At 65.4% G+C, this 115,343-nt stretch carries 95 protein-coding genes, 1 tRNA gene and 1 pseudogene (2 of these 97 running past the window's edge); 42 read left to right on the top strand and 55 right to left on the bottom strand.

Features of this window, described 5'->3' with window-relative positions; translation table 11 throughout:
• The 25 genes and pseudogenes from WC729_RS01435 to WC729_RS01315 all read right to left on the bottom strand — a co-directional run.
• A protein-coding gene (locus WC729_RS01435) for a glycosyltransferase (RefSeq protein WP_372848792.1) crosses the window boundary here: on the bottom strand, positions 1-784 show its 5' portion. The gene continues 392 nt to the left of window position 1, outside the view; the window shows 784 of its 1,176 coding nt (coding positions 1-784); it begins with the start codon at positions 782-784; its stop codon lies beyond the left edge, outside the window.
• Entirely contained in the window at positions 781-2,043 is a 1,263-nt protein-coding gene (locus tag WC729_RS01430; protein WP_372848790.1) for a glycosyltransferase, read from the bottom strand. The genes WC729_RS01435 and WC729_RS01430 overlap by 4 nt, the downstream gene beginning before the upstream one ends.
• Positions 2,044-2,076: 33 nt before the next feature.
• On the bottom strand, positions 2,077-3,222 hold the full coding sequence (locus tag WC729_RS01425; RefSeq protein WP_372848788.1) for a glycosyltransferase family 4 protein: 1,146 nt from the start codon (positions 3,220-3,222) through the stop codon (positions 2,077-2,079).
• Entirely contained in the window at positions 3,201-4,031 is an 831-nt protein-coding gene (locus WC729_RS01420) for an FkbM family methyltransferase (protein WP_372848786.1), read from the bottom strand. The genes WC729_RS01425 and WC729_RS01420 overlap by 22 nt, the downstream gene beginning before the upstream one ends.
• A gap of 151 nt (positions 4,032-4,182) precedes the next feature.
• Positions 4,183-5,355 carry a glycosyltransferase family 4 protein gene (locus WC729_RS01415; RefSeq protein ID WP_372848784.1) on the bottom strand — a complete coding sequence of 391 codons (1,173 nt, stop codon included), beginning with the start codon at positions 5,353-5,355 and terminating at the stop codon, positions 4,183-4,185.
• A gap of 170 nt (positions 5,356-5,525) precedes the next feature.
• Positions 5,526-6,827, bottom strand: coding sequence for a hypothetical protein (locus tag WC729_RS01410; RefSeq protein WP_372848782.1), 1,302 nt, complete (start codon positions 6,825-6,827; stop codon positions 5,526-5,528).
• 27 nt (positions 6,828-6,854) lie between these two features.
• Complete coding sequence (locus WC729_RS01405; protein WP_372848780.1) at positions 6,855-7,592, bottom strand: FkbM family methyltransferase; 738 nt, start codon at positions 7,590-7,592, stop codon at positions 6,855-6,857.
• A 10-nt stretch (positions 7,593-7,602) separates the two neighbouring features.
• Complete coding sequence (locus WC729_RS01400) at positions 7,603-8,649, bottom strand: hypothetical protein (RefSeq protein WP_372848778.1); 1,047 nt, start codon at positions 8,647-8,649, stop codon at positions 7,603-7,605.
• Between the two features lie 12 nt (positions 8,650-8,661).
• A complete protein-coding gene (locus tag WC729_RS01395; protein ID WP_372848776.1) occupies positions 8,662-10,002 on the bottom strand; it encodes an O-antigen ligase family protein in 1,341 nt (446 codons plus the stop codon).
• A gap of 64 nt (positions 10,003-10,066) precedes the next feature.
• Positions 10,067-11,167 carry a tetratricopeptide repeat protein gene (locus WC729_RS01390; protein ID WP_372848774.1) on the bottom strand — a complete coding sequence of 367 codons (1,101 nt, stop codon included), beginning with the start codon at positions 11,165-11,167 and terminating at the stop codon, positions 10,067-10,069.
• 116 nt (positions 11,168-11,283) lie between these two features.
• Positions 11,284-13,473 carry a GumC family protein gene (locus tag WC729_RS01385; protein WP_372848772.1) on the bottom strand — a complete coding sequence of 730 codons (2,190 nt, stop codon included), beginning with the start codon at positions 13,471-13,473 and terminating at the stop codon, positions 11,284-11,286.
• A gap of 79 nt (positions 13,474-13,552) precedes the next feature.
• The gene (locus WC729_RS01380) at positions 13,553-14,254 is read right to left on the bottom strand and encodes a polysaccharide biosynthesis/export family protein (RefSeq protein WP_372848770.1); all 702 of its coding nucleotides are present in this window, start codon (positions 14,252-14,254) and stop codon (positions 13,553-13,555) included.
• Between the two features lie 162 nt (positions 14,255-14,416).
• Complete coding sequence (locus WC729_RS01375) at positions 14,417-15,382, bottom strand: GDP-L-fucose synthase family protein (RefSeq protein WP_372848768.1); 966 nt, start codon at positions 15,380-15,382, stop codon at positions 14,417-14,419.
• 45 nt (positions 15,383-15,427) lie between these two features.
• Entirely contained in the window at positions 15,428-16,540 is a 1,113-nt protein-coding gene (locus WC729_RS01370) for a glycosyltransferase family 4 protein (protein ID WP_372848766.1), read from the bottom strand.
• Entirely contained in the window at positions 16,533-17,171 is a 639-nt protein-coding gene (locus WC729_RS01365; protein WP_372848764.1) for a class I SAM-dependent methyltransferase, read from the bottom strand. Before WC729_RS01365 ends, WC729_RS01370 begins: the two co-directional genes overlap by 8 nt.
• A gap of 74 nt (positions 17,172-17,245) precedes the next feature.
• On the bottom strand, positions 17,246-18,346 hold the full coding sequence (gene gmd, locus WC729_RS01360; RefSeq protein WP_372848762.1) for a GDP-mannose 4,6-dehydratase: 1,101 nt from the start codon (positions 18,344-18,346) through the stop codon (positions 17,246-17,248).
• Positions 18,347-18,388: 42 nt separating this feature from the next.
• The gene (locus WC729_RS01355; RefSeq protein WP_372848760.1) at positions 18,389-19,540 is read right to left on the bottom strand and encodes an acyltransferase family protein; all 1,152 of its coding nucleotides are present in this window, start codon (positions 19,538-19,540) and stop codon (positions 18,389-18,391) included.
• 94 nt (positions 19,541-19,634) lie between these two features.
• Positions 19,635-20,933 (bottom strand): UDP-N-acetyl-D-mannosamine dehydrogenase, encoded by a 1,299-nt coding sequence (wecC, locus tag WC729_RS01350; RefSeq protein WP_372848758.1) that lies wholly within the window; start codon positions 20,931-20,933, stop codon positions 19,635-19,637.
• Positions 20,934-21,404: 471 nt separating this feature from the next.
• A complete protein-coding gene (gene wecB, locus WC729_RS01345) occupies positions 21,405-22,535 on the bottom strand; it encodes a non-hydrolyzing UDP-N-acetylglucosamine 2-epimerase (protein ID WP_372848756.1) in 1,131 nt (376 codons plus the stop codon).
• Between the two features lie 34 nt (positions 22,536-22,569).
• The gene (locus WC729_RS01340) at positions 22,570-23,319 is read right to left on the bottom strand and encodes a ThiF family adenylyltransferase (RefSeq protein WP_372848754.1); all 750 of its coding nucleotides are present in this window, start codon (positions 23,317-23,319) and stop codon (positions 22,570-22,572) included.
• Entirely contained in the window at positions 23,316-23,693 is a 378-nt protein-coding gene (locus WC729_RS01335) for a hypothetical protein (protein WP_372848752.1), read from the bottom strand. The genes WC729_RS01340 and WC729_RS01335 overlap by 4 nt, the downstream gene beginning before the upstream one ends.
• The gene (dut, locus tag WC729_RS01330) at positions 23,693-24,139 is read right to left on the bottom strand and encodes a dUTP diphosphatase (RefSeq protein WP_372848750.1); all 447 of its coding nucleotides are present in this window, start codon (positions 24,137-24,139) and stop codon (positions 23,693-23,695) included. Before dut ends, WC729_RS01335 begins: the two co-directional genes overlap by 1 nt.
• 83 nt (positions 24,140-24,222) lie before the next feature.
• Positions 24,223-24,606, bottom strand: a complete 384-nt coding sequence (locus WC729_RS01325; RefSeq protein ID WP_372848748.1) for a VOC family protein — start codon at positions 24,604-24,606, stop codon at positions 24,223-24,225.
• 62 nt (positions 24,607-24,668) lie between these two features.
• Positions 24,669-25,840, bottom strand: a pseudogene (gene coaBC / locus WC729_RS01320) (bifunctional phosphopantothenoylcysteine decarboxylase/phosphopantothenate--cysteine ligase CoaBC).
• Positions 25,841-25,849: 9 nt separating this feature from the next.
• Complete coding sequence (locus tag WC729_RS01315; RefSeq protein ID WP_372848746.1) at positions 25,850-26,968, bottom strand: hypothetical protein; 1,119 nt, start codon at positions 26,966-26,968, stop codon at positions 25,850-25,852.
• Positions 26,969-26,984: 16 nt separating this feature from the next.
• Here WC729_RS01315 and WC729_RS01310 point away from each other — a divergent pair, with 16 nt between their 5' ends.
• Complete coding sequence (locus tag WC729_RS01310) at positions 26,985-27,314, top strand: hypothetical protein (protein WP_372848744.1); 330 nt, start codon at positions 26,985-26,987, stop codon at positions 27,312-27,314.
• A 36-nt stretch (positions 27,315-27,350) separates the two neighbouring features.
• Here the strand turns inward: WC729_RS01310 and ubiB are convergent, their stop codons facing one another.
• Together ubiB and WC729_RS01300 are read right to left on the bottom strand one after the other, a co-directional pair.
• Positions 27,351-28,883 (bottom strand): 2-polyprenylphenol 6-hydroxylase, encoded by a 1,533-nt coding sequence (gene ubiB / locus WC729_RS01305; RefSeq protein WP_372848742.1) that lies wholly within the window; start codon positions 28,881-28,883, stop codon positions 27,351-27,353.
• A gap of 121 nt (positions 28,884-29,004) precedes the next feature.
• On the bottom strand, positions 29,005-29,736 hold the full coding sequence (locus tag WC729_RS01300; RefSeq protein ID WP_372848740.1) for a class I SAM-dependent methyltransferase: 732 nt from the start codon (positions 29,734-29,736) through the stop codon (positions 29,005-29,007).
• Positions 29,737-29,816: 80 nt separating this feature from the next.
• Here WC729_RS01300 and mutM point away from each other — a divergent pair, with 80 nt between their 5' ends.
• From mutM to dnaA, 4 genes are all read left to right on the top strand, one after another.
• Positions 29,817-30,626: a bifunctional DNA-formamidopyrimidine glycosylase/DNA-(apurinic or apyrimidinic site) lyase gene (mutM, locus tag WC729_RS01295; protein ID WP_372848738.1), complete on the top strand. Its 810-nt coding sequence runs from the start codon at positions 29,817-29,819 to the stop codon at positions 30,624-30,626.
• A 16-nt stretch (positions 30,627-30,642) separates the two neighbouring features.
• Complete coding sequence (locus tag WC729_RS01290) at positions 30,643-30,903, top strand: pentapeptide repeat-containing protein (RefSeq protein ID WP_372848736.1); 261 nt, start codon at positions 30,643-30,645, stop codon at positions 30,901-30,903.
• Positions 30,904-31,037: 134 nt separating this feature from the next.
• Complete coding sequence (rpsT, locus tag WC729_RS01285; RefSeq protein ID WP_272627889.1) at positions 31,038-31,301, top strand: 30S ribosomal protein S20; 264 nt, start codon at positions 31,038-31,040, stop codon at positions 31,299-31,301.
• Positions 31,302-31,820: 519 nt separating this feature from the next.
• A complete protein-coding gene (gene dnaA / locus WC729_RS01280; protein WP_372848733.1) occupies positions 31,821-33,167 on the top strand; it encodes a chromosomal replication initiator protein DnaA in 1,347 nt (448 codons plus the stop codon).
• A gap of 155 nt (positions 33,168-33,322) precedes the next feature.
• Here dnaA and WC729_RS01275 read toward each other — a convergent pair whose 3' ends face one another.
• From WC729_RS01275 to secB, 4 genes are all read right to left on the bottom strand, one after another.
• The gene (locus WC729_RS01275; RefSeq protein WP_372848731.1) at positions 33,323-33,973 is read right to left on the bottom strand and encodes a DUF4136 domain-containing protein; all 651 of its coding nucleotides are present in this window, start codon (positions 33,971-33,973) and stop codon (positions 33,323-33,325) included.
• A gap of 281 nt (positions 33,974-34,254) precedes the next feature.
• Positions 34,255-35,259 carry a tryptophan--tRNA ligase gene (gene trpS, locus WC729_RS01270; RefSeq protein WP_372848729.1) on the bottom strand — a complete coding sequence of 335 codons (1,005 nt, stop codon included), beginning with the start codon at positions 35,257-35,259 and terminating at the stop codon, positions 34,255-34,257.
• Between the two features lie 12 nt (positions 35,260-35,271).
• Positions 35,272-36,840, bottom strand: coding sequence for a murein biosynthesis integral membrane protein MurJ (gene murJ / locus WC729_RS01265; RefSeq protein ID WP_372848727.1), 1,569 nt, complete (start codon positions 36,838-36,840; stop codon positions 35,272-35,274).
• Between the two features lie 28 nt (positions 36,841-36,868).
• A complete protein-coding gene (gene secB / locus WC729_RS01260) occupies positions 36,869-37,378 on the bottom strand; it encodes a protein-export chaperone SecB (protein WP_372848725.1) in 510 nt (169 codons plus the stop codon).
• A gap of 189 nt (positions 37,379-37,567) precedes the next feature.
• Between secB and WC729_RS01255 the strand changes: the two genes are divergently transcribed.
• From WC729_RS01255 to WC729_RS01205, 11 genes are all read left to right on the top strand, one after another.
• Positions 37,568-38,212, top strand: coding sequence for a Tim44/TimA family putative adaptor protein (locus WC729_RS01255; RefSeq protein ID WP_372848723.1), 645 nt, complete (start codon positions 37,568-37,570; stop codon positions 38,210-38,212).
• Positions 38,209-39,468 (top strand): murein transglycosylase A, encoded by a 1,260-nt coding sequence (locus WC729_RS01250; RefSeq protein ID WP_372848721.1) that lies wholly within the window; start codon positions 38,209-38,211, stop codon positions 39,466-39,468. The genes WC729_RS01255 and WC729_RS01250 overlap by 4 nt, the downstream gene beginning before the upstream one ends.
• Positions 39,443-40,018, top strand: a complete 576-nt coding sequence (locus WC729_RS01245) for a Smr/MutS family protein (protein WP_372848719.1) — start codon at positions 39,443-39,445, stop codon at positions 40,016-40,018. Before WC729_RS01250 ends, WC729_RS01245 begins: the two co-directional genes overlap by 26 nt.
• A 71-nt stretch (positions 40,019-40,089) precedes the next feature.
• Positions 40,090-41,766 (top strand): putative bifunctional diguanylate cyclase/phosphodiesterase, encoded by a 1,677-nt coding sequence (locus WC729_RS01240; RefSeq protein ID WP_372848717.1) that lies wholly within the window; start codon positions 40,090-40,092, stop codon positions 41,764-41,766.
• 286 nt (positions 41,767-42,052) lie between these two features.
• On the top strand, positions 42,053-44,188 hold the full coding sequence (locus WC729_RS01235) for a TonB-dependent siderophore receptor (protein WP_372848715.1): 2,136 nt from the start codon (positions 42,053-42,055) through the stop codon (positions 44,186-44,188).
• Between the two features lie 2 nt (positions 44,189-44,190).
• A complete protein-coding gene (locus WC729_RS01230) occupies positions 44,191-44,766 on the top strand; it encodes a hypothetical protein (protein WP_372848713.1) in 576 nt (191 codons plus the stop codon).
• Positions 44,763-46,112: a PepSY-associated TM helix domain-containing protein gene (locus WC729_RS01225; protein ID WP_372848711.1), complete on the top strand. Its 1,350-nt coding sequence runs from the start codon at positions 44,763-44,765 to the stop codon at positions 46,110-46,112. The genes WC729_RS01230 and WC729_RS01225 overlap by 4 nt, the downstream gene beginning before the upstream one ends.
• Before the next feature lie 134 nt (positions 46,113-46,246).
• Entirely contained in the window at positions 46,247-46,720 is a 474-nt protein-coding gene (locus WC729_RS01220; protein ID WP_372848709.1) for a sigma-70 family RNA polymerase sigma factor, read from the top strand.
• Positions 46,721-46,794: 74 nt separating this feature from the next.
• Positions 46,795-47,730: a FecR domain-containing protein gene (locus WC729_RS01215; RefSeq protein WP_372848707.1), complete on the top strand. Its 936-nt coding sequence runs from the start codon at positions 46,795-46,797 to the stop codon at positions 47,728-47,730.
• Positions 47,696-50,020, top strand: coding sequence for a TonB-dependent receptor domain-containing protein (locus tag WC729_RS01210; RefSeq protein ID WP_372848705.1), 2,325 nt, complete (start codon positions 47,696-47,698; stop codon positions 50,018-50,020). The genes WC729_RS01215 and WC729_RS01210 overlap by 35 nt, the downstream gene beginning before the upstream one ends.
• Positions 50,021-50,133: 113 nt before the next feature.
• Positions 50,134-50,715, top strand: a complete 582-nt coding sequence (locus WC729_RS01205) for an outer membrane protein (RefSeq protein WP_372848703.1) — start codon at positions 50,134-50,136, stop codon at positions 50,713-50,715.
• A 58-nt stretch (positions 50,716-50,773) separates the two neighbouring features.
• Here WC729_RS01205 and WC729_RS01200 read toward each other — a convergent pair whose 3' ends face one another.
• The 3 genes from WC729_RS01200 to WC729_RS01190 form a co-directional block, all read right to left on the bottom strand.
• Positions 50,774-54,265: an autotransporter domain-containing protein gene (locus WC729_RS01200; protein WP_372848701.1), complete on the bottom strand. Its 3,492-nt coding sequence runs from the start codon at positions 54,263-54,265 to the stop codon at positions 50,774-50,776.
• Between the two features lie 280 nt (positions 54,266-54,545).
• Positions 54,546-56,129, bottom strand: a complete 1,584-nt coding sequence (locus WC729_RS01195; protein WP_372848699.1) for a terminase — start codon at positions 56,127-56,129, stop codon at positions 54,546-54,548.
• A complete protein-coding gene (locus WC729_RS01190) occupies positions 56,129-56,821 on the bottom strand; it encodes a hypothetical protein (RefSeq protein ID WP_372848697.1) in 693 nt (230 codons plus the stop codon). The genes WC729_RS01195 and WC729_RS01190 overlap by 1 nt, the downstream gene beginning before the upstream one ends.
• A gap of 510 nt (positions 56,822-57,331) precedes the next feature.
• On the opposite strand from WC729_RS01190, the gene WC729_RS01185 reads away from it, so the two are divergent.
• Entirely contained in the window at positions 57,332-57,562 is a 231-nt protein-coding gene (locus WC729_RS01185; protein WP_372848695.1) for a hypothetical protein, read from the top strand.
• Positions 57,563-57,630: 68 nt separating this feature from the next.
• Positions 57,631-61,896 (top strand): RHS repeat domain-containing protein, encoded by a 4,266-nt coding sequence (locus WC729_RS01180; RefSeq protein WP_372848693.1) that lies wholly within the window; start codon positions 57,631-57,633, stop codon positions 61,894-61,896.
• A 276-nt stretch (positions 61,897-62,172) separates the two neighbouring features.
• On the opposite strand, the gene WC729_RS01175 is transcribed toward WC729_RS01180, so the two are convergent.
• Positions 62,173-62,376 (bottom strand): integrase core domain-containing protein, encoded by a 204-nt coding sequence (locus WC729_RS01175; RefSeq protein WP_372848691.1) that lies wholly within the window; start codon positions 62,374-62,376, stop codon positions 62,173-62,175.
• Positions 62,377-62,768: 392 nt separating this feature from the next.
• On the opposite strand from WC729_RS01175, the gene WC729_RS01170 reads away from it, so the two are divergent.
• The 4 genes from WC729_RS01170 to WC729_RS01155 all read left to right on the top strand — a co-directional run bounded on the left by WC729_RS01170 (position 62,769) and on the right by WC729_RS01155 (position 64,695).
• Entirely contained in the window at positions 62,769-63,179 is a 411-nt protein-coding gene (locus WC729_RS01170) for an Ohr family peroxiredoxin (RefSeq protein ID WP_372848689.1), read from the top strand.
• A 102-nt stretch (positions 63,180-63,281) separates the two neighbouring features.
• Positions 63,282-63,734 carry a MarR family winged helix-turn-helix transcriptional regulator gene (locus WC729_RS01165; protein WP_372848687.1) on the top strand — a complete coding sequence of 151 codons (453 nt, stop codon included), beginning with the start codon at positions 63,282-63,284 and terminating at the stop codon, positions 63,732-63,734.
• 87 nt (positions 63,735-63,821) lie between these two features.
• Positions 63,822-64,475: an NAD-dependent dehydratase gene (locus WC729_RS01160; RefSeq protein ID WP_372848685.1), complete on the top strand. Its 654-nt coding sequence runs from the start codon at positions 63,822-63,824 to the stop codon at positions 64,473-64,475.
• A 143-nt stretch (positions 64,476-64,618) separates the two neighbouring features.
• A tRNA-Pro gene (locus tag WC729_RS01155) sits at positions 64,619-64,695 on the top strand.
• 50 nt (positions 64,696-64,745) lie between these two features.
• Here the strand turns inward: WC729_RS01155 and WC729_RS01150 are convergent.
• From WC729_RS01150 to WC729_RS01140, 3 genes are all read right to left on the bottom strand, one after another.
• Positions 64,746-66,041: an FAD-dependent oxidoreductase gene (locus WC729_RS01150; RefSeq protein ID WP_372848683.1), complete on the bottom strand. Its 1,296-nt coding sequence runs from the start codon at positions 66,039-66,041 to the stop codon at positions 64,746-64,748.
• 58 nt (positions 66,042-66,099) lie between these two features.
• Entirely contained in the window at positions 66,100-66,642 is a 543-nt protein-coding gene (locus WC729_RS01145; RefSeq protein ID WP_372848681.1) for a peroxiredoxin, read from the bottom strand.
• Positions 66,643-66,768: 126 nt separating this feature from the next.
• A complete protein-coding gene (locus WC729_RS01140; protein WP_372848679.1) occupies positions 66,769-67,557 on the bottom strand; it encodes a penicillin-binding protein activator LpoB in 789 nt (262 codons plus the stop codon).
• Positions 67,558-68,077: 520 nt separating this feature from the next.
• Between WC729_RS01140 and lepA the strand changes: the two genes are divergently transcribed.
• Positions 68,078-69,889 carry a translation elongation factor 4 gene (lepA, locus tag WC729_RS01135; RefSeq protein WP_372848677.1) on the top strand — a complete coding sequence of 604 codons (1,812 nt, stop codon included), beginning with the start codon at positions 68,078-68,080 and terminating at the stop codon, positions 69,887-69,889.
• A 516-nt stretch (positions 69,890-70,405) separates the two neighbouring features.
• Here lepA and WC729_RS01130 read toward each other — a convergent pair.
• The 6 genes from WC729_RS01130 to WC729_RS01105 all read right to left on the bottom strand — a co-directional run bounded on the left by WC729_RS01130 (position 70,406) and on the right by WC729_RS01105 (position 77,257).
• Complete coding sequence (locus WC729_RS01130) at positions 70,406-71,023, bottom strand: SHOCT domain-containing protein (RefSeq protein ID WP_372848675.1); 618 nt, start codon at positions 71,021-71,023, stop codon at positions 70,406-70,408.
• A gap of 277 nt (positions 71,024-71,300) precedes the next feature.
• The gene (locus WC729_RS01125) at positions 71,301-71,711 is read right to left on the bottom strand and encodes a hypothetical protein (RefSeq protein WP_372848673.1); all 411 of its coding nucleotides are present in this window, start codon (positions 71,709-71,711) and stop codon (positions 71,301-71,303) included.
• On the bottom strand, positions 71,711-73,057 hold the full coding sequence (locus WC729_RS01120; protein ID WP_372848671.1) for a hypothetical protein: 1,347 nt from the start codon (positions 73,055-73,057) through the stop codon (positions 71,711-71,713). The genes WC729_RS01125 and WC729_RS01120 overlap by 1 nt, the downstream gene beginning before the upstream one ends.
• The gene (locus WC729_RS01115; protein WP_372848669.1) at positions 73,057-74,523 is read right to left on the bottom strand and encodes a caspase domain-containing protein; all 1,467 of its coding nucleotides are present in this window, start codon (positions 74,521-74,523) and stop codon (positions 73,057-73,059) included. The genes WC729_RS01120 and WC729_RS01115 overlap by 1 nt, the downstream gene beginning before the upstream one ends.
• A gap of 158 nt (positions 74,524-74,681) precedes the next feature.
• A complete protein-coding gene (locus tag WC729_RS01110; RefSeq protein ID WP_372848667.1) occupies positions 74,682-75,122 on the bottom strand; it encodes a hypothetical protein in 441 nt (146 codons plus the stop codon).
• Between the two features lie 113 nt (positions 75,123-75,235).
• Positions 75,236-77,257 carry an acyltransferase family protein gene (locus WC729_RS01105; RefSeq protein ID WP_372848665.1) on the bottom strand — a complete coding sequence of 674 codons (2,022 nt, stop codon included), beginning with the start codon at positions 77,255-77,257 and terminating at the stop codon, positions 75,236-75,238.
• A 735-nt stretch (positions 77,258-77,992) separates the two neighbouring features.
• Here WC729_RS01105 and WC729_RS01100 point away from each other — a divergent pair.
• From WC729_RS01100 to WC729_RS01085, 4 genes are all read left to right on the top strand, one after another.
• The gene (locus tag WC729_RS01100; protein ID WP_372848663.1) at positions 77,993-78,613 is read left to right on the top strand and encodes an outer membrane protein; all 621 of its coding nucleotides are present in this window, start codon (positions 77,993-77,995) and stop codon (positions 78,611-78,613) included.
• A gap of 245 nt (positions 78,614-78,858) precedes the next feature.
• A complete protein-coding gene (locus tag WC729_RS01095; protein WP_372848661.1) occupies positions 78,859-80,034 on the top strand; it encodes an alpha/beta hydrolase in 1,176 nt (391 codons plus the stop codon).
• 76 nt (positions 80,035-80,110) lie between these two features.
• Positions 80,111-82,006, top strand: a complete 1,896-nt coding sequence (locus WC729_RS01090) for an NPCBM/NEW2 domain-containing protein (RefSeq protein WP_372848659.1) — start codon at positions 80,111-80,113, stop codon at positions 82,004-82,006.
• Between the two features lie 276 nt (positions 82,007-82,282).
• The gene (locus WC729_RS01085; RefSeq protein WP_372848657.1) at positions 82,283-83,887 is read left to right on the top strand and encodes a hypothetical protein; all 1,605 of its coding nucleotides are present in this window, start codon (positions 82,283-82,285) and stop codon (positions 83,885-83,887) included.
• 17 nt (positions 83,888-83,904) lie between these two features.
• Here the strand turns inward: WC729_RS01085 and WC729_RS01080 are convergent, their stop codons facing one another.
• The 3 genes from WC729_RS01080 to WC729_RS01070 form a co-directional block, all read right to left on the bottom strand.
• Positions 83,905-85,614, bottom strand: a complete 1,710-nt coding sequence (locus tag WC729_RS01080) for an alpha-keto acid decarboxylase family protein (RefSeq protein WP_372848655.1) — start codon at positions 85,612-85,614, stop codon at positions 83,905-83,907.
• Position 85,615: 1 nt separating this feature from the next.
• Entirely contained in the window at positions 85,616-87,370 is a 1,755-nt protein-coding gene (locus WC729_RS01075; protein WP_372848653.1) for a flavin monoamine oxidase family protein, read from the bottom strand.
• Between the two features lie 152 nt (positions 87,371-87,522).
• Complete coding sequence (locus tag WC729_RS01070) at positions 87,523-88,116, bottom strand: TetR/AcrR family transcriptional regulator (protein ID WP_372848651.1); 594 nt, start codon at positions 88,114-88,116, stop codon at positions 87,523-87,525.
• A gap of 127 nt (positions 88,117-88,243) precedes the next feature.
• Between WC729_RS01070 and WC729_RS01065 the strand changes: the two genes are divergently transcribed.
• Entirely contained in the window at positions 88,244-89,437 is a 1,194-nt protein-coding gene (locus WC729_RS01065; RefSeq protein ID WP_372848649.1) for an MFS transporter, read from the top strand.
• On the opposite strand, the gene WC729_RS01060 is transcribed toward WC729_RS01065, so the two are convergent.
• Complete coding sequence (locus tag WC729_RS01060) at positions 89,434-91,215, bottom strand: chloride channel protein (protein WP_372848647.1); 1,782 nt, start codon at positions 91,213-91,215, stop codon at positions 89,434-89,436. The two genes, WC729_RS01065 and WC729_RS01060, sit on opposite strands and share 4 nt — an antisense overlap.
• A gap of 76 nt (positions 91,216-91,291) precedes the next feature.
• On the opposite strand from WC729_RS01060, the gene WC729_RS01055 reads away from it, so the two are divergent.
• From WC729_RS01055 to WC729_RS01035, 5 genes are all read left to right on the top strand, one after another.
• Positions 91,292-91,723: a MarR family winged helix-turn-helix transcriptional regulator gene (locus tag WC729_RS01055; RefSeq protein ID WP_372848645.1), complete on the top strand. Its 432-nt coding sequence runs from the start codon at positions 91,292-91,294 to the stop codon at positions 91,721-91,723.
• Between the two features lie 78 nt (positions 91,724-91,801).
• Positions 91,802-92,116 carry a hypothetical protein gene (locus WC729_RS01050; RefSeq protein WP_372848643.1) on the top strand — a complete coding sequence of 105 codons (315 nt, stop codon included), beginning with the start codon at positions 91,802-91,804 and terminating at the stop codon, positions 92,114-92,116.
• A gap of 59 nt (positions 92,117-92,175) precedes the next feature.
• Positions 92,176-94,797, top strand: coding sequence for a glycoside hydrolase family 3 C-terminal domain-containing protein (locus WC729_RS01045; protein ID WP_372848641.1), 2,622 nt, complete (start codon positions 92,176-92,178; stop codon positions 94,795-94,797).
• Positions 94,798-94,892: 95 nt separating this feature from the next.
• Positions 94,893-95,330: a hypothetical protein gene (locus WC729_RS01040; RefSeq protein WP_372848639.1), complete on the top strand. Its 438-nt coding sequence runs from the start codon at positions 94,893-94,895 to the stop codon at positions 95,328-95,330.
• A complete protein-coding gene (locus WC729_RS01035) occupies positions 95,327-97,825 on the top strand; it encodes a DUF4132 domain-containing protein (protein WP_372848637.1) in 2,499 nt (832 codons plus the stop codon). Before WC729_RS01040 ends, WC729_RS01035 begins: the two co-directional genes overlap by 4 nt.
• A gap of 146 nt (positions 97,826-97,971) precedes the next feature.
• Here the strand turns inward: WC729_RS01035 and WC729_RS01030 are convergent, their stop codons facing one another.
• Complete coding sequence (locus tag WC729_RS01030; RefSeq protein WP_372848635.1) at positions 97,972-98,949, bottom strand: MBL fold metallo-hydrolase; 978 nt, start codon at positions 98,947-98,949, stop codon at positions 97,972-97,974.
• A gap of 142 nt (positions 98,950-99,091) precedes the next feature.
• On the opposite strand from WC729_RS01030, the gene WC729_RS01025 reads away from it, so the two are divergent.
• The 7 genes from WC729_RS01025 (at position 99,092) to WC729_RS00995 (ending at position 106,214) form a co-directional block, all read left to right on the top strand.
• Positions 99,092-101,230, top strand: coding sequence for a TonB-dependent siderophore receptor (locus WC729_RS01025; protein ID WP_372848633.1), 2,139 nt, complete (start codon positions 99,092-99,094; stop codon positions 101,228-101,230).
• A 94-nt stretch (positions 101,231-101,324) separates the two neighbouring features.
• On the top strand, positions 101,325-102,287 hold the full coding sequence (locus tag WC729_RS01020) for an alpha/beta fold hydrolase (protein ID WP_372848631.1): 963 nt from the start codon (positions 101,325-101,327) through the stop codon (positions 102,285-102,287).
• The gene (locus tag WC729_RS01015; protein WP_372848629.1) at positions 102,284-103,480 is read left to right on the top strand and encodes a hypothetical protein; all 1,197 of its coding nucleotides are present in this window, start codon (positions 102,284-102,286) and stop codon (positions 103,478-103,480) included. Before WC729_RS01020 ends, WC729_RS01015 begins: the two co-directional genes overlap by 4 nt.
• Positions 103,481-103,491: 11 nt before the next feature.
• Positions 103,492-104,064, top strand: coding sequence for a HupE/UreJ family protein (locus WC729_RS01010; RefSeq protein WP_372848627.1), 573 nt, complete (start codon positions 103,492-103,494; stop codon positions 104,062-104,064).
• Positions 104,064-104,519, top strand: a complete 456-nt coding sequence (locus WC729_RS01005; protein WP_372848625.1) for a hypothetical protein — start codon at positions 104,064-104,066, stop codon at positions 104,517-104,519. The genes WC729_RS01010 and WC729_RS01005 overlap by 1 nt, the downstream gene beginning before the upstream one ends.
• 2 nt (positions 104,520-104,521) lie before the next feature.
• Positions 104,522-105,334, top strand: a complete 813-nt coding sequence (locus WC729_RS01000; protein ID WP_372848623.1) for a DUF4198 domain-containing protein — start codon at positions 104,522-104,524, stop codon at positions 105,332-105,334.
• A gap of 31 nt (positions 105,335-105,365) precedes the next feature.
• Entirely contained in the window at positions 105,366-106,214 is an 849-nt protein-coding gene (locus tag WC729_RS00995) for a helix-turn-helix domain-containing protein (RefSeq protein ID WP_372848621.1), read from the top strand.
• A 406-nt stretch (positions 106,215-106,620) separates the two neighbouring features.
• Here the strand turns inward: WC729_RS00995 and WC729_RS00990 are convergent, their stop codons facing one another.
• Positions 106,621-108,537, bottom strand: coding sequence for an asparagine synthetase B (locus WC729_RS00990; RefSeq protein ID WP_372848619.1), 1,917 nt, complete (start codon positions 108,535-108,537; stop codon positions 106,621-106,623).
• Between the two features lie 120 nt (positions 108,538-108,657).
• Between WC729_RS00990 and WC729_RS00985 the strand changes: the two genes are divergently transcribed.
• The gene (locus WC729_RS00985; protein ID WP_372848617.1) at positions 108,658-108,921 is read left to right on the top strand and encodes a hypothetical protein; all 264 of its coding nucleotides are present in this window, start codon (positions 108,658-108,660) and stop codon (positions 108,919-108,921) included.
• Positions 108,922-108,931: 10 nt separating this feature from the next.
• Here WC729_RS00985 and WC729_RS00980 read toward each other — a convergent pair whose 3' ends face one another.
• The 4 genes from WC729_RS00980 to WC729_RS00965 all read right to left on the bottom strand — a co-directional run bounded on the left by WC729_RS00980 (position 108,932) and on the right by WC729_RS00965 (position 112,491).
• On the bottom strand, positions 108,932-109,636 hold the full coding sequence (locus tag WC729_RS00980) for an NTP transferase domain-containing protein (RefSeq protein WP_372848615.1): 705 nt from the start codon (positions 109,634-109,636) through the stop codon (positions 108,932-108,934).
• Positions 109,633-110,721, bottom strand: coding sequence for an inositol-3-phosphate synthase (locus tag WC729_RS00975; RefSeq protein WP_372848613.1), 1,089 nt, complete (start codon positions 110,719-110,721; stop codon positions 109,633-109,635). Before WC729_RS00975 ends, WC729_RS00980 begins: the two co-directional genes overlap by 4 nt.
• Positions 110,718-111,500, bottom strand: a complete 783-nt coding sequence (locus tag WC729_RS00970; RefSeq protein WP_372848611.1) for a CDP-alcohol phosphatidyltransferase family protein — start codon at positions 111,498-111,500, stop codon at positions 110,718-110,720. The genes WC729_RS00975 and WC729_RS00970 overlap by 4 nt, the downstream gene beginning before the upstream one ends.
• Positions 111,501-111,840: 340 nt before the next feature.
• On the bottom strand, positions 111,841-112,491 hold the full coding sequence (locus WC729_RS00965; RefSeq protein WP_372848609.1) for a DsbA family oxidoreductase: 651 nt from the start codon (positions 112,489-112,491) through the stop codon (positions 111,841-111,843).
• A gap of 183 nt (positions 112,492-112,674) precedes the next feature.
• On the opposite strand from WC729_RS00965, the gene WC729_RS00960 reads away from it, so the two are divergent.
• On the top strand, positions 112,675-113,943 hold the full coding sequence (locus tag WC729_RS00960; protein WP_372848607.1) for a dicarboxylate/amino acid:cation symporter: 1,269 nt from the start codon (positions 112,675-112,677) through the stop codon (positions 113,941-113,943).
• A gap of 282 nt (positions 113,944-114,225) precedes the next feature.
• On the opposite strand, the gene WC729_RS00955 is transcribed toward WC729_RS00960, so the two are convergent.
• Positions 114,226-115,343, bottom strand: partial view of a cytochrome c gene (locus tag WC729_RS00955; RefSeq protein WP_372848605.1) — the 3' portion only. Its footprint extends 223 nt past the window's final position; 1,118 of the gene's 1,341 nt are visible here — the last part of the coding sequence; the start codon falls outside the window, past its right edge; its stop codon occupies positions 114,226-114,228.

The raw sequence follows: 115,343 nt of genomic DNA, 5'->3' as shown, positions 1-115,343 counted from the left end.
TGCCCAGCCCACGCTCCCGGGCCAGGCGGACGAGGTGCTGGAGATGGTCGCCATCGTCCCACCCGGCGATTTGCAGGACCCAGTCGTCACGGATCGTCGGCGATTTCACGGCCGCGATCGCCCAGGCTTCGATCAGCTCCGCAATGCCCTTTTTTGGATGGATGCGGCCGAGGAACAAGAGCTTCTTGCGCGATTTATCGGCAGGTTGCTCCGGCACATAGTCCGACGCCGGCAGGGAAATGCCGTTGGGAATGACAGCGATCGGCACGCCAAGGCCCAAAGCCTCGATCGCGTCGGCCTCGGCCCAGCACAATGCTCTGAGCACGCCGGCGGATCGCAGATTGGCGTTTTCGAACGCCCATTTTGCCACGCGCTTCTTGATCTGGCTGTTCCGCTGGGCCCAGGGATCGAGCATCCCGTGCGGCGATATCACCAGCGCGCCGCCATTCTTCCGGTTCCAGCTACGTGCCGCGACCGAAGTATGGTTCCACAGGCCGTGCAGATGAAGCGCGTCATAAGGATGGGTATTGAGTTCGTGACTCAGGCCCGGCGCATAGCCGAAACGCTTGGGGCCGATCGACGGAAAGGCGCGGAAGCTGCTCACCTGCCACGCGTCCCGTGCTGAGCCCAGCCCTGCATCGGCGACGCCGTACACGGAAACGCTGTGACCGCGCTCATGCATCAGATTGGCTGGCAACCGGACCGATTCGAACAGCCCCCCAGCGCCGGAACTCAGCGATGTGGTGAGGATGCCGAGGTTGAGCGGCGTGACCCGGGCGGTCATTCGGCCGATATCCTGCGCAGGGCAAACGCCATGACGATCTTCGCGATCAGCGACGGCGCGGCACGCGGCGCGGCGGCGCCGTATCGAGCCGCGCCCGCCAGCCCCTGGCCGAATCGTTCCGGGGCGCATTCCGCCACCAGCGCAAGGCTCGCCTGCCGCATCGCGCTATCATCCTTCACGTTCGCGATTGCCTCCATCGCTTTGGTCAGGGCTCCCATATCATTCGGAGAGAAAGTGAAACCGTTCACTCCGTCGCGCACCAGGACCGGCGCGCAACCGCAGCGATCCGACACGATCACGGGCAGGCTCGTTGCCATCGCTTCATTCACGACAAGGCCCCATTGCTCGACCGTGCTCGCGTGCACGAAACATCCAGCCGTTCCGTAATAGGCCGGCAATTTATCATACTGCCGGAAACCCGGCATATGAACATGGCCTTCAAGCCCCAGGGCGGCACGCTGCTGCTCCAGCGACGCGCGAAGATCGCCGTCGCCGAGCAGCACCAGCGGCCAATCCGCCGGATCGTCGTCGCGACCCTGGCGGAACCGGGCATAGGCCTCGAGCATGAGCGCGAGATTCTTCTTGGGAATGAAGCGATTCGAGGCGAGGAAATACCGGCCTCGGGCCGCCTCGGGCAGTGGCGCGCCGCCCTCACCGCTGGGCATCGGAGCATTCCGGGCAATGTCGGCCATCCGCCGAAAATAGTCGTTGTCGACGATGTTGTAGCCGCGGAAAATCGCGTCGCGGGGCAAGCCGAGCGCGTGGAGATAGTCCGCCTGCCCGTCATTGGTGCAAAGCCCGGCGGTGAAATATTCGAAGACGCGCCGCTTCAGGAATTCGGTGTGCCATTTGCGCTGGAAATCCCACGGGTTGGTTTCCGACATCGCGATGACCGGAATGCCCCGTGCGACCGCCCAACTCGCCAGCGCGAGCGCCATCTGCGATGACCATCCGGGAACCGCGACCGCATCCGGCTTGAATGGTGCGACCTTCGCCTCGATCGCGGCGAATGCGTCGGCCGGTCGACCCGATTTCTTCTCGGTGCTCAGGACGACGCGGGCCATGCCGGCAGGGACGTCCGGCGAATCCCACGCATAGAGGGCGCTGGTCGACGCCCGCTCGACCGCGAGGACCTCGACCTCCTTCGCCGCCGCGTTGAGACGGGCGATGTGGTAGGGGCCGAAATTGTCGAAGGCGATCGCTACGCGAATATTACCGCTCCTTGCGTCCTCAGGGCTGGTATCGCGCTTTTGTTGCAACTGCGAGAGAAACTTTACTGGTTTTAACCTTGATCAGGCCAACTCGGCCAGATAGCCGCGGAGCGTGGTGGCCGCCGCCTTCCAGGTAAAGCGGCGGCCGCGCTCCAGTCCGCGGGCAACCAGACCAGCCCGTGCCGAATCATCGGTCAGAAGACTGTCCAATGCCGCGACATGCTGGTCCGGCGATGACGGATCGACCAGCAATGCCGCGTCGCCCGCGACTTCCGGGATCGAGGAACTGTTGCTGGCCACCACTGCGGTACCGCAGATCATCGCCTCGATCACCGGGATGCCGAACCCTTCGTACAGCGAGGGAAACCAGACGAGCCGAGCGGCGTGATAGAGGGAGCAGAGCGTATCGTCGCTGACGAAACCCGCCATGACGATCGATGCGCCGATCGCCTTTGCCCGCTCGACATAGTCCGGGGTGCATTGCCCTGGCACAACCAGCAGGAGATCCGGATGCATCGCCCGCAATCTGGGCCATGCCGCCAGCGCGACATCGGCGTTCTTGCGATAGGACAGGCCGCCCGACAGCAGGACGAACGGCCGGTCGCGCAATCCGAGGCGCTCGAGCTCGGCTTCGCCTACCGTGTTGGGTGGCTGGAAGAAGCGTTCGGTTGCGCCATTATGAACCACACGGAGGCGATCCTGCATCGCCGGATAGAAATGCGCGATGCGTTCGGCGGAGAACTGCGAAACCGTGTGGAACATGTCCACCTTGCGCTCGAGCTTGCCGTACAGCACCTGCCATTTCGCCTTTTGACGGGCAAAGCCCGCATCGCGGGGCAGGGCGCTGGGTTCGAAATAGGATGCATCGTGAAGGGTGACGACGCTCTTCGCGCGCCGCGTCGGGACATAGGATTCGCTGGTGCAATAGACCAACTCCGCCTCCGGCCACCAATGCTCGGCGCGGGGGCGGCCGGTCGCGATCCACAAGGCCTGCTGCCAGGATGTATCGAGCGCGAAGTCGAGATAGCGATAGTCGCTCCACGGCTTGCCGACCTTGGGAATCACCTCGCGACGATCGGTCCGGTCGACCAGGATCCTGATCTCGTCCTGGCCCAGCAGTTCCAGTTGCTCGACGATGTTTCGCACCACGCGTCCGGCCCCGGTCGCATTGTGGATCCGGCGCAGGTGCACATAGGCGAGCAGCTTCATTGCGGCGTGGCTAGCCAATTCTCCAGCACGATGCCCTCTATCTCGTCGACCGTCGCGGGCGTGAATGTGCCGCTGTCCGTGAGGCGGCGGAGATCATAGCCCGCATCGAGCAGCATGCGCGCAGGATCGGCGGCGCCGAAGCCGGCACGCTCGGTCAGATCCGGGCAGACTTCGAAATAGATCGAAGGGCGAATATCGCTCAGGACTCGCTGCGCGCCGCGCAGCACCAGCGTCTCATAGCCCTCGACGTCGATCTTGAGCAGGCCGATGGCGGTGATGCCCTGCTTCGCGACGAAGCTGTCCAGCGTGATTGCCGGCACCTCCGCGGCATGGCGGCTGCCATCCCTGCTGATGCTTGCCGTGCCGCGTGCGATCGGATCGTTGTCGAACATCACCGTCCCGTCCGCGTCGGACACAGCATAGCGATGGCATGCAACCTTGCTCGCGCCGTTGCGGGCGATATTCGCCTCGAGCGTTTCGAATGTGGTCGGATTGGGCTCGAAGGCGTGGATTACCCGGTCCGGGAAGCGGCGGGCGAGCAACAGGCTGACCAACCCGATATTCGCGCCGACATCGACGATCGGCCCGTCACCGAGCGGGCTCTGCTCGAAGAAGCGCCGCTCCGCCGTGTTGATGAAATCGGGGACCGAATGATATTCGGAGAAGCTGGAAAAGCCGCCGATCTCGATGCCGTCGAGCAGGCGCCGGGAAGGATTGCCTCCCGATTTGGCGGAACTCGCGACCCATGCCAGATACTCGCCCACCATGGAGGGATCGCGGGCGAGGCTGGCTGCGTTGCGGGCCAGTTTCGAACCGAGGCCGGCCATCAGGCGAGACCTTCGGACCGGGTGTTGCGAGCGTGGTCCATCATGAGATCCTCCTGTCAGCGCGCCTATATTAGCTGGAGTTCGATCTGTCCCGCCTCAATTTTACGCAACAGCGTCTTTCGGATTCGGGTCAGCCCGAAAATCGGTGCTTTCAACCATCCCGCGAGAACTCGCGCAAGGCGCCGACAAAGGCGCTCCCCCAAGCCTGTTCGTCATATGCCTTGAATTCCGCGCGAGCCGAACGCGCCATCGCATCGCGTCGGGGGCGGTCTCCCACGATCGCAAGGATCGCATCGGTCAGCGCGTCGACATCGGTTGGTGGTACCATTATGCCGCTCTCGCCGTCCCTGAAATCGACCCCGGCTTCGCGCGTGGCGACGATCGGCAGGCCGGCCGACATTGCCTCCAGCACCACGCCCGCTGACCCTTCGGCCAGTGACGGAAATGCGAGGATGTCGGCTCGCAAAAACTCGACGCGCATCCTGTCCCGCGACACGTGGCCCAACACTTCGATATTCGGTGCGCGAAGCTGCTCAGCCGCCGCGGCGGTCACGCCGCCGGCGAAGACGAACCTGATCGACGGGTCGATGCGGGCAATCCTGGCCGCGGCGAGCGCGACATATTGGGGCCCCTTGCGTAGCTGGATCGATCCGGCGAACAGCACGCGTTTGAGGATCGGGTCATTGGGCTGCTCGAAAGTGAGGCCGGACCCGTATCGAACCAGCCGGCATTTCGCGCGCGCGGCGGGATTGTAGGTCGCGACGTCGTCGATCACGCTCTGCGACGGGCAGAACAGTCCGTCCGAACGGTCGATCATCGCCTGGCTGACCGCATCGAGGGTGGCCGCCGCCTCGGGCGAGTAAGATGCCTCGCACCATTCCGGGAACTTCGCTGCTTCCCGGTTCACCACACGGTGCGCGGAGGGCATGATGAAGACGTCGGAGACGAACTTCGCTCCGTGCGCGACCAGTTCGTCATGTTGCAGGCCGCCGGCGAAATATTGGGAATAGATCACATCGGCTTCACGCAGGTCGCGCTCGCGGAAGTTCCAGCGTTCGGCCTTGTCCGGCGAGCGCCTCTTGGCGACCATCGCGCCGAGCGGGAGACGGCGCAGTACCGATCGCGGCAATCCCGGGATTACGCGGCGCGACAGATGCCGTGCTTTGGGGTGAGCTGACGCTGCGGCCCTCAGGAAGAGATGCTCGAGGGACCCCCCGGAGACGGCGAAGTCGGTATAGAGCGCCTGCAACGCGCCCGCCCGTCGCAGGAAGCGGACAAGGGCATAGTTGTGCCGGGCCCCGGGCTGGATCAAGAGCGTCTTCACCAGTTGACTTCCTTACCCGATGTAGCGTGCTTCTGGGGTCCCCACCAAGTCGACACCTCAGGCCAACGGCGAATATCGCGAACAGGCTGAACGTATCGCGCGCGCAAGTGTGCGCCATGGGGGCGAAGCGTCGGTATAGCGGATTCCCAGGCTCGATCGACCAGCAGGTCTCACGATCCGCCCTGCAATTGCGGCGTAAGCTTCAGGCGCTTGCTTTCGGCAATGGTGATCCGCGCGTAGCGGAAGGGCAGCCAGACCACGAGCAGCAGGAAAGGTAGCGCACACACGAACTCCTGGAAGGCGTGTGTGATGCCGTGAAGGCCGGTGCCCAGCAGCGAGATATAGAGATACTGATCCCTCAGGCCGCCGACCGAGGCCATGCTGAACAGCCAGCCGAAGATCCCGCCCAATATGGCGAAGGCGAAGACGCCAAAATACCAATAGTCGAGAAAAGTGTCCGAGAAGCCCGTTCTGGTTGCGCCGTTCGCGAAGTAGCGATTGCTGAGCGGGTTGTCCGCCATCTTGATCGTCATCGCATTCTTCGCCTCGCGCCCGAAGATGATGGCGGGGAAGTATCGCGATACCATGCCGTTATACAGCGAGATGAAGGGGTGATAATCGCCTATGTCGGTGGCGATCGCGATATCCGTCACGGCGCCTGTTACCTCGGGGGCGGGTACATTCTGCATCTCCTTGCCATATTCGCCCGAGAGCACTTCGCTCGAGGTGAGCGCGCCGACCAACGTGGTGTCGTTGCTCTTCACATAGCCGCGCAGCATGCCGGCCTGATTGACGATGAACGCGCCGATCAGACACCCCGCAAAGAGGAAGAACCTCGGCATGACGAAGTTGCGAACGAGGAAGAGGCTGCCGAAAATGATGATCGCGAACTCGAAGATGAACTCGCGTTTGACAGCGACGAGCAGGCCCGGTGAGAAGATCGCCGTCGCGACGAGAAAGAGGATCAGCGAGGTGCGATTTCTGGTCCGGAGATAGATGAGGAAATTCAGCGCTGCACCAAATACCAAACACTGCGCCAGCATGGCATACACGATCACGATACCGGTCCAACCGGCCTCATATGTTGTTGTTTCTGCCGTCCGTGCCATCATGAAGAAGGCGCCCGCGCCGACCGCGATCAGGACCACCGACGCCTGCGCCATGCGCTTCTCGCTGTACATCATCGCGATTTCGGCTTGCTTCTTCTCCGCGGCCTGCTTGCCGAGCACGCGTCCGCCGAAATATCCCGCGACGAGGAAGATGATGGCCAAGGACATATAGATCCAGGCGATCGTCGGATCGAACGGATCGGCCAGACCGCTGCTTTCGACCGCCCATGCCTGGGGCAGCAGCCACACCGACAGGAACATGCCGACCACATAGGGAAATTCGAACATCTTGCGCGGCATGAGCAGCGGCACGGCACCGAGTGCCATTATCAGTCCGGACAGGATAATCAGCGATGGGCTCACGAGCTTCTCTCTACCAGCGGCATGGGCCTATCGATGCGACAGGAAGGCGAGTTCACCTTCGGCGAGATCGGATCGAACGGCAATAAAGTTCGCCTGAATGAAATTGTCCAGTAGCGGCGCATACTCAAAATACTCGATTCTGTCACGCAACAGCCGGCCGATCCGCATCTGCGGCGTCAGCGCCGCGAAGAAGTCCCGCAGGAAGGTCCGCGAGAAGATGGACATGTAATTATACTCGAACTGGATCACGTCGATGGCCCCCGCATCGATCAGGGTCCGGAAGCCCTCGATCACCTCGAGGTCCTGCCCCTCGGTCGCGATCTTGAGGAACCGGATATGAGTGACGCCGAGTTCGGCGCAGACATCCTCGCCGGTACGGCGTTGCACCTCGACGATCTCGCTCGCCGAGTTGGATAGAGCGTAGGGCAGGATCTCGGCCCTGCCGCCAGCCAGGTTCGCGATGAGCTGCTCGCGAACCGGTGGCACCGGCTCGAACGCGACGAGGCGCGCATCCGGCGCATGATCGACCACCAACCTGCTCCAGTTGCCGACATTCGCCCCGACATCGACGAACACCGCATCCTTCTTCGGCGCGCGCCTGGCGATCGTCTCGACCAGCCAGCGTTCGCCATTGAGATCGATATTGGTCTCTGCGTTGCTCCACGCCGTCACATAGCGCCGGCAGAAACCGTAAAGGATGTTGCTGAAGGGCGCCCGGGTCGCCGCATGCCACGACATCAGCTGGCGGATCTGTTTGGCGACCACGCTGTATTTCCTAACCGATCCAGGGCGCTATAGACGCCACGCGGTCGTCCCAGCTTTCGAGGTGCGGGTGTCGTCCCCCCGCAGCGGTGATCTTAGCAGAGCGGATCGATCGATCAAGCGCGTCACCCCGCGCCACGACGAAAACGCCGTCCTGCCGAGCGATCTGATCGCAGGCGTCGGTCGCGATGATCGGCTGGCCGATCGCGAGGTGATCCCAGAGCCGCATCGGCGAGCAGAAATGGTTGAATTGGGTCGGTGCGTACGGGATCACCGCGATATCGATTCCCGCCATCCAGGCGTGGATTTCGCCGTGCGGGCGGGCGCCGAACCAATGGACCTTGGGGTTGTCGCGCAGCCGCGCGATCGATCCGTCGGGGTCGGGACAGTCCTGCAAGGGGCCGACCAGGGCGAGCGATCCTACCTCCGCCGAACCTGCCAGCCGGTCGAGGAAGCCGAAGTCGATCCGGTCGTTGAAGACGCCGACCGTGCCGAATACGGGCCCAGCCAATCCGGCCAGGTCGGGGGGGCGTTGGGGCGTGTTGGAGAAGCGGGGTTCGGAGGCATTCGGTGCGACGACGCAAGTTGCTGGATCTAGGTCATATTCTGCGACTGCGCGGTCGTGCAGGGCGGCGCTGACGAAGATCGACAGGGTGGCGATCCGGCACAGTTCGGCTTCCTGCGCGATCGCTGCATCGCCGCCCCAGCCGGCATAGCCGCGATAATCGTCGGAGCAGTAATAGACGATGCGAGCCCTGCCGCGCAGGCGCCTGGCGAGAGGGAGATAATGGAACGAGGTGAAGATTGCCGTGTCGATCGTGCCACCGCGCGCTGCGGCCAACGCCCTGGCCTGATGAAGCAGCAGCGGCATCCCCAGGATCGCGGTGCGGCTCGCCCAGCCCGGCGGGAGCGAGACGGGAGTCAGCCCTTCCTCGTCGGGCAAGGCGGGCCCCGACCTCCAGGCGCGGGGCGCGAACAACATGGTGTCCGGCTTGCGACGTTGAAGCGCCTGACCGAATTTCCGACGCCAGATGGTGTTGACGTCGAACTGCGCGATCACGCCGACACGCCTTTATTCGGCCTTCAGGTGGCGGCCGCCGGCCGACGCCTCTTCGACCTTCACTTCGGGTCTCGATGCCATCAGCGCGAGGCCGGCGGCGAGGATCGCGGCGATCGCGCTGGTGCGCGCCGGATAGTCGACCATGCTGTGCGCCAGGATAGCGGCCGTCGCGACGACCGCGGCGCGATCGATCCTGCTCGGCGACCGGGCGAACCAGATCGTCGCGGCGCGGCGGAGCCACCAAAGGCCCAGGCAGACGATCACCAGGGCGCCGACAATGCCGCCTTCGAGGACGAACTCGATATAGTCGGAATGCGAATGGTTGACGAAGACGTTGGTCACCATGCCGGGCTCTTCGAACAGCTTGAAGACCGGGACGAAGCTTCCCGGGCCGCTTCCCACCGGCCAGAAATGGACGAGCGCGTTCGCGGCGACCTTGTACATCGCCGGCCGCGACAACTGGCTCTGCGACATGCTCGGATCGGCGACGATGGTCGGGCCGATGATGATGGCCGCCGCAAGCGCCGCGATCGTCACCACGGCGATCCCGGTTCCGATATAACGGGCCGGCCCAAGCGAGCGCGGGCGCGCGATCGCCCAGCTTGCGATGGTGACGGGCAGGGCAAGCACATAGGCCGCATAGGATTGGGAGATGGCGATACCCATCAGGAACATCGCGGCCATCGCGACGAAGAGCAGCTCGCGACCCTGACCCTTGGATCCGACCGCCTTTTCCGAACCGGCCAGCGACGCGACGAAGGGAATGGCGCACAGCATCAGCGTCGCCTGGTGATTCGCGTTCGCCATCAGGCCGACGGGAAGGCCCTGGTTGCTCGTGGCGTAGAAATAGAGCGGGGAGGTGTTCCCGCTGATCAACTGCGCGACGCCGAGCAACAGCGACACCACCGCCAGAAGCGGAATGAACCAGCGCAGGGCGTTGGAATCGGCGGTGGGGCGCGACAGGATTGCGGCGCCGATCGCCAAAGGCGGCAGCAACGACGCCAGATGCGAGATCGTGCCTGAGGGATTCAGTGACAGCGGCAGCCAGGGTAGCGGGCTGCCCTCCACCGCCAGTCTTTGCACCAGGACATCGCGGCCAGGCGCCAGGGTCCATAGCGACGAGGGCAGGGGTATCAGTTGCAGGCACGCCCAGAAGCTCCAGCACAGGACGATCGCGACGAGCAGCTTCGCCGAGCGCGACAGCGGCGTCGTCGCGAAGCACGCAACGCTATAGCCGAGCACGAGGGTGGCGATCAGCTGCAGCGTCGCATTCGCCAGCTGGCCGCCGCTGCTCGAGCCACCCAGCAGGATGCAGAGCGCCATGAACCCCGGAATCAGCAGCTGCCCGATCATCGTTGCCGGTGTCCGGATGGCGCTCCGGGTCGAGCGGCGAGGGGAGGATCTCGGTTTCATTGCGTCATTTCACCAGCTCGACCGTGACCGATTCGATCAGCGCGCTGGCCGTGCGCGGGAACTCGACAGGTGACCCGACAAGGGTAAGGCGCTGGGCACCGCAGGCGGACGCCGGAACCTGGAACTGAGTAGTATAGCGCTGCCGGTCTCCCTTGAGGCCAGTGATCTTCAGCGCTTGCAAGGGCTCGCCGGCAGTCGGACAGGTTACCGTCCAGGAAAGCTGGTTGTTCTCGTCCGAACCGGACGCGATTACCGACAAGTGGTACCGTCCCGGCGAGAGCAGCAATGTCTGCTCCGCGAGGATTGCGACATTGCCGCCGAGATAGGAAGCGTTCAGCCCTCTCGGCTTGTTGAATTCGCTCGACCCATCGCTGCCGTCGCTCAATTTCCAGTTGAAGGGCAGGGGGCCAGGTAAATCCTGAAACTGCGGATCATAGACCGGCCCAAGCTGCTTCAGCGAGGATTCGGGCAGGAAATTGATCCACGCCAGATAGGCGCGCTCATATTCGTTGTTCTTGAGCAGCGACTGAAGCAGCGCCGCTTGCTCGAACAACACCTGGGTCCTGGCCGAATCCTGCGCCGTCAGCTGATAGATGACGTCCGGCGACATGCCCTGCTGGTTGAGTGCGTACAGGAAATTGGCGCGCCATGGCGGATTGGTCGCCAGCTTGCGAGCGAGCGGGGCGCGGCTTGCGGGGTCGCGGACGACTCCAGTCATCGCGTTGATCAGCCCGGCGGTGCCGGGCGGGCCGATCCTCACCAACCGATCGAAATGCTCGATCGCAGCGCGATAATCGCGATGCCGCAAATCCTGGTCCATGAGCCAGAGCCGCGCGCGAAGGGCGCGTCCGTCGCTGCGCACGGCCAGCGTCATCAGAGCTTTGGCGCGGACGGCATCGCCCTTCTTGTCGGCGGCGAGCCCCAGATAGGTCAGCGCTACGGGATCAAGCGGCGCGGCCGCCAGCAGCCGTTCCGCCCGGCCGGGATCCCTGATCTCGATATTGGGGCCATTTGCCGGCGCGAGCTCGGTAGCGAGCGCGTGGCGCAACGCTGCTACGCTGCCCTTCGCCAAGCCTGCTACGCCAGCCGGGCGCGCGTCGCTCACCGACGCGCTCACCATATGGGTCAGGACCGCTGCTAGCCCGGCGGCTGCACTCGCCGCGCCGAGAAGCGCGAACGCGACCGACCTGGTACTGCTTCCCCCTGTTGCCGCCATCTTGTTTACGACATCAGCTCGATACGCCGCTGCCGATCCTTTTCGTTCTCGCCCTTATCGGCGCCATAACCGTAGCTGTAGCCATAGCCATAGCCATAGCCGTAACCATAGCCTTCGAACTTCGGATTGAACTTGGTCAGCACGACGCCCATCACCCGGGCGCCGGCAGCGCGCAGATGCTTGATCGAGTTCAGTGCCGCCGGCCGGCGGATCGCGCCGGATTCGATGATCACTACCGTGCCGTCGCACGCAGCGCCAAGCAGCGGGGCGTCAGCCAGCCCGAGGATCGGCGGGCCGTCGACCACGATCAGGTCGAAGCGCTCGCGCATGATCGCGAGAAGTCGCGGCAGGTTCTGGCTCGCCAGCAGCTCGGCCGGGTTCGGCGGGATCGGGCCGCTCGGGAGCAGGTGCAGATTGGTGATGTTGGTCGACAGGATCTTCGGCTCGGACAGGTTGCCGCCCGCCAGCAGCGCGGACAGGCCGGTCCCATCGCCTTCCTTGGCGGTAAAGGACGGCTTGCGCATGTCGGCATCGATCAGAAGGACCTTGAGGCCGACCTTGGCGAAGCTCTGCGCCAGGCCCAGCGCCGAGCTCGACTTTCCTTCCGAAGGCTTGGTGCTCGTCACCAGCAGCACGCGGGGCGTGCCCTCGGGCGACGAGAACTGCAGCGACGTCCGGGCGGTGAAATAGGCCTCGGATATCTTCGACCGGGAGATCGACAGTTCCTCGATCAGGGTCGTGTCGCGGGTCAGTTTCGGGATCACGCCCAGCACGCTGACCTTCAGCTTGGTCTCAACATCCTCCGGCACCTTGATGGTGTCGTCGATATATTCGATCGCCAGGATCACTGCGATGCCGAGCAGCGCGCCGATCAACAGGCCCATGATCAGATTGGCGCCAAGCCGCGGGCTGAACGCCCCGCTCGGCGGGATGGCGTGATCGACGATCGATGCCTGGCTCTCGCCGATGCCGCCGGCGACGCCGATCTGCTTGTAGCGCTGGAGCAGCGCGTCATAGAGCGAGCGGTTGGTGTCCACCTCGCGCTGCAGGATGTTGTACTGGATGCTGCGGTCGCGCAGATCGAGCACCGAACCCTTGAGCTCGTTCACGCGGCTCTTGAGGGCGTTCTCGCGGGACAGCGCAGCCTCATATTCCGATCGCAGTGCGCTGGAAACGCCGGCGCGCTCACGCGCGATCTGGCCGTCGAGCACGGCGATCCGCGCCTGCATGTCCTTCATCTGGGGGAAGTCGGGTTTGTAGATCCCCAGCTTCTCCTGATATTCGCCGGACAGGCGCGTGCGCTCGCCCTGCAGGGCGGTGATCGTCGGATTCGAGATGGTCTCCGTGGTGATGCCGTTCCGGCGCGCTTCGTTGTACCGTCCCTCGGCGGCCATTCGGGCATCCTGGGCCGCGGAGAGCGATCCGTTGAGTGCGGTCAGCGACGAGGCGTCGAGCGAGGTTCCGGTGCCCTGGCGGCCGTCCGGTCCCGGCGCGCTTTCGATGTTCACGATGCCCTGCTGGCGCGCATAGGCGACCAGTTGCCGCTCGGACTGGTCGAGCGCTGCCTTCACCGCAGTGATGCGCTGTTGCAGGAAGTTGCGGGCATAGGCGGTCGCGTCATAGCGCCGCTCCAGGCCGGTCGAGATGAAGCTGTCGGCAAAGGCGTTGGAAATGCGCGCGGCTTCGTTGCGATCGGCGCTGACGAAGTTCACGCTCATCAGGCGGCTGGAGCCGACCGGTGCCACACTCAGCCCGCCACGCAGCCGGCCGACAGCGATGTTCTCACGCGCTTCGCGCGATAGCGACTGGGGGGCATAAGCCGGGTTCGATGCCAGGTTCAGGCGCTGCGCCACGCGCACCGCAAGGTCGCGGCTCTGCATCAGGCCGAACTGGGTCGCCATCGCCGCCGGATCGTTGACCACGACCGGCTCGATCGAGGACTCCTTCATGATCTGCGATTCTTGCCGCTTGATCTCGATCGTCGCGGTCGCGCGGAAGAGTGGCGTCGCGAGCAGAGTCATTGCCGTGGCGGCGCCCAGGCCGGCCACCACGAACGCCACGAACAACCAGCGCCACTTCAGCAGGATGCGCATGATCGTCCGAAGGTTCATCTCGAACTCGGGCGTGTCGGGCGGGGGAAGGGCGACCGCCGTCGAAACCGCTCCGCCGGTCTGCACGGAAGGAAGCGAGGTCATCGGACCACTTCCACGAAAGGCTTGGATCGTATCGGTCATGAGGGGAAGCAATCCATTTCGTCGGTTTCAGCTCGCCGTCTCAGAAAGGCCGGAACAAGGCGAGCAATGGAATTGTCTGCATAACGTTCTTGAAGGCGCTCTTCGAGGAAGATCCGTCAACTACGACAATGTCGTCACCGAAGACGGGGGTATCAGCCATCTCGCCACGCCGGATCGACTTCAGATCGAACGCCGCCGCCTGGCGCTGGCCGTTGATCTGGCGGAAGATGACGACACGGCGGGGATTGGCGTCGTCAGTCGTGCCCTTGGCCATCGCGATCGCCTGGAGCAGCGTGGTCGGGCCGGCGATCGGATAGATGCCGGGTGCGCCGACGGAGCCGTCGACCGTGATCCGCGCGCTGGACGCCGATTTGACGATGACCTGAACCTCGGGATTGTTGATGTACTTCTCGCCGAGCTTCTTCTTGATGTCGCCCGCAAGTTCCGCAGATGTCTTGCCGACCGCGGTCAATTCGCCGATCAGTGGCATTGTGATCTTGCCGCTCGCATCGACCGGCAATTCGCCCGAGAGATCGGGGACGCGGTATACGGTGATCGCGAGCTGATCGAGTGCGCCGATCCTGTATTCTACGTCCGGTGTCGCCGCCACGGGCGCATCCGGACGGCCGAAATCCTTGACCTCATAAGGGATGGAGCCGCCGCGTCCGGTCGAGCAACCAACCAGCATAACCGGGACAAGCAGGGCCACGACCATCGTGCGCAGACGATGCAAGAGTTTCATGTCGAATATCCTACGCGTGGCGAATCGCGACGAATAATCGCCGCCGGTCTATGTGGTTACAGGCCCCAAGACCTTTAACCGCGCGGCTCCGTCCGTCAACCCTGCTGCAGAGCAATATGACCGCGGAAAGGCCCGGCAAGAGACGTTGCGGCGGGGCCGAAATCAGGCCATCGCGGCGCCCGTGCGCAGCGTGTCGCTATTGTCCAAAAACCAGCGATAGGTGTCGGCGATCCCCTCGCACAGCGGACGGTGCGCTGTCCAGCCAAGGGCGTTCAGCTTGCCGGTGTCGACCAACTTGCGCATCGTTCCGTCGGGCTTGGTGGCGTCGAAAACCATCTCGCCGCGAAAGCCGACGATGTCGGCAACCATATGCGCCAGATCGCGGATGCTGATCTCCTCGCCAGACCCGACATTGACGATCTCCTCGCCCGAATAGGTCTTCGCCAGGAAGACGAGGGCATCAGCCAGGTCGTCGACATGCAGGAACTCGCGCAGCGGCGCGCCGCTGCCCCAGACCGGCAGGGTCGCAGCGCCGGCCAGCCGGGCCTCATGTGCCTTGCGGAGCAGGGCGGGCAGGACATGGCTCCCCTGCAGGTCGAAATTGTCGAACGGCCCGTAGAGGTTGGTCGGCTGGGCCGAGATATAGTCGCAGCCATATTGCCGGCGATAGGACCGGGCGAGCATGATTCCGGCGATCTTGGCGATCGCATACCATTGATTGGTCGGCTCGAGCGGCCCGGTCAGCAGCGCATCCTCGCGCATCGGCTGGTCGGCATGCTTGGGGTAGATGCAGGACGATCCGAGGAACACGAGCTTCGCGGCGCCGGTGCGGCGCGCGCCCTCGATCACGTTCGCCTCAATCATCATGTTGTCGTAGAGAAATTCGCCCGGCAGCGAGTCATTGGCCGCGATTCCGCCGACCTTGGCGGCGGCAAGGAAGATCAGGTCCGCCGGGTTCGCCGCCATCCACGCGAATGTCGCCGCCTGGTCGCGCAAGTCGATGCGCGCCGTCGCCGAGACGATCTCGCATTGCTCCGACGCCAGTCGACGGATGATCGCGCGGCCGACCATGCCGCGTTCGCCAGCGACCCAGACGCGCTTGCCGGCCAGGGAAAACAAATCGCTCATCTTGATCGTGCCACGTCCCTGTTCGCGTTGGAGGCGGGATGCGCCTTACAATAGTTTCTCATACTCGCCGATGATCTCTGCGCGCGGATAGGCTCTGGAATAAGCGTCCGCAATCTCGCCGGCGCGCCATTCGCCGGCGCGCCATTCGGCCAGGAAGGCGCGGACGATGTTCGCCGCACCCGCCGCATCGTCCAGCGGGATGATCCGGCCGAGCTTGCCCTTGCCGAGGATCTCCGGAATCGCACCAACTCCGGTGGCGATGAAGGGTCGTCCGCGGCTCAGCACCTCGAGTGCGACCAGGCACTGGCCTTCGGATATCGACGGGTTGATGAAAGCATCGCAACTGTCAATCGCGGCAGCGACCGCCTCGCGCGGCACCACGCCGTGAAAGGTGACCGGCAGGTCCCGCGCGCGCGTCGCGTCGCGCAGCCCCCGATCATGTTCGCCCCCGCCGAACAAATGGAGCTCGACACCGCTGGACCGCAGTTCATCGGCGATATCGAACAGATAGAACAGGTTCTTCTGGGGTACGAACCGGCCGAGAAAGCCGAGGCGGAACGGATCCTCGCGCGGCCGTTCGACTGGGGCGGCCGCGGCGACGGGCGGAATATAGGGGACGATGTCGATTGGCCCGGTGAACTGCATCTCGCGCAGGTCATCCGCAAATTCCCGGCTCTGGACGAGGATCCGGTCGAAGCCCCGGCGCACCCAGTTTGGCATCCCCTCTGGCCACAGCTCTCGCGGGCGATAAGCGGTCACGAACACGGTTTCGGTTGGCCTGGGTCGCCGCGCGCGCGCCTTGTCGACGATGCGAGTGAACAGGGGCTCGGGCGGGATCTTGAGGAACACGATGCGATCGGCCTTCGCCAGTTGGCGGCCATGACGCGCGTAGAGCAGGGCGTCAGGCAGGCCGAAACGGCATCCGGCACGCAGCGGCGTCCTGAATACCCTGGTGCCCGCCCGTTCGATCTTACTGAACTGGGGCAGGACCTGTGCCCATACCAGCATCGACCGCTGGTCGCGTCCGGCGGGAAGGTTGGTCAGCAGGTCGAACAGGAACGCCTCGATCCCCCCAACGGCTTCGAAGCCGCCGACGTGGAAAACGATGCGTTCGGGCGGACGCACGGTGTCGGGGCTCTCAGGCATCGGGTCAGGCACTGGCCGGGGGCACATCCCGCTTGCGGAAGACCGAGATCATCGATTTCGCAAGCACGGGAACGCGCCCAACGCGGTAGAAACCGATCTCGTCGAACCCGGTCTTGTCGAACAGCGTCGCGATCGTCCTGCGGCTCCAGAACTTGATATGGCCGCCTTCCCACAGGGCCGTGAAATGGCCTTCCATCTTGCCGCTCGCCGCGAGCGCGAGGTTCTTCAGATAACTGTGATAGGGTGTGCTGACGATCGCGATGCCGCCCGGATTCAGCAGCTCGTTGATCGCCCTGGCATACCCCACCGGCGAATAGACATGCTCGGCCACTTCGAGGCTCAGCACCGTGTCGAAGGTGCCGAAGCGCGCACGCAGATTCTCCTCGGACGACCCCAACTCGAGCCGGCATTCGGGATATTGGCGCTGCGCGATCTCGATCCCGCTGGTCGACGGATCGACCCCGGTGACGGTGTGGCCGCGCTTGGTCAGCATCGACGCGGTGGTGCCGTTGCCGCATCCCAACTCGAAGATCGGGCCTGCCGGTCGATCAGCGAGGATCTTCAGCAGGGTCGGGAACAGATAGGCGTGCGTGTGCGCGGCTTCGCTGTCCTCGTATGCGTAATTCTGCAGTGGCGTTGACATGTTCATTCCATTCGCCGCGCCCCGCTCATCATGATCTGGGCGCATCATGATCGGTCAGGTTGAGTGCGGAGCGTTCAGCCCTTGATCGCGTACAGCGAGCTCGGCCGCTCCTCGTCGGGGCGGCGGACTTCCGCCTCGCGCGCGACGACTTTCAGATCCTCGCGAACCATTTCCGAGACGAGCTCGGCGAGCGTGGTCGTCGCTTCCCAGCCGAGCACGCGCTTGGCCTTGGCGGGGTTGCCGATCAGCAGATCGACTTCGGTCGGGCGGAAATAGCGCGAATCGACCTTGACCAGCGGCTTGCCGGTCTTGGTGCAGTGGCCGACCTCGTCGACGCCGGTGCCGCTCCACTCGACCCCGATGCCGACCTCGGCGAAGCTCAATTCGACAAAGGAGCGGACGGTCTGGGTCACGCCGGTCGCCAGCACGAAATCGTCGCCCTTGTCCTGCTGGACGATGCGCCACATGCCTTCGACATAGTCACGCGCATGGCCCCAGTCGCGCTTGGCGTCGAGATTGCCCAGCCACAGCATGTCCTGCAGCCCGAGATGGATCGCGGCGACGGCGCGCGTGATCTTGCGCGTGACGAAGGTTTCGCCGCGCAGCGGGCTCTCATGGTTAAACAGGATGCCGTTCGACGCATGCATGCCGTACGCCTCGCGGTAGTTCACCGTGATCCAATAGGCGTAGAGCTTCGCCGCGGCATAAGGTGAACGCGGATAGAAGGGCGTCGTTTCCGACTGCGGCACTTCCTGGACGAGGCCGTACAGCTCGGAGGTCGAGGCCTGATAGAAGCGTGTCGTCTCGTGCAGGCCGAGCAGGCGGAGCGCCTCGAGCAGGCGCAGCGTGCCGATCGCATCGGCATTGGCGGTGTATTCCGCGGTATCGAAGCTGACCTGCACATGGCTCTGCGCCGCGAGATTGTAGATCTCGTCCGGCTTCACTTCCTGGACGATCCGGATCAGGTTCGTCGAATCGGTCATGTCGCCGTAATGGAGGTGCAGCCGTGCGCCTTTTTCGTGCGGATCCTGATAGATATGGTCGATACGTCCGGTGTTGAACGAGGACGACCGACGCTTCACGCCGTGTACGTCATAGCCCTTGGAGAGCAGCAATTCCGCCAGATAGGCGCCGTCTTGCCCAGTGACACCGGTGATCAGGGCGGTCTTGGTCATGTGATACAGCTCCATGGTTTGTGCGACCGCGAACGTGCCATTTCAGCCCGCCTTACCAACTTGGGGGATAGGGTCCAGTTCTAGTGTCTGAGGCGTGTCTTTTTCCGGTGCGGCCGTGGCCGGCGCGGGCCGGCGGAACTGCACGCGCTTCGACCAGGCCAGGGCCGGGCCCTCGACGAAGCGGTAGAGGAAGGTCGCCGCGGCAATCGAGATGGCGCCGCCGATCAGGAACATCACGAACCAGGGCGGATCGAGCCGGTGGAGGACCGGCAGGACCGTGACGATCACCAGCAGATGGACGAGGTAGAGCGAGTAGGAAATCTTGCCGAAGAAATCGAGCACCGGATTGTAGAAGTTCACATACAGCACGACCGCGATGGTGATCAGCGCGACGATCGAGATGTCGAGCGGCGCCTTGAAGAACAGGGCGACCATGGAGATCGCGATGGCGGCCGCGAAAACCGGCAGGCTGGCCAGCTTTTCCCGATAGAGATAGGTCGCCATGCCCACCATGAAGGACGGCAGATAGGCGAAGATGATCTCGCGCTCGCCCAGCGGCAGCCGTTCCGAAGGGAAATAATCCGGGATGTAGAGCCACATGCACAGCGCGCAGGCGAGGGCGATCGGAATGGGGTATTTGTGCAGGATCGGGAAGATCAGGCCGATGGTGATGTAGAACTGGAACTCGGTGCACAAGGTCCAGAAGACGCTCAGCAGCCACTCCTTGTGCAGCAGCGGCGCGATATAGGCGAAGTGGGCCAGGACCTGCACCACGTCGATGCGATAGGGTGCGTGCTTGACCACGCCGAGCAGGACGTTGAGCAGCAACGTCAGCCCGACGACGACGAAGAAGGGCGGATCGACCCGCACGAACCGCCGCGCGATGAACATCGGGAAGTCCTGAATCCGGTATTTCGTCTTCTGCAGCGAATAGGGCAGCACGAACCCCGAGATGAAGAAGAAGATCGTGACGCCGTAATTGCCGAGGATGCCGAAGGCGGCGATCGCGGCCGGCGCGCCGACATAGGGCGTGGCGACCAGGTGATCGAACAGCACCGTCAGCGAGGCGATGCCGCGCAGATTGTGGATCGATTCGATGCGGCTGCTGGAACGTTTCGGCTTTGCGCCGGTGTCATGTCCAGGCGCTGAAGCGGCATCGGTCGCTCCGATGGCCGGAGTGGTCGGTTCGCTCATCTATACCCCCGCGCCGCGCCGACAAGCTCTCGGCGCGACGGGACTCGGCTAAGGGATCATCGGCGGTGAGTCCAGCGCTCAGCCGGCCCGGAGGTCAGCCAGCAAGGCGCAGCGGCTCCGGGCGAGGTTGGGTGCGCGGCTGATCCGGCCAGATACCGCGCGTGTCATAGACGATCTTGTCGGCGCGCTCGTCGAGCGGGACCGATTTGAACACGTCGTGATCGACCAGCACGATCATGATCGGGCAGGTTTCGATCGCGGTATCGATATCCGTCAGGTGCGCACCAGTGCCGTCAAAGGATGTCGGCAGCGCGGCCGCATAGGGTTCCACGACATGCAGCCGATCCCCGAACCGGGCAGCGAGCGCGGCCGCGACCTTTAGCGCCGGGCTCTCGCGGAAATCGTCGATATTGGCTTTGAAAGCGAGGCCGAGGCAGGCGACCGGCATGCCGGGATGCGCGGCGACCATCGCTTCCGCACGGGCGATGACATAGTCGACCTTCGCGTCGTTCACTTCGCGCGCGGTGCGGATCAGCGGGGTGTTAGGCCGGTCGGCATGGACCAGGAACCAGGGGTCGACCGCAATGCAATGCCCGCCCACGCCCGGGCCCGGCGACAGGATGTTGACGCGCGGATGGCGGTTGGCGAGGCGGATCACCTCCCACACATCGACATCCATCGTGTCGGCGACGCGGCTCAGCTCATTGGCGAAGGCGATGTTGACGTCGCGGAACGCATTCTCGGTCAGCTTGGTCATCTCCGCCGCGCGCGACGTGGTGGTGACGCAGGCGCCGCGCACGAAACGGCGGTAGAAGGCGAGCGCCTTGCGCGCGCAGCGTGGCGTGATGCCGCCGATGACCCGGTCATTGTCGATCAGCTCGACCAGGATGCGGCCGGGCAGCACGCGTTCCGGGCAATAGGCGATGGCGATGTCAGCGCTCTCGCCGGTCTTGCCGGGCACCTTCAGGTCGGGGCGGAGCTGCGCGAGGAGATCCCGGACCTTCTCGGTCGTGCCGACGGGCGAGGTGGATTCGAGGATGACCGCGTCGCCCGCCTTCAGAACGGTGGCGATGGTGGTGGCGGCCTGCAGGACATAGCCGATGTTCGGCGCGTGATCCTCGGCAAAGGGGGTGGGCACCGCGATGACGAAGACGTCGGCCGGCTCGATCGTGGTGGAGGCGCGCAGATTGCCGCGCGCCACGACGCCCGAGACCAGGCCGTCGAGATCGACTTCCTCGATATGCACCTTGCCCGAATTGACCGTGTGGACGACGGATTCGGTCACGTCGACGCCGAGCACTTTCGCGCCGGTGCGCGCAATCACTGCGGCGGTGGGAAGGCCGATATAGCCGAGGCCAAGCACGACAACCTTGAGCTCATTGTCCGAAACCATCGACGACACGTCCCCGCAAACCTGCGCGACGATCGACCGCTCATCGCGGACAACGCGTCGCTAACCGGTTCTGCTTGTCGCGCAGGCGGGTGAAGATTTCGGAAATGCCGGCGTGAAAACCTATCGACGCGAGCTGCGCACGCGCCGTTCGGGACCGCCCTCGTCGCTGGTCAGCACCAGCTTGCGGGGTCGATGGTCCTCCGGTCTCGATCCGCGCCACTTGCCGGTCTTGGGATCGCGGAACAATTCGCGCGAGCAGACCTTGCATTTGGCGAAGACATTGCCTTCGAAAACTCGCTTGGACCCGGATGCCGTCCGATGTCTGAAGACCAGGCACCATAAGCCGAATACGCGCATGCGACCCCGTTCCTCCCCTTGAGCCCTCGACCCGATTCGATCGGGTTCGTATCGGATATGCAGCGCAACGTCCTGAATGAAAAACGATCTCGCGTCTATCGGATCGGAGTCCCGTTACAGACTTGCCCGGACGATGGCGGCGATCCGCGCGCTGCTGTGCCCGTCGCCGAACGGGTTGTGCGCGCGCGCCATCGCCGCATAGGCGGACGGATCGTCAAGCAAGGTCGAGACCTCGGCGACGATGCGATCCGCATCGGTGCCGATCAGCCTGGCCGTGCCGGCGGCGACGCCTTCGGGCCGCTCGGTCGTCTCGCGCATGACGAGGACGGGCTTGCCCAGGGCGGGCGCTTCTTCCTGCACGCCGCCAGAATCGGTCAGCGCGATCTCGCACAGGCCGAGCGCGCGGACGAAATGCGGGTAATCGAGCGGATCGATGCGGGCGATGTTCGGGCGGTCGCCCAGCATCTCGTCCATCACCGATACGACATTGGGGTTGGGATGGACGGGGAACAGGATTGCGGTGTCGGGCCGGTCGGCGATGCGGCCGAGCGCGCGGGCGATATTGGCCATGCCGTCGCCGAAATTCTCGCGGCGATGGGTGGTGACGAGGATCATGCGCTTGCCGGCGAAGCGCGCGGCGATCCCGTCCAGGCCGGCGGCGAGCGACGGATCTTCGGCCAGTCGGGCGCGTGTCGCGTGGAGCGCGTCGATCACGGTGTTGCCTGTCACATGGATCGTCGCGGGATCGATATTCTCGCGCCTCAGCGCGTCGGCGGCGGTGTCGGTCGGGGCGAAATGCTGGTCGGCGATCGGCGCGACGATGCGGCGATTCACCTCTTCGGGCCAGGGCTGCCAGATGTCGCCCGAGCGCAGGCCCGCCTCGACATGGCTAACCGGAGTCTTGCGGTAATAGGCGGCGAGCGCGCCGACCATCGCGGTGGCGGTGTCGCCCTGCACGATCACCCGGTCGGGGCATTCGGCGTCCATCACCTCGCCAAGGCCCGTGAGCAGGCGCGCGGTGAGGCGGTCGAGCGACTGGCCCGGCTCCATCAGGTCGAGGTCGATGTCGGGGGAGAGACCGGCGACGCTCAGCACCTGATCGAGCAGGCCGCGATGCTGCGCCGTGACGCAGGTGCGGACGGTCAGGCCGGGCAGCTGCTTCAGCGCAGCGACGACGGGGAACAGCTTGATCGCCTCGGGGCGGGTGCCGAAGATGACCAGGACCTTGGGGGATGCAGCGGACATGCGCCCGCCCTAGCCGGATTGGCTTAAAGCCGTGCTAACCGCAGGTCGCACAGCCGGGGTCCTTGGGCAGGGCGATGGTGCGGAAGCGGAAGGCGAGGGCGTCGACCAGCAGCAGCTTGCCAGCGCTGTCCTCGCCGAAGCCGACGATCGCGCGCATCGCCTCGAGCGCGGCGAGGCTGCCCAGCACCCCGGTCATTGCGCCCAACACGCCCGCCTCGGCGCAGCTTGTCTCCGGGCGGTCGGGATCAGCGCCGACAAAGCAGCGATAGCACGGCTTGCCGGCTTCCCAGCCGCGGAACAGGCCGAGTTGGCCTTCGAACTGGCCGACCGCTGCGGAGACGAGCGGGATGCGCAGCGCAAGCGCGGCGTCGGCGACCGCCAGTCGGGTCGCGAAATTGTCGGTGCCGTCGAGTACGACATCGGCACCGGCGATGAGGTCGCCGGCGTTGGCGGCATCGATCCGCGTGCGCCGGGTCTCGACCGTGGTGCCGGGGTTGAGCCGGGCGACAGCGGCGGCGGCCGCCTCGACCTTGGGCGCACCGATATCGTCGCTGCCGAACAGGGTCTGGCGCTGGAGGTTCGAAAGGTCGACGCAGTCGTCGTCGATCACGATCAGGCGGCCGACGCCCGCGGCTGCGAGATACTGGATCGCGGGCGAGCCGATACCGCCGGCACCGATGACGGCGACCGTCGCGCGGCGCAGCTTCTGCTGGCCGGCACCGCCGACCTCCTTCAGGACGATGTGGCGCGCATAGCGTTCCAGCTCGGCGTCAGTGAAGCTCATCCGCGCCAGTCATAGACGATGGTCGCACGGTACCAGAGGTCGGCGCCACCGGCACGGGGCTGGGGGTTGGCCCGAGCGAAGCTGACGACGAGGCCGGCGCTATATTGTTCGACCGTCGGGCAATTGATCGCGCGGGGCAGCGAGCGGCGGATCGCGCCGTCGGCGCCGATCAGCGCGGCGACATCGACCTTGAGGACATAATGGCCGTCGGCGGGCTTGGGCTGGGCGCAGCGCCCGGCCGCGATCTCGTCCGCCACGAAACGGGTGAGCGGGGGCGTCACCTGCGGCGCCATCGCGGCGGGCAGTGGCGGAAGGGTTGACCAGTCGGCCGGCACCGCCGGCGCGGTGGCCTGAAGGAGTAGGAACAGCAGCATCAACGCCCAGTCGAGCCGAATCCTCCGGCTCCGCGAACGGTATCCTCCAGCGTGTCGACCTCGTCCAGCACCGCGCGTTGGACCGGGGCCGGAACGAGTTGAGCGATCCGGTCGCCGCGCGCGATGACGAAAGCCTCCTGGCCGAGATTGGCGAGGATCACCTTCACTTCGCCGCGATAGTCGCTGTCGATCGTGCCGGGCGTGTTGAGACAGGTGACGCCGTGCTTGAGCGCCAGGCCCGACCGCGGGCGGACCTGCACCTCATAGCCTGGCGGGATCGCCACCGCGAAGCCCGTTGCGACGGCAGCCCGCGCGCCTGGCTCAAGGGTCAGCTCCTCGGCGGAGACGACATCCATGCCGGCGGCGCCCTCCGTCGCATAAGCGGGCAGGGGAAGGCCGTCGCCGTGCGGCAGGCGCTTGATATGGATCGACAGGGAAGAGGTCATGTCTCCTTCCTACCGCTCAATCCGCCTTTTTGAAGGCCGTTCCGCTTCGCCGGGGCAAAGATTGGGTTGAGCCGTCACCCGCATCACTGGTTGCACACCACCGCGAGCTTGTTGCCGGTCGGATCACGCAGATAGGCGGCATACCATTTGGGGCCATAATCCGGGCGCGGTCCGGGCGGGCCCTCGCAGCTGCCGCCATGCACCATCGCCGCTGCGTGGAACGCGTCCACCTCGGCAGGCGATTTCGCGTTGAACGCCATCATCGTGCCGTTGCCGGCGCTGGCCGGCGCGCCGTCGAACGGCTTGCAGATCCAAACCGTGAATCCCTCGCCGGTACCGCGCTCGGAATAGGCCCGCCATTCCCCGAAGGACATATGCGAGGACCAGCCGATGATCGCCAGCGTCGCGTCGTAAAAGGCGTTGGACTTTGCCGAATCCAGGGCGCCGAGCGTCATGTAACCCGCCATGATTCTTCTCCCTTGTGTCCGGGCGAAATACCGGGGCGTTCGGAACATATCAAGAACAAATGCTAGCGGGCCAGCGCCCCGGCGATCCTGTCGGCGAGTCGCGCGGCCACCTCTTCCTTGGGTAGCCGTTCCCAGCTTTCGACCCCGTCGGGGGTGACGATATGCACTGCATTGGCCGTTCCGCCCATCACATCGCCCGACACATCGTTGGCGACGATCCAGTCGGCGCCCTTGCGTTCGCGCTTGGCGGTGGCGTGCTCGATGACATGCTCGGTCTCGGCGGCGAAGCCGATCAGCAGGGCAGGGCGCCGGGGGCTCTTGGCGAGGATGGCAAGGATGTCGGGGTTCTCGACGAGATGGAGCACGGGCGGCAGCACGCCCTTCTTGATCTTCTGGCCGGCAGTGTCGACGCGCCAGTCGGCGACAGCCGCGACCATCACGGCGGCGTCGACCGGCAGCGCCTGGGCGACGGCATTGGCCATCTCCATCGCGGTCTCGACATCGACCCGGTCGACGCCGGGCGGCGTTTCCAGCGTCACCGGGCCGGCGACGAGAGTCACGCGCGCGCCGAGCTTGGCCAGCGCGCCGGCAATGGCGAAGCCTTGCCGGCCGGACGAACGGTTGGCGAGGTAGCGCACCGGATCGATCGGCTCGTGGGTCGGCCCTGCGGTGACAAGGATATGCTTGCCGGCAAGCGTCACGAGGCGGCGAGCGCCTGCTGGATCGCGGCGAGGATTGCCTCGGGCTCGGGCAGGCGGCCGGGGCCGTACTCGCCACAAGCCATCGGTCCCTCGTCGGGCTCCATCACCGTGACACCGTCGCCGCGAAGCGTCGCGACGTTGCGGCGAGTCGCGGCATGGCCCCACATACGCACGTTCATTGCGGGCGCGGCGAGCACGGCCTTGTCGGTCGCGAGCAACAGGGTGGTCGCCAGATCGTCGGCGATGCCGGCGGCCATCTTCGCCATCAGGTCAGCGGTCGCGGGGGCGATCACGACCAGATCCGCCTCGCGACTGAGCTGGATATGGCCCATCTCCGCCTCGTCCTTCAGGTCCCACAAAGTGGTATAGACCTGATTCTCCGACAGGGCGGCGAGCGTCATCGGCGTGATGAAATGCTGGCCGCCCGCGGTGAGCACGCATTTCACCTCGATACCGGCCTTGCGGCACAGCCGGATCAACTCGCAGGCCTTGTAGGCGGCGATACCACCACCGACGATGAGCAGGATCTTCATCCCAGCCTCCTATCTGACCATTCGCGTGACGATGATCCGCCTCTTGTCGCGCGCCGCGGCGATCAGGTCGCGCAGGGCGTCGGGCACAAAGGCCAGGCCGACCAGGATCGTGGGTGCGATCATCAGCCCCCAATAGAAGGTGTCGGTGCGCCCGAACAGGCTCAGCAGCACGGCATAGGCAGCGAAGACCGCCACTGCCCGGAGCGCGAGCTCGTCATTCCATCCCGCCCAGCCGAACAGGGTCAAGGCGACGAGCAGGGCGGCGAGCCAGGTCGGGGCGAGGTTCAACGCCGTCGACAGCGACATGGTCTTCACGAAGAAGCCGAAGCCCAGCATGCCCGCCCAACCCGGCGAGGCGGGGTCGATTGGGCGGACGACGAGGCTGACGGCATGGGCGTGGACGCCCACGACCACCGCCAGCGCCAGGAGCGCGATGCCCCAGCCGATCGCTTCGCGGCGGCGCCCTTCCGCAAAGGCAAGCACCAGCATGATGCCGACATAGAGCGCCGCGGTCTCGCGGATCAGCATCGCGATCAGGCCGAACGCCACTGCCTCGACCCAACGGTCGCTGCGCCGGAGCGCGAGCGACAGCGCGATCAGCAGGCCGGCCCATATCTCATGAAAGCTCGCCAGCTCGGGCTGGACGAACGCCATCATGCCCCCGCCGAGCAGCACCATCGCGATCGCGAGCGGCGGTGCGCGGGCAAAGGCGGGGCGCAGCCGGATGAACCAGGCGAGCATCACCGCCGCCGCCAGCACATAGAGCAGGATCACCGTGCCGATCGGCGGCATGGCTGCCTGCAGGGTCGCCAGCGTCGGCAGGCGGAAGGTGACGAAGGGGCGCAGCGGATAATTGCCGGTGCGCAGCGCCTGTGCCGTGACCGCATAATAGTCGCCGCCGCCGCGGACCCCCGCGACGATCGTCTCGTAGAGGATGACATCGGCCTCGTCGTCGGCGCGTTGGGCCGGATCGTGGCTGACGGGGGGCGGGCCCGGGCTGACCAGCGCGGCCATGCTGGCGACCAGCAGGATGGCGAGCAACGCGAGCATGATCTGCGCGGTCGGCCGCTTCAGCGCGGCGAAGCGGGAGGGGGCGGTCAGCCAGAGCGGGGTTTGCGGACGGGCCAATGCCTAGCCCCGGACCGTGACGAACTGGCAATCCCGGGGCCGAGTCGAGGCGGACATCAGGGTTGGTTTCGCCCGATTTTCCGCTGTTCGCGTCGCTGTATTTTTTCTTCCGCTGTTATGTTGGATTTCGACCACTTTTTTCCGCCCTGGGATCAATGAGTTGGCCGGTTTTACCGCTGTTACGGATAACAGCGGTAAAACAGCGGAAAAATCAGCGGACTTTCCGCTGTTAAAGGAAGAAAAAACGCTTCGCATCGTCCAACATCCGCCAACAGGGGAAAAGGAGGTTCGGGACCGATACGGCGTCCCGACCGGACCAAGCTGCATTGATGATGCCCGTTTTTGAATCGAGGGCATCGCCAGCGCAGCGGGGCGCCTCATCCTAGCGGACCAGCAAGGTCGCGGCGACCGCCGCGAGCGCGCTGACGATGGCGACCGCGGCATAGCGCCAGCCGCCGCCGATGCGGACGATCTCGATCTCCTTGAGCGGCGGAGCGGGCGGGGCGCCGCCGGGCGCGGGATAGCGCAGCTCGATGTTGCGGATCAGGTCGGGCAGGCGCGCCAGGGTGCGAAGGTCAGTGATGAGCCGGTCGGCCACCGCCGCCTCGGGGCCAAGCTCGGTCCTGATCCATTCGCGCACGAAGGGCGCGGCCGAATCCCACAAATTGATATCGGGATCGAGGCTGGTCGCGACACCCTCGACCATCACCATCGTCTTTTGCAGCAACAGCAGATGCGGCTGAGTCTGCATGTCGAAATCGCGGGTGATGTTGAACAGGCCGTCGAGCATCATGCCGATCGACATATCCTTGACCGCCAGCCCGCGCATCGGCTCGCCGACCGCGCGGAGTGCGGTCGCGAACTCGGCGACATTATGGTGGGCGGGCACATAGCCCGCCTCGAAATGGATCTCGGCAACGCGTTTGTAGTTGCCGGTGATCAGACCGTAGAGGATCTCCGCCAGCCATACCCGGGCACGCCTGTCGATCCGCCCCATGATGCCGAAATCGATCGCCGCGATCCGCCCGTCGGGCAGCGCGAACAGATTGCCCTGATGCATGTCGGCATGGAAGAAACCCTCGGCGATCGCCTGGCGCAGGAAGGCATGGACCAGCGTGTTCGCGAGCTTGGGCAGGTCGTACCCCGCCTCGACCAGCGCGGCGCGGTTCGCGATCTTGATGCCGTCGACCCAGGCAATGGTCAGGACCTTGCTGGTCGTGCGCTGCCAGTCGATCGCGGGCACGATGAAGTCGGGCTGAGCCTCCATCGCATCGGCCAGTTCCGAGGCGGACGCTGCCTCGCGCCGCAAGTCGAGCTCGCGGGCGGTCCAGCGCTTGAACGTCTCGATCACCAGGCGCGGGCGCAGGCGCGACAATTCGCCGCCCAGTCCCTCGATCTGCGCGGCGGCCCATTGATAGGTGTCGATCGCCCGCGCGAATTCCTCCTCGACGCCGGGGCGCAGCACCTTGACCGCGACATGGCGGCCGTCGGTGGTGATCGCACTGTGCACCTGGGCAATCGAGGCGGCGCCGACCGGTACGGGATCGATCGAGGCGAACAATTCTTCGGGCGGGCGCCCGAAGGCGCGCGTCATCGCCGCGTGGATCGTCTCATAGGGCAAAGGCGGGAGCGAATCCTGAAGGCGCATCAGGTCCTTTGCTGCCGCTTCGCCGACGATATCGGGGCGGGTCGCGAGCGTCTGGCCGAGCTTGATCGCAGCCGGGCCGATCGCTTGCAGCGCGTCAGCATAAGTTGGCGTTTCGGGGACGCGGGCACCCAGCCGGGCCACGCGGACGAGGCGGCGGATACGCGTCGGCGTGTTGGGGTCGCGCTCGATCCCGCGGAGCGCACCGTGGCGCGCGAGGATTCGACCCCATTTCAGGAGCCGCCAGAGATGTACGGCGGGTGCGGTCATTTCCTGCTTCCCCGGCTGAAGCCGGAGTCCAGTTGGGAAGGCAGAGGTAACAAAGCACCACGCTTGACCAAGGTTCGTTGCGTAGCTGGGCCCCGGCCTGCGCCGGGGAAGAAGGAGGGCATCAAATCTTCCAGCCGCTATGGATCGCGACCAGCCCGCCCAGCATCGGCTCGACGCTGGTCTGCACGAAGCCGGCCTCGCCGATCATCCGTTCGAAGGTCGGCATGTCGGGGAAACGGCGGATCGATTCGATCAGGTAGCGATAGCTCTCGCCATCGTGCGCGAGCAGCTGGCCGACCCTGGGCACGACCTTGTGCGAATAGGCGTCGTAGATATCGGCGAAGCCCGGCCAGAGCGTGGTCGAGAACTCCAGGCAGAAAAAGCGCCCGCCGCGGCGGAGCACTCGGTGCGCCTCACGTAGCGCCTTGGGGATGTCGGTCACGTTCCGGATGCCGAAGGCGATGGTATAGGCATCGAAGAAGCGATCGGGGAAAGCCAGCGTCTCGGCATTGGCCTCGGTCCATACCAGGCCGTCGATGCCGCGCTTCTGCGCCCGTTCCATGCCGACTTCGAGCATCTGCGGGTTGATGTCGGCGACCGTCACCGAGGCGCCGGATTTCGCAAGTCGGAAGGCGATGTCGCCGGTGCCGCCGGCCATATCGAGTATCTGTTCGCCTTCGCGCGGCTTCACCCGGCGGATGAAGCGGTCCTTCCACAGCCGGTGCATGCCGCCCGACATCGCGTCGTTCATGATGTCGTAGCGCGAGGCCACACTCGAAAAGACGCCGCCGACCCGGCGCGTCTTCTCGTCGGGGGCCACGTCTTCATAGCCGAAGGAAACGGTGTCGCTCATTCGCGTCGCTCTAGCGGAGGGCGCGGCCAGAGCAAACCGTCACGTTTGACTTGTCTGTGCCGTTTCCGTGAAGAAGCCGTATGCCAGAGCTTCCAGAAGTCGAAACCACCGTCAACGGCCTGCGCCCGGTGCTGCAGGACCAGCGGATCACGCTGGTCCAGATGCGGCGTCCGGATCTGCGCCGGCCTTTCCCCGCCGATCTCGGCCAGCGCTTGACCGGTGCCGTGGTGACGGGGCTGGGGCGCCGCGCCAAATACGGACTGATCGATACCGATCGCGGCGACACGGTGATCTTCCATCTCGGTATGTCGGGCAAGTGGCGAATCGATCCGAGCGAGGTGTTGCCGCACGACCACCTGATCGTGGAGACGGCGAAGCATCGCCTGGCGCTCAACGACGCCCGGCGATTCGGCTCGCTCGACCTGGTGCCGACCGAGTCGCTCGCCAGCTATCCGCCCTTTCTCGCGATGGGCCCCGAGCCGCTCGGCCCCGATTTCACCGCGCGCTATCTGCTGAAGGCACTCGACGGCCGGATCGCGTCGATCAAGCTGATGCTGCTCGATCAGCGAATCGTCGCGGGGCTGGGCAATATCTATGTGTGCGAGGCGCTGCATCTCGCGCGCATCGCGCCGATGCGGCCGGCCGGGCAGATCTCGCTGGCGCGGCTCGAACGGCTCGTCGCGGCGGTGCGCACGGTGCTGGAAGCGGCGATCGAGGCGGGCGGGTCGTCCTTGCGCGACTATGCCAGGCCCGATGGCGAGCTCGGCTATTTCTCCAAGCAATGGCGGGTCTATGGTCGCGAGGGCGAGCCCTGCGATTGCGGGGGCAAGGTCGCGCGCTACACCGAGGGTGGGCGGTCCACCTTCTGGTGCCCGAAATGCCAACGTTGAACGAGAGGATCGGACGATGAGCGGACCACGATTCGAGGATCGGAATCTCAGCGGCATCCTGTTCGGCAATTGCAATCTCGCGGGGGCGACCTTCGACGATTGCAACCTGTCGGGCTCGACGTTCAACAACATCAACCTTTCCGGCACGACCATCACTGACGTGAACCTCTCGGGCGTGACGATCGACATCGCCAATGTCGAAGGGCTGACGATCATGGGCCATGACATCGCGGCGCTGATCAGGGCCGAGCATGATCGGGGCCGGTCCTGTTCCTGAGGAACCGGGGGAATCGTCACACGACCGTCATTCGGCCGGTTGACCGACTCACTCATCCTCAGTAAGAGGCCCGCTTTCCGGGGCTGCGGGCTTTGCCGTCCGCGCCCTTTCTTTATTTCAGATCAGAGGGCTTCATGGCGAACACGCCACAGGCGAAAAAGCGAATTCGGCGCAACGCACGTCGCGCTGAAGTTAACGGGAACCGCGTTGGCCGTATCCGGACCTTCGTGAAGAAGGCTGAGGCCGCGCTGGCGTCGGGCGACAAGGATGCCGCGAGCGCCGCGGTTGCAGCGATGCAGCCCGAGCTGGCCAAGGGCGTTGCGAAGGGCGTGCTCCACAAGAACACCGCCTCGCGCAAGTTCTCGCGCCTGACCAAGCGACTCACCGCACTCGCCTGATCCTTTCGGATCGGTCGGAACAACGGCCCGCCGGGATTCTTCCGGCGGGTTTTTTGTCATGTGCGTGCAACCTGGCTTTCATGAGCGCGCAACACGGTTATGTTGCCATGCACGATTTGGTTCCATTTCGGACCGGTTCCATACCCGAATCATGAAAAGTCAGGATTCACCACGATTCGCAGGGGCTGTGGGCATCGCCGTCTGAAATTATCGGGATTTCCCAGCGGCTTGTAAGATTTTTGACGGGAATCCTTGGCGTATGCCGAGTCAATCCCGTTTATTTCGGTTTTGTTACGTGCTTGGGTCTTGCCCGACTCGGTTCGATCTTCATAATCGACCTTCGCCGCGCAGACGTTCCGTCTCTTGCGGTCTTATTTGAGACCTTCGAAGTCAGGCGGACGCTGATTCCGGCTGGGGGGAGGCTTGTCTGTTTGAAATCAGGCGGCCCGGGACGAAACGCCCCGGCACCGGGAGAAGGATTACGTGTTGGCGGGGACTGTTACCGGAGAGGCGGCTCGGTTGAGTGACGCAGCGAAGGCGTGGGGCACGGTGCGTGGGCACCTGCGCGAATCCGCCGGCGTGCGCCTGTTCGACCAGTGGCTGAAGCCGATCGAGCTGATCGACGGTGCCGAGTCGGATACGATTCGCCTCGCTCTGCCGTCCGCCTTCATGACCAACTGGGTCCGCAATCACTACGCCGACCGGCTGTTCCAGGAATTCCGCGCGATCCTGCCCGACGTGCGCAGCGTCTCGATCGAGACTCGCTCGGCCAAGGCCGCGCCGGCGGTGCTGACCGTCGAGGTGCCGGCCGCACCCGCACCTGTCGCGGCGCCAGTATCGGCACGCCCGGCGCTCGACCCGCGTTTCACCTTTGACCGGTTCGTGGTCGACCAGTCCAACCGCGTCGCCTTCAATGCGGCGCAGGCGCTGGCCCAGGCCGGCAAGCCCCGCTTCAGCCCCTTGTTCCTTCACAGCGGCACGGGCCAGGGCAAGACGCATCTGATGCACGCGATCGGCGCGGCCTATCTCGAGGCCTGCCCGGACGCGAACGTCATCATGATGTCGGCCGAGCGCTTCATGTTCGAGTTCGTCCAGGCGCTTCGTGCGCGCGACACCCACAGCTTCAAGGCACGCCTGCGCGCCGCCGACCTGCTGATGATCGACGATCTCCAGTTCATCGCCGGCAAGGACGCGACTCAGGAGGAATTCTTCCACACCGTCAGCGAAGTGATGGCGACCGGCAAACGGCTGGTGATCAGCGCCGACCGCTGCCCGCAGGGGCTCGACGGAGTCGAGGCGCGCATCACCTCGCGCCTGTCGGTCGGCCTGGTGGCGGACATCAAGGCGCCCGACCTGGCGCTGCGCCGCGCGGTGCTCGACCGCAAGCTGGCCGATATGCCCGAAGCCAATGTGCCGACGGATGTGCTCGATCTGCTGGCGACGCGGATCACCGCCAATATCCGCGACCTCGAAGGGTCGCTCAACCGGCTGGTCGCCTATGCGCAACTGACCGGCGAGACGATCGACATGGAGTTCGCCGTGGCGACGCTTGGCGAAGTGCTGCGCGGCGCCGAGCGCCGTGTGACGATCGACGAGATCCAGCGTGCCGTCTCGGCGCATTTCGAGCTGAAGCCGATCGACCTCGTCTCTGCACGGCGTGCAGTGGTGGTGGCGCGTCCGCGCCAGATCGCCATGTATCTCGCCAAGCGCCTGACGACCCGCTCACTGCCGGAGATCGGCCGCAAGTTCGGCGGCCGCGACCATTCGACCGTGATCCATGCGGTGCGCCGTATCGAGGAACTGCGCGACAAGGACCGCGAGATCGATGGCGCGGTGCGGACGTTGTTGCGCGAGCTCGAGGGGTAAAACTCCCCTCCCTGAAAGGGAGAGGCAGGGGTGGGTGCGCGCGTCTGCGCGCTCCAAAAGACTCTGCGGCGTTGACGGCAAAAGAAAAAGGCGGGCATCGAGCCCGCCTTTTTCTTACCCCCGACCCCTCCCTTTCAGGGAGGGGAGATTGGGGTTTACTTCTTCTCCGGTGCGATCGTGATCTTCACCGTCTCACCCGAATTGCCGGGGAAGCCCGTGAACATCGCCTCGACCAGGCGCGGGACCAGATAGGGCAGGTCGTCGTTGCGCGACTGGGCCTTGGCGGTGCCTTCGAACACGCTCTTGCCGTTGTCGGCGCGGTCGATGCGCAGGTTCAGCTCGCTGGTGTAGATGGTGAAGCTCGACACGTCGTTGTCGAACAAGAATGGATCGTTGAAGCCGAAGGCGAAGCGGCTGCGGCCATAATAGCCGAAGCGACCGCCATAGCCGCCGTAACGGCCGAAGCCCGGGCCATAGCCGCCATAGCCGAAGCCGGCCCCAAAGCCCGGCGTGGTCACCACTTTCTCGCGGCCCTTGTCGACGTCATAGCCGATCCTCACCACCAGATCGGCACGCGCCGGATCGGCGGCGGGCTGATAACCTTGAGTCGACAGCTTGGCCGAGACGAGCTGCGCATATTGGCCGAACTCGATACCGCCATCGTTCCGCGGGTCGATCGCCTTGACCACGAAGCTCTGGCCCTGCGCCTGGGGAAGCTGCTGGAAGCGAGAGACCCTGGCGTTGAACGGCGTGGCGCAGCCGCCCAGCGCGAGCAGGGCAACGGCGGCGATGGAGAACATCTTCATGGGCTTGCGACCTTGAGCAGGAGAAGGCGAGAGATCAGGAGAAAAGCGTCGGAAAGTCAGTCGGTTGCAATTGTGCTGCTGCCGTTATGAATAGCGCTTGAATGGCGCGATGCAAATCCTTCAAAAACCGGGGCTCGTCCCTCTGAGATGAGGCCGCCTCCACGGCGCTGCCCGGGGTCCAGTAGGGAAGGTAGTAGTGACGACGCGCTACGCCAAGACCTCTGGCGTCCCCCGACTGGACCCCGGCCTTCGCCGGGGAAGAAAAATGGAAGGCGCTGCGCTCAGACGTGCAAGCCCACCGCCCGCTGTGCCGCCAGAAGCGTCGGCGCGGCGATGGCATTTGCCCGGGCGCTGCCCTTGGCCAGCGCGGCGCCGACCGCGGCGCGATCGCCCAGCAATGCGGTCAGCCGGTCGCGGATCGGCCCGAGCTTCGCCACCGCCAGGTCGGCCAGCGCGGGCTTGAACGCGCCGAAGCCCTTGCCCCCGAACTCCGCCATCACTGCGTCGGTGGTGGTGTCGGCCAGCGCCGAATAGATGGTGACGAGGTTCTTCGCTTCGGGCCGTTCGCCCAGCTCGGCGAAGGTCGCGGGGAGGGGCTCGGGATCGGTCTTCGCTTTCTTGAGCTTCTGCACGATCGTGTCGTCGCTATCGACCAGGTTGATGCGCGACGCGTCCGACGGATCGGACTTGGACATCTTCGCGCTGCCGTCGCGCAAGCTCATGATCCGCGGCGCTGCCTTCGACACGAACGGCTCGGGCAGGGTGAACAGCTCGACCCCGTAATCATTGTTGAACTTGGTCGCGATGTCGCGCGCGAGCTCGAGATGCTGTTTCTGGTCCTCGCCGACCGGGACATGAGTCGCCTGGTAGAGCAGCACGTCGGCGGCCTGCAGCACCGGATAGGTGAACAGGGCGACGCTCTGGCTCTCGCCGCTCTTGCCCGCCTTGTCCTTCCACTGAGTCATGCGGTTGAGCCAGCCCATGCGGGCGGTGCCGCCCAGGATCCAGGCGAGCTCGCTATGCGCCGGCACGCGGGCCTGGTTGAACAGGATCGCGCGATCCGAATCGATGCCGCAGGCGAGCAGGGTCGCCGCCATCTCGATCGAGTTGGACGTCAGCTCGGCCGGCACGACCGGCTGCGACAGTGCATGAAGGTCGGCCAGAAAGAACAGGCAATCCTCGCCCGGCTTCATCGAGTCCTGCATCGCGACCCATTGCTTGATCGCCCCCAGATAATTGCCGAGGTGGAGATTGCCGGTGGGCTGGATGCCGGAGACGACGCGCATGTTGTTCTCGTGTCAGGGGGCGCGCTTGCGCCGAAGGAAAGCAAGGTCGTCGCGAGTGAAGGCACCCAGGACGAAGGTGGCGACCGCATAGACGAAGCCGCCCGCTGCGACCAGCGCCAGCATGGCGCCGGTGCGGATCATCCAGCTGCCATGCAGATAGGGCGTGAGCAGCCCCTGCAGCAGCCACAGGATGCCGCCCATTGCAAGGGCCGCCGCACCGAGCCGCCAGGCGCGGTGGAGCAGGCGCTGGTCGGGCTCGAAATGGCCGCGAACACGCAAGGTGCGGTAGAGCAGGAAGACGTTGACCGTGGAGGCGAGCGCCGTCGCGAGCGGCGGGCCCATATGCTTGAGCGGCACGATGAAGGCGAGGTTGAGCACGAGGTTCACGACCATGCTGATCGTCGCATAGCGGACCGGCGTCCTGGTGTCGGACCGGGCATAATAGCCGGGGGTCAGCACCTTCACGAGGATGTAGCTGGGCAGGCCGATCGAGAAGGCCGAGAGCGCCTGGGCGGTGAAGAACGTGTCCTGCGCGGTGAATTTGCCATGCTCGAACAGCGCAGCGACGATCGGGCCGCCGCACAATACCAGAGCGACGGTCGCGGGCAGGGTGAGCAGCAGGGCCAGCTCCATGCCGCGATTCTGCGAGTCCATCGCCGCCTTGTCCTCGCCCGCGCCGAGCTGGCGCGAGATGAGCGGGAGCAGCACGGTGCCGAGCCCGATGCCGATCAGGCCGAGCGGGAGCTGGTTCACCCGGTCGGCGGTGTAGATATAGGTGACCGACCCGGCGGGCAGCAGCGAGGCGGCGAGCGCGGTCGAGACGACCAGGTTGATCTGCACCGCGCCGGCACCGGCGGCGGCGGGCCAGATCAGCGCCATCAGCTTCTTCACGTCCGGGCTGAGCCGCGGGAGCTTGAGGCGCAGCTTCACACCGCTCCGCCAGCAGGCATGCATCAGCCAGAGCAATTGCAGCAGGCCGGCCACGCTGACGGCGATCGCCTGGTTGCGCGCGGTCAGATACGGGTCGTGATTGTGGAAGAACAGGAGCGCCGCGATCAGTGTCAGGTTGAGCAGGATCGGTGCCGCGGCGTTGACCCAGAATTTGTGCAGCGAATTGAGGATGCCGCCGAGCAGCGACACCAGGCTGATGAACAGCAGATAGGGGAAGGTGAAGCGCGACAGCTCGACCGCGAAGGCGAACTGATCATTGCTGATCCCGTTGAACTTGCCCGACATGGCATAGGTCACCGGCCAGGCGAAGATCTCGACGATGATCGTCATCACGATCAGCACCGGCAGCAGCACCGACAGCGCGTCCTCGGCAAAGGCGACGCCGGCGGGAAGGCCGGGGCCGTCCTTGTCCGCCACCTTGCGGTTGAACATCGGGATGAAGGCAGCCGAGAAGGCGCCCTCCGCGAACAGCGCGCGGAACAGGTTGGGCAGGCGGAAGGCGACCAGGAAAGCGTCCGACGCGAAGCTCGCGCCGACGAAGCGCACGAACAGCGAATCGCGCACGAGCCCCAGCACGCGGCTGGCGAGGGTGAGACCCCCGATCGATCCCAGCGCGCGCGTGAGGTTCATGGCTGTTGGTCCCGCGGGCCCGAGGGAATCAGGCGGTGCCGATTTCCCCGGCTGCGGCCTGATCGCGTGCCTCTGCCTGCTGCATGTAGATCGCGGCGAAATCGATCGGCTCGAGCAGCAGCGGCTGGAAGCCGCCGTCGCGGACCGCATCGGCGAGCACGCGGCGCGCGAACGGGAAGAGCAGGCGCGGCGCCTCTGCCAGCAGGAAGGGCTGGACATGCTCTTCCGGGATGTTGCGCAGGCCGAACAGCCCGGCATAGGTCAGCTCGGCGATGAAGGCGACCTGGCCTTCGGTTTCGGCACGCACCTCGACGCGGAGCACCACTTCGTGGATTTCCTCGCCAACCTGGGCGGTGCCGATGTTGAACTGGACGTCGATCTGCGGCGGCGTGGTGATCTGGAAGATCGCCGGCGCGTTCGGATTCTCGAACGACAGGTCCTTCACATATTGCGAGATAAGCCCTGCCGCGGGCGTCGTGTCGGCGCCATTGGGGAGGGGCTCGGTGCCCGTGATGATGCCGTCGTCCTGCTCGCTCATCGAAAGTCCATTCCTTGAAGATCGAAATATCGGCCGCCCCCTGTGGCGTGCCGGCGACCGCGCGCCTAGCAGGGGGCGGCGGGCAGTTCAACGGCTGCTGCCCGTATCGTGACCTGTATCGTGCGTTGTGCCATTTGAAACGTTGGCGCGTTACGCCTATGTAGGTCGTTAGCCGAAAGTGGAGGCAAGGTGCTCTTTGTAGTTCTTCTCGCGATGGTCGCCGCCTTTTTGGCGTTGCGTCTCTATATGGTGCTTGGCAAGCGGACGGGGCATGAGCAGGTCCTTCCCAAGCCCGCGGAGGAGCGTGCGCCGCTGACGCCGCTGCCTCGACCGATCGAGGTTGCGCAGGAACCGCGCGAGGTTGCGACTCGCAACATCGATCCCCGCGCGGAGGCTGGCCTTCGCGCGATCGTCGCGGCGGAACCGAGCTTCGATGTCGCCCAGTTCGTCGAAGGCGCCCAGGCGGCCTATCGCATGATCCTCGAAGCCTATTGGAAGGGTGACGAGGAATCGCTCGGCTGGCTGGTCGATGACGACGTGCGCGGCGCCTTTGCCGAAGCGATCGCCGAGCGTGCCGCCGCGGGCCATGTGCTCGACAACCGCCTCGTGTCGATCGAGCGGGCGATGATCTCCGACGCGTCGGTCGAGAATCGCCAGGCACGCATCACGGTGCGCTTCGACGCCGATATCGCCGCGGTGACGCGCGATGCCGACGGCAATCTCGTCGCCGGGTCGATGAGCGACGCCGTCGAGACGCATGACGTCTGGACCTTCGCCCGCACGCTGAAGAGCAGCGATCCGAACTGGAAGCTCGCCGACACCGACGAAGCGTGACCGCCGTGCGTCGCGGGGGGATTGTCGCGCTGGCGCTGGTGCTGAGCGCCTGTAGCGGCGGTGTCGTGCCGCGCCCGGCCGGACCTTCCACCATCGTAGCAGCGCCGGTCATCAAGCCGGTTGCCGCGACTCCGATCACGCCGGCCCCTGCTGCCGCTGCGCCCGCGACAGCCACTGCCGCCAAGGCGGGATTGCTGGCCGGCCCGCCGCTCCCATCGCTGCCGATCAACGAGGCGCAGGCCGCGCGGGCGCTTGCTGCGTTCCGGACCAGTTGCAACACCCTCCAGCGGCGCACCGATGCCTCGGGCCTGACCCGCGGCGACGACTGGCAGCCGGCTTGTTCCGCAGCCGCCGGAGTCGGTTCGGGCGGAGCGCGGGGGTTTTTCGCGCAATGGTTCGAGACGGTGCAGGTCGGCGACGGCAAGGCCTTCGCGACGGGCTATTACGAGCCCGAGATTGCCGGATCGCGCAATCGCCGCCCTGGTTATGACGTGCCGATCTATGGCCGGCCGACCGATTTGGTCGATGTCGACCTCAGCCAGTTCAGCGCCGACCTGAAGGGCAAGAAGATCCGCGGGCGCGTGGATGGCAGCAATTTCGTGCCCTATTTCGACCGGACCGCGATCGAGCAGGGCGCGCTGGCGCAGCGCGCGCCGATCATTGCCTGGGCGGCCGACCCGGTCGAGCTGTTCTTCCTCCAGATCCAGGGATCGGGGCGGCTGAAGCTGCCCGACGGATCGGTGATGCGGATCGGTTATGAGAGCCAGAATGGCCGCGACTATACCGGCATCGGCGCGCTGATGAAGCAGCGTGGGCTGCTCGGGCCGGGGCAGACATCGATGCAGGGCATCGTCGCCTGGCTGCGCAGCCACCCCGAGGAGGGCGCCGCGATCATGCGCGAGAACAAGAGTTATGTGTTCTTCCGCGAGCAGCAGACGCCGCCGCTCGGCGCGCTTGGTCTGCCGGTGACCGCCGGGGTGAGCGTGGCCGCCGACCCGAGGTTCGTGCCGCTGGGTGCGCCTGCCTTCCTGTCGATGGACCGGGCCGATGCGACCGGGCTGTGGGTCGCGCAGGATACCGGCGGGGCGATCCGGGGCAGCAATCGCTTCGACACCTTCTGGGGTGCGGGCGACGATGCCGAGGCACGGGCGGGCGGCATGTCGGCGCGGGGCACGGCCTTCCTGCTGCTGCCGGTCGGCACCCTGGCGCGGCTCGCGGCGGAGAGGGCCAGTGGCGGAGCGCCCGTTAACCCCTGACGAAGCCGCGCTCTGGGCGAAGGTGATGGCGACGGTGCGGCCGATGGTGAAAGCCAGGGCGGCGACCAGGGCGGCCATTGCCGTCGCCCGGGCGGAGCCTGTTGCTTCTGCGCCCAAGGCCGTCGCGAAGCCGGTGGCTGGAAAGCCGCCACGCGTCGAGCCGAAAAAGGCGCCCTCGCCCGCGCAGCCGAGTAATACGCTGGACGGCAGCTGGGACCGCCAATTGTCGCGCGGCCTGGTGTCGCCTGACGATACGATCGATCTGCACGGCCATAATCTCGCCTCCGCTTACGCGCTGCTCGACTCAGCGCTCGACCGGTCGATCCGCGCCGGCGACCGGCTGATCCTGCTCGTCACCGGCAAGCCGCCGCGGGCCGAGAGCGAGCGGCCGCATGCGCGTGGGGCGATCCGCGCGGCGGTGGGGGACTGGCTGGCCGGATCGCGCCATGCCGCCTCGATCGCGGCGGTACGCGGCGCGCATCCGCGCCACGGCGGCACCGGCGCGCTCTACATCATTCTCCGGAAACCCCGCGTCCAACGAAAATTTTAACCTCTATCCGCGATAATCGCGGCTCGACCGGACGATTTTTGTCCGCCGCTGCGGGGGATCTCTGGATCGCAATGGAAGGCGTATCGCTCAAGAGTCGTGCCATCGTGTTCGCGATGTGCGCCGGGGCGGTTGCCTTCATTCTCGCGCTCGTGGCGACGTCGAGCGGGCAGATCGGCATCGGCAACGTCTCGCGCGCGCTCATCCCGGCACTGGTCTGCGCGGCGATGTGCTGGGCCTCGGCCGAACGCTCGATCGCCGGGACCGCCTCCGCCATCGACGCGGCGATCGCCCGGCTGACCAGCGCGGCGCATGGCGATCTCGAGGGCGAGATTCCCGCGGAGATCGGCGAGAATGTGCCCCAGCTCGCCCATGCGATGAACGGGCTGTTCCAGCAATTGAACGCCAATCTGGAAAGCGTGCACCGGCTGGCGATGTTCGATCCCGTCACCTCGCTGCCCAACCGCACCAATTTCCGCCGCACCTGCGAGCGGGCGCTGACCGACATGCCGCAGGGCGCGAGCGCCGTGCTGTTCTTCATCGATCTCGACCGCTTCAAGGTGGTCAACGACACGATGGGCCATGCAATGGGCGACATGCTGCTCGGCATGGTGGCCAACCGGCTTCGCGCCGTGGCCGACCGGGTGACCGTCGAAACGGGCGTGCCGCAGCCGCTGATCGGGCGGCTGGCGGGCGACGAGTTCACCATGTTCTTCCCCGATATCCACGATCCGGCCGAAGCCGCGCGGATCGGCCGCGGCGTGCTGTTCGCGCTGAGCGAACCGTTCGACCTGGTCGGCAACGATATCGAGATCGGCGCGTCGATCGGCATCGCGCTCCGCCCGCAGCATGGCGAGAACCTGACGGATCTGATGCGCGCGGCCGACGCCGCCATGTATCACGCCAAGGCAAGCGGCCGTGGCCGCGCCGAGCATTTCACGGAAGAACTCGCCAACCAGATCGCGGATCGTGCTCAGCTGGAGCGGGACCTGCGCGAAGCGATCGAGCAGGACCAGTTCACGCTGGTCTTCCAGCCCCAGGTCGCTGTCTGGGGCGGCGAGATCATCGCGGCCGAGGCGCTGCTGCGCTGGCGCCATCCGCGTGACGGCGTCCGGTTGCCCGGCAGCTTCATCCAGCGTGCCGAGGAGACCGGCCTGATCGTCGAGATCGGCGAATGGGTGATCGGCACCGTCGCCGAGACGATCGCGCGCTGGGGCCATATGGGCATCGAGCAGCGGCTGGCGATCAACATCAGCCCGCGCCAGCTCGACCATGCCAGTTTCTTCCGGCGCCTGCGCGAGGCGATGCGGGCGGCCAATGCGCCCGCCCGGCTGCTCGAGCTCGAGATCACCGAGACGCTGGCGATGCATTGCAGCGAGGAAGTGGTCGAGGCGATCGCCCTGCTGCGCGCTGACGGCGCGACCATCGCGATCGACGATTTCGGTACCGGCTATTCCAACCTGGCGCGGCTGCGCGACCTGCCGGTCGATCGGGTCAAGCTCGACCGCAGCCTGATCGAGCATATCGCGGACAATGCCGAGGCGCGCACGATCGCGCATGCGGTGGTCGGCCTGATCCACGGCATCGGCTGCGAGGCGGTCGCCGAAGGGGTCGAGACTCAGGCACAGGCCGATGTGATGCGCGTGATCGGCTGCGACGTGATCCAGGGCTATGCGATTGCCGCGCCGATGGACGAAGAGGCCTTCATCGCCTGGTCCCGCGGCGATGATCGGCAAAAGGCGGCTGGCTGAAGCTTTTCGCGATCGGCCAATGCGTCGCGAGGCCGGGACTAGCCAGGAACCGACTGAGCGGATCGGCTCATAGAGCGATACCGCAGGTCCAAGCCACATAACCCGACGGATCGGGCGCACTTGCCAGTGCCGCCATTTCCGCTCGTTTCCCGTCGAGCGACGCGCGAGCACCATCTTCTTATTGCGATCGCTTCTCAGTTGCACTAGCAAACCTGTGACTCGGCGTTCGAACGAACCGCGGCGCCACGTCCGGTTCGCGCACGCTCGCACATTTTGGGGATATTGATTGAAACCCACCATATCACTGCTTCTCGGCGGCTCATTGCTCGCGCTGGCGTTCCCGGCAGCGGCCCAGACGGCGGAGGAAAAGGTCGAGTCAGGCGACGATATCGTCGTCACGGGCACCTACACGCTGCCCGACAAGATCGACACGGCGACCGGCCTCGGCCTGACGGTGCGCGAGACGCCGCAGTCCGTCAGCATCATCACCGCGCAGCGCATCCTCGACCAGAATTTGACCACCGTCGCCGACGTGATCCAGAACGGCGTGGGCGTGACGGTCAATGAAGTCGATGATGTCCGAAACAGCTTCTACGCGCGCGGCTTCGAGATCCGGAACTATCAGGTCGATGGCGTGCCGACCGCCTGGACGCTGGCCGGCGGCGCGGGTGAGACCATGGCCGATGTGTCGATCTTCGACCGCGTCGAGATCGTCCGCGGCGCGACCGGCCTGCTCAGCGGTGCGGGCGACCCTTCCGCCTCGGTCAACCTGGTCCGCAAACATGCCGATAGCACCGACTGGTCCGGCTACGCCAACGCCAGTTACGGCAGCTGGAACACCTGGCGCATATCGGGCGATGTCGGCGGTGCGCTCACCTCGGACGGCCGCATCCGCGTCCGCGCCGTCGGCCGCTATGAGGAGGCCGAGAGCTATATCGATCTCTACAACAACCAGAAATTCGTCCTGTACGGCGTGGTCGATGCCGACATCACCGACAACACCTTGCTGCGCGCCGGCATCAGCCACCAGGAAGGTAGGCCCGATGCGCCGACCTGGGGTGCGCTACCCAGCTTTTACACCGATGGCAGCTTCGCGGTCTGGCCGCGCTCGCTGACGCCCGCGGCACCCTGGACTTTCTGGGATACCGTCAACCAGAACATCTTCGCCACCTTGAGCCATGATTTCGGCGGCGGTTGGAGCGTGACTGCCAATTACAACCGGCTCAAGAATGCCCAGTCCACCGAGCTGCTCTACCTCTCCGGTCTGGTCGACAAGGCGACCGGGGATATTCAGTTCGGCTATCCCTACAAGGACAAGGGCAAGAGCATCCAGAACAGCTTCGACGCCCAGGTGAAGGGTCGGATCAGCCTGTTCGGCCGCGATCATGAGCTCGTGCTGGGGGCGCTGCACAGCGTGCAGAACCGCGACGATACGACCTATTCCGCGCTGGCCTTCCTGCCCGGCACGGATTTCGCGACCCTGGGCGGCAGCGCCTATCCCTATCCGGGTTTCTCGACGACCGGCTCGCTGGATGTCAGGGAACGCGTCGAGCAGACCGGCTATTATGGCGCGCTGCGCCTCAACGTCAGCGACCGGCTCAAGCTGATCGGCGGCGGCCGCCTGTCGAGCTGGAAGCAGACGGGCTTCTCCTTCGGGACGACGAGCAATTACGGCGATGACAATGTGTTCATCCCCTATGTCGGCGCACTCTACGACGTCACGTCGAACCATCGCCTCTATGCGAGCTTCACCAAGATCTTCCAGCCGCAGAACGCACAGGACATCAATTTCCGGCAGCTCGCGCCGCTTGACGGCAAGGCCTATGAAATCGGCGTGAAGAGCGCCTTCTTCAACGAGGCGTTGCAAACCTCGCTCGCCCTGTTCCGCATCGAGCAGGACAATCTGGCAGTGCTCCTCGGCATCGCCACGCCGCCCGGCGGTCTGCCGCAGAATTATTATCGCGAGGCTGACAATATTGTGAGCCAAGGTGTCGAGCTCGAGGTCACCGGCAAGCCATTGCCCGGCTGGAACGTCAATTTTGGCGCCAGCCATTTCAAGATCGAGGATGAGAAGGGCGGCCCGATCAACACCGATCAGCCGCGCACCCTGGTCAAGCTGTTCACGACCTACACCCTGCCAGGGGTGCTAAGCGGGCTGACGGTCGGCGGCGGCGTCAATTATCGCAGCAAGGCGTATTCGACCGGCAGCAACCCGGTCACGAACGCAGTCTTCCGGTTCGAGCAGGACGGCTATGCGCTGGTCAGCCTGATGGCCCGGTACGCGCTCACCGAGAAGCTGCAGCTCCAGGCCAATATCGAGAACCTGCTCGACAAGACCTATTACAGCCAGATCGGCTTCTACAGCCAGTATCGCTACGGCGCGCCGCGCAGCTTCACCCTCGGCGCGACCTATCGTTTCTGATGATGAGTGACGGTCTTCTCATCGCGGCGGGAGCCAGCGCGGCGTGCGGGAGCGCGGCATTGCGCTTCGCCTGGTCCCTGCCGAAGCGCTCCCCGGCCTGGAACAGTGCGGGCTGGGGCCTGTTCGCGCTCGGCGTTGTCCTGGGATGGGTGAGCGCCGGCGCCTGGGGAACGGCCGTCGCTTCATTGTTCGGCATGGCGGCGGCGCTGCTGATCCTCGCTTACGCGGCCGGCTCGGCGCCGACCACGACCAACAAGGCATCTAACCGGCGCGCGGGTGCGTTGCCGGAAAGCGGCGAGCCATGGCAGCTCGGGCGACGGATCGTCACCTTCCTGATCGTCGTTCTGGTCGCGATGATCGTCTCGGTCGGGCTGGCCCTCGCGGCGCGCGGTCTCGTGGCCTGGTCGGGTGCGGGTGACGCCAATGCCAATGTCGCGAGCTTCTTCGTGATGCCGCTCGCCTGGACGCTGCTCGCCTTTGCGGTGCTGATGGAAGAACGCCGCGCGAAACAATGGCGGCTGCTGGCGATGTCCGCAGTGCCGGGCATAGTGGCAGTGATCATCGGAGTGGCAGCGTGACGGTCGCTCCCGAAAGCTCCACGGTCAAGCGTGCCCTCTCGGCGCATGCCGCGATCGGCTTGCTGGCAGGTGCGCTGCTCTACATCGTCAGCCTCACCGGGACTCTCGCCGTCTTCTATGAAGAATGGCAGCGGATCGAGCAGCGCAATGCACCGGAAATGACGGCGATCGATCCGCAGGCAGTCCAGCGCGGGGTCGCAGCGGTGCTGGCGAGCGAAGCGGGCAAGCCGAAGACCACGCATCTCTACGTCCATCTGCCGGTCGATACCCTGCCGCGTGCCACGATCACGACCGACACCCAGGCCGTCCATCTCGATGCCCAGGGCGCCGTTGCCGCCAAGGAGGAAATCGCCTGGTCCGACTTTCTGGTCGAACTCCACTACATCCTGAATATTCCGGGCGTCATCGGCATCACCATCGTCGGAGCGCTCGGCGTGATGATGCTGGCGCTGACGCTGTCCGGCGTCATCGCGCATCCGCGCATCTTCCGCGATGCCTTCCGGTTGCGCGCACGCGACAGCAATGGTCTTGGCCTTGCCGACTGGCACAACCGCCTGAGTGTCTGGACCCTGCCATTCACTGTCGCGATCGCGCTTACCGGTGCGCTGATCGGCCTGGGCAGCATCACTGCTTATGGCGTGGCGCAACTCAGCTATCGCGGCAATGTCGAGGCCGTCTATGCGCCGATCTTCGGTGCGGAAGGAAAGCCGGACAAGAAGGCGGCACCCGCGCCGGATGTCGCGACGGCGCTGGACTATATGAAGGCGCACTATCCCGGGTTGCGGCTGACCTATGTCACGCTGCACGACCCGATGACCGCCGGTCAGCACATCCAGATCCTGGGGACGCCGGAGCGCCGGCTGGTCTTCGGCGAATATTATAATTTCGACGGGCTGGGTCGCTTCGTCGGTACGGCAGGCCTCTCCGACGGCGCGCTCGGGCAACAGGCCTCGGCGTCGACGTACAATCTGCATTTCGGCAATTTCGGCGGCTTGCCCGTCAAGCTGGTCTATTTCCTTCTCGGACTGGCGCTGACCGGCATCTGCGCAACCGGCAGCTATATCTGGCTCGGCAAACGCGAGCGCCGCGGTATCCAGGAGCCGCGGCTCCGGGCGCTGTGGGATGCCGTGGTCTGGGGATCGCCGCTGATCCTCGCCGCGACCTTCATCCTGCGCAAGCTGCTCGGGAACGGCGTGCCGCTCGTCGCGACCTACTGGCTCGCCACGGCGGCGCTGATCCCCATCGCGTTGCTCGTCACGACGCGGGGAAAGCTGGAAAAGCTCTTGAGGCGATCCCTGGTCGTGGCGCTGCTTCTGGGCACCGCGCTGGCACTCGGGGTTTCGTGACGATCGTCCGCTTGAGGGCGCGCTGAAAGCCGGTCCTTGCCCATCGTTGCGGGGCGCGGCACACACGCGGGCAACAAGCGAAGGACGTACCCGTTTCCGCCCAGTCATCCGGACTCGCCCAGGTCTATACGGAAATGCGCGGCGAATTGCTGCGGTTCCTGACTGCGCGCCTTGGCGATCCCGCGGCGGCGGAGGACGTGCTCCAGGATTTGTGGCTCCGGCTCCAGGCAGTCGATTCCGGACCGATCGCCAATGGCAGGGCCTATCTCTATCGCGCCGCGCAGAACATCGCGCTGGACGCTGTCCGGGCACGGCAACGTACCGCGGCGCGCGACCGCCAATGGGCTACGGCGCATAGCGGGCCGGGCGCCGAGCCGGCCGACCTGTCTCCCAATGCGGAGGCCGACCTGCTGGCACGCGAGGAAGCCGCTGCGCTGGCATCCGCGATCGCGGCGCTGCCCGAAGCCGCCGGACGGGCATTCCGGCTGCACAAGCTGGAGGGGCTGTCGCACGCGGAGATCGCCGCGCGGCTGGGCATCAGCCGCAGCGGCGTCGAGAAACATATCGCAGTCGCGATGGCGCACCTGCGGCGCGTGATGAAGGACTGAGGTATGCGGGATCGGCGACGTCTGAAGGGTGTAACAGGGCGGCATGATCGCAAGATCGCGCCGATGGTGACGGCATGAGCGCAGAGACGGACGAAGCGGCCGCGCGCTGGCATCTGGCGCAGGCTGACGACGACATGGACTGGATGGCCTTCGCTGAATGGCTGGAGGCCGATCCACGCCATCGCGAGGCCTATGATGCGATCGCCCTGCTCGATGCGCGGATCGATGCGGCGCGGCCGATGCTGTCCCGATTGCTGCCGGCCGAACCGATGCCGCGCCGCGCCCCTCGCATTGCCGTCTGGGGGGCGATCGCGGCCGTCCTGATCGCGGTGATTGCCATCGGCATCCTGCGATGGCCGCAGGACCGGACGCCCGAAACCATCGCCTATCGCGCGCCGATGGGCCAGCCACGCGACGTACGCCTTGCCGACGGCTCCACCGCGACGCTGGCGCCGGGCAGCATCCTGCGTGTGGCCAGGTCGCGCGATGTCCCCATGACGCTCGAGGGCAACGCCTTTTTCGATGTGCGTCACGATGCCGCGCATCCCATGGTCGTGCAGGCTGGCGGCTATGAAATCCGCGACGTGGGGACCCGGTTCGAGGTCTCCACGAGCGGCGGCATGGTGCGGGTTGCGGTGGCCGAAGGACGCGTGGCGGTCCGCTCACCCCATGTCGCCGGCGAGGTGGAGGTCGGTGCGGGCAAGGCGCTGACCCTGACGGGAGCCGGCGACCCGGCCGACCTGCGGCCGGCGCGCGCGCAGTCTGTCGGCGCCTGGCGAAAGGGGGCGCTGGTCTATGACGATGTGCCGCTGGCGATGGTGGCCGCGGACATTGCGCGTTCCACTGGACGTCCAGTGACGATCGACCCGGCGGTCGCTCGCCGCCGCTTTTCCGGCGTGATCGCGCCCGGCGATCGCACGGCCATGGTGGCAGCGCTTGGCGAGTTGACCGGCCTGAAGACACGAACGGATGGCGATGCGATACGTCTTGGCGACAGCGCTGGCCGCTAGCGCCGCGCTTTGCCCCAATCCCGCCCAGGCGCGCGACACCCGATATCGTGTCGATATCGGCGCGGTCGACGTCGCCGATGCGCTCGCTGCGCTGTCGGCGCAGACCGGCATCTCGTTCGCCTCCGACGGCCCGATGCCGCGACGCGCGGTACGGGCGGTGCGTGGCGACATGACGGTAAGCGAAGCGCTCGACCGGATGCTTCGATCCCTCGATCTTCGCGCGGTGCGCGTCGGCTCGCGCGCCTATCGCGTCGTGCGGCGCAAGCCAGTCGATGAGGGCAGGGCGGCCCCCGAGCCGCCTGTTGCCCCCGCCGAGGACGTCATCGTTACCGGGCGCAAGCAATCCGAGATCCTGTCGGGCGTAGCGGCACCCGTCGCGGTCTATGTGCCGGACGGCGAAGACCTGCCCGGAGCCAGCATAACGACCCGCGACGTCGCGCGCGCGACGCAGGGGCTGTCGCTCACCAATGGCCAGGGGGGCGGCCGGCTGTTCATTCGCGGCATTGCCGACAGCCCTTTCAACGGACTCAGCCAGTCGACCGTCAGCGTCCAGTTCGACGATGCGCGCGTGACCTATGACGCGCCCGAGCCGGGCTTGCGGTTGATCGATGTCGCACGCGTGGAAGTGCTGAAGGGTCCGCAGGGGCCGCTCTATGGCACCGGCGCCCTTGGCGGTGTCTATCGCATCGTCACCAACCGCCCGGTGCTCGGGCTGATCGAGGGCGAGGCCGGGCTTGGTATCTCGTCCACCGCAAGCGGAGGCCTGGGCAAACAGGCGGAGGGCGTGCTTAACCTGCCGCTGATCAGCGACCGGGTCGCGGTGCGGGTCGTCGGCTATGCAGCGGCGGATCCCGGATGGATCGACGACGCGAAGTTCGGCCGCGACCTGAACCGGTCGGTGACACTCGGTGGGCGGGTCGCCTTGCGCGTCGTGCCCTTCGACGGCTGGACCGTCGATCTGAGCGCGGTGGTGCAGACGATCGACACGCAGGATAGCCAGTATGTCTATCGTGCCGGCGAAGCCCGCTCCCGCGATGTGCCGGTGCGCGAGCCGCGTTCCGGCAGGGTCGAAATCCTGCAGACCACGATCGCTGGGTCGATCGGGTCGCTTCCGCTGACGATCGTGACGGGGCTGACGAGGCAGAACCAGAGCGATGTCTATGATGCGTCCGCATCGGCGGCGGCGCTCGGCGTTGGGCAGCCCGCGCTCTATCTCGACTGGCGGCGCTATCTGGTGTTCGATCAGGAGGTCCGCCTCGGCTCGGCGCCGGGCAGCCGCTTCGCCTGGGTCACGGGGGCGTCGTTCATGCTGGCGCGAACCGATGCGAACGGCCCGTTACTGTCGGGCAACGGGCCGATGGAAGGGGTCCTGTCAGCTCATCGGCGCGTGATGGAGACCGCGATCTTCGCTGACGGATCATTGCCGCTGCTGCCCCGGTTGAGGCTGGGTATCGGCTTCCGCGGTTTCCGGACGGACACGCGGGACGATCGGTTCGAGCCCGCCTATCTCGCGGCCCGGGCCAAGACCTCGCTCAGCGTCACGCCCAGCGCCTCCCTGTCGTACGAGATCGCGCCCGACCAGCTGCTCTATGCCCGCTTCGGAACCGCGTTTCGGCCGGGCGGTCTCGATACCGGCAACGCCGTCACGCGACGCTATGATGCCGATGAGGTGCGCAGCGTCGATCTGGGCGGGCGCGTACGGCTGGACGGGGGGCGGCTGAGCCTCGACGGGAGCCTGTTCAGGGCGGACTGGAAGAATGTCCAGTCGGACTATCTGCGGGCCAATGGGCTGATAGCCACGCACAATGTCGGCCGGGCGACCATCATCGGTGCCGACCTGTCGGCGGATTGGCGGCTGCCCGACGGGTGGCGGCTGAAAGCGGGCGCGATCTGGCAGCGTCCGCGCCTTCACCATGCCGCGGACGGCAGCGCGCTGTTGCCTGGTGTGCGCTTGCCGGTAGTGCCGGACGTATCAGCGCGGCTTGCCCTGGCGCGCGACGTGGACCTTTACGGGTGGCGGATCACGCCGGGCGTGTCGGCGAACCTGGTCGGCGCCTCGCGCCTGAGCCTCGACGCCGATCTCGATCGGCGGACGCCGGCCTATGTCGTCGGCCGGTTCGGCGTCTCTGCCGGCCGCGACCGGCTGACTCTCCGCGCCGATATCGACAATCTGCTCGACGCGAGCGCCGATACCTTCGCCTTCGGCAACCCGTTCTCGGTGAGGACGACGCGCCAGTATACGCCGCTCCGTCCGCGCACCGTCTCGCTGTCGGCTTCGCGCCGCTTCTAAAAAGATTTCCGGCCGACTGCGGTTTCGCCCGGCGAGCCCGTCATTGCGACGATGAGACCGAACAACCAGCGGCCGCGGCGGGCGGTCTCCCAACATCATGGTAGGAGGAAGTAATGCGTCTATTTGCCGCAGCAATCACGCTGTCCGGGTTCGTGGCGGGACCAGCCCTTGCGCAGGACAAGCCGTTCGAAGGCGCCAGCGTCACCGTCATCGGCGGGGTCGAGGTCAGCCAGTCGTTCGGCGATGCCAAGGTCGGCGCGCTCTATGGCGGGCAGCTTGGGTATGACTGGCAGTCCGACCACATCGTCTTCGGCCTCGAGGGCGAAGTGACCGGCGCGACCGCGACGGACTGCACCACTTATTACTACCCCGGCGGCGCCAACGCCCGATCGTGCGAGAAGCCGGGCCGCGACCTGTATGTGGGCGGCCGTGTCGGCACCGTGCTGGGGGAGTCGACCCTGCTCTACGCCAAGGGCGGCTATACCAATCTGCGCCGGGCCTTCGACTACACCTCGGGCGGGAGCGGGCCGGCCAGCTATTCGGGCAGCGGCACGACTGACGGCTTCCGGGTCGGGCTCGGCGTCGAGAAGCGGCTCGAGAGCGGCCTGACGCTCAAGACCGAGTATCGCTACTCGAACCATGAGGGCCCCTATAGCAGCCACCAGGCCGTGGTCGGCCTCGGTTACCGCTTCTGACGAAAAGGGGGCCGCTTCCACCCGGAAGCGGCCCCTTCTTCATGCGCGAACCGGGCGATCAGAAGGCGAAGGTGATCGTCCCGTGATAGCTCTGGTTGGTCACGTCGCTGCGACCGATCGTGGTGTTCGCACCCACTGACAGCGAGACCTTGTCGCTGGCCGAGAAGGTCAGGCCGGCGCTGGCTTCGGCCCAGTCATTGTCCGAGCTGGCCACCGCGAACAGCGCGTTGGGGCCGACCCCGCCGACGAAGTTCGCGCCGACAAAGCCGGGCTGCCGGCCGAAATCATGCACCCAATAGGCCGAGACGTACGGCTTGACCGTCGCACTGTTGCCGTGCGCGTTGAACCCGGCGCGGGCCTGGACGCTGTCGAGGCTGCCCGGCTTGTACACCAGGGCCGGGCCGCCGCCCGTCTCGTTGATCGTGTCGAACATGATCCGCGTGGCGCGCAGCGAGACGCGGGGATCGAGCACGATCGAACTGCTGACCGGAACCGAGCCGCCGGCTCCGACCTCACCCGAGATGAACAGCGACTGGTCCTTGCCGACCAGGCGATAGTTCGTACCCGCCAGGCTGACGTTGCGGACGGTGCGCGAGTCGAACACGCCCGCGCTGAACGTGCCGTCGAGGAACAGGCCGCCATGCGTCTTGACCTTGCCGTACAGCGTGCCCTGGAAGAGCGTGCTGCTCGCCTCCTGGCCCATAAAGGACGGGGTGGAGTCGAGATCGGTATAGGCAAAGGAGAAGCCGAGCAGCGCGCGCTCGCCAACGTCGGCCTCAAGGCCTGCCGCGACGAACCAGCCGTTGAACTGATCGCGGCCGGCCAGCGGAACGGCGGTCGGCATCGAGGCGCTGTGGCCGTCGATATAGCCGCCCGCAACGAACGCGCTCATCGTCTCGGGCAGCTTGCCTTCCTGGCTGACCATGCCGCCGCCCGCATCGCTGCGGGTTTCCTGCGTGCCGGGCATGCCGGACGAGGCAAGCGCAGCGATCTGGAACGGCTTGCCGATCATCGCGACCGTGCCACCCAGATTGCCGACCTCGAGCGAGGCGAGGCGATCGCGGTAGAAGCGGCCGGTATTGTCGACCGACGCGGTCGCCAGTGCCTGACGGGTGGTCTCGGCGCGGGGCGCGAGGCCCTCGAGCGTGGAGCGGATCGTCGCCGCGTTCTGCATGTCGAGGATGCCGTACAGGTCGCGCAGGTCGTTATAGACGATACGGTCCTGGTCGAGCAGCCTCGCATAGGCGGTCTGCACCGGTGTGTTGGCGACGACATTGGCATAGAGCCCGGCATCGATCGTCACCGAGACCGACTGCGCCTGATAGGTCAGGCGCGGCGTCAGGATGGCGCTGATCGGGGCGGGGGTGGCGAACTTCGTCGTGCCGTCGATCGGCCTTTCGGTGGTGAGGAAGGTGTAATAGTCGCCCGCCCGGATGGTGTAGCCGGCCGCCGGAGCGAAGGTGACGAAGCCGCCCAGACTGGCGGTGCCGTTGTTGGGCGTCGTGCCGGTGAAGCTCGTCGCCTTGACCACGATCTTGTCCGACACGCCGTTCGCGCCAAGGTTGATCGCGACGAGGCTGCCCGACGACAGGATGATATTGCCTTCGAAGGTGAGCGTGCCGGTGGTGGTCGAGGTGCCGGGTGAGATGGTGCCAGCGACGTTGGTGAAGAACGGCGTGCGGATGGTGCCGCTACCGCTCAGGCCGCCGGTCATCATGAAGAAGTCGCCCGGCGTGCGCAGAAGTCCGTCGACATTGATCGTGCCGGCGAACTGGTTGATGTCCATCAGGCTGGTCAACGAGCCGGCCGAGGTGATGTCGAGCGCCGCCGCACCACGGATGGTAAAGCGGTCCACGGTCACGGTCGTGTCGAGGGTGGTCTTACCCGCCGCCGACAGCGTCACGTCGAAATAGCGCGACATGACGTTGGCGAGGCGATCACCGTCGCTGTTGTTGGGCACGAAATTCGTCGCGCCCGGTAGGCCGTTAGAGATGGTTGGCGTGGGGAGAGCCACGACCGTGCCGCTGGTGGTCTGCGATCCGCCCGCGCTCTGGCTTTCCGCGCTGCCGGTGAGATCGGCGACCGTGTCCGTGCCGCGATCGTCACCCGCGACGCCGGCTGTGTCCTGGCCGATCGGTCGGACGACAACCGTCTCGGTGCCGGTGGCGATATCGAGGCAGTCGCTCACGCCACCGCTTTCGAAGCAGGCCTGGCCGAAGCCTGGCTGTTCCGCCGTGCCGGCGCCTGGGGTTGTCGGAACGCCGTTCACCAACGTGCCGTTGGGGCCGATGATCTGGTAGTTGGGATCGAGATTGCTGACCCAGTGCGTCGCGTCGGACCATTTGGCATCACCGGCCTTGGCCGAGACATAGTGATAGGGGTTATTGGCGGCAATCCAGTCCCAATAGAGATAGAGCGGCTGGTAGAAGCTCGCCGTGCCATAGCCGTTGGGTGCCTGGCCGTTGAAGAAACGGGTATAGCCGCCGGAGAGAACGCCGATCACGACCTGCTGCGCGAACGTGCGGTCCAGGATCAGCGGACCGCCGGAATCGCCGCTGGCAGTGATGCCTTCATTAGGCAGGGCATTGTCGCGCCATGCGTTGAAATCGAACACGCTCGCCTGGGGCGTGCCGCGGCGGGGATCGTCGAAATCGATCCAGTAGAGATTCTGGTGCAGGCCGTTGGGCGCGCCGAACAGGAAGGTCTCGAACTCGTCGAGCGAAGCGAGGGCACCGAGCGTGTTCTCGGCGATGCGGCGGCGATAATCGATCCCGCCCGTCGAGCCGGTGGTGCCAGTGCCGTTATTGCCATAGCCATCGATGACGACATGATAGCCGGTGCCGCCAGAGGTGATGGTAGTCGCGGGAAGGGCGGAGAAGAGCAGCGCCCAGGTCGGGATATCCTCGGCGGGCGTGTCGAGTGAGGCGATCGCGACGTCGCCATAGAGGAAGCCCGCCGATTCCGGTTCGAGGGAGAGTGGATTGTAGCGAATCTGATTGGCGTCATAAATGTAGCGCGAGGTGTTGGTGGCATAATTGGACAGCCACAGGTTACGATCGCTGTTGCCCGCGGTATTGACGCTGTTGTTGAAAAAGAACGCGATCGGCTGGCCACCGCTGTTCTGGCCATAGGCAGTCGCGTCACGCTCATTCACGCAGTGCGCGGCAAAGATTACGGTGCGCGGGTTGATCAGTGTTCCGGTGCATAGGCCGATGAAACCGTTCTGCTCGTCCACGATCATCTGGCCCACGCCGGTGACTTTGTTGGGGTCACGCGCCGTGGTCGGCGTGCCCGGATTGGCGATGACGACCTGAGGTTCGAGATAGTCGCTGACCGGCGCGACCGCATAGCCATGCTGGCGTTCGAGGAAGGCACTGGTCGGCGCTTCGGAGACGCTGTCCTGCGCGGCGCGATACGCGTTGGTCGGATCCTCGAGATTGGCGCTCTGCGCATTTGCCGAGCCGGCAATGACGATCGACATCGTGGCTGCCGTTGCCAGCAGAAACGCGCGCGACCGTGCCGACGTCGCCAGAGAAGCGGTCTTATTCATTGAAATACCCCCGTATTCGGATCCAGGTCGAAACCTTTCTCTCAGATGAACAAAGGCTATCGCTGTGGAAGGGAAGGTCAAGCGGCGATGGGGCCGTTACGGAAGTGTACAGGCTGGAAACCACCAATCGTTCCCGGACTGTGTCCCGAAGGTCACAATGTCGATCAAGGTCAGTAGGGGGCAAGTAAGCACCGAGACGAGCGCACGGCCGGTGCTCCCGGTGTTCGTCGGTTTTGACACTGGTCATGTTGAATGATGCATGGATCTGTGGAGGCATGGCTCATCTGAGCTCTCGATATATATCCTCGGTATCCTCGTACAGCTCGCGATACACATCGTACGAGTCCTCCTTCAGCTCGCGATAGATGTCGTCCGTCGTCTCGCGCTCCCGCTCCCGCTGCACGCCATAGCGCCACGGATCGAGCCAGGCGGGCTCGCGCGGCATCACCGGTTCGGCGAAGGTCAGTGCCAGCGCATCGGCGTCGTCGGGCGAGGCGAGGCCGCGGGCCTTCATATGCTCCTTCTTCTCGAGCAGGATCGAGACCTGATCGGCGGCATAGCCATATTCGACGCCGGTCAGGTCGGCGGCCAGCGCCTCCTCGTCGGGGATGGCGCCGCCGGTCAGCCAGCCGCGCATGTTGGTCCACATCTCGGATCTTTTGTTGGCGGTCTGCACGCGCAGATCGCCGGCCCAGACTGCGTCGCGGCCCTTCGCGCCGAACCAGACCTCATAGACATTGTCGAGGCCGAGCTGGCGCAGGCGATCGACCACCGCCGCGCCGATATTGCCGGCATCGACGAAGATCGCGTCGGGATGGAGCGCCTGCGCCTGGAGCGCGACGTCGCCGGCGAGGCTCATCGCATCGACCCGGTGCCAGCGCTTCCACGGGCGCGACCGCGCGTCGCGGCCGCAGCGGATCGCCAGCGTCGAATGATCGTCGCCGAAGCGCGCGCAATCGAGGCCGAAGATCACCGGATCGAGCGTGATCCCGTGCACCTCTCGCGCGCGGGCGAGATCGACCAGGTCGTTGCCGATGAACTGCATCGAGGAGGCAATGGGGAATTGCCCGCGCACGCGCACCTTCACGATGTCGCTGTCTTCGCCATAGGTAGCGACCAGCTCGTCGAGATAGGCCTTGTTGGTACCCTCTACCGTTCGGCTGTCGATCTGCGCGGCGTTCCACAGATGGCGGTGCTTGCCGAAGCATTCGCGGAACGGGCCCGTGTTCATCGTCGGGTTGCCGAAGGCGAGGAACAGGATCTCGGTATCTTCGTCGGTCAGCGCGCCGAGCGCGACCTCCCAGACCTTGGGCGCGATGCCCGAGGCTTCGTCGAAGATAAGGATGATGCGCTTGCCCTGGTTGTGCAGGCCGGCGAACGCCTCGGTATTGGTGACCGACCAGGTGACGAGATCGCTGCGCCAGGAGCGGTCATGGCCGGGCGCGGTGGAGACGAGCGACGTGGCGGTGACGCGGAACCAGTCCTTCGTGAACGACAGGTTGTGCCATTTGGCGATCTCCGGCGCGGTCTTGGTGAGCAGCTGGCTTTCGGTGTTGGCGGTGGCGACGATGCGGGTGTCGATGCCCGTATCGAGACCCCATTTGATCAGCATCGCAATCAGCGCGGACTTGCCGATGCCGTGCCCCGAAGCGCGCGCGATGCGGCACGGGGTGAAGCGGGTGGCGGGGTTGGAGAGGTGGGCGGCGATGGATTCCATCACCTCGCGCTGCCATGCGCGCGGACCGGCTACGCCGCGCAGCGCGCCGTCGCCCCAGGGATAGGCGAGACTGGCGTGGACGAACGGATCATGACGGTGGGCGATCATGCGATCGAACAGCGGCTGGGGGTCTGCGGACTTAGCCATTAGCCACCGCCATTGCGGGGAAAGGGCTCGAACAGGAGAGGGCGCGGGGCGGGTGCGGGGGCGGAAGGCGCAGCCGGAGCCGGAGGCGGGTCCGGATGAACCGGGACCGGCGGGGGCGCCGGGGCTGGTTCGGCGTCCATGGCGGGAGCCGGTTCCGGTTCCTGCTGAAGTTCCGGTTCCTGCTCCGGTTCCGGCGGCGCAGCCGGGGGCAACTCCTGTGATGGCGGCGGTGGCGAAGCCAGCTGTTGTGGCGGCATCGGGTAGGATGGGTTGTAATCCTTGACGCGGGCGAGCGCCCTTTCGATCCGCTCGACGGAGGTCGGCTCGCGCGCTTCCTCCTGATGGTCGCTCCATGTCTTCGGCTGGCGGACGCGGAGCCATTGCCGCGCGGCGACGGGATCGGGCGGGAGATGCTCCTTGTAGGTGGCGTAGACCGGATCCTCGCCGGCGTGCTTGAAGACCCTCGTGCGCTCCACGGTGCACCCGACGGCGCGGGAATAAAGCGCGCGTTCCACCCGGGCGTCGGCGTGCTCCTTGCCGACGACCACCGCCTCGGCGAAGGCTTCGTGGGTGTTGCGCCAGCGATAGATGGTGCGGACGCACACCTGGAAATGCTCGGCGAGCTCTTCATCGGTGGCGCCGAGGCGACACATGGCACGGGCCTGATCGGCAAATTCTGGTTCGTAGATCATGGTGCCGGGATAGCGGCGGCGGGATGAGGTTTGAATCGATGGCCGCGTGTTGGGAATGTCAGGGAGTTTGCTGACATTTTCGATATTGCGGGGCTTAGATAATTATAGATATATTTCAATATGATAGATAAAAAGAAAGTGCGTTGCCACCGGAATCCTTCACTCGACTTCGTGTGTGGCGGCGCCTTGCGATGATCGCGCAGCGGCTGGCGCTGGCATCGTGGGAGGCACGGTTGGTTGCCGCCAAGGTATCCAACAACTAGATCCGAAACGGTTTTTGCTGCGCGTTTCGCCTTGCGGTGATTCGGTCGCTGGACTCTATTGCTGACGGGCCAGCGAGTCGCGACAGGCGGCCGCCACGGGTCCAGGGGGCGTATCAAGGTACCATGATCTGAAGATGTTACGGACGAGCAGTCGCCGATCGAGCGATTGTGTCTTGCAATGTTGGATTTTGAGTTGTTCTGTATTTGTTCCACGGCCGGGAGGCCGCCAACGGGTGGGGATCGCACGATGGTGAAGAGAGCATTCGAGTTCCTGATAACCGGCGCAATGATCGCGGTGGCTATGGTTGGCGCGACGGGGATCGCGAGCGGATCGGAGACGATCAATTATAGCTATGATGCCAAGGGGCGCCTGGTTCGGGTCCAGCATTCCGGCACGGTGAACAACAATGTCGTGGCGAACTACACCTTCGACGCCGCCGACAATCGCAAGAACCTGAAGGTCACCGGCGCGCCCTAGCGGTCGTCGCGCCCAGCGCCTTTGAGAGGCGCGATCCTCTTTCACGATATCAGAACAGGAGACAGCCCATGGGCCGATTTTCCACGCCTATCCGCGCGCGCCGTGTTTTCATGCGCCGTGTCGCGCTTTCCGTTACCACCATTCTCGCTGCCGGCGTTGCGGTTCCGGCGCTGGGCCAGACGATTACGGCGCCGACGCCCACCCGCCCGTTGCCCGACGGCAATGGCGTTGACCTTGCCACCGGCAAATTTTCGACGAAGTCCCAGACGGTCGGCATCGGCAATGTGAACTTCGCCGACATCTGGACCGGCAAGATCGATTCATCGACCTTCACTAATCTGGTGCTTCACAATGCATTCAACGCGGTCGTCTTCGTCAACGGGCGCTCGCTTCGTTTTGTCCCCGACGTGAACGGTGTCTTTCAACCCGAGATCGCGAATGGTGCGACCTTTGTCAGGGATCCGAGCGGCACTGCAACGTATACCGCGCCGGATGGAACGGTTTATGATTTCGTCCCCTCCGTGGCAGGCACCGTCACGGGAGGCCCTACAAATCAAATGGGGTATGGTGGCGAGTGGTCGCGCCTTTCGAAGGTGACTTCACCCAACGGCGAGACGAAGACCTGGAACTATCGGACGGACCAAACCCTGACGAACTGCATTCCGAACCGGTTTGGGCCCCCCCTCTGCACCGTAACACCCTACCAACGTCCCCAGTCGATTACGACCAATACCGGCTACATGCTGAAGGCGACCTATGCGAGCCAGACTCCGGGCGCCGACTTCAACAAGCTCGTCAGCGTCACCGCGATCGACCGCAGCATCGATTATTGCGATCCGATGGCCGACGCCTGCACCGGACTGACCAAGCCGTGGCCGAGCCTCGCCATCTCCGAGACGACCGACAATACCGGCCTGGTCGTACGGAATTTCCAGGATCCGCTGAGCGAGGAATTCAAGGTCCGGCTCGGTATCAATGGCCCCGCTCAAGTCGAAGAGGACGATCAGGGCAACGCCGATTATGTGGTCACCTATTATTCGGACGGCAAGGTGCAGACACTTACCCATCACGGGGTAACCACAAGCTACACCTATACGCAGACCAGCAACGAGTTGATCGTCACGCGTACCAAATCCACTGGTGCGACCGAAACCTATCACATACCGCTGACCGCCGCGCGCCTCACCTCGCAGACCGACGCGCTCAACCACACCACCAATTTCGAATATGATTCCGCCGATCGTCTCATCAAGACGATTTACCCGGAAGGCGATCAGTTGTGGTTCAACTATGATTCGCTGGGGCGAGTCATCGAAACGCGCCGCAAACCGAAGAGCGGTTCGGGGCTTTCGGATATCGTCGCCACCTCGACCTATGATCTGAGCTGCACGGCCGCCACGCTGAAATATTGCATGAAGCCGCTTACCGCCGTCGATCCGAACGGCAAGCAGACCGACTATAGCTATAGCTCCGTTCACGGCGAGCTTACCAGGGTCCAGGGTCCCGCGCCCGCCAGCGGCCAGCCGCGGCCCGAGGTGAATTACAGCTATACGTCGCTGTATGCCAAGGTTCGGAATGTGTCCGGCGTGCTCGTCGATGCCGATACGCCGGTGTGGAAGCTCACCCAGATCACTCAGTGCGCGACCGCCGCGACCTGCGCGAACAGCCCGAACGAGACGCGGACGACCATCACTTATGGTACGGGGAATGGCGGCGCCAATTTGTTGCCGACCCAGATCACCGTCGCGGCCGGCGACTCCTCGGTGAGCAGCACGACGACCTATGCCTATGACGAGTTCGACAATCTCGTCTCGATGGATGGGCCGCTGGCCGGTACCGCTGACACGACCTATTATTTCTGGGACGCGAGGCGGCGCACGATCGGGGCGATCGGCCCGGACCCCGACGATAGCGGCCCGCTCAAGCGGCGTGCGAGCCGGCTGACCTATGATGGCGACCGGCTGATCACGAGCGAGGCGGGCACGGTGACGGGGACCAGCCTGAGCGACCTTACCGGCATGACCGTCGTCCAGACGGTGACCCCGACCTACGACGCCAACGATCGTACGACGAAGACGGTCGTGAGCGCCGGTGGTACCGCCTATCAGGTAGTGCAATATGGCTATGATGCACTCGGCCGACCGGAGTGCACCGCGCTCCGCATGAACAACGCGGCTTGGGGATCGTTGCCGTCATCGGCCTGCACGCTCGGCACCGCAGGAAGCGCGGGGCAGGACCGCATCACCAAGACGACCTATGATGCGCTCAACCGGGCGACGCTGGTGCAGAGTGCCTTCGGCACTGCCGACCAGGCGGGCGAGGCGATCAGCTACACCGTCAACGGCATGACCGCGACGGTGACCGACGGTCAGAGTAATACGACCACCTATGAATATGACGGCTTCGATCGTCTTTCGAAGACGCGCTACCCCAGTGTCACAGCGGGTGCCGGCACCAGCTCGACGACGGACTATGAGCAACTTGTCTATGACCCGAACAGCAATGTCACGAACAGGCTGCTTCGTGGCTATGCCAGCGACAGCACGCAGCATATCGATTTCGCCTATGATGCGCTCAATCGTGTCACGTCCAAGACCGTGCCGGAAGTGGGCTCCTCAGTGAGCTATCAATATGACCTGCTCGGCCGGCTGACGGTGGCGGGTACGTCTGGGCAGACGCTCTCCTATAGCTATGACGCGCTGGGCCGGAACCTGACTCAGTCCGGGCCTGTCGGTACCGTCAGCTCCTTCTACGATACGGCCGGTCGGCGGACTCATCTCTACTGGCCCGATGGCTTCTATGTGAAGTACGACTATCGGGTGACCGGGGAAGTCAGCGCCATCCGGGAAAACGGCGCGGCTTCCGGGGCCGGTGTGCTCGCGACTTACAGCTATGACGATCTCGGCCGGCGGACGGCAGTGACTCGGGGCAACGGGACGACCACCAGCTACAGCTACGACAACGCCTCGCAGCTTTCGTCGCTGGTGCAGAATCCCGCCGGCACGACCTACGACCTCACCCTGGGTTTCGGACAGAATCCGGCCGGGCAGATCACGGGTACGACGCGCTCGAACGATGCCTATTCCTGGACGGCGGCGGCGAATGTCGATCGGCCCTATGGGGTCAACGGCCTGAACCAGGTCACGACCGTGGGCCCTGGCTCACCCCCGGGTCTGGTCACCTATGATGCGCGCGGCAATCTCGCCAGCACTGGTGTGAACACCTATTCGTACAGCCCGGAAAACCTGCTGCGTACGGGGCCAGGCAGCAACGTTCTCTATTATGACCCGTTGCTCCGGCTCTTCCAGATCAACGGCACCACGAGGTTCGGCTATGACGGCCAGAACATGATCGGGGAATACACCACTGCCAGCGCGCTGACGAAGCGCTATGTCTACGGCCCGGGGACGGACGAGCCTCTGGTCTGGTATGAAGGGTCGGGCACCAGCGACCGGCGCTGGCTGCACGCCGACGAGCGCGGCTCGATCGTCGCGGTGACGGACGGTTCGGGGGGCGTGATAGGGCTCAATACCTATGACGAATATGGGGTGCCGGGCAGCGGAAATATCGGACGATTCCAGTTTACCGGGCAGTCCTATTTGGCTGAGTTCGATCTCTATTATTACAAGGCGCGGATCTACTCGGCCAAGCTCGGTCGGTTTATGCAGACTGACCCTATCGGTTATGGAGATGGGATGAACTGGTACAATTACGTCGGCGGCGATCCCGTTAATTTTGCCGATCCGAGCGGCCTAAAACTGGTATGGGCCTGTGTCGGGGTGGGAGACGCAATGGATTGCGGTTGGCACGAGGATGGCCAAGTTACCTTGTCTCCCGGGGACGTAAGAGGAGTACCCGTGCCAGGTGGTGCTCCTCAAGATGAGCCACCTATTGGCCCGGATATCGTTGTGACTGCTAACCCTTCTGAATTTTGCAAAAATATAAACAAAGCTTCTGATAAGGCAAAAAAGGACCTTCCGGGACACATTGCAAATACATGGAGATGGTCTAACGTAGATGCTCTTAAGAATGATCTAAGCACAGCTGCAATGAATTATTCAGAGGCGAGTGGGGTCTCTGATGCCTTGGCCTATCTAGGAATAGGAATCGCTGCAGATGGCGCGCAGGCGAAACTTCGTGGAGCACCGACTTTGGGTTCCAGGGTTGGATCTCTTCTAGGCTTGGGGCGCGCCGCGAATGTTGGTATCACAGTGGGGTTGACTGCTTACGGTATGTTTGCTTCCTCGGAAGCTGGAAGAAGTCAGGCTCAAATGGCGGCTCTAAATGCAAGAATTGCTAAATTGCAAGCTCAAGAGGCCCTTATTTGCCCATAGAGCGATGTTTAAGGTTAAGAGAAGGAAAATGGCGGTGCCTGTGCCAGTATTTTCTAGAAAGTTATGGATCGCTGTCACATCGCGATGGGTTGTCGTTCCGGTCTTATTAATCATTGCGACGATATTGGTGGCCAAACTATTCGAGCGCAGCCCCGGCGCCGGTTGGGTAGGTGTCGCTATCTGTGTCGTGGTTTTTTTTGGAAGCCGGCTTATTCCATACCCTCCGAGAGATGAAAGCTCGGATTAGGTGGAATGCACCCCTGTATTGAGACACAGCTAGTTGAGTGACAGGTCGATATTGCCATAGCTTGATGGGTTGTTGGAGAGGCCGAGTTCGGCTTCGAATTCGACCGGCGACTTGTATCCGAGTGCGGAGTGGGGGCGCTGGGTGTTGTAGACGGTGTCGATGAACCGGCCGATGTCACGCCGGGCGTGCGCGGGTTGAAGTCGGCCACGCCGTGCTCCCGGTAAGCCTTCCACAACAGCTTGCGTCGCACACTGAGCTCGGCCGCCAGCGTCGTAGGCTGCTCGCCGCCTTCCAGGCGCAACACCGCCCGCTCCTTGAACTCTGACGTGAATATCCCTGTGTTCGTTCCGACACGATCCCTCCTCAGGCAACCGTGTCACCCAATTACCGTGTCTCACTCCAAGGGTGCACTTCACTTCAGTCGCGACCAAGGGCTGTCCCTAATTTTACTGTCTCAGCCTAGGGTGCGCTCCAGAAGCGCGAGTTCGCCCGTGCGTAAGCGCGACCGGATTCATTTATATCGTGTCCGATTGAATCGCACTTGACTCTTTTCCGCGACTCACTTAGATAGATCGCATCCGATGTAATCGGGTACGAGTTAAACCATCAACCGAAAGGACTGACCATGACTGCCAAGACCATCTATTCCGGAACCACGCACAATGTCGGCGGCGCCAACGGCTATACCCGCAGCGCTGATGGCTTCCTCGACCTCCAGCTGTCTGATCCGCATCCTGCCGCGGAAAATTTCTTCGGCGCGGCCTGGTCGGGCTGCTTCATGGGCGCGATCGGTCTGGCCGCCGCCCAGAAGAAGGTCACGCTGCCCGAAGCCCCGTCGGTAGACGCCACGATCGACCTGGTGATGGAGGCCGGCGAATTCTTCCTGCGCGCCAAGCTCGACGTCACCGTGCCCGGCATCGACATCGACCTGGCCCGCGAGCTGGTCGATCACGCCCATGAGATCTGCCCCTATTCGAAGGCGACCCGCGGCAATATCGATGTCCAGGTGACCGTGCTCGAGCCCGCTTTCGCCTGAGCTGACCGCCCTGGCCGGACGGCGCCCCCTCGGCGCCGTCCGAGCCCTTCCGATTCAATCGGATGCGCTTTAGACCGGGTGCCTATCGACCGGAGCAAGACGATGACCCGCCAATCCGCCGCCCCTGCGACCAAGCTCGGCGATTTCCTCTGCTTCGCCGTCTATTCGGCCAACCTCGCCTTTGGCAGGGCATATCGGCCGATCCTCGACAAGCTGGGCCTGACCTACACTCAATATGTGACTCTGGTCGCGTTGGGCGAGGAGGACGGCCAGACGGTCGGCGACGTGGGCGACAAGCTGTTCCTCGAATCCAACACGCTGACGCCGATCCTCAAGAAACTGGAGCAGCTCGGTCTGGTCGAGCGCCGGCGCGATCCGACCGACGAACGCCAGGTCCGCGTCAATGTGACGGCCGCGGGCCGGAAGCTGCAGCGGGAGGTTGAGAACAGCGCCGCCAGGCTGATCGACGCGACGGGTCTTGGCGATGATTTCGCCAAGGTGCAGCAGACGATCGCCAGGCTGCGCGACAATCTGCTGAGCTCGACCAAGGCATAGCCGAAGGTTGGGGTTAGAAATTAGTATAGTGTCCCCGAACAATAGGCGGCCTTATATCTCCACCCGCCGGCTGCTAGACACACGGCCATGACAAAGCTTCTCCTGGCGGGCGCCACGGGCATGGTCGGCACGGCGGCGCTGGCGCTGGTGCTGGAGGACGCGCGGGCGACTCAGGTGGTCGCGCCGACGCGCCGGCCGCTTGTGCCACATGCGAAACTGCTGAACCCGATCGTGACCAGCGACGACCTGCCGCTCGATGCCGCGTGGTGGGCGGTGGATAGCGCCATCTCTGCGCTGGGGACGACGCGGGCGAATGCCGGATCGGCCGCGGCCTATCGTGCCATCGACTATGACTTTGCGCTCGCCATCGCGGCGCAGGTCCGCAAGGGCGGCGCGACCTGCTTTGCGCTGACCTCTTCGATGGGGGCGGATGCGCGGTCATGGTTCCGCTATCCCCGCACCAAGGGCGAGCTCGAGGACGCGGTCGATCGGCTTGGTTTCGCGTCGCTGACGATCGTGCGTCCGGGTTTCCTCGGTGGGGAGCGCAGCGAGCACAGACCGATGGAGAAGACGATCGGCCGGCTGCTCGACATCGCCGCGCCGATCCTGCCGGCCGGCGCCCGCACCAGCCCCGCTGCGACCGTCGCGGCGCTGCTGGTCGAGGCGGCGTTGCAGGGCAAAGCGGGGCGGCACGTCATCAGTTCGCGGGAGATTGCGCTGGCTGCCGCCGGTCGTGGCTGAGGCGCGACCGGGAAGACCGCGCACCCTGCATGCCGCCTCTCCCGCGCTGGCCGAGCGCGCAATGCCTGCAGCCCCATTCGATCCGATCTTTTTGTCTTGATCGCCGGTCGTTGGCCCGCTAGGCGCACCCCCCTGCAATGTGTCGGGGCGTGGCGCAGTCTGGTAGCGCACTGGTCTCGGGGTCCAGGGGTCGTAGGTTCGAATCCTATCGCCCCGACCATTGCAGCTTTCCTTCCCGGCGGTTTCTCGCGGGAAGGATGAGCGCCCCGATCAGCTTCTCGCGCCGAGCATGTCCTCGATACTGGTGAACTTCTCGCGCGGGGCGCCGTCGCGGGCGCGGGCGGTCTCCGCCGCTTCGATCTTCTGCCAGTCGCGGAAGGTGACGACGTCGACATTGCGACTGCCGAGCAGCGAGTCGAGGCCAGTGCGGCCGGCCTTGCCGCTGTCATCCGAGAGATCGGCGGCGATGTGTTCGGCGATCAGGAAGCCGTCGGGGCGGTTGGTGCCGATCGTGCCGGTCGGCCCGCGCCGGGCCCAGCCGACGGCGTAGAGGCCGGGGCCGATCCGGCCATCCGTATTGGCGAAGCGGCCGAGCTTGTCGTCATAGGGCACGCCCTCGATCGGCGGGGTGCGATAGCCGATGCAGCTGATCACGAGGCCCGCGGGGATCGCATAGGTCTCGCCTGTGCCCAAAGCGCGGCCTTCGGCGTCGATCGCGGTGCGCTCGACGATCACGCGCTCGGCCTTGCCGTCGCCTTCGACGCGGAGGGGCATGGCGTAGAAGTCGAACTCGATGTCGATCTGCTTGCGGTCGGTGCGCGTCGCGAAGTCGCGCAGGTGGGTGACCGACTTGCGCTGGCCCGGATCGAGCGCGGCATCCTCTTCGAGCGGGGGGAGATCGGCCGGGTCGACATGGGGGACGGCGCGGGTGAGGTGGCCGAGCTCGCCCAGCTCCTTGGGAGTCATCGCGATCTGGTGGGGGCCGCGCCGGGCGAGGATGGTGATGCGGTCATGCGTCGCGGTGCCGAGATGGTCGAGCGCGTGCCCGACAATGTCCGATCCGGCGAACTCGCTTTCCGCCTTGGCGAGGATGCGGGCGACGTCGAGCGCGACATTGCCGGCGCCGACCACCACGGCGCCGGGGCCGTGGAGCGAGGGGTTGAGGCCGGCGAAATCGGGATGGCCGTTGTACCAGCCGACGAACGCCGCGGAGCCGACCACGCCGGGGAGATCGTCGCCGGGCACGCCGAGCGGCTTGTCGGCGGGGGCGCCGGTCGCGAGGACGACGGCGTCGTAGAGGTCGCCCAGCTCGGCGATGGTGACGTCGCGGCCGACGCTGACATTGCCGACGAAGCGGACGTTATCGGTGAGCGCGACTGCCTCGTAGCGGCGCGAGACGCCCTTGATCGACTGATGGTCGGGCGCGACGCCGGTGCGGATCAGGCCGTAGGGGACGGGGAGGCGGTCAATGATGTCGACGCGGACGTCGTCGCCGAAGGTCTTCTGACAGGCCTCGGCGGTGTAATAGCCCGCCGGGCCGGAACCGATGATCGCGATGTGACGCAAGGCCCGCTCCTCGTTGTTTTGCAAGATGCTAGCGAGGAGCGGGGGTTGGGGGAAGCGCTCAGCCGCGGCGCTTGGCGCGCCAGGCCTTGACCGCGGCCATGGTGCCGGTGACGTGGCCGGCGGGGCTCATCTCCGAATGGACGAAGATGATCTTGCCGTTGGGCGCGATGACATAGGAGGTGCGGTTGGTCATCACCCGCTCGCCCTTGCCGATATGCACGTCATAGCCGCTGATCGTCGCGGGCTTGGCCACGCCGACCGGGAAGGCGTCGCGGCATTCGACCTTGGAGAAATCGGCGAGCTTGGCGATCGGATCGGCGGAGAGGCCGATCAGCGTCGCGCCGTTCTTCTGGAACTCGGACGCGGCGAGGGCGAATTCATGCGCCTCGATCGTGCAGCCCTTGGTGAAGGCGGCGGGGAAGAAATAGAGGACCACCGGGCCTTTGCGCAGCGCGGACTTGAGTGCGAAGTTGAACTGCTTGCCGCCGAGCGCCGCCTGGGTGGTGAAGTCGGGCGCCTTGGCCCCGACGGGAAGCGCGGCGTTGGCGGGGACGGCGAGAGCGAAAGAGGCGAGCAGGGCAGCGGCGGCAGCGAGCTTCATGTGAGTCTTCCCTAAAGAGGCCGGAGGGCACGCGCGTCTTACTCCGCCCGAGGGTGCGGCACCATCACGAAAAAGGCCGCCGCGCTAGGGACGCGGCGACCTTCCAAAGCGGTCCGAAGACCAGCCTTATTTCGCGAGCGGTGCTGCGTCCGCGGCATTTTCGGGCAGGCCGCCGAGCTGGCTGACCAGCTTGATATAGGCGTCGAGATAGGCAAGCACGATGACCTGGCCGATCGCGGTATCCTGATAGCCGCCGCCGCCGGCACCGCCGAATGCGCCGCCGCCGAACACCGCGCCGCCGCCGCCGAAGCTGACGTCGGACTTGCGGGCATGGCCCTCGGTCAGCGCCTCTTCCTCGGTGGTGCGGGCGTTGACGACCGACAGGGTCACCGCCGCTTCCTTCTTGTTGACGTTGATGCCGCCGGCGATCGCGCCGAGGCCGCCGAGCAGGCCGCCGCCGCGGCCGAGGAAGCCGCCGAGCGCGGCACCCGCGCCGCCGCCGCCCGAGCGGTTGTTGGCGGTGACGATATCAGGCTGGAGGAAATAATCGGCTGCCTTCACCTGGCCCTTGCCGAGGTTCGAGCCGTCCTGCAGCTCGCCGGTGTCGGCCATGGCGCGTTCCATGTTGCGGCTGGCCATCGAGCGGCCGCGATTGACGAGGCCGAAGCAGCCGGATTTCTGGACAAACACCTTGATGATCGCCTCCGGGCTGCCGAGATTATATTCGCGCCACCATTGATTGTCGGGATCGACGATCGCGATGGTGCCGATCCGCTTGCGGCAGACGGGAATGTTGAGCTCGCCGTTCTTCTGCATCTGATAGGCCGACGACCCCTTGTCCTTGGCGACAGCGGGCGTGGCGGTGAAAGCGGCAGCGAGCGCGCCGAGCGCGGCACTGGTCAGGAAAATACGCATGGTGATCCCCTAAGTCCTCGCTCGCCCTGTTCTCCCGGGTACGAGCGTTCAACGATGGTGCGACCCCGTGACAGCGCCAATATTAGCACTGCCCCGATACCCGCGCTAGGCACTTCGCGGCGGATGACAGCATAAGTAATGATTGCCATCACCCTTGCGTCCCGGCCGAAGCGCCTCTCGTCGGCGTCGTCAGATACGGCTCTAGGCGCCCGGCGGATGCACGGTGAAGGCGGGTGCGACGGAGAGTCGACGGACGAGCGATGGGGGCGACCAAAGGGGGCCGGGGAGAGGGGGCGGCGTTGAGAGTCCGTCCGAGAAGTGCTGCGGGTCGGTCTGGCGGGTCTTTTGCGCGCCGGAGGCGTCGCGATCTAGCCACGATGCCCCGGCATCGAGGCGGCGACCGCTCCTTTCCGGCACCCAAAATCCCTCGCCAGCCCTCAACCGCCCACTTCTCGGACGGACTCTGAGTCGCGCGCGCCCTCTTCGCAATCTGCGCCTCGCCTGCTAACGCCCGCCGATCATGTCGACCGACCTTTCCCGAATCCGCAACTTCTCGATCATCGCGCATATCGATCACGGCAAGTCCACGCTTGCCGATCGGCTGATCCAGGAGACCGGCGGCCTTACCGACCGCGAGATGTCCGAGCAGGTGCTCGACAATATGGATATCGAGCGCGAGCGCGGCATCACCATCAAGGCGCAGACCGTGCGCCTGCGCTACAAGGCGAAGGACGGGCTCGATTACGAGCTGAACCTGATGGACACGCCGGGGCATGTCGATTTCGCCTATGAAGTGAGCCGCAGCCTGGCCGCGTGCGAGGGCGCGCTGCTGGTGGTCGACGCTGCGCAGGGCGTCGAGGCGCAGACGCTCGCCAATGTCTATCAGTCGATCGAGCATGACCATGAGATCGTGCCCGTCATCAACAAGATCGATCTGCCCGCGGCCGACCCGGACAAGGTGAAGGCCGAGATCGAGGAAGTGATCGGCCTGGACGCGTCCAACGCGGTGCTGACCTCGGCCAAGGCCGGGATCGGCATCAAGGACGTGCTGGAAGCGGTCGTCACGCGCATCCCGCCGCCCAAGGGCGATATCGACGCGCCGCTGAAGGCGATGCTGATCGACAGCTGGTACGACCCTTATCTCGGCGTCGTCATCCTGATCCGCGTGATGGCCGGCGTCCTGAAAAAGGGCCAGCAGATCAAGTTCATGCAGACCGGCACCCTGCATCTGGTCGACCGCGTCGGCTGTTTCCGGCCGAAAATCGAGCAGCTGAACGAGCTGGCGGTCGGCGAGATCGGTTTCATCACCGCGCAGATCAAGGAAGTGGCGCAGACCCGCGTCGGCGACACCATCACCGACGCGAAGCGGCCCGCCGCCGAGCCGCTGCCCGGCTTCAAGGAAGTCCAGCCGGTGGTGTTCTGCGGGCTGTTCCCGGTCGACGCCAACGACTTCGAGAAACTGCGCGAGAGCATTTCCAAGCTGCGGCTGAACGATGCGAGCTTCAGCTTCGAGATGGAGACCAGCGCGGCCTTGGGCTTCGGCTTCCGCTGCGGGTTCCTCGGGCTGCTGCACCTCGAGATCATCCAGGAGCGGCTGACCCGCGAATACGACCTCGACCTGATCACCACCGCGCCGTCGGTGGTGTACGAGATCGAGCTGGCGCATGGCGCGGGGCATCTCGAGCTGCACAACCCGGCGGACATGCCCGACCCGAGCCGCATCGCGAGCATCGCGGAGCCGTGGATCGAGGCCGTGATCTATGTGCCCGACGAATATCTCGGCAGCATCCTGAAGCTGTGCCAGGACCGGCGCGGCATCCAGAAGAACCTGACCTATGTCGGCGGCCGCGCGCAGGCGACCTACGAGCTGCCGCTCAACGAAGTGGTGTTCGATTTCTACGACCGGCTGAAGAGCATCAGCCGCGGCTATGCCAGCTTCGACTATCACCAGATCGGCTATCGCGAGGGCGACCTGGTCAAGATGAGCATCCTGGTGAACAACGAGCCGGTCGATGCGCTGAGCATGATCGTGCACCGCGGCACCGCCGAGGCGCGCGGGCGCGGCATGTGCGAGCGGCTGAAAGACCTGATCCCGCGGCACCTGTTCAAGATCCCGATCCAGGCCGCGATCGGCGGCAAGGTGATCGCGCGCGAGACGATCGCGGCGCTGCGTAAGGACGTGACGGCCAAGTGCTACGGCGGCGATGCCAGCCGGAAGCGCAAGCTGCTCGACAAGCAGAAAGAGGGCAAGAAGCGGATGCGGGAATATGGCTCTGTGAGCATTCCGCAGGAGGCGTTTATCGCGGCGTTGCGGATGGGCGACGAGGGCTGAGCGCCCGAGACCAGTGAGGGGATTGCGCCAGCAATCGCCGAACTGGGCGAGGATCAGCGCCAGCCCGGCCGGCGACCGGTCGAGCTTGCCCTCGACCGGGTCGTCCGACGACGCGGCTTTGCCGCGGCGCCACCCGGTATCAGGCGCGATTTTTCCACCTTTATTTTTTCTTCCGCTGTTAAGTTGGATTTTCGGGCGAAAATCAGCGCGCGAATTCAATGACTTGATACCCGTTTTCCCTGTTACGCCATAACAGCGGAAAAACGCGTCGAAATGCGGCACTATTTTCCGCTGTTCGCGACGAATTCGCGCCGGAATTACCGCTGCTTGATTCAAACGCGCGCATGGATGGGATATTGAGGGGGCTGGATCGTCCATGGCGGGTGCGCGCCATGGCCGAACGGAAGGTTGAATCGAGCGACGGGTTCCGTGCCCGTCCACGGAATAGACGCGTCAACGGTGCGCCGCTATCGCGCGCTACCCATTGAGTGGGCCGTCACCAGAGTGAGCGCGACGTCAAAGGCCCGACAGAATGTCCGCCTTTTTGGCCTCGTAGTCGGCGTCGCTGATCAAGCCGCTCTCGTGCAGCTGTTGGAGCTCGGCCAGCCGGGCAGCCAGTGTGCCGTGTGGCGGCGAATCCATGGTCATCGTGCCCACCGTGACATTGCCTTGCCGCATTGCCGCCGCGATGAGCCCTGCCATATTCTGGAGGTCCTGCGGGGTCCCGTCGTTTCCGGCGGTGAAGTCGCCGAAGCTCGACCAGGTGTCGCGCGCCTCGGCCTTGCGACGCATGCGCGGCGCGGCGAAGATCAGCAGAGCAGCGAAGATCAGCGCCGAATAGAGCGGAAAGGCGATCGCGATCCCGTCAAAGGTGATGTCGTCGCGCGTCTCTTCCTTCCCCTCGCCGGTGACGCAAACAATGTGGCGGTGCACACCGCTCCCGCCGGACGGCGTGGTGTAATAATCCGAATCGTCGATGACCTTGCCCGAACAAAATGGCCCAGCGGCCCAGCTGGTGACGGGCGCCCACATCGTCGTGCCTATCCCCGCGACAAAGAAGCCCAGGCCGAGGCTGAGCGGAAGCAACATGCCCAGCGCCGTCCGCCAGGGACGGTAGGACGGTTTGGCTGGCATGGCTGTTCCCCCGCGCCGGGGGCGACGCGGCGGTGAACCTAAAGCAAGTGCTGCAGGCGGACAATCACGCGCCGGACCGCCACCGACCGTTCGATCGGCAGATCGGCCTGTTACCTCGGGCAGGTCGCATATCGCACCGGTCGCTGGGCAATTAAGTGGAGTGTCACCGTAACCCGAGTGTCACCGTAACCCGCACCGTAACCTGTAACCCCGGACGCGATACTCGCTGGTGTCAATTGAGTGGACTGTCACCGGGGCGTCACCGGGGCTCCCATCGCTACCGGCCATCGAAGACTACCGATCCGACGGCTGCCACTACCGCCCCCTGCAGCAATGCTAGGATGATGCCGGTCTTGTCAAACAGGTCGAACGGAGAAAGTCCGACCAATGGCTCGACGAACATGATGGCCGCGATCGCCGCCCCCTGAAGCAGCGACAGGGCCAGCGCGCTCCGCACGCGAAACGGGTTCGCGACACCGTGCTTCCACCGAGTGCTCGGATCGGAAAATACGGCCGCCAGAAGGAGGGAAAGGGTCGGCGCGAGTTGAGCGAGAAGCCAGTTCCACGCGAGCCCGTCATCATCGCCATACTTGTCGGCAATCGTCTGCGCCGTGAGCAGGGCCGCCGCCGTGAGGGCCATCACCAGCCAGATCGCAAAAAGCAGTCGCAGCGCTGCCTCGCGTGTCATCAAAAGCCTGCAGCGCGCGCATGCCGCGCAAAGGGCAAGTGAGCATCCGCGACAGCTCTCACCGACTTGTTCTTACTCCGATCCGTTTCGAACTCATAGACAAGCAACCACGCCTGAGTTCCGGGCCTGACGACTCCTTTGCCGGTAACGCCGAGCGCGGCCGCACCCGTTGAACGCCAGCGTTTGACGTCCTGATCGCTCGCCTGATAGCCGGCCGGACGGATCGGCTGGTCCGTCACGACGAGCACCATGGTTCGGAAGAGGCCGCGCTCACCCTCGATCAACTTGCGGAAATAGTCGAGGAAGCCGCCCTGAGAAGCCTGCTTCCCCACCATCCAGCGGTCCTTCGCGGCAGATCCATCCTCGTTTATCCGCTCCAGCTTCGTGCAAATGGCGAACCCTCCCGGCACGGAGAAATATTTCAACTCCTCATATCCCTTTGCGCCGAGCCGTCTCTGCACCTGGGCATCCACGTCGCTGAGGTGACCGCTCAGCTTGAGGGTGCTGCTCACATTTCCCAGCGAAGAGGGCGCGGGCGCTGGCCATGGCAGGAATGGGCCGATATCGACGGCGTCCGATCCCAAGAAAACATCCGTTGACTTGGCTCCAACCAGCATCACGGGCGCGCGGCCATGTGAAACCGCATCCAGGTCTCCCTTGATACCGTTCAACATGTCGCTCAGTTCGACGCCCGGATTTCCCACCCGCTCCGCAAAACTGCGCGCCACGGTCTGTCGCGGAAGGTCGCCGGCCTTTGCTGCGGAATAGACCGCGTAGCTGTTGCGGTAGCTGGTGACCCTTGCAAGCCCGCGGCTTCGGCCGTTCTCGCAATTGATGCGGGTCATGCAATAGTCGGTGCTCTTGTCGATGGGATGACCGACAACAGCGTCCAGCAAAAGGACACTCGAGACGGCACTGCCCGCCGCCTCGGAGAGCAGATCGATCGGGATCGCCTCGAAGCTCAGATCGGATGCCCGGTCGATCTTTGCGGCAGGCGGGAGAAGGAACGTCTCACCGCCCGAATTTACCGTAACCCCGGAATAGGAAACGATCGCGACCTGAGCAGACTCAGAAAGAGCGCGAAACGCGTAGATCTTCTTTCTCAGACTCGAGACGTCGGCATTTTCGATCAGTTCCACTGACGAAAATCCGGCACGTGTGAGAGCCGCGGACAGGTCGACTGCAGCCGCTCGATCGCCATTAGGGAGTCCCGATGTCGCGTAGTTCGTGTTGACGATGATCAGCGCAACCTTCTCGGGCGATTCCGCGCGCGCTCCTTGGGGAAGGCCCAGGAACGCCAAAGCCAGAAGCACAAACACAGCGCTGATCGCGCGGCCCATGGTCATCATCCGGTTTTGCGATGCGCAGAGTCGGGGCTGAAAAGGAACTCATCGATCAAGGTCGACCCGTTCCAGGGAATCTGGTTGTTGTGCGTGGCGCCCATGACCTGTTTGCGAACTTCCCGGAAGGCATCGTCGATCGAAAGCCCCGGCCGCGCGATTGCCGATGCCAGCGCGGTTGCGAATGGCCCATAGTCGCCGCCACCGTCCGAGGCGACGGCATCAGGGGCGGTCGAAAACGCGACAAAAGTCTTGGAGGGGGTTTTCGGTGTGGCAAGGCCAGCGTGTCCGTCCCCGAAGCTCTTCAATAACGGCATATCGCGACAGGCATCGAAGATGGCGATGCCAGCCGAGACGTCAGCGCCCGACATCTGACGGATCGCGGCATCGCCCGGTACGGCTTCAAGGTCCACATCGGCCTCGCGGGCGATATCTGCCCTGATCGGGATAAGATAGTTGCTCCCGCCCGACTGGACGCCGTGTCCTGCATAATAGAATAGACCGACAGCCCCACGACCAGATTTGCTCAATCTTTCACCCAAATTCATAATCGCTCTTTTCATCTCCCTCTGATCGGCATTCAAAACCAACTCGACGTCAAAACCGGCAGCTGTGAGCACTCTTGCGATGAGCTTGCTATCATTGGCGGCATTCGACAGGCGCCCCAACTTGTCGTCATAGGCATCGTTGCCGATGACCAGCGCAATACGGCGCGACGGAGGCCCAGGCGGTATCGAAACAACCTTGATCGTAGAAACCGGGTTTAGAAACCACTCTGCATTTGACAGGTTACCGACCGTCGTCGGCCGCTGAACGCCGCCAGTGGCCGCACTGACGTCGTCCCTGATCTTCCGGAACATCATGGAAATCTCGGTCCCCGGCTCGACGAGACGGCTGACAAATGCCTGAGCATAGGGGCTGTTAGTATCACCGTCAGCGGAGGAAGCGCCGGCCTCACACGAGAATGCTGTCAGCGAGTCTCCGGCAAGCCTTAGACGGAAGCCTCGTGCTCGAGCGTCTGAAAACGGATTGTTGCAACTGGAATCCAGCACGAGAATTCTTAACTTCGTCAGGGGGGATGCCGGCATCGCGGCGGTTGCGGGTATTGCCTGCAAGTCGACATCCTGCTCCTTTTGAATCGAAGCATCGACGGGGATCAGATAATTATTGTCGGCGTAACCGAGGCCGTGCCCCGAATAATAGACCAACGCGATGTCCGCGCCTTCCGATTCGACAGCGAACACCTGCAATTTCTTGATCAGCTCTGTCCGCGGCAGATCGATCGCGACATCGACCTTATCGAAGCCGATCGCGGTCAGAGCAGCACTAACGAGCTTCGCGTCCGATACCGGTGTCTTGAGCGGCATCATTGTCTGATATTTTGCGTTGGCAACGATAAGCGCCACACGACGACCTGCATGAGCAGAGGTCGCCGTTGTCAGCATGAGGACAATCAGGATCAATATGCGCACGGCGACTCCGCCCCCGGAAGCTGCCTACACTCGCGTGCAGCGCGATCGAATTGTCAAGAAGCGTTGGCGTCGCCGGCCGATCTACTGCTCCAGCCCCGGATACTGCGGTGTCAGGATCTTCAAGCTGCCTACGTCTTCTCGGCAACCAAGGGAGCCTCCTACACCGCCGTTCGGCGCTGTTCATGGGCGACGCGAACTCGTCTCGCCCCGTCTCGCCGACGACACGCGGATGCGGACCGAGCCTGCCCGAGCCGCCCAGCAACTGGCCGTTCCAATAGAGCTCGTATCCGTCCTTGACGAGTGTCGGCCCGAGCACGTCCCATGATGCGCGCCCGGCCGGCACGGTCACCACGCGCCTGTACCAGGCATAGCCGGTGTAGCCGGGATGTCCGTGCGCCATCCAGGTCTGCCCAGCGCGGATCGTCGCCGGTGTGGAATCGCCAGGGGCCGTCGAGCAACGTCGCCGCAGCGCGCAGCGGCGGTGGATCGGGCCGGCCGCCGCGCGCCAGATCGGCGATCACGATGGCCCAGATCAGCAGGGTTGCCAGGGCGATCCAGACGAACAGCGTGCGTTGCGTGGCGTCGATCGATTTGAGCATGGCGCAGGCAGGTTAGGGGCAGAACGGGCGGGCAGGCAACCAGTGCGAGGCGAGCGACCCATTCGAGCATCCGAGCGTGGGGCCATCACCGCGCAAGGACAACCGGCCTTCCCTCAGTCGAGCAGCGCGCGCTTGAGCGCTGGATAGAGCACATCGTTGCCGTGCCCGCTCAGATGATCGCCATCGAAGAACAGCGGGCGCCCGCCGACCAGCGCCTCGCAGGTCGCGCCAGGGCAAAGCAGAGGCATCGGATCCCAAAGCTCGAGTTGCGGCACTGCCGTCTGCAGCCGATGCATCGCCGCGACGATCGGGGCGCGGCGTTGCTCGACGCGCGATCGCGCGATGCTGATCCCGCCGGCACAGCTGGGATTGCCCCGATCGAACCAGTCCACGCAACGGAAGGGCGGGCTGGGGAAGATCGGCTTGGGCGCCTCCATCTTCAAGCGCACGCCGCTTTGCGCCAGTCGCGTCAGGAATTCGCGTGCCTGCTCGACGCCGAGCGGTGAGGCCTGACGGTCGTCGAGCCTGATGTCACGATCATTGTCGAACTGGTTCGCGAAGCGGTCGATGCGCAGTCCGGGCAGAAATACGATCTCACCGGGCTTTGCGTTGTGCGCCACTTCATCGAAGATCGCGTCATAGAAGCGCTTGCAGGTCGCCGTCTGCGGCAGCGGATCGATCAGGCGCAGGACCGGGCACCCAGCGCGAACCCAGAGCTGCACCGTCACGCCCGTATCGGCGACCAATTGCCGCAACGCGGGGGTATAGACCGTCGCGTGCGAATCCCCGAGCACGCGGATCGTGCGGCCGGTGCCGGCACAGCCTGCCGCGCTCCAGACCTTTACCACCGCGCCGCCGGCCTTGCGATCGGTCTCGACCACGCTGCATCTGCTGCGCGCCGGATCGAGCTTGTGACGATCGTCCGCATACCAATCCTGCGCATTGCCGGTTCGGCTCAGCGTCAGCCGGTCGTGGCCCGCGAAGATCGCTTGCGCCGCGCCGAACGCGAGCAGCGTCGCCACGGCCGCCCCCAGCACAACCCGTCCCCTCGGCAATGCGGCGATCCGCGCGCTGCGGCGGATCGGATCCTCGACGAGCGCATAGGAGATGGCGGCCAGTGCCAGGCTGATGGCGAGTGCTGCCAGCGCAAGGGGCAGGGTGTTCAGCCCGGTGGTCCAACGGAACAGCACGAAGACCGGCCAATGCCACAAATAGAGCGCGTAGGAGCGCCTGCCCATTGCAACCAGGATGCGGCTGGCGAACAGCCCCGCAATGGGCGCGTCGCGCCGGGCGACGACATGGCCGATGAGCGCCGCGGCGCCAGCCACGCCGAGCAGGTTGCGCGCGAGCCCGATATCGAAGGGCAACAGCAACCCCGCCGCGATCAGGGCCAGCCCGATCCCGCCCATGGCAGCATGCCGAACGCCGGGCGCACCTTGCCAGCGATCAAGCGTGAGACACAGGAGCATGCCGGCGCCAAGTTCCCAGAAACGGCTGACGATCAGGTAGAAGCCGAATTTGGGCGCGAGCACGGTCAGGATCATGTGGATCGCCAGCGATGCGGCGGAGAGCAGCGCGATCAGGCGGACGACGCGCCGCGTCGGCATGCGCGCGCCCTCGAGCCGCTGGTGCCAGAAGAGCAGGAACGGGAAGACGAGGTAGAATTGCTCCTCCACCCCCAGGGACCATGTGTGCGTGAAGGGATTGAAGCCCGCCTGCGGCCCGAAATAACTGTCGGTGTCGGTGGCGAGCACGATGTTGCTGAGCCCGAAAAACGCGAACCGGGCGACCTGCGGAATGCTGTCGCTGAGCCAGCTTCGCGGCACGAAGAGCATCTGCACGACGATGGTCACGAGCAGCATCAGGATCAGCGCCGGCATGATGCGGACCAGCCGGCGTGCGTAAAAATGAGTGCTCAGCTCGCCCAGGCTGGCGAAGCGCCGCCCGGTCAGCGACCCGGTGACGACGAAGCCGGAGATGACGAAGAAGATATCGACGCCGATGAATCCGCCGGGCATCGCCGCCGGCCACAGATGAAACAGGACCACAGCCGAGACGGCGAGTGCTCGTAGCCCGTCGATCGCCGCAATATAGCTCGATCCGGACTTGTGTCCGTTTGTGATGGTGTCGTTCATTGTCGGGGACGCCGTATGGAAATTGACGGGGGTGTTTTATGTCGCCTCGACCACGTGGCGTTGGTCGGGAGAGGAAGTCTAGAACTGCTTTCTCAGCGTAAGCCGCACGGTGCGCCCGAGCGGATCCCCTTCGTCGCGTGAATATCCTGGCGGTTCGCTTCCGTCGGGGCGGGCGATGTGGCGATAGCCTCTGAGCAGGTTCCGAACGTCCAGCGACATCTTCAGCCGCCGCGACGATGGCGCGCTCTGGGCGCGATCGATCGATCCGCGAAGCTGGATCCGTGAAAAGGGCGCCCACATCAGGCCGGCGCCATAGCCAGTTTCGGCACTGCCGCCTATCGCGCTTTGGCCGCCAGCGAGAGATCGACGGTGAGATCGCGAATGCGGCGAACGCGGAGCCCCGGCTGGAGATCGGGAACAGGTCTATCGCGGTTCCGTTCGCGACAGGTGTCCCGGAACGGTGTCGGCGGCGGCCTTTGACAATGGAAGGCAACGGACGAGCCGACCATTCCACGCAGTCGGACCAGGGCAAGCGCCCGCCTTTCAGCGCATCGAGGCGTGGGGCTAACCTCAGTCAATCAAGTTGTCCGACTTTAGTGTGACAGTAGGGCAACACACATGGAAAAACATAACAATTCCGTCATTTCGGAGCGTTTCCTATGTTGTGCTGCAGTGCGGAATCATTACGTCCGCGCCACCGCCGGAGAGCGGACAACCGCACAAGGGGACATTCCCATGAATACCAAGTTTCTGTTCGCATCCGTCGCAGCGCTCGTGATCGCCACCCCGGCGATGGCGCAGGACGAGGCTCCCGAATTCAAGGGCGGCGCGCGCGTCGAGGCACGCATCGGCGTCGATGACGTCGTGCTCAAGGTCGAGGGCGAGAGCGGCTCGAAGGTCGGGCTCAGCTATGGCGGCGAAGTCGGTTACGACTATGTCACCAACTCGGGCTTCGTCATCGGCGCCTATGCCGGCATCGACGGCTCGACCACCAAGGATTGCACCGAGGTGTTCGGCAACGACGAGGCCTGCCTGAAGGCCGGCCGCAACATCACCGCGGGCGTGCGCGCCGGCGGCGTCGTGCGCAGCGGCCTGCTGTACGTGAAGGGCGGCTATTCGAACGGCCGTGCGACCATCTCGTACCGCGACAATGTCGCGCCGGTGAACAATTTCTCCGAGAGCGGCAATCTGGACGGCTGGCATGTCGGCGCCGGCTATGAGCTGCCGATCTCGGCGAACACCTATGCCAAGATCGAATATGTCTTCACCAACTACAGCACCAACGACGATGATTTCGGCATCGACGCCGACCTTCAGCGTCACCAGGGCCTGGTGGGTTTCGGTTTCCGCTTCTGATCTTCGGATCGGTCCGACGGACACGGGAAGGGGCGGCAGCGATGCCGCCCCTTTTTGTTTGGGGCGCGAGTGGTGCGGGCGATCAGGGATCGGCCCATAAGTCCGACAAGTTTGGCGTTCGGAGCGCCGTTGAAATGCTTCGTTCGGCTACGCGCTCCCTTGCGGCGTCGCCGATGTCTTGTAATAAGTAGGAGTAATAGAAATCAACGCGGCCTCGAGCGCGCGGATTCAGCTGGGAGGATGCGATGAAAAGAGCTGCTGCCGTCCTGTTCGCCGCGATGGCCGCCATCGGATCGGCCTCCGCCCAAACCGCCGCGCCGGTGATCGTCGAAGATTTCAAGCCCTCGTCGGTGAACCAGCCGGGTCAACCATATCCGCAGGTCAATTCGCAGGGCTATGTCCGCTTTCGCGTCACCGCGCCGGATGCTCAGGCCGTCAAGGTGAGCCTGGGGCTGGGTGGGCGCGGCGGCACGGTGCTGACCAGGGCCGCCGACGGCACATGGACCGGCACCACGGAGGGGCCGCTCGACGAGGGTTTCCATTATTATCATCTGACCGTCGACGGCGGCACGTTCAACGACCCGGGAACGCTGAACTTCTATGGCTCGACGCGCTGGGAGAGCGGCATCGAGGTTCCCGCGCACGACGCGGATTTCTATGCGCTGAAGGACGTGCCGCATGGCCGGGTGGAGCAGGTGCTGTTTCCGTCCGCGAGCACCGGCACGCAACGCCGCGCCTTTGTTTACACGCCCCCGGGATATGACCAGGCCCAGCGTGCGCGCTATCCGGTGCTGTACCTGCAGCATGGCTGGGGCGAGGACGAGACCGCCTGGTCGAACCAGGGCCATGCCAACCTGATCATGGATAATCTGATCGCGGCGGGCAAGGCGACGCCGTTCATCATCGTGATGACCTATGGCATGACCAACGACGTGCGGCCGGGCAGCCCCGGCGGCCTCGCCAGTTTCGACATCAAGCCGTTCCAGACGGTCCTGGTCAACGAGTTGATCCCCTATGTCGACACTCACTTCCGCACGAAGGCCGATCAAGGCCACCGCGCCATGGCGGGCCTGTCGATGGGCGGTTTCGAAACCAAGCTGATCGCGCCGAAGAACCTCGACAAATTCGCTTATATCGGCCTGCTGAGCGGCGGGACCGTCTCGGTCGACGACGTCAACGGCACGCCGGGTTACAAGGAAAAGGTCAAGCTGACGTTCGTCAGCTTCGGCAGCCGCGAGCTCGAAGGCCGGGGCATGGGCGGGCCTCCGGGTGCGCCCCGCGCCGACCCGCGGGCGACCGCCGCAGCGCTGAAGGCGGCCGGGATCAACAGCGTCTTCTACGTGTCGCCCAATACTGGACATGAATTCCTGTCCTGGCGGCGCAGCCTGCACGAAATGGCGCCGCTGCTGTTCCGGAACTGAGATAGCGGGCCTGCCATGGGCCGGTAGGCGAGGCGCGTGACGCGGCCCGGCCGGGCGTGCTGTGATGGAGAGAGCGATGAAGAAACTGCTGACCGCGGGGCTGATTGCCGCGCTCTCCGGATCGTCCCTTTCCGCTGCTCCACCCGATCCGCTGGCGCCGACCGGGCGCTGGTCGGCCTATACCGCCGGGCGTGCCGCCACGCCGCCGATGGGATGGAGCACCTGGAACGCCTTCGCCACCGACATCGACGAAGACAAGATCATCGGTTCGGCGCAGCAGATCGTCGATAGCGGGCTGGCGGCCAAGGGCTATCGGTATATCAATATCGACGATGGCTGGGCATTGAAGCGCCGGATGCCCGACGGGCGCATGATCATTCGCACCGACAAGTTTCCATCGGCGCGAGCGGGCGGCGAGACCCCGAGCTTCAAGCCGTTCACCGACCGGCTCCATGCGATGGGATTGAAGGCGGGCATCTATTCGGACCTGGGCCGGAACACCTGTTCCGAAGCCTGGTCGCCGACCGACACCGACCTGCCCCGGGGCAGCGTCCTGGAGCGCGAGGTCGGGCTGTACGGGCGCGTCGATCAGGACATCAAGCTCTACTTCGCCGATTGGGGCTTCGACTTCATCAAGGTCGATGGTTGCGGGCTGCGCGATTACGGGCCGGACAGCGAACGGGTTCGCTCGGGCAAGTTCCGCGCGCTCGGGCCGCTTCTTGATTCCGGAGCGGTGACGCGAACCGACATTCCGGCGGTGCAGGCGCTGTTCCGCCAGATCAATACCGCCCTGACGCGCGAGAACCCGGACGGTGACTATCTGCTGTCGCTCTGTGTCTGGGGCGCTGCCAACGTCCGCGCATGGGGCAAGGATTATGGCAGCATTTCGCGCACCAGCGACGACATCTCGCCGGCCTGGGGCAGGCTGCTGGTCAATTACGACACGACGGTAACGCGCTCGCTCTATGCGCATCCCGGCTCGTGGAACGATCCCGATATGCTGCATATCGGCGCGGGCGATTTCGACGCGGATCATTTGACCGAGGCGCGATCGCATTTCGCGCTCTGGGCGATGCTCAACGCGCCGCTGATGATCGGGACCGATCTGCGCAAGACACCCAAGGCCCTGCTCGACGTCTTCGGCAATGCCGACATCATTGCGCTCGACCAGGACCCCGCCGGCAACCAGGCGACTCTGGCTTATGATTCCAGCGATCTGCAGATCCTGGTGAAGACGCTGGCGTCGGGCGATAAGGCGCTGGCGATCTTCAACCGCAGCTCGGGCGACTATGATGTCGATCTGAGTGCGGCGCATCTCAAGTTCAGCGACGCCTCGCCGGTCGAGCTGACCGATTTGTGGAGCAAGCGGCGCACCAGTTTCACCGGCAAGACGAAGTTGCACATCAAACCGCGCGAGACACTGATCTTCCGCGTGAAGGGCACGCGCACGCTGCAGGGCGGCTATTATCTGTCGGAGCAGCCGGGCAGTGTGAACCCGGCCGTCGATGGCGTCGTCCGCCCGACGGTCGATCCCACCATCTTTCGCACCGCGGCTGGCTGGGCCGGCACCAACGGTGCTGGCGATCGGCCGACCTATGCCGGCTGGGGCGGCGCTCGGGCCGACAGCGCGCCCTATGGGCAGGTGCTTCATGTCGCGGGCAAACCGTTCGCGGCGGGCATTGGTATCCTCGCGAACTCCCGGCTGGAGGTACGGAACAGCCGCGCGCGACGCTTCACCACCATGGTCGGGGTGGACGATAGCGCGACGGACAAGACGCACAGCGTGACCTTCGCCGTCTATGGCGACGGTAAGCTGCTCGCGACCAGTCAGCCGCTGAAATGGGGCATGGCGGCGCGGCAGCTCTCGGTTCCGGTTGCCGGGATCAAGCTGATCGAACTGGTTGCGCGCAGCGCCCATGCCGACACCGCGACTCTCCCCGTCACCTGGGGCGACGCAGCGTTGATGGAGTGACGCGGCCGGCGCGTTGACGCTTTTTAGGCTCGGGTTTTGACGCCTTGAACGCGCCACAGGTCCGATCGAACCACCCATTGCCTACGGCCGAATAGCCGGGAGGCCGGTGGAGACGTCGTTTGCTTGCGTTCCCCCTGCCTTGGGCTAGCCTGTCGAGACTGGGCATCGACTGACGCTGGGGACATCATGAATCGTTGCATTTCAATGCTCGCTCTCGCGTCATGCCTTGCGCTTGCTTCGCTGACCGAAGCCGCGCAGGCGCAAGAGGCTTCGGCGATGTCACCCGCGCCAGCGATCAATCCGGAACTGGTCGCCTTGTATGAGGCCTGGCGCGCTTTTGCCGCGCCGGAAATCGTCGATGGGCTGCCCGATTATGGGAAAGGTGCGATGGGGCGCAAGGCAGCGGCGCTGCCTGGGTTCAAGGCGCGTCTCGCGGCGATCGATCGCACCGGCTGGAGCGCGGGCGCCATCAGCGACTACCGCCTGATCGAGGCTGAGATGAACGGGCTCGATTTCCACCTGCGCGTGCTGATGCCCTGGGCACGCGACCCGAGCTTTTATGCCACAATCTTCGGGGAAGAGAGCGATGTGCCGGCGCATGAAGGGCCATCGGCGCAGCCCAATATCGATCTGTTCGGGTTCGACTGGCCGCTGTCGCGGGCGGACGACAAAAAACTCACGCTGCTGCTCGGTGCGGTACCCAAGCTGCTGACGCAGGCGAAGAGCAATCTCGCAGACGGCAATGCGCACGATCTGTTCGCTTATGGCGACCGCGCCTTCAAGGACCAGAGCGCGGTGCTCGATGCGCTGGGCAAGGGCACGCTGACGATGCGCACGCTCGGCGGCAAGAAGGCGGCCCTTATGACCGGCGCGAGCCCCGCGCTCCGCAAGGCGATCGGCGCTGCGAAGACGGCGACCGACGATTTTGCCCGGTGGGTCGCCGCCGAAGCGCCGAAAAAGACCGGGCCGTCCGGCGTCGGCAAGGAAAATTACAATTGGTACGAAAAGCATGTCGCGCTCAATCCTTATGATTGGGACGCGCAGGCCATGCTGCTGCAGCGCGAACTGGACCGGGCGCTCGCGTCATTGGCCCTTGAAGAGACCCGTAATCGCGCCTTGCCGCCGATTGCCGAGATCAGCGATCCCACGGCCTATCGCGCGATGGCGCTGGCCAGGACGGCCAGGTTCAACGCGCTGCTGATCGCGACCGGCCTGATGCCGGACAAGCCCTATTTCCGCGCGGCAATGGAAGCGCAGACCAGCAACTACACGCCAGCAGCCGAGCGAGCCTTTTTCGATCACGGCACTGCGCTCGATCCGCTGCCTCTGCTCTCGCATTCCAGCCACTGGATCGAGCTTGCGCGGATCAAATATGAGCCGCATCCCGACCCAATTCGCCGCGCTGCGCCGCTGTACAATATTTTCGCGGATCGCTCGGAGGGTTTTGCCACCGCGTTCGAGGAAATCGTGATGCAAACGGGCCTGTACGACGCCGGGCCGCGCTCGCGCGAGATCGTGTGGATCATGCTCGCGAACCGCGCGGCGCGGGGGCTTGCGTCGCTTCACGTGCAGGCCAATGAAATGACGCTGGAGCAGGCTGGGCGCTTTCACGCCCAATGGACGCCGCGCCACTGGTCGGACGCGAACAGCCCGCTCGTCGGCTTCGAGCAACTGCTCTATCTGCGCCAGCCCGGTTATGGCCCGAGCTACATATTGGGGAAACTGCAGCTGGATGAATTGCTCGCGCTGGCGGCCCATGAGGCAGATCAGGCTGGCCGGCCATTCGTGCTCAAGGATAGCTGGGCGCGCATCATGAGCTCGGGTATCCTGCCGCCCTCGCTGATCAAGGCCGAGTTATTTCCCGGTCAGGGCGTCCGGTAGCGCCTAGCGGAGTCCTTTCACTCCTCCAGCCCATGATATTTCCGCAGCACCGGCGGCGGCGCGGCCAGCCGGGCGAGTTGCGGCGCGAGGTCCTTGGGTGGGATGACCAGTTCGACCAGTGCCGGCACATCCGTCAGTCCCGCGATCTCGCCCAGCGCGGTGGCGAGCTGGTCGGTGGTCTTCACGCGGTAGCCCTTGGCGCCGAACGCCTTGGCCAAAGCGAGGTAATCCCAGTCGGGCAGTATATCGAACGGGGCGAATGCACCCTCGGGCGTGAAGGCCTTGATGTCGACGAACGCCTGCTCGATCGCATAGCCCTGGTTGCTCATCACGAACACCACCGCGGGCAGTTTCGCCCGGGCGAGGCTCGATAGTTCCTGGCAGATCATCATGAAGCCGCCGTCGCCGGCGATCACCCAGGGGCGCTTGCCCGAAGCCAGCGCCACGCCCAATGCGCAGCCGGTTTCGTGGCCGAGCGAGCCCCAGGCGGCCTGCGCGACGAAGCTGTCGCGCGGCAGGCCCATGAGATTGCCCCAGACATACAGTGACGTGCTCTCGCCGAGGATGAGCACGCTCTCGTCGATCAGCTTCTCGTGTTTCAGCCAGCGGGAGAATTGGCGGTAGAAGACATTGTAGGTGAGGCTATGGCCCGTGCCTTTCTCCGTGGTCTCGTCGGTGTCTTCGGGAACATCGGGCGCCTCGAAGCTGCGCGGGAAGGCGTCGTCTTCCTCGAAACGGGCGACCAGCGCTGCGAGGAAATCGGCCAGGGTGATCTGCGCGAAATAGTCGATGCCGACGCGGGTATCCTCGTCGTTGCACGAGACCATGTCGGCATAGCGCGCGGCCATGATGTCGAGATAATCGTCCGTGATGATCGCGCCCAGCGCGACCGGGCAATCGCAGGCGCCCATGATCGTGCGGGTCAGCGCGGGCGAGGCGGGGCCGGCATAGGTGCCGATGAATTGCGGCTGCGCCTCGTCGAGCACGGTCTTGCCCAGGCTGGTGGTGGTGAAGGGCAGGCCGCTGACATCGACCAGCTTCTGCGCCAGATCCTGCAGGCCGAAGCGCTGGATCTCGACCCCGAACCACAAAACCGGCTGCTCGGCGCTGAGGATGCGGCCCCAGGTGGCGGCGATCGCCTTCGCCAGATAGGTCGCGTTGCTGGTCTGCGGCACCGGGCAGAGTGAGCCGATCGGATCGGCGCAGGCCTGAGTCCAGACATTCTGCAGCACCTCGAGATAGATCGGGCGGCGGAAGGTGAGCATCGCGGTGATCGCACGGTCGATCTGGGCGGGGGCGAAATCCGGGTCGGAGACGATCTCCGACGCGACGGTGACATGGGCGAAGAGCTTTGCGTTGACCTCCACATCGCCGGTCGAATGATGGAACAGGATCTGCTGCTGACGTTCGAGCAGGCGGTTGTTGGTGGATGGGCTGGCGGAGATGATCGCGACCGGCACGCGTTCCACCCAGGAGCCGGCGGCGCAGTTGAGCGCGCTCATCGTGCCGACACCGTATTGCACGCAGGCCGCACCGATGCCCTTGAAGCGGGCATAGCCGTCCGCCGCGTAACCCGAGCCGAGCTCGTTGATGTTGGGCACGCGCTCGATCGCGGGATCGTCGTCGAGCGCGTCGAGGAAGGGCGAGGCATAGTCGCCGGGGACGGCGAAGACATGGCCAAGGCCGGCCTGTTTGAGGCGGGCGAGGATATAGTCGGCGACGTTCATTTCAGCCCTCCTCGACGGCGCAGAGGCAATTGGGGGTGATCGACGAGAGCATCGTCCCGCAATCGAAGCAGGGCAGGCAGGCGTCCAGATCGGTGCCGCAGCCGGTGCAGGGGTCGCCGGGCGGGCAGGGATTGGGCATCAGCGCATAGCTCGGGTCGAGCCAGGTCGGCGGCTTCATGCCGAAGAAATCCTGCAGGGTGGATTCAGCGATGTCGAGCGCCCCTTCGACCCAGCCCTGGCCGAGCGAATAGGCCTCGCCGACGATATGGATGTCGTATTTGGCGACCGGCTTGCGCATCTGGCACATGATCTGGTCGAGCCGGAAATTGGCCTTCCATTCGTGCCAGCCGCCGCCATACGGATCCTCGTTCCAGGTGTGATAGACTGCGGCATAGGGATCGGGGATCTGCGGCAGGGCATGGACCTGCGCGACCTGGCGATTGGCGACGTCGACCATTTCCGCGGTGGCGCGGAAACCCGTCTTGGGGGCAATCGGGAGGACGTTCTCGACCCCGCCTTCGAGGCAGGCGGGGCGATAGCCTTCATAGGCCTTGCCGCGTTCGAGGCCCTTCCAGAAGGGCACCGTGCCGAGATCATTGTAGCTGGCCATGAGCAGTGAGTTGAGGAAGGGCTCGCCCGACTCCTGCTCGCCTTCGGTGCCGAAATAATAGACCTGGCGGACGGGGAGGTCCGTGACCGAACGGCCGGCGACCAGGCCTTGCGAGCGCCACCAGGGGGTCTCGTAGGCGAGCAGCAGCTTGAACGCGCTCTGGATGAGGACGGAAGGGATGTTCTTCTTCAGCCAGGGATCGTCGAAGAAATCGCTCTTGATCAGCTCCAGGCTGCGGCGCGGCATGGCGAGGATCAGCTTCTTGCAGCGGACCTTCACGACCTTGTCGTCGTCACGGTCGCGGGTCTGTTTCTCGTCGTCGGTATGGGTCTGGCGGAAGATGAGGGTGTAGGGCCAGTCGCCGGTGCCGAGGATGATCTCCTCCAGCCGGTGGTTCATGAAGACGCGCTTGCCCTTGGGCGTCTTGCCGGGGAATTTGTCGTTGAAGTCCCGGGCGAGGGTGATCGGGAGCTGGTCATAGCCTTCGGCCAGCGTGAGGAACTGAGTCTCGTCGCTATATTCGGTGGCGGGAAGCTGAGTCACCGCGCAGGCATTGGCGACGTTCGCCTCGTATCCGCCGGCGTCGCGCATGAACTGATAGCCCTCGTTGGAGAGCACGCGGAACATCAGGTCCCAGAAGCCGTATTTCCACATCGGCTTGCCGAACACCTTGACCTGCATCTGCTGGCACAGGTTGAGATTGGCGAAGCCGGGATAGAGGTTGTTCATCACCTGCACCTGCAGGTTCGTCGGGCCGAGGCCGCGTTCGGACCAGGCGAGGTTGTAGGGGACCTTTTCCGGATCATCGAGCTCGTGCAGCCGCAGATGCTTGCCGCGCAGATAGAAGAGGTTGCAGTTGGAGCCCACGGGCGCGGGCGCGCCCATCGGGAAGTCCTTGGTCTGCAGGTTGAGGTGCTTGACCAGATCGGCGACCATGATGTGCTGGGTCGGGATGTAGCGCATGCCGCCAAGCTCGGCCTTCACATTGGGCAGGCCGGGCAGGGTGGTGGTGTAGAGCCGGCCACCGATGCGATCCGAATATTCGAACAGGCCGATCGCTTCCTTGTCGCCGCGGTCCTGCTGAAGCCGCCATGCGCTGTACGCGCCCGACACGCCGCCGCCGACAATCGCTACGTCGAGATCCATGTGACCCTCCCCCAATCCAGACACGGCACGGCACGCGCCATCGACGGATGTCGAGCCGCTGCAATCTTTCCTGTGCCGAACGAAGGGAAAGGCTAGCGCTCGGACATTGGGGTGTAAATCTGGCGGCGGCGGGAGACGAAACCAAACTGAGGCTAGTTGGCGAGCAGGCCCTCGAGCATCGCCTCGAGCGCGGCCACCGATTTTTCCAGCGCGGCCTCGGGATCGTCCGCATTGGCGATCCATTGCGCTGCATAGGTGGTGCCGCCGGTGATCAGCCGGGCGATGGCCTCGCCGTCCAGATCGGCGGCGATCGTGCCTTCTTCCTGGAGCGCCTGGATGCTGGCGGTGATCGAGGCGACGCAGCCCTGGGCGCTCGGCCAGGTCGACGGATCGCCGAGCACCGCAGGCCCGTCACGCAGCACGATGCGCTGGATCTCGGGCTCGATCGCCATCTTCAGATAGCCGACATTGTCGTCGATCAGGGCCTGCCAGCGCGTCGGCGCCTGCGCCGAGAGCTGGTTGAGCCGATCGGACATCTCCGCGTCGATCTGTGCGACCACGGCCGCCATCAGGCCCTTCTTGTCGCCGAAATGATGATAGAGCGCGCCACGCGTCAACCCGGCGGCGGCGGTGAAATCATCCATCGATGCATCATTGTAGCCGATCGTGCCGAACGCCTCGCGGCCGGCGGCGATCAGCTTGGCGCGGGTTTCCGCGATCATCTCCTTGCGCGGACGATGGGCCATGCTCTGCTCCATAAACATACGGCGCGTATGCCAATTGACATACGGTGTGTATGTGATTACTTCAACGTTCATACGCCATGTATGTCATTTATATAAGGGGCATGGCGGAGCTGTAAAGGAGACGGCCATGACCAATCCCTATGCCACGATCTTCCAGGCGCGCGGGGCCAAGGGTTTCGCCGCGGCCGGCTTCGTCGCGCGGCTGCCGATCGCGATGGCGTCGATCGGGCTGGTCGCCATGCTCTCCCAGACTCATGGCGAATATTGGCTGGCGGGCGCGGTCTCGGCGACCTTTGCGCTGACCAACGCCCTGCTCGCGCCGCAGGTCTCGCGGCTGGTCGACCGGCTGGGGCAGACGCGGGTACTCGTTCCGGCGACGATCGTCTCCGTGCTGGCCTTTGCCGTGCTGATCATGGCGGCGCATCGCGACTGGCCGGTCTGGACTCTGTTCGCCTCGGCACTGGCGGCCGCGGCGATGCCGAGCATCCCGGCGATGGTGCGGGCGCGCTGGACCGAGATTTTCCGCGATACGCCGGAACTCACCACGGCGTTCGCGTTCGAATCCGCGGCCGATGAGCTCGTCTATATCGCCGGCGCGTCGCTGTCGGTCGGGCTGAGCGTTGCGCTGTTTCCCGAGGCGGGCATGGTCGCGAGCACGTTGTTCCTCGCTTTCGGATCGACGGCACTGATCCTGCAGCGCTCGACCGAACCGAAGGCGCGACCGGTCTCGCGCGAGCATCGCGGCTCGGCGATCATGCTGCGGCCGGTACAGATCGTCACCGTCGCGCTGGTCTTCATCGGGGCGATCTTCGCCACGGCCGAAGTGAGCGCGGTCGCGATCACCAAGGAACTGGGCCAGCCCGGCGCCGCGAGCCTCGTCATCGGCGTCTATGCCGTGGGGTCGTTTGCGGTCGGGATCGTGATCGGCGGGCTGAGGCTGACGCTGGCATTGCAGCGCCAGCTTGCCATCGCGGTCGGCATCACCGCGCTGACGACCCTCCCGCTGCTGCTCGCCGACAGCGTGCTGTGGCTGGCGTTGGCGGTGTTCCTGAGCGGGATTGCGATATCGCCGACCTTCATCACCGCGTTCGGCCTCGTCGAGCGGCATGTGCCCGAAGCCAAGCTGACTGAAGGCGTCACCTGGGTGACGACCGGGATCGGTATCGGCATGGCGTTGGGGTCGTTCGCGGCGGGCCTGACGATCGACGCGTTCGGCGCACGAAACGGTTTCTGGGTATCGGTGGCGGCCGGCACGATCGCGCTGTCGACGGTGCTGCTGGGGCAGCGGGTGCTCGGCGGGGCGCGGCGGGACCAGGCCTAGCCGCGGCGCCTATTGCTCCGGTCGAGCTCGGCCTCGCGGCGGACGCTGCGGGCCTTGAGCAGATCGTGGCGCGACAGGATGCCGACGACCCGGCCGCTCGTCTGGTCGACGATCGGGATGCGGCCCACGCCGGTATCGACCATCAGGTCGGCCACGTCGCCGATCGGGCTGTCGGGCCAGGCCACCGGCTGCGACGCATCGGACAGCGCGCCGCCCAGCGTGGCGTCGATCGGGCCGCCCTCGACATGCCAGCGCAACGCGTCCGAGCGCGACGCCAGGCCGAGCAGGCGACCATCCTCATCCACCACCGGATAGCTGCGATGCGTCGCCTGGTCAGCGAAGAAGCGGGCGGCGTCGGGCACGGTCATGGCCCCGGGGAGCGTGGCGGGATCGGGCGTCATGATCTGGCCGGCCTGAAGGAATTCGAGCGGGTCGACGGTATATTCCTGCAGAATGTGCCGGCCGCGGCGAGCGATCTTCTCGGTCAGGATCGAGCGGCGCATGATCAGCACGCTGATCGCATAGGCACCCGCAGAGGCGGCCATCATCGCCGGAAGCGCGGCGAAATCGCCGGTGAGTTCGCAGGCGAACAGCGCGCCGGTGAGCGGCGCGCGCATCGCCCCGCTGAGGATCGCCGCCATGCCGGCCAGCGCCCAGAAGCCGGCGGGGCCGGGCAGCGCCTGGCCGATCAGGAAGCCGAGCGCGCCGCCGAGGATGAGCAGGGGCGCGAGCACGCCGCCCGAGGTGCCCGAACCGAGCGCGACGAGCCAGACCACCGCCTTGACCAGGGCGAGCGCGAGCACGACGCGCACGGCGAGCGATCCGTCGAGCAGTGCCTGGATATTGCCATAGCCGGCGCCGAGCACATGCGCGTCGACCAGCCCGCCGAGACCGACCACTACGCCGCCGATCGCGGGCCACCACATCCAGTGGATGGGCAGGCGGTGGAACAGATCCTCGATGCGGTAGAGCGCCTGGGAGAGCAGGGCGGCTTCCAGCCCGACCACCACGCCGAGCGGCAGGGCGATGGCGGGCGCGGCGGCCCAATGGTCCAGCGCGGCGCCGGTGAAGGGAAAGAGCGGTCCGGCGCCGAGCAGCAGCGGACGCCAGGCGAGCGACACCAGCGCGGCGATCACCACCGGCACGAAGCTGCGCGGCTTCCATTCGAACAGCAGCACTTCGATCGCGAGCAGGATCGCGGCGAGCGGGGTACCGAAGATGCCGGTCATGCCGGCCGCCGCGCCCGCGACGAGCAGCGTCTTGCGCTCGGCCGCGCTCAGCCTGAAGCATTGGGCGAAGAGCGAGCCGATCGCGCCGCCGGTCATGATGATCGGCCCCTCCGCGCCGAACGGACCGCCGCTGCCGATCGAGACGGCCGAGGACAGGGGCTTGAGCAGTGCGACCTTGGGCGACAGGCGGCTCTCGCCATAAAGAATCGCCTCGATCGCTTCGGGGATGCCATGGCCCTTGATCTTCTCCGAGCCGAAACGCGCCATCAGGCCGATGATCAGGCTGCCGATGACGGGGATGACCAGCACGGCGAATCCGACCTTGCTGTCGACGATCTCGACCGGCTGGACCGAGAGGCGGCCGAACCAGAAAACATTGGTGGCGAGCGCGATCAGCTTGAGCAACAGCCAGGCGCCAAACGCCCCGCCAGTGCCGATGACCAGAGCCGCGGCGGCGAGGATCAGCATGCGCCGGTCCGCGCTGTGATCGGCGAGCTTGCGGAGTGGCGAGACAGAGGGTGTAGAGGGGGGCGGTGCAGAGATGGGCATGAGGGCCTTCCGGATCGGGAATGCCGGCGCGACTATATCGTATTACGATATAATTCAATGTGAGGAAGCGAATGTCATGGCTGGGCAGAAGGCGAAAGGGCACAGGCTGACCGAGACGGACTATGCGGCGCTCGCCGATTTCCGCCATGCCTTGCGGCAGTTCCTCGCGTTCAGCGAAGGTCGCGCGGCGGAGTGCGGGCTGACGCCGCAGCAGCACCAGGCGCTGCTCGCGATCCGCGGCGCGGCGGGGCAGGCGGTCACGGTGGGGTTCATCGCCGAGCGGCTGATCCTGAAGCCGCACAGCGCGACCGGGCTGGTCGACCGGCTCGAGGCGCTCGAGCTGGTCGAGCGGCGCCCGGCACCGGACGACAAGCGGCGGGCGCTGATCGTGCTCACCTCCAAGGCGCTGGCGCTGCTCGAGAAGCTGTCCGCCACGCACCGCGAGGAGATCATCCGCCTGCGCCCGATGCTGACCGCCGTGCTCGATCGGGTCGACGGGGAAGGCTGAGTCGCGATCTTGAAATATATATCGTAATGCGATATATAACGCTTGGCGACCGTCGCATGGCGGCGTCGGGAGAGGTCGATGCACATCATCCTCGTGGCGCTCGAATCGATCGGCCTGGTGCTCGGCAGCCTGGCGCTGGCCGGGCTGCTCAACGGGGTGCTGTGGTCCGCCTTTCGCTGGTTACGTCATCCGGACTGGGCCTGGACCGTCATTGCGGTGCCGGTAGTGGCGGTTCTTGCGGGTGCTCCGCCGCGTAGCGCCTTTCTGCGGCTCGCCCTTGCCTTTGCCGCGATGCTGGCATTGCCCTTCTGGATGGAAGGACGGGCGTGGCGCTCGCGCTGGCGGCTCGATCATCCTTTACCGGCGCCGATCCGATCGAAACCTTCCGCTTGAGGCTGGTACCGCTACCATTTTTTGGTTAGACCCCTCAAAAAATGCGGGAGAGGGTTCTCATGAAGTTCAAGCTTTTGGCGGCAGCCGCGTCGGTTTCGTTCCTCGTCACCGGGGCTGCCTTCGCGCAGGACGTGCCGGCGACTCGCACAGCTGGCGGCAATGTCGAGCAGCGCGCGGCGGCCCTGGTCGCGAAGATGACCCTGGAGGAGAAGGCGGCGCAGCTGGGCCATACCGCGCCCGCCATTCCACGGCTCGGCGTGCCGCGCTACAATTGGTGGAACGAGGGGCTGCACGGCGTCGCGCGCGCCGGCATTGCCACCGTGTTCCCGCAGGCGATCGGTATGGCGGCGACCTGGGACACCAACCTCATGGGAACGGTGGCCGACACGATCGGCACCGAGTTCCGCGCCAAATATGTCGAGCGGGTGCATCCCGACGGCGGCACCGATTTCTATCGCGGGCTGACCGTATGGTCGCCCAACATCAACATCTTCCGCGATCCGCGCTGGGGCCGGGGGCAGGAGACCTATGGCGAGGATCCGTTCCTGACCGGGCGGATCGGCATTGCCTTCATCAAGGGCCTGCAAGGCACCGACCCCGATTATTACAAGACGATCGCCACTTCGAAGCATTTCGCGGTGCATAGCGGGCCGGAATCGAACCGGCACCGAGAGGATGTGCATCCGAGCGCGCATGACCTGGAGGACACCTATCTCCCCGCGTTCCGCGCGACGGTGACCGAGGGCAAGGTCCAGTCGATCATGTGCGTGTACAATGCGATCGACGGCGTGCCGGGCTGCGCCAACGATTTCCTGATGAACCAGCGGCTGCGCAAGGACTGGGGCTTCAACGGCTATGTCGTGTCGGATTGCGGCGCGGCGGCGAACATCTATCGGCCGGACAGCCTGCATTACCGCAAGACGCCGGCCGAGGGCGTTGCGGTCGGTTTCCAGGCGGGCATGGACGTGATCTGCGGCGATTACCGCAACCATATGACGACGGATGCGGATTCGATCGTCGAGGCCGTGAACAAGGGGCTGCTGCCGATCGCGACGGTCGACCGCTCGCTGGTGCGGCTGTTCTCGGCGCGCATCCGGCTGGGGCTGGTCGATACGCCGGTGCGGCCCTTCGCCAATATCACGGCGGCGGACAACGACACCGAGGCGCACCGCGCGCTCTCGCGCAAGATGGCCGAGGCGTCGATGGTGCTGCTCAAGAACCAGGGCGATCTGCTGCCGTTGACGGGCGCGCCGAAGACCATCGCGGTGATCGGGCCGAATGCGGATTCGATCGATACGCTGGTCGGCAATTATTACGGCACGCCGTCGCGGCCGGTGACGGTGCTCGACGGCATTCGGGCGCGCTTCCCGCAATCGACAATCGTGTTCGCGGAAGGAACCGGGCTGGTCGGCCCCGCCGAGCCGGCAGTGCCGGACAGCGCGTTCTGCGTCGATGCCGAGTGCAAGACGCCGGGGCTGAAGGTGGAGTATTTTGCCGGGACCAACCTTGAGGGCGCGCCGGTCGAGACGAAGACTCAGCCCAATGCCACGATCGAATGGAATGGCGACAAGGCAGCGTCGACGCGCTGGACCGGCACGCTCGTCGCGCCGGAAAGCGGCGAATATCGTTTCCGCTTCGCGAGCGAGAATGGCTACCGCGTCTATGTCGACGACAAGATCGTCGTGGACGAATGGGGCGTGGGCGATGCGCCCTCGATCCTGTCGGGCGCGGTTTCGCTGGAGAAGGGGAAGAAATACCCGATCCGCGTGGAGGGTTTCCAGCGCGGCGCGCGGGGCGAGCAGCATCTGGTGTGGAGCCCGCCGAGCCAGAATGGCGACGACGCGGTCGCCGCGGCGAAGTCGGCCGATCTGGTGGTGTTCGTCGGGGGCCTCTCGGCGCGGATCGAGGGCGAGGAGATGAAGATCAAGGCGCCGGGCTTTGCCGGGGGCGATCGCACCAGCCTCGACCTGCCGGCACCGCAGGAAGCATTGCTCAAGCGCGTGCAGGCAGTCGGCAAGCCGACCGTGTTGGTGCTGATGAACGGCAGCGCGCTCAGCACCAACTGGGCCGATGCGAATGTACCGGCGATCGTCGAGGCCTGGTATCCGGGCGAGGAAGGCGGCGCGGCCGTGGCCGGGCTGCTGGCGGGCGATTTCAGCCCGGCCGGGCGGCTTCCCGTCACTTTCTACAAGAGCGCCGAGCAGCTGCCGCCGTTCGAGGATTATGCGATGGCGGGGCGGACCTATCGCTACTTCAAGGGCGAGGTGCTGTACCCGTTCGGCCATGGGCTGAGCTATACCAGCTTCGGTTACGCCAACCCGCGGGTCGAGACGAAGGGTGCGGTTTCCGTGTCGGTCGATGTGACCAACAGCGGCGCACGCGACGGCGACGAGGTGGTGCAGCTGTACCTGTCGCATCCGGGCGTTGCCGGGGCGCCGGTGCGGGCGCTCGAGGGCTTCCAGCGCATCCATCTGGCCAAGGGCGAGAAACGCACCGTGACCTTCACGCTCGATGACCGGGCGCTGAGCGTTGTCGACGACAAGGGCGCACGCAAGGTCGTGCCGGGCATTGTGGATGTGTGGGTCGGCGGCGGTCAGCCGGTGTCGCGGTCGGGCATGGCGCAGGCGGCCGGCGTGAAGACCAGCATCAAGGTGACGAAGTCGGCGGTGCTGCCGAAATAACGGGATGCCGTGGCGGGCACGATCCGCCACGGCAATTCCCGCTGGACGGATGAAACAGGGCTTCTCTAAACTCGCCTCGACACGAGGGGATCGACATGGCGGCCGTGCTCAAGATCGTCGACGAGGTTTTCGGAACGGGGGCGGGTGACCGACGGCCCGCACTGGAGCTGAAACTGGTTTCGGAGCGGATCACGGCGCGGGAGTTGATCCGCCGCCGCATCGCGGACGAAGTGCAGACGGCCAACCAGCGCAATATCGAGCACGCCGCCGGCCATGCCCGTACCCGATCCTTCCTGATCCAGTTCGACGAGGACGCACCCGAGGCACGGCTCAATGGCGGAATCGTGCGACGATCACGGCCGAAGCTGTTCGACGAACCGGCGGAATATGACCGCGCCATCGAGGCGTTCGAGAAGAACCAGTTCATTCTGCTGTTCGACGAGCGCCAGGTAGAGCGGCTCGACGACGACATCGCGCTGACCGGCGATAGCGAAGCGGTGTTCCTCTATCTGACGCCGCTGATCGGCGGATGACAGGGATCATCGGGCGGATCGTCGGCTTGCTGGGCGGCGGGCGGGACGGGCACGAACCGCGTAATGCGAGCGAAACGCGGCGGCTGGACGGGTTGCCCGTGTCGACCGAAGCGGAGCGGATCGTTGCGCGGTTGTGCGAAGAGGCGGTCGCCGTCCGGGCGGGCAATTATGGCGCGGTCAAACTTTCGGACCTTGCGTCCTGGGAGGCGGTGAAGACGGGTCCCGACGATTTGCTGCTCGAGGTCGCGCTGGCGTCGATCGTTCCGCGCCCGCACGATAGCTATGCTCATACGCCCAAATCGTGGACGGTGAACGAAACGCGCAAGACCATCGCGTCGCAGCTCATGCGCAAGAAACTACCCTTTACGTCAGCGCAACTGGCCGGGCTGATCGAGCAGTGCACGGCATATCCCTATTCGCTGCAATATGGCATGCCGGCACCGTCGATCCTCGGTGCGGCAGAGCGGGTCCTGGAGGGACGGTCGCCGGACGGGGTACTGCGCAAGGCAATCGAGACGCTGCAGCGCCGCCTGGTGCGGGATGGCGCGCGAGCTCAGCAGACCAAGTTCGATGCGACCATCCTGGCGCGGGTTGCCGCCTTGCTGGAAGGCGGCGGCACAGACAGACGGGCGCTGCCGATGGGTGCCTTTTCCGCGACGGTCGCCCCGGTGCTGGAGGACGGGAAACACGGTGATGCGTGGCGGGCGCTCCTGCTGCACGCCGCGGGCGCAGGCGAAAAGGCCAAGCCAGCGGCGAAATGGCTGGCCGACGGCAAGGCGCTGGTCGCCGTGATCGGCACCGACGCGGTGGCGGCCAGGCTGGTCGCGTGGATGGAGGCGACCACGCCCGATCCTGCCCGGCCCGATGCCAGCCTCGACATACTGAAGGGCCTGATCTGGCTGTCGGCGGCGTTCGACGAGGCGCGGCTGGCAGGGCCGATCGGTCGCTTTGCCGAGAAATGCTTCCGCAAGGTGCCGGGGATCGGGGCACGATCGGTCAAGCTCGGCAATGCGGCACTGTGGACCTTGTCCGAGACGGTGGACGGGGAGGGCGCCGCCGCCGAACTGTTCCGGCTCCGCGCGAAGCTGAAGCTGCCGTCGGTGCAGAAACTGCTCGATGCGCGGCTGGCCGATCTGGCGGACAAGATGGGCAGCAGCGTCGCGGTTCTGGAGGACGGCTCGTTGCCGGATTTCGGCCTCTCGGCCGGTGGCAGCGCGACCTTCCCGTTTGGCGATGTCACCGCCACGCTGGCGCTGCAGCCCGACGGGGTCGATGTCGAATGGCGCGGTGCCGATGGGCGGGTGCTCAAAGCGCCGCCGGCGGCCGTGCAGCGCGACCACAAGGCCGGGCTTGCTGCGTTCAAGCAGGCAGTGAAGGATGTCGAAGCAGCGCGCGCCACACAGGCGATCCGGCTGGAGCAGTCCTGGCAGGAGCAGCGTCGCTGGGATGTCGCGGCGTGGCGGCGGACTTTTCTCGATCATCCGCTGCGCCGGCAGCTCGCGCTGGCGCTGATCTGGCGGTTCGACGGCGCGGGCGATCCCGTCACGGCGATGCCGCTGGGCGAGAGGCTCGTCACGCTCGCGGGCGAGATGGCGATTCCCGAGACCGGCACGGTGCGGCTGTGGCATCCGCTCGACAGCGATCCGGCCGATGTGCTCGCGTGGCGGCAGAAGATCGTCGATCGAGAGCTGACTCAGCCGATCAAGCAGGCGCACCGCGAAATCTATGTGCTGACCGATGCCGAGCGGCGGACCGGCACCTATTCGAACCGGTTCGCGGCGCACATCCTGCGCCAGCACCAGTTCCGGGCCTTGTGCCAGGCGCGCGACTGGCGGTTCGAGTTCCTGGGCGGATGGGACAGTTGGAACGTGCCGCACCGCGCGCTGCCGCATCACGGGTTGCGCGTCGAATATAGCGTCGAGGCGGTCGACAATGATGCGCGGAGCGATGCCTATGTGCCGCTCCATCTCGCCACCGACCAGGTGCGGTTCGTCGACGCGCGCGGTCCAGTGCCGCTGGAGGCAGTCGAGCCGATCCTGTTTTCGGAATGCCTGCGCGATGTCGACCTGTTCGTTGCGGTCACCAGCGTCGCGAATGATCCGGGCTGGACCGACGGCGGACCCGACGGGCGGTTCGGCGGGTATTGGCGCGAATGGGCCTTTGGCGATCTCAGCCAGTCAGCCGAGACCCGCCGCGCGCTGATCGCGGCGATCGCGCCGAAACTGGCGATCGCCGACAAGCTGGAGGTCAGCGAGAAGTCGCTGATCGTACAGGGCAAAAAGCAGAAATATGCGATCCATTTCGGATCGAGCAACATCCAGATCCTGCCGAGCAACCGCTATTTGTGCATCGTGCCGGGGCGGAGCCCGCAGGAAGCGGACAAGATCAAGCTGCCCTTTGCCGGCGACAGCCTGTTGTCGATCATCCTAAGCAAGGCGTTCCTGCTGACGGACGAGACCCAGATCAAGGATCCGACGATCATCGCGCAGCTTTAAGGGTTTGCCGCGGCACGTGAGCCGATGCGCCGCGGCAAACCCATGCAACCCCGCTGTCGCAGGATGGGATTTACCGGCTCGCGCCGGGCCGGGGAAATGATCGTCGACCGGGATGCGACGGATGCGATGAAAGCGCCTGTATCGGCTCAGAACCGATAGACCCCGCCAGCCTCCGCCGCGACGAACCGGTCCGCCGGTAGCTGCGCCGTGTCCAGCGCTGCCGCGAGTGCTTCCACCGGCGCGTCGCGCGGTTCGTCGGTGAGCTGGAAAGTGCCCCAATGGATGCCCAGCGCGCGGGCCGCGCCGACGTCCTGCAGGATCGCCACCGCTTCGGCCGGGTTGGCGTGCTGGTTGGCCATGAACCAGCGCGGCTCATAGGCGCCGATCGGGATGAGCGCGACGTCGGGCGCGCCGTGGCGGGCGCGGATGTCGCGGAAGATCGCGCCGTCGCCATATCCCGTGTCGCCGGCGAACCAGATGGAGCCGGCCGGGGTATCGAGCCAATGGCCAGCCCATAACGCCATGCGCCGGTCGCCCAGGCCGCGCGCCGACCAGTGGTTGGCGCGGGTCAGGGTCGCGGCCAGGCCGGGGGCGAGATCGATCCGGTCGTGCCAGTCGCCGACGGCGATCCGGGCCTCGGGTATCGCGCGCCGGACGATCGCATCATTGCCGAGCGGCATCACCATGAGCGGGGCATGCGCGGCGTGCAGGCGCCGCAAGGTGGCGAGATCGAGATGGTCGTAGTGATTGTGGCTGAGCAGCACGGCATGGATCGGCGGCAGATGCTCGAACGCGATGCCGGGCGCGGTCACCCGCTTCGGGCCGGCGGAGGAGAGAGGGCTCGCACGATCCGACCAGACCGGATCGGTCAGCAGGTTCACGCCGCCGGCCTGGATCAGCAGCGTGGCGTGGCCGATCATGGTGATGGTCAGTCCGTCGGGTGCCGGGTCCGGGCGCACCTGGTCGACCGGCACTGTCGTCGGCCAGCGGGCAGGGCGCTCGCCGAATTTCCAGCGCAGCAGCTCGGAGAGCGCGCGATCGGTGGCGGGCTGGCCGGGGTTGAAGAAGCGGACGCCGTCGAAATGGTCGCTGGGCGGTGCGGCGAGGTAGCGGTTCTTCGGCATCGCCGCGGTTCTGGCGCATCCCAGGCCGCTGCGCCAGCCCGTGTGCAATCGAGGTTATTGCTAATGATAATGCGATTGACTAGCATTATTACTTTCCCCTACCGGCGACCCCGCGCATCACGTCAGCAAAGGACCCGTTGGAATGAAGCCTCTCGTGCGACATGCATTGCTTGCGACTGCCCTGAGCTTCCTGCTGCCGGCGGCTGCGCTGGCCGCCGGGCCGGAGAATGAGGACGGGCAGGACAAGGGCGACATCATCGTCACCGGTACGCTCGACACGCCGAGCGCTTCGGCCACCGGCCTGACCCTCACGCCGCGCGAGACGCCGCAATCGGTGACGATCATCGACCGGACGCGGATCACCGATTTCGCGCTGACCAACGTCAACGACCTGCTCAACCAGGTGGTCGGCATCAATGTCGAGCGGGTCGAGACCGACCGGACCTATTTCAATGCGCGCGGCTTCGACATCACCAATTTCCAGGTCGACGGGATCGGCCTGCCACTCCTGTGGGGTATCCAGTTCGGGGATCTCGACACCGCGCTGTTCGAGCGGGTCGAGGCAGTACGCGGCGCCAATGCGATCATGACCGGCATCGGCAACCCTTCCGCCACGATCAACTATGTCCGCAAGCGCCCGACCGACACGCTGCAGGCCAATCTGTCGGCGCAGCTTGGCTCCTGGGACCAGAAGCGGATCGAGGCCGATGTCTCGGTGCCGATCACCGGCACGCTCGCGGTGCGGGCGATCTTCGCGCATGAGGACCGCGATTCCTATCTCGACTACAATCATGTCGACCGGAACGTGTACGGCGCGCTGCTGAGCTGGGAAGCGACGTCGCGGCTGAAGGCGACGATCGGATATAGCCGGCAGGACAATCGCGCGGACGGCGTGCTGTGGGGCGCGTTGCCGCTGACCTATACCGACGGCACGCGGATCGATTTCCCGGTCTCGGCCTCGACCTCGGCCGACTGGACCTATTGGGACACGCACGACCAGAGCGTTTTTGGCGAACTCGCCTACAGCTTCGCGGGCGGCTGGTCGGCCAAGGGCGTGTTCACCTACAGGCGCTTCACCGAGGAATCGAAGCTGCTCTACGCTTATGGCTATCCGGACAAGGCGACCGGGCTCGGCGTGGGCGGCATGTCGGGCATCTATCCGTCGACCTATGACCAGTATCTCGGCGATTTCACCGCATCGGGCCCGATCAAGCTGTTCGGGCGCGAGCATCAGCTCGCCTTCGGCGTGTCGACCGCGCGATCGGACGGGCTCGAATATGAGAATTTCTCGCCGGACCTTATCGAGTTCCAGGCGGTGCAGGACTGGGGCCAAGTGCAGGTGGCGGAGCCGACCTACCCCGGTGCCTATCTCGCCGCGGATTACACGGACCGGCTGACCCGGGTGTACGGTGCCGCACATCTCAATGTCGCGGACAATCTGAAGGCAGTGGTCGGCGCCAGCGCGATGTGGCTGGAATCGAGCGGGACCTCTTACGGCACCGATCAGTCACGCGACAACAGCGCGGTCAGCCCCTATGTCGGCGCGATCTTCGATCTCTCGAAGAACGTCTCGCTCTATGCGAGCTATACCGACATCTTCAATCCGCAGGTCGAGACCGGCATCGACAATCGCAAGCTCGATCCCGCCGCGGGCAGCAGCATCGAAGGCGGCATCAAGAGCCAGTGGTTCGGCGGTCGGCTCTATGCCACCGCATCGCTGTTCCGGGCGAAGCAGAAGGGGCTCGCGTCCGCGATCGGCACTTATGGCGACCTGAATGGCCCGTGCCCGGACGGGCCGATCGGGGAGACCTGTTATGCCGGTGTCGACACGATTTCGAAGGGTTTCGAGATCGAGCTTGCCGGCCGGATCACCGATCGCTGGAGCATTAGCGGCGGCTATACCGGGCTGAAGATCGAGGACGATTCCGGCAACAAGGTGCGGACGTATCTGCCGACCAGGACGCTGAAGCTCGCCACCAATTATGTCGTGCCCGAGCTGAACGACCTGAAGTTAGGCGCGCAACTGCGCTGGCAGAGCGCGATCACTTATGCCGATGCGTATGTGCAGGATTATGGCGTCGTCACCGGGGACGTGATCCTGAAGCAGGAAGCCTATGCGGTAGTCGATCTGATGGCCGGCATCCGCCTGATCGACCGGGTGCGCGCGACCGTCAATGTGCGCAACGTGACGGACAAGAAATATCTCGGCAGCCTGATGTGGGGCCAGGCCTTCTACGCTGCCCCGCGCAGCGCGAGCGTCACGTTGAGTTTCGTTTTCTGACCCAGCCGGGGAACGGCAAAAGACTAAAGATTCCGACAGCGGGAAAAAGCCTGGGGCGCTTGAAGGCGGCATCACTCACCGCAGGCGAATCCCGATGCACCGAAGAGACATGTTGAAACTGGCGGCCGGCGCAGTGGCGCTGGCGAGCCTTGGCTCCACCGCACGTGCCGCGTTCAGCGCAGAGCGCGAGCGCATGGCGGACTGGAGCCGGACTCGCCGCTTCGTGTGGAACGGCTTCGGATCGATCGCCTATGTCGAAAGCGGCAAGGGCGAGGAGGCGCTGTTCCTGCACGGCTATCCGCTGAGCGGCTTCCAGTGGCGCGGGGCGATGGAGCAGCTCGAGCTGTTCTATCGCTGCATCGTGCCGGACTTCATGGGGCTCGGCGCGACCGAAGTGGCGCCGGGGCAGGACCTCGGCGCGATTGCCCAAGCCGCGATGATCGTCTCGCTGCTCGACGCGTTGAAGATCGAGCGGGTGCACATCGTTGCCAACGACAGCGGCGGCGCGGTCGCGCAAATCCTGGCGGTGCGGCATCCCGAGCGGGTCCGCACCTTGCTGCTGACCAATTGCGACACTGAGTTGGAGAGCCCGCCGCCCGCGATGAAGCCGGTCATCGAGCTGTCGAAACAGGGGCTCTATGCCGAGCAGTGGCTGGTGCCCTGGCTGGCCGATCGCAACCGGGCGCGGGCGCCCGACCAGTTCGGGGGCCTGTGTTATGCCGATCCCGCCAACCCCACCGACGAAGCGATCCAGATGTATTTCGGGCCGCTGCTCGCGACGCCGCAGCGGCGCCGGCTGGTCGAGGCGCATGCGGTCGCGCAAGGGACCAACGCACTGACCGGCATCACGCCGTTGCTCGGGAAATGCCCGGTGCCGACCCGGATCATATGGGGCATGGGCGACACTATCTTCTCGCCCGGCAATGCCGACTATCTCGACCGCAGCTTAGGCCAGTCGCGCGGGGTGCGGCGGCTGGAGAAGAGCAAGCTGTTCTGGCCCGAGGAGCGGCCGGATGTGATCGCCGAAGAAGCCGATGCGCTGTGGAGGAAGGCATGAGGCGCGGCATTGGATGCGTGGCGTTGCTTGCCGCGCTGGCCACGGGGTCCGCTCGCGCATCGGATCACCTGGATTCTCCGACGGTGATCGCCGATCCGCGTGCCGATATCGGCGACCTGTTCGCCTGGATATCCCCGGACGGCGCCAGGCTGAACCTGGCGATGACGATCGTCGGGCACAGCTTCTCCGACCGGCTCGACTATGTTTTCCATATCGACAGCGGCGGACGGTACGGACCGACCAGCGCATCGGTCGACCTGCTATGCCGCTTTGCCGGCGCTGGTGCTGCGGATTGCCGGCTGGGGAAGGACCGGGCGACCGGCGATCCGCGCGATGAGCATGGGGTTACGAGCGCGAACGGGCGTTTCCGGGTCTTTGCTGGACTGCGCGACGATCCGTTCTTCAACAATGTCCGCGGTGCGCGGGAGGCCTATAATGTCGCGACCAGGGCGTTGGAGAATGGCGCGCGTTACGATGCAGCGGGATGCCCGGGTTTCAGCACAGCGCAATCGGCGACGATCCTCGATACCTGGCGCCACACCAGCGGCAAACCGGCGACCAATTTCCTGCGCGGCTGGACGCCTGCCTCGATCGTCGTGTCGATCGATCTCGGCGCGGTGAACCGCGGCGGGCCGATGCTGGCGGTGTGGGGTGCGACGGTCGGGCCGAAAGGACAGATCGATCGCGCGGCGCGGCCGCTGACCGGCAACGCGCTGCTGGCGACGCTCGGCCCGGATGCGGAGAGCGATGCACTGAAGGAGCGCTATAATCGCGCGACGCCTGCCACCAGCGGGGCGTTCGTGCCCGAGATCGCCAAGGGCGTGGCGCTGTATGACGGGTTCGACGGGCGCTGCGGCGACGGTCTGCTGGTCGACCGCAAGGCGCCCCCGGCGCGGCGTTACTGGCCGATGGCGACACTGCTCGCTGACGATCGGCTGTGGCTGAATAGCCGGTCGTCGACCTGCACCCAGCTCTTCGCGGTCGAGCGTGCTGCGCTGGCCGGAGAGGCGGCGATCGCGGGCGACTGTGGCGGGCGGTCCATCACCTATGATGCCGTGAACGTCTATCGGTCGCTCATCGCGAACGGCACCACGGCGGGGATCGACGATGGCGTGCATGCCGACGAGAAAGTGCCATCGACCGCAGTGTTTCCATTCCTGGCGGTGCCCGATCCGGCGCCGGCCGACCGATGAGACGGCGCGTCATGATAGGGGCCGCCGTGATGCTCGGCCTGGCCGCCGCGCCGGCCGAGGCACATAGCGGTACGGGGCTGGCCGGTGGCTTTGCCGCGGGTTTCGCGCATCCGTTCGGTGGGGTCGATCATCTGCTTGCCATGGCCTCGGTCGGGTTATGGGGTGCGTTTCTCGGGCGGCCCTTGGTCTATCTGCTGCCGGTCGTTTTCCCGCTGATGATGGTCGTGGGGGCGATGCTCGGGATGACGGGGGTGCCCTTGCCGTCGGTCGAAACCGGTATCGCGCTGTCGGTGCTGGTGCTGGGCGGCTGCATCGCACTGGCGTTCCGCGCGCCTGTGTGGCTGGCCATCATGATCGTTGCGCTGTTCGCGATCTTTCATGGCTATGCCCATGGCCGCGAGCTGCCCTCGGCGGCCGATCCGGCGGGGTACAGTCTGGGGTTCGTGCTGGCCACCGGGTTGATTCACATCGCCGGCATTGCGCTGGGGCTGCTGAAGGCTGGCCCGAGCGGGGAGGTGACGATCCGGGTTGCCGGTGGGGCGATCGGGTTGGCCGGCCTGGCCTTTCTGGTCGGGCTGGCGTGATGCGGGACCCGGCGCTTCCGCTGCTGTTGCTCGGCGTAAGCACGGGCCTGATGGCTGGGGCGTCCGGCCGGCACGCGGCGTTGCTGGCGGGGATTGCTGCAGCCCTGCTCGTATCGACTTTCGGCCCGATCGTGCCCGACGGTGGGTCGCATGCCATGGCCTGGGTGTGTGTCATGGCCATAGCTGGCGCCACATGGCTGCCGCGCGGCGTGCCGATACCTGTCGCGGGCGCGGCCGGAGCGGCTGCGGGGCTGCTTCATGCAGGCACGGGCGCGACCTTGCTGTCGCTGGCGTTGCTGGTCGCGAGCGCGTTGCTTGCCGGTATCGCCGCCCGGCGCGGGTGGCGGCTGGCGGTGCAGGTGGTCGCGTCCTGGCTGTTCGCGGTGGCGGCGTTGAACGTCACGCTTGGGCTGCTGCCCGTCACGCCGGGCTATCTGCCCGATCATCTGGAATGACGATGCTGAAACATTTTCTGGCGGGCCTCGCCTGTTGCGCCGCGACGGCGGCGGCCGCGCATGATTTCTGGATCCAGCCGACGCGGTGGCGAGCGGAGCAGCATGTGCGGGCCAGCCTCACCTTGCAGGTTGGGCATGGGCCGTACCGCCAGCGCTCGCCGATTCCGGCCGCGCGGATCATGCGCTTCGAGAGCGTCGGCCCGGATGGCCGGCGGGCCGATCTCCGGCCATGGCTGCATCCCGGTGGGGCGGACGATGCGACGGTCTCGCTGGCCGGGCCGGGCACGCATCTGCTGGTGCTGGAGACCGACAATCGCGCCGAGAGCCATTTGCCGGCGATCCGCTTCAACGATTATCTGCGGGTGGAGGGGCTGACGCCGGCCCTCGCGCTACGCGCCCGCACCGGGCGGACGGGCGAGGACGGATCGGAGCAGTACAGCCGTCATGCCAAGGCGATCCTGCAGGTCGGCCCGGTCGATCCGCGCGGGCAGGCGCAGGTGAGCAGGCCACTGGGTCTGGCGCTGGAGATAGTGCCCGAGCGCAGCCCGATCGGCGCGCGAGGCGGCGCGTTGCCCGTGCGGGTGCTCTATCATGGACGAGCGCTGGGGGGTGCTTTGGTCAAGCTGACCGACCTCGCGCACGATGCCGAGCCGATGGCGATGCAGCGCACCGACGCCAATGGCCGTGCGGTGTTCGCGATGCCGGGGCGGGGGAACTGGCTGCTCAACGTGATCTGGACCCGGCCGCAGCCGCGCTCCAACCTGACCGATTTCGAGACCGATTTCTCCAGCCTGAGCTTCGGGATTTTCGAATGAGGCCGCCGCGATTTTCGGCTAAGGGCGGATGATGAGCGAGGCGCAAGAGGAAGACGAGCTGTCGGTTCGGCTGCTGCTCGAGACCGCGACCGTCGAGATCCGCGACATCCAGTGCCGCGGCAATTGCCGTCACCGGTCGCCGAGCGAATGCGCGTCGACCACGCACCTCGTCTATCCCTATCGCGGCGCCTTCATGCGCCATGTCGGCAGCGCCGAGACGGTCGCCGAGGTCAACCAGCTCGTCTTCTTCAACGAGGATGAGGAATATGCGATCAGCCATCCCGTTGGCGGGGGCGATGCCTGCCTGTCGATCGCGATCGACCGGACGCTGTTGCAGGAGCTGGCGCCGGCCGACCAGCTCGCGACCGGGCCGGCAGTGGCGTTCCGCCATGCGCGGCGCGGGATCGATCCGCGCGCCCAGGCGCTGGTCGCATTGCTGCGGCACGGGTTGAGCCGGGGCGCGATCGAGACGCTCGAGGCCGAGACGCTGGCGCTGACCCTGATCCGCCGATCGCTTGGCGAGACGACCTCGCACGACCTGCCCAGTACCTACGGCCAGAAAAAGCTGGTCGATCGTACCAAGCTGCTGCTCGCAGCCGACCCCGGGCGGCGCTGGACCCTGGCGGCGATCGCGAAGGAAGTCGGCGTGTCGCCGGTCTATCTGACCCAGATCTTCGCCCAGGCGGAGGGCGTGCCGCTCTATCGCTATCAGTTGCGGCTGCGGCTGGCGCGGGCGCTCGACCTGCTGGCGGATTATGACGATTTGACCATGCTGGCGCTGGACATCGGCTTTTCCAGCCACAGCCATTTCAGCGCGGCCTTCCGCCAGCTCTACGGCAAGACGCCGGCTGAATTCCAGCGCGCCACGCGCCTGCGCTGAATCGCTGAAGATTTCGACAGCGCCGCGCGGCGAACGCCGCCATCCTGCCCATGTCGACGAGGATGGAGATGACGATGGCTCAGGACAGCTGCGCGGCTTGTGATTGCCCGCTTGACGAGGACCGCAGGACGGTGGCGATCGGGGGGCGACCGGTCGAGGTGTGCTGTGAGCAATGCGCGGTGGCGCTGAACGAGGCTGGCGCTGCGGTTCGGGGTAGGGTTGCCAGCTTCCTTGACGGCTGAAGCGATGGTGCGCATGCGGATGTGGTTGAGGTCGATATGGCTGACTTATCAAGACGTTCGCGGGGATGGATCGTCTTTGCGCTGTGTTGATCGGGTATTCGGGGTGAGACCGGAGGAGCCGCTCTATCTGGCGCTGGACCGACGGGTGCGGATCTGGTGACGCTCTAACCCAGCACCTTGCGGATGAAATGACCGCCGGACAGGCCGCGGAGCAGGGCAAGGCGATATTTCGCCTGGACCGCTGGCGCGTGCCAGTTTCCGGTTGGCCAGTCCGCGATCAGATCGCGCAGCATCGCGATGTCCAGCGGCCCCGATGGATCGACCGTCGCGGCGATCCGGTCGATCTCCGTTGCCGCCTCGTCGCGCGCGGCCGCGAGGCCTTCGTGCCAATCCGCAGCCTGCAGGCCCTTGCGCGGCTCCGCCAGCACCGCGGCGGGCAGTCGATCGGTGAAGGCGGCGCGGGCGATCGCGCGCGGGCGGCCGCCGCGCAGATATTCGGCCGCGGGGATCGACAGACACAGCTCGATCAGACGGCGGTCGGCGCTGGGATCGCGCGTATCGATGCCCCAGCCGGTGAGATAGCCCTTGTTGTAATTGCCCAGGTCAGTGCGTTGCAGGGCGTGAATCCGCGCGGCGACGGGGTCGCGCGGCGGGCGGTAGCTGAAATCGCTGCCCATCTGCGCGGCGCGGGCGCTGAGAGCCTCGGCGCGTGCCGGGTTCACGGCGCTATAGTCGTTGAGATCGAGACGGCGGCCACGCGCGCGGTCGAGCCTGCGCCACAGCCCGGCCGGAAGCCAGGGCCCGAGCGCATGGGCGGCGCTGTTACGCACGGATATGCCGTTGGCGCCGAGCTGCCGGGCGAGATGCGCGACCTGGATCAGGCGGCCGCGCGCGAGGAGATCGGGCAGGGCGGAGAAGCCGGTGAAGCTGAAGCTCATATTGCCCATCTGCCCGGTGAGCATGACGGTCACGCGCCGCTGTTTCGCCGCATCCATGATCGCGTCCAGCCAGACGCCGTTGCACAGGTTCAGCACCGGGCGGTCGAACAGCAGGAGATTGCGGTCGAGCGCCGCGAGCGGGGACCTGCCGTCGGTGCGGACCAGCATATGGTCGATGTTCGGATGGAGCGCTGCGACGGCCGCGGCCAGGGGGCCTTCGTCGGCGAGATGGTTGCGCGGGACGGCGCCGTCGTAACCGGCGCGCGGTACTGCGGTGAAGGCGGCGAGCCGCCCGCTGGGAGCAAGCAGGCGCGCGGCGGTGGCGGCGACGGCGCCGCTGTCCAGTCCGCCGCTGAGATGCGCGCCGGCCATGGCTCCAGCGCCTCGGAGGCGATCGGCGACGGCGCGGTCGAGTTGCTCGCGTACCGCTTCATCATAGTCGGCGGCGTTGCGGAGCTTGAGTGGGGGCGGGGCGGGGTTCCAGTAGCGGCGGGTCGAGATGCCGGTTGGGGTGACGGTGATGACATGGCCAGGCGGGGCGCGCTCCACGCCTTCATAGAAGCTGCGCCCGCCGGTCTCGGGGAGGAGAGCGAGGAATTCGGCGACCATGTCCTGATCGGGTCGTGGCGGGACCTCGGGCAAGGCGTGGAGGCCCTTGGCCATCGAGGCGAAGGCGAAGAAATCGCGGCCGCGATGGAAATGAAGCGGGCGCTGGCCGAGGAAGTCGCGGGCGAGCACCAGGCGCCGCGCAGTGCCGTCCCAGAAGGCGAAGGCGAAGTCGCCGGCGAGCCGATCCACCCCCGCTTCGCCCCAGCGGATGAGCGCGGTCATCAGGACCGCGGTGTCCGACTGGCGGGTGAGATCGGGCAGAGGGAGGTTGAGATCGCGCCAGAGGTCTTCGCGGTTATCGAGGCGGACGTCTGCGACGAGGGCGAAGCGGCCGTTTTCAAGAACGACCGGGCCGGAGTCGAAGCCGTCCTCTGGCAGGGTCGCATAGAGATCGCGGCCCATCGCGAGCGGTCCATCACTCCAGCAGATGGGCTTGCCGCTGCCGTAGATCCGCTGAGCCCCGAGCATCCGTCCGCACGCGCCGGACAGGTCCGGGCGGCCTGCGAAGCTCAGTATGCCGGCGAGGGCGGTCATCGAAAGGTAGTGGACGCGATAGTAGGGCGCATCCGCAGGGTGGTAGCGCGGCGGCTGTTAGGCTGGAAGCATCGATCTGGGAGGCTTGATCCCGCGCCATCGTCATCGCATCCATGGACGATGGCGATCACCCTGCTTTCCTTGGCCAATGGCCACTCCTCGCTGGAGTTCGAACCTTCGGACCTGCCGGGGGTCGACTCCGCGATCCGGGATCGCTTCGGCATGCCAGAGCAACGTCATTATCCTGCATCCACCGAATATCGCTTCGGCGGATGCAGCTTTGCGTTCCAGAATGAATGGGATGATCCATGCCTGATCTCTGGATCTGTCGAGGGTGATGAAATTCTCAGGTGGCTCTGCGATAGCCTGAACGTCGGGGGATGATGAATCCGGTTCAGCCCCGGGTGACGGCCCAACGCTCCGCCAGGACATGCGCTTTGGGATCGTCGACATCGATCCAAGTGATGCCGGTGCAATCCGCCACATGGGCGAGGCCCTGGCCAGCCAGGTAACCGACGCCGGCGCTGAGCGAGGGCGCCTCGAAACGCTTCAGCGCCTCGAACAAGGCGGGGCCGATCGCGAAGACGCCAGTGTCGAAGCAATCGAACACTTCGATACCCTTGCCGATCGCGACGATGGCGTCGCCGCTGGTCTCGACGCGGGTGACGTCTTCCATGTCGACCGCTTCCTGCTCGAGCAGCCGGTCGATGCCGAGGGTGATGCCGCCCTGCGCCCCGGTCTCGGCAAGCAGCCGGTAAAGCGCGGGATCGACCAGATGGTCGCACATCGCGAGCAGCGCCTCGCCGCCGTGCGTCGCGGCTTCTGCGGCGAGGACGGACACGCCGTTCGGCTTGCGATAGTCTTCGGACATCACGGTCTCGACCGCCACCGGCCAGTCGCGTGCGGCGAGCGCAGCAGTAATCGCATCCGCGCCATAGCCGAGCACGACGATGACGCGGGTAACGCCCGCCGCCGCAAAGCCGGTGATCGCATGCTCGAGCAGGGTCTTGCCGCCCACGACGCACAGCGGCTTGTACGGTGCCAGCGCTCGCAGCCGGCTACCTTCGCCGGCTGCGAGCAGGATCGCAGTGTCGATCACGCCGCGATGAATTCCTCGACGGCGATCTGGGCGAGATCGTCCGTCATCTGCGTACGCGGATGCTTGCAGAAATAGGCCGAGGCGCCGTCGATCGGGCCACCCAGGCCGCGATCGAGCGCGAGCTTGGCACAACGGATCATGTCGATCGCGACACCCGCCGAGTTCGGGCTGTCCTCGACCGACAGGCGCAGCTCCAGGTTCATCGGCACGCCGCCGAACAGCTGGCCTTCCATGCGGAGGAAGCAGATCTTGTTGTCGTTCTGCCACGCGACATAGTCGGACGGGCCGACATGGATGTTCTCGTCTTCCAGGCGCTCGGCCGCGACCGACTGGACGGCCTCGGTCTTCGAGACCTTCTTCGAGGCGAGGCGCTTGCGGTTCGACATGTTGAGGAAGTCGGTATTGCCGCCGGTGTTGAGCTGATAGGTGCGATCCAGCTTCACGCCGCGCTTGGCGAACAGGTCGGTCAGCACGCGGTGGACGATGGTCGCGCCGAGCTGCGCCTTGATGTCGTCGCCGATGATCGGCACGTTCGCATCGCTGAAGCGCTTGGCCCATTCGGGGTTGCTGGCGATGAAGACCGGGATGTTGTTGACGAAGGCGACGCCCGCCTCGAGCGCGCATTCGGCGTAGAATTCGCTGGCCTGCTGCGAGCCGACGGGGAGATAGTTCATCAGCACGTCGGTGCCCGACGCCTTCAGCTCCGCGACGACTTCGTCCTTGGTCGGCTCGGCGATGTCGGCGAGCAGGAAGGTGCGGTCGTCCGGATAATCAGCCATATGCTCGGCGAAGCCGTCGAGGATCTTGCCCATCTTCACCTTGGTGCCGGTCGGCTTGACCACCGGCGAGAAGATCGCGGTGCAGTTCGGCTTGGAGAAAATCGCTTCGGCAACGTCCTTGCCGACCTTGCGCTTGTCGACGTCCCAGGCAGCGACCACCTGGATATCGCTCGGTCGGTAGCCGCCGAGTTCCCAGTGCATCAGGCCCACATTGTCGTTGGCGCCGTCCCGATAATGCTCCAGGCCCTGCACCAGCGAGCTTGCGCAGTTGCCTACGCCCACCAGGGCGATCCGAATGCTGTTCATGGTCGATTGATATCCTTGGAGTGAATAGAGAATAATGGCGTGGCAGCCATAGCTGCGGTTGCCGAGAACTGACGCAACAAAACGGCCTCGATATGGCGGTGCCAGCCAATGCCGACAGCGGTGACGAGGAACAGGGGCACGAGCTCGAACCACCAGAACCAGCGCGGATCGCCGGCCAGGCACGCGAGGAAGATCGCATAGACACGCACATTGGCGGTCAACAGGATCATCAACCGCATCGGCCCCGTCGCCCGTGCCGAATAGGCCGTGGCAAGCTCCGGGGCGATGGCGCGGTCCTCGAACAGGGCGTCGAAGCGGGTCGAGGCACGGTCGATCGAGGTGGCGATCCAGTCATAGGCCCGCACCACGACATTGCCCGACCCCGGTACCACCGGTCCGCGCGCCAGCCCACGGGCGCGGCGATGGAAGCGGGCGCGTTCGCCCTCATAGAGGCTCGACTGGACGATATGGGCGCCGCCAGCGCCCAAGGCCCAGGCCCAGCCCTCGCCGGTGCCGATCGAGGTGGCGATGACGACGTAGATCAGGATGAACACGCCGTGATCGCACACGCCGTCGAGGACGCGGCCGATCGCGCTGGCGGTATTGGTCGCGCGGGCGACCATCCCGTCGAGTCCGTCGGCGATCAGCCAGCAGATCGAGAGAGCGAGACCGACCAGGGCGAAGCGCCAGTCATGCCATTGGGCATAAGCGGCGGCCGCCATGATCCCGAAACCGAGCCCAATGACAGAGACCAGATTGGCGGAGACGCGGTGCTCCACCGCCCAGGGCAAAAGGGCGCGCCCGGCAGGGTGTATGATCCAGAGGTTTGTAGGATCCTCTATCCGGCGATCCCGCGACCCGTCCGGTGGAGGCGTTGTCATGCGGACGTCATATATTCGTCGCCGCGCCGAAGTCCAAAGAATGTTAATGTAGTACAAGAAATTCGCGGCGGGCCGTTGCGGCGGAATGTGCCGGATCGGGAGGAAAAAGCGGCATTCTGCGGCGGTGTCGCGCGGATTCCCGCCGAAATGGCGGAATCGATGACGGCGTGCCCTCGGGAACGGATTTGGGGCTCCCGGCGTTGTTCGCGCCCCTTTTTTCGCCGCGACTCGGCGGCGTTCAAGCCGCCTCTGCCGCGATCTTGCGCAGCGCCTGCTCGAACGCCTCGGGCGGCTGGCCGCCGGAGATGAGGTAGCGATCGTCGATGACGATGGCCGGCACGGCGCTGATGCCGCGCGACTGCCAGAGCTGCTCGGTGCGGCGCACTTCCTCGGCATATTGGCCGGTCGCGAGCACCTCGCGCGCCGCTGCTCCATTAAGGCCGGCCTTCTCCGCTGCCGCGACCAGCACGTCATGGTTCGACGGGTCCTGCTGGTCAGTGAAATAGGCATCGAACAGTGCATGCTTGAGCGCGGCCTGATGGCCTTCGATCTCGGCCCAGTGGAGCAGGCGGTGCGCGTCGAAGGTGTTGTAGATGCGGCTCTGGTCGGTGCCGCGCATGGCGAAGCCGAGCTCGGCGGCGCGGGCGCGGATCATCTCGCGATTGGCTGCGGACTGCTCCGGCGTCGAGCCGTATTTCTGGGCGACATGCTCGACGATGTTCTGGCCCTCGGGCGGCATGGCGGGGTTGAGTTCGAAGGGCTGGAAAGTGATGTGCGCGTCGACCACGTCGCCGGTCTTTGCCAGCGCTTCCTCGAGCCCGCGCAGCCCGATGATGCACCAGGGGCAGGAGACGTCGGAGACGAAATCGATCTTCATCGGGCGGGGCATGGGGATCCTCATCGAGCGGCGGCACCGCCCATATGAGGTGCGGATCCGGGAATTCCATCCCGGCGACCGCCAGTGTGTCAAAAACCATGTCGAAGGTCGCGCGTTGCGGCTGCCGATCAAACATGGTCCATTACCTGATCGGCACGCGCGCCTCACCACCGTCGCGAGCGATGGGGGGACGGCATGGCGCAGTCGAAGATCTTGCTGGGCGCGCTCGGGGCCGGGTTGCTGGCGGGGTGCCTGATCCGGATGTCGCACGATGCATCGCTCGTCGCGGTCGCGGCGGCGGTGAAACCGATTGCGTCCCTGTGGCTCGCCGCGCTCAAGATGACGCTGGTGCCGCTGATCTTCGCGATGGTCGCGGGCGGTATCTGCAGCTTCGTGACATCGCGGTCGGGCGGCCGCACCCTCGGCCTGCTCTTTGTGGCCTTTGCCGGCCTGCTGACGATCGGCGCGGGGTTCGGTATGGCCGCAACCTGGCTGATCCTGCGACTATGGCCGGTGCCCGAAGGATCGCTGGCGGGGTTGATCGCTGCACCGGGCCCCACGCCGCCTTTGCCCGGCTTTGCCGAGCAGCTGATCGGCTTCATTCCGGAGAATCCGGTGGCAGCCGCCGCGGCCGGGCAGATGGCGCCGCTGATGATCTTTGCGCTGTTCTTCGGCATTGCGGCGGCGGGCATTTCGCAGACCCGGCGCGCCACGTTGTTGGACCTGTTGCAAGGCGTGGGCGAGACGATGATGCGCATGGTCCACGGCATTCTGTGGTTCGCACCGCTTGGCATCTTCCTGCTGGCGCTGGGGATCGGTAGCGAGGCGGGGATCGCCGCTGCCGCCGCGTTGGGACAGGGGGTGGTAATTTGCGTCCTCGTCATGATCGGCGGGATCGGGCTGGCCTATGGTTTTGCGGCGTTGGCCGGCGTCGACCTGAGGTTGTTCGCTGCCGCAGCGATCGGGCCGCAGGCGATGGCGGCCGGGACCTGCTCGTCGATGGCGACTCTGCCCGCGATGATCGAAGCCGCGGAAACCGGAATGAAGATACCGCCCGCGCTGGCTGGTACGATCCTGCCGCTGACCGCCAGCACCTTCCGGTTCGGCACCGCGATTTCGGGCGGCGTGGTCTGCGTCTTCGCGAGCACCGTGGCCGGTATCCATCCGTCCGCCGCGCTATATGCGATGGCGGCGCTGATGATCGTGCTGAGCAATGTCGGCGTGGCCGGGTTGCCGGCGGCCGCGGTGCTCTATGCCGCCGACGCGCCGGCGATGCAGGTGGTGGGAGCGCCGCTTGGCTTCCTGCCGCTGTGGCTCGCGGTGATCGCCATTCCGGATATCTTCCTGACCGTCTGCAATGTGACGGCCGACCTTGCGGTCGCGGCCGGCACGTCGCGGCTGATCGGCCGGCGGACGGAGAGTGGGCCCGCGGAGATTGCCGGGCTGCGGGACATCTCCGGATAGAGCTCGGCGTTCGACGATCCCCGAGTCTCGCATCTGGCGATGTGGCCTCTATTAAATATTTGATATATAAAGATATTATGTGAATATCTCGTTTCGACGAGCAGCGGGAGATATGGGACAGGTGGTGTCCCATATCTCCCGCCGCTCGTCCCCACGGCCCAGTCAGCGCGGGCGATTCAACCGTGCCATGGGATCTGGCATGTCACCCTTTGCCGGTCTCAATCGGCGCGTCTCTATCGCCGGAACTTTATGCCACGGATTGCAGACGCCTGGGGAGGGAGGTCAGGTCGCCTTGCGCAGCGTCGCGACCTGTTTCGGCGTCACCCTGGACGGCTTCGACCCGAAGCGGGCGGTGACATAGTTCGCGACGGCGGCGATCTCCGCGTCGCTATAGGCGTGGCCGAAGGCCGGCATGACCATATCGCCCTGCGCCGTGTGCCGCCGCGCGCCGAGGATCACCACCTGCGCGACGTTGGTCGCCTCCGGGTCATTGACCGCGCGCGATCCGTTGAGCGTGGCGAGGCCGGTCAGCGCGCCATTGCCGTTCCACGCATGGCAGCCGATGCACGCACCCTCGAAGATCTTCTTGCCGAGCGGCGCTGCCTCGTCCGCGGCCGCCAGCCGATGGCCGCCCGGCGCGGGGCTGGAGGCCGGATGGGGCTGGTCGGGCGTCGAGACGGCGGGCACGCTGCGGAGATAGGTGACCATCGCCGCGATGTCCGATGGCGTCAGGTGGCGCAGGCTGAGATCGACTGCCTCGCCCATCGGGCCGGTGGCGGTGCCGCGGCCGGGGGCGTGGCCTTGCGAGAGATATTGGACGAGCTCGGTCTCGCTCCACTCGCCGACGCCGGTCGCCTTGTCCGCGGTGATGTTGAACGCGCGCCAGCCGGCGGCGACGGCGCCGGCATATTTGCGGCGGTTGTCGAGCGCCTGCATCAGGTTGCGCGGTGTGTGGCACTCGCCGCAGTGCGCCAGCGCCTCGGTGAGATAGGCGCCGCGGTTCCATTCTGGGCTGCGGTCGGTGTTCGGCTCGAAGCGGCGGTTCGGGTTGAACAGCCCGCCCCAGATCGACATCAGCCAGCGCTGGTTGAACGGGAACGAGAAGGTGAGCTTGGGCCGCTGCCGCTTCACCGGCGCGAGCGTGGCGAGATAGGCGCGGATCGCGAGCGCATCGGCGTCGGTCATCCAGGTATAGGCGCTGTAGGGCATCGCCGGGTAGAGATGCGCCTTGGGGCCCTTGCCCTCGCGCAGCGCAGCGAGGAACTGGGCATCGGTCCAGCCGCCGATCCCGGTCGCCTTGTCGGGGGTGATGTTGGGCGACCAGATCGTGCCGAAGGGCAGCTTGAACGGCAGGCCGCCGGCAAAGGGCACGCCGCCCTTGGCGGTGTGGCAGGCCTGGC

Origin of the sequence: Sphingomonas sp., from assembly GCF_041661825.1 — a bacterium.
Classification (GTDB): Bacteria; Pseudomonadota; Alphaproteobacteria; order Sphingomonadales; family Sphingomonadaceae; genus Sphingomonas.
This window is presented reverse-complemented; position numbering and strand designations above follow the sequence as displayed.

Coding starts and splice junctions, on each gene's coding strand:
- WC729_RS01420 (WP_372848786.1), bottom strand. CDS start 4,031: ATGGCCGGCCTCGGTTCGAAACTGGCCCGCAACGCAGCCAGCCTCGCC.
- WC729_RS01395 (WP_372848776.1), bottom strand. CDS start 10,002: ATGATCGGGCAGCTGCTGATTCCGGGGTTCATGGCGCTCTGCATCCTG.
- WC729_RS01385 (WP_372848772.1), bottom strand. CDS start 13,473: ATGACCTCGCTTCCTTCCGTGCAGACCGGCGGAGCGGTTTCGACGGCG.
- WC729_RS01380 (WP_372848770.1), bottom strand. CDS start 14,254: ATGAAACTCTTGCATCGTCTGCGCACGATGGTCGTGGCCCTGCTTGTC.
- WC729_RS01375 (WP_372848768.1), bottom strand. CDS start 15,382: ATGAGCGATTTGTTTTCCCTGGCCGGCAAGCGCGTCTGGGTCGCTGGC.
- WC729_RS01365 (WP_372848764.1), bottom strand. CDS start 17,171: ATGTCAACGCCACTGCAGAATTACGCATACGAGGACAGCGAAGCCGCG.
- gmd (WP_372848762.1), bottom strand. CDS start 18,346: ATGACCAAGACCGCCCTGATCACCGGTGTCACTGGGCAAGACGGCGCC.
- WC729_RS01355 (WP_372848760.1), bottom strand. CDS start 19,540: ATGAGCGAACCGACCACTCCGGCCATCGGAGCGACCGATGCCGCTTCA.
- wecC (WP_372848758.1), bottom strand. CDS start 20,933: ATGGTTTCGGACAATGAGCTCAAGGTTGTCGTGCTTGGCCTCGGCTAT.
- wecB (WP_372848756.1), bottom strand. CDS start 22,535: ATGTCCGCTGCATCCCCCAAGGTCCTGGTCATCTTCGGCACCCGCCCC.
- WC729_RS01340 (WP_372848754.1), bottom strand. CDS start 23,319: ATGAGCTTCACTGACGCCGAGCTGGAACGCTATGCGCGCCACATCGTC.
- WC729_RS01335 (WP_372848752.1), bottom strand. CDS start 23,693: ATGCTGCTGTTCCTACTCCTTCAGGCCACCGCGCCGGCGGTGCCGGCC.
- dut (WP_372848750.1), bottom strand. CDS start 24,139: ATGACCTCTTCCCTGTCGATCCATATCAAGCGCCTGCCGCACGGCGAC.
- WC729_RS01325 (WP_372848748.1), bottom strand. CDS start 24,606: ATGGCGGGTTACATGACGCTCGGCGCCCTGGATTCGGCAAAGTCCAAC.
- ubiB (WP_372848742.1), bottom strand. CDS start 28,883: ATGACCGCACCCGCCGTACATCTCTGGCGGCTCCTGAAATGGGGTCGA.
- WC729_RS01300 (WP_372848740.1), bottom strand. CDS start 29,736: ATGAGCGACACCGTTTCCTTCGGCTATGAAGACGTGGCCCCCGACGAG.
- mutM (WP_372848738.1), top strand. CDS start 29,817: ATGCCAGAGCTTCCAGAAGTCGAAACCACCGTCAACGGCCTGCGCCCG.
- WC729_RS01290 (WP_372848736.1), top strand. CDS start 30,643: ATGAGCGGACCACGATTCGAGGATCGGAATCTCAGCGGCATCCTGTTC.
- rpsT (WP_272627889.1), top strand. CDS start 31,038: ATGGCGAACACGCCACAGGCGAAAAAGCGAATTCGGCGCAACGCACGT.
- WC729_RS01275 (WP_372848731.1), bottom strand. CDS start 33,973: ATGAAGATGTTCTCCATCGCCGCCGTTGCCCTGCTCGCGCTGGGCGGC.
- trpS (WP_372848729.1), bottom strand. CDS start 35,259: ATGCGCGTCGTCTCCGGCATCCAGCCCACCGGCAATCTCCACCTCGGC.
- murJ (WP_372848727.1), bottom strand. CDS start 36,840: ATGAACCTCACGCGCGCGCTGGGATCGATCGGGGGTCTCACCCTCGCC.
- secB (WP_372848725.1), bottom strand. CDS start 37,378: ATGAGCGAGCAGGACGACGGCATCATCACGGGCACCGAGCCCCTCCCC.
- WC729_RS01240 (WP_372848717.1), top strand. CDS start 40,090: ATGGAAGGCGTATCGCTCAAGAGTCGTGCCATCGTGTTCGCGATGTGC.
- WC729_RS01230 (WP_372848713.1), top strand. CDS start 44,191: ATGAGTGACGGTCTTCTCATCGCGGCGGGAGCCAGCGCGGCGTGCGGG.
- WC729_RS01220 (WP_372848709.1), top strand. CDS start 46,247: ATGCGCGGCGAATTGCTGCGGTTCCTGACTGCGCGCCTTGGCGATCCC.
- WC729_RS01215 (WP_372848707.1), top strand. CDS start 46,795: ATGAGCGCAGAGACGGACGAAGCGGCCGCGCGCTGGCATCTGGCGCAG.
- WC729_RS01210 (WP_372848705.1), top strand. CDS start 47,696: ATGCGATACGTCTTGGCGACAGCGCTGGCCGCTAGCGCCGCGCTTTGC.
- WC729_RS01205 (WP_372848703.1), top strand. CDS start 50,134: ATGCGTCTATTTGCCGCAGCAATCACGCTGTCCGGGTTCGTGGCGGGA.
- WC729_RS01200 (WP_372848701.1), bottom strand. CDS start 54,265: ATGAATAAGACCGCTTCTCTGGCGACGTCGGCACGGTCGCGCGCGTTT.
- WC729_RS01195 (WP_372848699.1), bottom strand. CDS start 56,129: ATGGCTAAGTCCGCAGACCCCCAGCCGCTGTTCGATCGCATGATCGCC.
- WC729_RS01190 (WP_372848697.1), bottom strand. CDS start 56,821: ATGATCTACGAACCAGAATTTGCCGATCAGGCCCGTGCCATGTGTCGC.
- WC729_RS01185 (WP_372848695.1), top strand. CDS start 57,332: ATGGTGAAGAGAGCATTCGAGTTCCTGATAACCGGCGCAATGATCGCG.
- WC729_RS01180 (WP_372848693.1), top strand. CDS start 57,631: ATGGGCCGATTTTCCACGCCTATCCGCGCGCGCCGTGTTTTCATGCGC.
- WC729_RS01170 (WP_372848689.1), top strand. CDS start 62,769: ATGACTGCCAAGACCATCTATTCCGGAACCACGCACAATGTCGGCGGC.
- WC729_RS01165 (WP_372848687.1), top strand. CDS start 63,282: ATGACCCGCCAATCCGCCGCCCCTGCGACCAAGCTCGGCGATTTCCTC.
- WC729_RS01160 (WP_372848685.1), top strand. CDS start 63,822: ATGACAAAGCTTCTCCTGGCGGGCGCCACGGGCATGGTCGGCACGGCG.
- WC729_RS01145 (WP_372848681.1), bottom strand. CDS start 66,642: ATGAAGCTCGCTGCCGCCGCTGCCCTGCTCGCCTCTTTCGCTCTCGCC.
- WC729_RS01140 (WP_372848679.1), bottom strand. CDS start 67,557: ATGCGTATTTTCCTGACCAGTGCCGCGCTCGGCGCGCTCGCTGCCGCT.
- lepA (WP_372848677.1), top strand. CDS start 68,078: ATGTCGACCGACCTTTCCCGAATCCGCAACTTCTCGATCATCGCGCAT.
- WC729_RS01130 (WP_372848675.1), bottom strand. CDS start 71,023: ATGCCAGCCAAACCGTCCTACCGTCCCTGGCGGACGGCGCTGGGCATG.
- WC729_RS01125 (WP_372848673.1), bottom strand. CDS start 71,711: ATGACACGCGAGGCAGCGCTGCGACTGCTTTTTGCGATCTGGCTGGTG.
- WC729_RS01120 (WP_372848671.1), bottom strand. CDS start 73,057: ATGACCATGGGCCGCGCGATCAGCGCTGTGTTTGTGCTTCTGGCTTTG.
- WC729_RS01110 (WP_372848667.1), bottom strand. CDS start 75,122: ATGCTCAAATCGATCGACGCCACGCAACGCACGCTGTTCGTCTGGATC.
- WC729_RS01105 (WP_372848665.1), bottom strand. CDS start 77,257: ATGAACGACACCATCACAAACGGACACAAGTCCGGATCGAGCTATATT.
- WC729_RS01100 (WP_372848663.1), top strand. CDS start 77,993: ATGAATACCAAGTTTCTGTTCGCATCCGTCGCAGCGCTCGTGATCGCC.
- WC729_RS01095 (WP_372848661.1), top strand. CDS start 78,859: ATGAAAAGAGCTGCTGCCGTCCTGTTCGCCGCGATGGCCGCCATCGGA.
- WC729_RS01090 (WP_372848659.1), top strand. CDS start 80,111: ATGAAGAAACTGCTGACCGCGGGGCTGATTGCCGCGCTCTCCGGATCG.
- WC729_RS01085 (WP_372848657.1), top strand. CDS start 82,283: ATGTCACCCGCGCCAGCGATCAATCCGGAACTGGTCGCCTTGTATGAG.
- WC729_RS01080 (WP_372848655.1), bottom strand. CDS start 85,614: ATGAACGTCGCCGACTATATCCTCGCCCGCCTCAAACAGGCCGGCCTT.
- WC729_RS01075 (WP_372848653.1), bottom strand. CDS start 87,370: ATGGATCTCGACGTAGCGATTGTCGGCGGCGGCGTGTCGGGCGCGTAC.
- WC729_RS01070 (WP_372848651.1), bottom strand. CDS start 88,116: ATGGCCCATCGTCCGCGCAAGGAGATGATCGCGGAAACCCGCGCCAAG.
- WC729_RS01065 (WP_372848649.1), top strand. CDS start 88,244: ATGACCAATCCCTATGCCACGATCTTCCAGGCGCGCGGGGCCAAGGGT.
- WC729_RS01060 (WP_372848647.1), bottom strand. CDS start 91,215: ATGCCCATCTCTGCACCGCCCCCCTCTACACCCTCTGTCTCGCCACTC.
- WC729_RS01055 (WP_372848645.1), top strand. CDS start 91,292: ATGGCTGGGCAGAAGGCGAAAGGGCACAGGCTGACCGAGACGGACTAT.
- WC729_RS01050 (WP_372848643.1), top strand. CDS start 91,802: ATGCACATCATCCTCGTGGCGCTCGAATCGATCGGCCTGGTGCTCGGC.
- WC729_RS01045 (WP_372848641.1), top strand. CDS start 92,176: ATGAAGTTCAAGCTTTTGGCGGCAGCCGCGTCGGTTTCGTTCCTCGTC.
- WC729_RS01040 (WP_372848639.1), top strand. CDS start 94,893: ATGGCGGCCGTGCTCAAGATCGTCGACGAGGTTTTCGGAACGGGGGCG.
- WC729_RS01035 (WP_372848637.1), top strand. CDS start 95,327: ATGACAGGGATCATCGGGCGGATCGTCGGCTTGCTGGGCGGCGGGCGG.
- WC729_RS01030 (WP_372848635.1), bottom strand. CDS start 98,949: ATGCCGAAGAACCGCTACCTCGCCGCACCGCCCAGCGACCATTTCGAC.
- WC729_RS01025 (WP_372848633.1), top strand. CDS start 99,092: ATGAAGCCTCTCGTGCGACATGCATTGCTTGCGACTGCCCTGAGCTTC.
- WC729_RS01020 (WP_372848631.1), top strand. CDS start 101,325: ATGCACCGAAGAGACATGTTGAAACTGGCGGCCGGCGCAGTGGCGCTG.
- WC729_RS01015 (WP_372848629.1), top strand. CDS start 102,284: ATGAGGCGCGGCATTGGATGCGTGGCGTTGCTTGCCGCGCTGGCCACG.
- WC729_RS01010 (WP_372848627.1), top strand. CDS start 103,492: ATGATAGGGGCCGCCGTGATGCTCGGCCTGGCCGCCGCGCCGGCCGAG.
- WC729_RS01005 (WP_372848625.1), top strand. CDS start 104,064: ATGCGGGACCCGGCGCTTCCGCTGCTGTTGCTCGGCGTAAGCACGGGC.
- WC729_RS01000 (WP_372848623.1), top strand. CDS start 104,522: ATGCTGAAACATTTTCTGGCGGGCCTCGCCTGTTGCGCCGCGACGGCG.
- WC729_RS00995 (WP_372848621.1), top strand. CDS start 105,366: ATGAGCGAGGCGCAAGAGGAAGACGAGCTGTCGGTTCGGCTGCTGCTC.
- WC729_RS00990 (WP_372848619.1), bottom strand. CDS start 108,537: ATGACCGCCCTCGCCGGCATACTGAGCTTCGCAGGCCGCCCGGACCTG.
- WC729_RS00985 (WP_372848617.1), top strand. CDS start 108,658: ATGGCGATCACCCTGCTTTCCTTGGCCAATGGCCACTCCTCGCTGGAG.
- WC729_RS00975 (WP_372848613.1), bottom strand. CDS start 110,721: ATGAACAGCATTCGGATCGCCCTGGTGGGCGTAGGCAACTGCGCAAGC.
- WC729_RS00965 (WP_372848609.1), bottom strand. CDS start 112,491: ATGCCCCGCCCGATGAAGATCGATTTCGTCTCCGACGTCTCCTGCCCC.
- WC729_RS00960 (WP_372848607.1), top strand. CDS start 112,675: ATGGCGCAGTCGAAGATCTTGCTGGGCGCGCTCGGGGCCGGGTTGCTG.